The sequence below is a fragment of the Variovorax sp. GW531-E2 genome, assembly GCF_059423125.1.
Genome location: NZ_JBWKXQ010000008.1, coordinates 3,480 through 115,667, shown reverse-complemented (window position 1 = coordinate 115,667; position 112,188 = coordinate 3,480). Strand labels below are relative to the sequence as shown.

The window sequence follows — 112,188 nt, the reverse complement described above, 5'->3', positions numbered from 1 at the left end:
GGCGTGGCGCCCGCCAATGGCATTGCCGCCGTGTCGGCCATCGCTTACCTGGGGTTCATGGCAGGGCCCGCGGTGATCGGCCTGCTGGCGCGGGTCAGCACGCTGACCGCCGCGCTCTATGTGGTGGTGGCCTTTGCCGCCGCGCTGGCGGCCTCGGCCCGGTTCACCGGCAGCGGCGACAGCAGCGCCGCCTGAAAAAAAGCCGCGCTCAGCGCAGCGCCGGCGAAGTCTTCAGCGCACTCACCGAGGCCGCGCCCATGGCGGCGCCGAACTTCTTGGCCAGCTTCTCGGCCACGTTGTCGCGGCGCGTGTAGTCGATGACTTCCTCGGCCTTGATCACCTCGCGTGCCACGAAGTCGACGTTGCCCAGCTGGTCGGCCAGGCCGAACTCGACGGCCTGCTCGCCGCTCCAGAACAGGCCGCTGAACAGGCCCGGGGTGTCGAGCTTGAGGCGGTCGCCACGGCCTGTCTTCACCACGTTGATGAACTGGGTGTGGATCTGGTTGAGCATCGACTGGGCATGCGCGCGCTGCGCGTCGTTCATCGGGCTGAACGGATCGAGGAAGCCCTTGTTTTCACCGGCCGTCAGCAGGCGGCGCTCGACGCCGACCTTTTCCATCACGCCGGTGAAGCCGAAGCCGTCCATCAGCACGCCGATGCTGCCGACGATGCTGGCCTTGTCGACGAAGATCTTGTCGGCGGCCGCGGCGATGTAGTACGCCGCCGAGGCGCAGGTTTCTTCGACCACCGCGTAGACCGGCTTCTTGTGCTTGGCCTTCAGGCGCTTGATCTCGTCGTTGATGATGCCGGCCTGCACCGGGCTGCCGCCGGGCGAGTTGATCAGCAGCACCACGCCCTTGGCACCCTCGTCCTCGAAGGCCGTCTTCATGGCGGCGATCACGAACTCGGCGCTGGCGTCGCCGCCGTTGGCGATCTCGCCCTTGATCTCGACGACGGCCGTGTGGGCCGTGGTCTTGGCGGTGCTGGGCGTGCTGCGCGAGAACGCAAACCAGGCCAGGAACACGAAGAAGGCCAGCCAGCCCAGGCGCACGAAGGTCTTCCAGCGGCGCGTGGCTTTCTGCTCATTCAGGGAGGCGAACGCGAGTTTCTCGAGCGTGGCGCGCTCCCACCCGGGGCGCTGCGTGGGATCTTGGGCCATGGTGCGGGGGCTGTCTTGGGATGTCGTGAGGGGGACGGCCGGCTCCAGCGGTTCGAAACCCTGGGGTTCCCTGCGATTCGGATCGGTCATGTCAGAAGGAAAGAGGTTGGAGGTTCCAGTCAGTATGCCAGTGCACCACGCCGTCTTCTTCGCTCAGCGCGATCTTCACGAGCCCGCCGCGGCAGGGCCCGCCCGCGCATTCGCCGGTGTCGGGCTTGTAGACGGCGCCGTGGGTGGCGCACAGCAGCCACTGGCCGCTGTCGTCGAAGAAGCGGTCGGGCTGGAAGTCCATCTCCATCGCCACATGGCTGCAGCGGTTGAGGTACGCATGCGGCAGGCCCTCGAAACGCACTGCGAAGGCGCGACAGGTTTCGCCGCCGTGGACCACGTCGAAAGGCACGGCGTTGCCGCCCTCGACCAGGTCCGAGGCATTGCACAGCGGGATGCGCGAGTCGCTCATGCCTTGGCCCTCAGGCGTTGTCGAGCAGCCAGGCCTGCAGCTCGGCGATCGACTGCGCCACGTACAGCGGCTTGAATTCGTCGAAGGTCGACGACGCATGCGCGCCGAAGCCCACGCCCACGCTGGCGCAGCCGGCGTTCTGCGCCAGCTGCAGGTCGTGCGTGGTGTCGCCGATCATCAGCGTGCGCTCGGCCGGCACGTCGAGCTCTTCCATCAGTTCGAGCAGCATGCGCGGATGCGGCTTGCCGAAGGTTTCATCGGCAGTGCGCGAGGCGTCGAAGCGGTCGCGCAGCGCCACCGTCTTCAATGCTTCGTTGAGGCCGCGGCGCGACTTTCCTGTGGCCACGGCCAGCTTGTGGCCGCGCGCGCGCAGCGCGTCGAGCATGGGCAGCACGCCGTCGAACAGCACGAGGTCGTCCTGGTGCTGCAGGAAGTGGTAACGGTAGCGGGCGCCGAGCTCGGGGTACTTTTCCTTGGGCACGTCGGGCGCCGCGCGCGCGAGCGCCTCGGCCAGGCCCAGGCCGATCACCCAGGCAGCATCGTCCTCGCTGGGCTTGGCGCCGCCGACATCGACCACGGCCGCCTGGATGCAGCGCACGATCAGGCGGGTGGAGTCGTAGAGCGTGCCGTCCCAGTCGAAGGCGATCAGGTCGAAGCGAGGGGAACGTGCAGGGCGGGCGGAAGAATCAGTCATGGGCCGTGGGGGTGGGGTGTTGCGCCATCGCCTCGAGCGCCGCACGCGACATCAGCGCATGCAACTCGGGCGGCAGCCCGGCCTGCAGCGCGATGCGCTCGCCGCTGGCCGGGTGGTTGAATTGCAGCCGCCACGCATGCAGGAACATGCGCTTGAGGCCGAGTTTGTGCAAGGCGCGCTGGCGCTCGGACTCGCCGTATTTGTCGTCGCCGGCAATCGGATGCCCGGCCGAGGCCAGGTGCACGCGGATCTGGTGGGTGCGCCCGGTCTTGATGGTCACCGCCAGCAAGGACAGCGGCGTGGCGTCGCCCGGCAGGCTGAGGCGGGCCAGCACGCGCACCAGCGTGACGGCCCGCATGGCGTCGGGGTGGTCCTTGGCGACCACGCGCACGCGGCGTTCGCCGGCACCGGCGCCCGAACCGTCGGGCAGCAGGTACTTGGCCAGCGGCGCGTCGAGCACCTTCTTGTTGGCGGGCCAGTCGCCTTCGACCAGCGCCAGGTAGGTCTTGCCGGTTTCGCGCTCGCGAAACTGGTCCTGCAATGCCACCAGTGCGCTGCGCTTCTTGGCGACCAGCAGGATGCCGGAGGTTTCGCGGTCGAGCCGGTGCACCAGTTCCAGGAACTTGGCGCCCGGGCGCGCCGTGCGCAATTGCTCGATCACGCCGAAGCTCACGCCGCTGCCGCCATGCACCGCCACGCCCGCGGGCTTGTCGATGGCCAGCAAGGCCTCGTCTTCGAGCAGCACCGGAAACTCGCGCGCCGGCGCGGGCGGCGTGGCGCCCTCTTCGGCGCGCGGCGAGATGCGGACCGGCGGAATCCGGACCAGGTCACCGTCTTCAATGCGGGTTTCAGCCTGGGCACGGCCCTTGTTGATGCGCACCTCGCCCGACCGGATGATCCGGTAGACGTGCGTCTTCGGCACGCCTTTCAGATGGCGAAACAGGAAGTTGTCGAGCCGTTGCCCGGCGGATTCGGCGTCGACGGTCAGGAAGTGGATGGCGGCGTGCGGCGTGCCGGTGTCGGCGCCCGCGGGTCGATCCGCGGGATTTGGAGCCCCCGCGGGGCTTTTCTTCGCACCTATAATGTTTTTCACCAGCGCGGTCGTGTAAGTGCTTGATTAGACAGAAGTTTAGAGCACTGACGACCATGCTGTGAGGTCGATGCCGCTTTGGCGTCCAGCCCGCAAACCCCGCGCAATCGCGCAAAGTGGCAGGCCAGGCACCCAAGTCAAGCCGACACCCACGAAACACCGATACGGAATACCCAGCCTGCAGCTTCCAAGCTGCAGGCGGATCGAAGCGAGTCCCTTGTTGTGTTGATGCTGCTGATTCAAATATGCCTGCGCTGGTCGACCTGGTTTCGACCAGTCGCCTCAGGCATTGAATCGCCCGCAGTGCGCGCCACCCTTGCGCAATCGGCTATCAAAAAGATAGTCACCCAACACCGAATCTGGCTCGCGCCCATCCACGCGCCCCCACCCCGGCTGTCTTCTTGAGCTGACGCTCGAGAGGCCTGCTCGCGCCTGGCGCGGCAGTCACAGCATCCGGGGCCAAGCGGCAATTCCCTGGTTTCGCGGGCGTCGTCCGTGCATCGTTGGCTCGTCATGAGCCGGTAGAACGATACATATAAGGACAACGCATCATGAAGCGGATGCTGATCAATGCCACGCAGGCCGAAGAACGCCGCCTGGCCATCGTCGACGGGCAGAAACTGCTCGACTACGAAATCGAAATCGAAGGGCGCGAACAGCGCAAGGGCAACATCTACAAGGCGGTCGTGACCCGCGTCGAGCCGTCGCTCGAAGCCTGTTTCGTCGACTACGGCGAAGACCGCCACGGCTTCCTGCCGTTCAAGGAAATCTCCAAGCAGTATTTCGCCGAAGGCGTGTCGGCCAGCCAGGCCCGCATCCAGGACGTGATCCGTGAAGGCCAGGAACTCACCGTCCAGGTCGAAAAGGAAGAGCGCGGCAACAAGGGCGCCGCCCTCACCACCTTCATCTCGCTGGCCGGCCGCTATGTCGTGCTGATGCCCAACAACCCCCGTGGCGGTGGCGTGTCGCGCCGCATCGAGGGCGACGACCGCGCCGAACTCAAGGAGGCGATGGACCAGCTCGAGTACCCGAAGGGCATGAGCATCATCGCGCGCACCGCCGGCATCGGCCGCTCGGCGCCCGAACTCCAGTGGGACCTGAACTACCTGCTCAAGCTGTGGACCGCCATCGACGGCGCGGCCAAGGGCGGCAAGGGCGCTTTCCTGATCTATCAGGAATCGTCGCTCGTCATCCGCGCGATCCGTGATTACTTCAATCACGACATCGGCGACATCCTGATCGACACCGACGACATCTACGACCAGGCGCAGCAGTTCATGGCGCACGTCATGCCCGAGCATGCCGCCCGCGTGAAGCGCTACCGCGACGACGCGGCGCTGTTCAGCCGCTTCCAGATCGAACACCAGATCGAATCGGCCTACGCCCGCACCGTGCAGCTGCCCTCGGGCGGCGCCATCGTGATCGACCACACCGAAGCACTGGTCTCGGTCGACGTGAACTCGGCCCGCGCCATCAAGGGCGGCGACATCGAAGAGACCGCCACCCGCACCAACCTCGAAGCCGCCGACGAAGTGGCCCGCCAGATGCGCCTGCGCGACCTGGGCGGCCTGATCGTCATCGACTTCATCGACATGGACGAGTCGAAGAACCGCCGCGAAGTCGAAAGCCGCCTGCGCGACGCGCTCCGGCAAGACCGCGCCCGCGTGCAGTTCGGCTCGATCAGCAAGTTCGGCCTGATGGAAATGAGCCGCCAGCGCCTGAAGCCGGCGCTGAGCGAAGGTTCGTCGATCCCCTGCCCCCGTTGCGGCGGCTCGGGCCACATCCGCGACACCGAATCGAGCGCGCTGCAGATCCTGCGCATCATTCAGGAAGAGTCCATGAAGGACAACACGGCCGCCGTGCATGTGCAGGTGCCCGTGGAAGTCGCGTCGTTCCTGCTGAACGAAAAGCGCCCCGAAATCGCGAAGATCGAGCTCAAGCAGCGCGTCACCGTGCTGATGGTGCCCAACAAGACGCTCGAAACGCCGAACTACAAGCTCGAGCGCCTCAAGCACGACGACCCGCGCCTCGATCACATCGAAGCCAGCTACAAGATGGCCGACGAGATCGAAGACCCGACCTCGGTCACGCGCCGTTCGCAAGAACCCACCAACAAGCAGACGCCGGTCATCAAGGGCGTGCTGCCCGACGCACCCGCGCCCGTGGTGCCGCCCAAGCCCGAAGCGGTGCGCGCTGCGCCCGCTCCCGCCCCGGTGGCCCCGCCCGCGGTGGTCGCTCCGGCTCCGGCACAGACCGGCTTCATGGCCTGGATCAAGAGCTTCTTCGGCGGTGCCTCGCCGGCGCCCGCACCGGCACCGGCCCCCAGCGCCATTCCGGTCGAAGCACCGAAGCCCCGCCGCGAAGGCGGTCGTCCGGGCCGTGACGGCGAAACGCGCGGTGCGCGCGGCGCCGACGGCGAACAGCGCCGCGGCGGACGCGGCGGCGAAGGCCGTGGCGAAGGCGGCGGCCGTTCGGGTGGACGCGACGGCGACCGCCGTGGCGGACGCGGCGGCGAGCGCCGTGAAGGCGGCGGCGGCGAACGCCGCGGCGAGGCTCGCAACACTGAGCAGCGCAACGACAGCACCAACCCGGCACGCGAGCAACGCGAGCCCCGTGAAGCACGCGCCCCGCGCGACGGCGAACAACGCCGTGGCGGTCGCGGCGAGCGCCGCGAAGGTGGCGAAGGCCGCAACGCGCCGGCCGAAGCCCTGCTCGACGGCAACCTGAACCTTGACGCGCAGCAACAACAGCCGGCACCGGGCGCCGACGAGAACGGCAATGCCGCAGCGGAACGCGCACCGCGCGCCCGCGGCGAGCGCCGTGAACGTGGCGAGCGTGGTGAACGCGGTGGCGAACGCAACGAGCGCGGTGAGCGCAATGGCGACGCGCAGCAGCAACAGCCGCGCGATGAAGCCACCGCCGGCGACGGCGAGCGCCAGCCCCGCAACGGCCGTGGCGACGAGTCGCGCGGCCCGCGCGGCGAGCGCAACGACGGCCGCCGCGAGCGCCGCAACGACGCGCCTGCCGCCAACGAAGGCGACGCACGCGTGGCCGAATCGGCTGCCGCCGGCGATGCCGAGCAAGGCAGCAACGAAGGCAACGAGCAGCAAGCCCCGCGCCGCGAAGGTGAAGAGCGCCGCGGCCGTTCGCGCGACCGTTACGGCCGTGACCGCCGCGAACGCGGTCCGCGTGACGACGCCGGCAATGGTGGCAACGAAGCCAACGGCGCAGACGCCGCACCGGTCGCCGAAGGCACCGTGGCTGCCGAAGGACAGGCCGAGCGCCAGCCGCAGCAGCAACTGCCGCTGGTGGCGGGAGCCGCCGCAGTGGCCGTGGTCGCCACCGCTGTCGAAGTGCGCGAACCCGCGCCGCAGGTGCAGGAGCAGCCGCGCTTCGAGCGCCCCGCCGCGCCCGCACCGGCACCCGTCGCAGCGCCCATCGTGGTCGAAGCCGCGGCCAAGCCCGCAGCGGCAGCAGCGCCCGCCGGCAACGGCCGTGCACTGCCCAAGGTGCAGGCCTTCGAACTGCCGCTGAACGAGCTCGCGCAGATCGCCGAAAGCTCGGGCCTGCAGTGGGTCAACTCGGATGCCGAACGCATCGCGCAGGCGCGCGCCGCGATCGCCGCCGAGCCGAAGCCGGTGCACGTGCCGCGCGAACGCCCGCCGGTGATCGTGCTCGACGAAGGCCCGCTGGTGCTGGTCGAAACCCGCCGCGACCTCGGTTCGATGTCGCTGCCGTTCGAACAGCAACGCTCGCTCTGAGCCCTGCCTCCTCGCAAATGAAAACGGCGCCTTCGTGGCGCCGTTTTTTTTGCTTCGGAGTTCAGGCCTGCTGCGGCAGTGCCTCGACACCGGGCAGATCCGGCATCTCCAGGATCAGTTGCCCGAAGCGGCAGGCACACGGCGTCTTGCCGTTCTCGCTCCAGATCAGCGAGAAGTTCACGCTCGGCAGCGGCGGCAGGCCGTAGCGGCCGTCGACGATCTTCATGCCCGGCTCCACCTCCTCGCGCGTGAGCACCGTCACCGCCAGCCCCGCCAGCACCGCCGCGCGAATGCCCTGCGGGCTGGCCGAGGTGAAGACCACGTGCCAGTCGAGCGACGACGTGAGGTCGAGCGCCGACCCGGCCACCTGCCGGTTGACGCACGGCTTCGGAAAGAAGGCCAGCGGCAGCGACGCGCCCTTCGGCGCCTCGAAGGCCTCGGCCGCGGCCCACACCAGTTGCGTGCGCCGCAGGCAGGTGCCCTCCACCACGTCGGGCGGCGACATCACGACCGCGAGGTCGAGCTCGCCGGCGCGGATGGCCGCGCGTAAGTCGGTGTGCATGCTCACGCAGACCTCCATGCGCACCGCCGGGAACCCGCGCGCGAACTGCGAAAGCAGCGGCGGCAGGCGGTCGCCCATGAAGTTGTCCGGCACGCCGAAACGCACCACGCCCGAGATCGGCGAGGGCTGGAAGCGCCGCGTCATGGCGTCGAGCGTGTCCAGGATCTGCGTCGCGTAGCGCAGGAAGTCTTCACCGTCCTCGGTCACCGTGAGGCGGCGCGTCGTTCGGTGCAGCAGCGGCCGGCCCACCTGCTCCTCGAGCTTGCGGATCTGGTGGCTGATGGCCGACTGGGTCAGGTGCAGGCGCTCGGCGGCGCGCGTGAAGCCGCCGGTTTCCTTGACGGCCACGAAGGCGCGCAACAGCGTGGGGTCGAAGTCCATGGCGAATCTTGATCAATGATGTTTCCTAATGAATTCTAGGAAATCAAATCATTTCCATCATGAAGAGGGTTTCACCAGAATCGGCCGCTCTGCCTTTTTGGAAACCGTCCGATGTCCCTCTCCCCTGCCGGCAAGAACCGGATCGCCCTGTCCGCGGTCTGCCTGATTGCCTTGATGTTCGGCCTGGAAATCTCCAGCGTGCCAGTCATTCTTCCCACGCTCGAACAATCACTGCATGGCGACTTCAGCGACATGCAGTGGATCATGAACGCCTACACCATCGCCTGCACCACGGTGCTGATGGCCGCCGGCACGCTGGCCGACCGCTACGGCCGCAAGCGCGTGCTGATCGTCGGCGTGGTGCTGTTCGGCGCCACCTCACTGGCCTGCGGCATCGCGGGCAACGCGCCGGTGCTGATCGTCAGCCGCTTCCTGCAGGGCCTGGCCGGCGGCGCGATGCTGATCTGCCAGCTCGCGGTGCTCTCGCACCAGTTCCAGGAAGGCAGGGAGCGCAGCAAGGCCTTCGCCATCTGGGGCGTGGTGTTCGGCATGGGGCTGGGCTTCGGGCCGATCGTCGGCGGCGCGATCGTCGCGCTGTCGAGCTGGCACTGGGTGTTCCTGGTGCATGTGCCGCTGGCCGTGGTGGCGCTGGCGCTGGTCCTGGGCAGCGTGGAAGAGTCCAGCGACCCCGATGCGAAGCGGCTCGACCTGCCGGGCATCGTCACGCTGTCGCTCGCGGTGTTCGGCCTCACGTACTTCATCACGCAGGGGCCGGGCCTTGGGTTCGCGAGCCCCGTGGCCATCAGCATCCTCGTGGCGACGCTGGCCTGCTTCGCGGTCTTCGTGTGGGTCGAGAAGATCAACCCGCACCCGATGTTCGACTTCTCGGTGTTCCGCATCCGCAATTTCTCGGGCTCGATCGTCGGCTCCATCGGCATGAACTTCAGCTTCTGGCCGTTCATGATCTACCTGCCGATCTACTTCCAGAGCGGCCTGGGCTACGACGCCGTCACGGCCGGCTCGGCGCTGCTGGCCTACACGCTGCCCACGCTGGTGCTGCCGCCGCTGGCCGAGCGCCTGTCGATGCGCTACCGGCCCGGCGTGGTCATTCCGGCGGGGCTGTTCGTGATCGGCCTGGGCTTCGTCGCGATGCGCTGGGGCAGCGGCGTGGCGCATGCGAGCTGGCTCACGCTGCTGCCCGGCTGCCTGCTGGCCGGCATCGGGCTGGGGCTGACGAACACGCCCGTGACCAACACCACCACCGGCTCGGTGTCGAACGCGCGCGCGGGCATGGCCTCGGGCATGGACATGAGCGCGCGGCTGATCACGCTGGCCGTGAACATCGCGCTGATGGGGTTCCTGCTGCTCGAAGGCATTCATGCGCACCTGAAGAGCGCCCTGTCGGCGTCGCTCGATGCGGTGCAGCTGCGCGCGCTGGCGGAGAAGGTCGCGGCGGGCAGCTTCGCCTCACTGCCCGAGCAGTTCCCGGCGCTGGCGCAGGCCGATCCGTCGGGCGCCGCCGTGCATGCGGCGCTGGTGCACAGCTTCGGCTGGGTGATGCTCTACGGCGGGATCGGGGTGTGGGTGCTGGCCGGCTTCAGCCTGCTGATCTTCGGCAACGGCAAGCCGTCGGCACGAACAACGGGCCTGGCGACCGCCAAGGAATCCGCGTGCCCCTGAAGCCGGCGAACCGAGGCAACGCTCAGGGGGAGTTGTCGACCTGCGCCGCGCGCTTCCACGCGTCGGCGGCCTGCGCGTGGTCTTCGCGCGCCTCGGCCAGCTGGGCCAGCGCGAGCCAGGCACGCCGGTAGAGGTCGGGGTCTTGCAAACCGAGCCCGGCCTGCGTGAGCAGCTGCTGGGCCTTGCCCCAGAGCTGGCGCTTCATGCAGGCCATGCCGGCGAGGTACTGCAGGTTGGCGTCGCGCGGGTTGTTGCGCTGCGCGCTCTCGATGCGTGCGAGCCAGTCGGCATCCACCGAGTCGAGCCCCGCTTCCAGCGCGCGCGTGAGCTTCACCCGCAGCCCGTCGCCGAGGCCGCGCGGGTTCGCGACCATGCGCTCCCAGGCCGGCAGCAGCCAGCCGCGCGCCAGTGCCAGGTCGCCACGCAGCGCGACCATGCGCTGGGCCGCGTGGATGGCCACCTCGGGCATCTGGCGTTCGGCGGAATCGAGTTCGGACCACGCACGCAGCAGCTGCGCCGGATCGTGCGCGCCGGTCAGCAGTTCGGTCGCGAGGCCGCGCACGATGCTTTGCGCCGCCGCGTCGGAGAAGGCGCGGTGCTTGGCCAGCAGGCGCGCGGTGTCGAGCGCCTCGACCGTGCGACGGTCCTGCCGCGCGGCCTTGAGGCGCAGCCGCAGCGCCAGCGTGCGGCGTTGCGCGCCTTGCGGCAGTTCTTCGAGCCGTGCGAGCGCGGCCGTCGGGTCGCGGTCGTCGAGCGCCCAGCGCGCGGCGCGCAGCTGCACGCCTTCGCGGGTTTCCGGGCTCGCGAGCACGGTGCGGTCGGCGCTTTCGTTGAGGGCCTGCTGCAGGTGGGCGTCGCGCGCGGCTTTGTCCTGCAGGGCCTGCGCGCTTTCGGCGGCCAGCAGGTGCGACAGCACGCGCACCTGCTGCGCCTGCGGCAGCTCGGCGCCGAGCGCGGCCAGTGTCTTTTCCTGCGTGAGTGCGGCCTGCGCGGCCTTGCGGGCGCGCGAGAAGCGGCCGGCGATCAGCTGCACCATCGCATCGAGCAAGGCGGAGTGCAGCATGCGTTCCTTCTGCTGCAGCCGCCAGTGGCGCGCCTGCGTGGGCAGCGAGAACAGCGCCGCGAGCGCGCGCAACGCGACGTGCAGCAGCACGAAGGTCAGCAGCAGCATCACGAGCACGAGGTTCAGCGAGAGATCGACCCGCCACGGCGGCCAGAACACGGTGATCGTGCCCTGGTTGTTGCCGGCGAAGAGCGCCACCGCCGCAGCGACGGCGAACAGCGCGAGGAGCCAGATTGCAGCGCGCATGAGCGGATCAGCGCCCTGCGGCCGCGGTGGTCAGCGCGGCCAGCGTGTCGTCGATGCGCACCGGCTCCGTGCTGCGCACGAGCTGCTGCAGTTGCTGCAGCTGCGTGGCCGCGGCCTGCGTGCGGCGCGAGGCCGGATCGAAATAGCGGTTGAGCGATGTGGTGACCTGGCCCAGTTCGCCGCGCGCGGCGTCCATCTGGCGCGACAACAGCGACAGCCGCGCGTTGAGCAGCTTGAGCTTGAGGTTCTCGCGCAGGAAGTACGACTGCTCGGGCGCCAGCAGCACCGCCTCGGGGCTCTCGATGCGGCCCACGCGCACCAGCGAGCGGGCCTCGCCGCGGATGGTCAGCAGCACACGCTGCCACCAGGGCGCATCAGCGGGAATGGGTTCGGGACGCCAGGCGTTGACGCCGTTGCCGCGCACGGCCACTGCGTTGAGCGTGGGCAGGTCGTCCACGCTGCGCACCAGTTCGTCGAGCTTCTGCAGGGCTTCGGCGCTGTCGGTGCTGGCGCTGCTGCGCAGGCGGTCGGCATCGCGCTGCATGGCGCGCTGCACGGGCGCGAGCCGCGGTTGCGCGGCGCGTGCGATGCGCAGGTCGCCGGCCTTGAGCGCGGCGAGCAGCGGCTCGAGGCTGCCCGTGACCTGTGCCTGCTGCAGCGCGAGGCGCACGGCGGATTCGATGTCGATCACCAGGTTCTCGTCGCGCGAACGCGAGAGGCTTTGAATGAGTTCTTCCAGCTGCGAGCGCTGCAGCGCGACTTCGGCCACGCGGGTCTCGATGAGCGCCACGCGGGCGGCGGCGTCGCGCACCGTGTCGCTGGCCTGGCGCGCCAGCGTGCGCGCTTCCATCGACTGGGCGGTGGCCTCGGCGCTCTGGCGCGCGAGCTGTTCCTTCATGCCGCCGACCTTCTGCCACAGCGCGATCGTCGACAGCAGCGCGATCAGCGCCACGAGGGCCACGAGGCCCATGCCGATGCGTGCCAGCAGGGTGGCCGCGGCCGCCTGGGCGGCGGGCGTCTGGTGCGGCGCCACCGTGGCGGGCACCTGCACCGGGGCGGCGGAAGGGGGAGAAAGGTCGTCGGACGGGGACGCGGCGCTCATGCGAAGGATTCTATCGACGCGATCAGCGCTTCCCGCAGGGGTGTGCAGACACGCAACGCCCCGAAACCCGCGGCCTGCGCGGCTTCGCCGATGCGTGCATGGGTGGCGATGGCGCGCGCGGCCTGCCACGAGGTCCCCGGCATGGCGCGCTGCAGGTTGCCGATGGCCTCCGAGCTGCTGAAGAGCCAGATGCCGTGTCCTGCGGCGGCTTCGGCCGCGATGCGGCGCTGCGCCTCGTCGAGCGCGGGCGCCAGGCGCCGGTAGGCCACGACGGTGTCGCGCACGCCGCCGGCGGCGTCGATCTCGCGGGCCAGCCATTGGCGGCCGGCCGGCTGGCCGGCCTCGTCGCCGCCGCGCACGATGAGCACGCGCACGCCCGGCGACACCTGCCCGTGCGCCAGCGCCCACAGCGCCTCGGAGTCGAAGCGCGTGGCGCCGGGTGGCGGCGCGTCGATGGCGGCGGGCGGCACGCCGGCGCGCAGCAGCGCGCGCTCGGTGCCGGGGCCGGTGGCCCAGAAGCGGCAACCGGCGAGGGCCGAGCTGCCCCGGTGCTGGAAGAAGTGATCGACGGCGGTGGCGCTCACGAACATGAGCGCCGCATAGTCCGCGAGCCGCGCCCAGGCCGCGCGCAGTGGCTCGACGTCGAGTGCAGGCGCGATGGCGATCAGCGGCAGCGCCACGGCATCAAGGCCGGCCGACTGGAAATCACGAACCCACGCCGCCGCTTCGTGCGCCGGCCGCGTGACGATGACAGGCCCCGCGCTCATCGCTCGGCGCTCACCGTGATCAGTGGGCACCGGCGTCGCGCAGCAGCCCGGCGACGCGCTGGCCGAGGGCATCGGCCCCCGCGAAGTCGCCGGCCTCGGCTTGCGCATGCACGCGCACCAGCGGCGCATCGCCTTCCGGGTCGCCCCAGGCGGCATCGATGCGCAGCGTGCCGTCGGCCTGGCGGCGCGCATGGGCTGCGAGCGGCATGGAGCAGCTGCCGCCCATCGCGCGGCTCACGGCGCGCTCGGCGGTGGTCGAGAGCCAGTCGCCGCGGTGCGCCAGCGGCGCCAGCAGGTCGATGAGGTCCTGGCGGTCGGCGCGCACCTCGATGCCGAGGGCGCCCTGCCCCGCGGCGGGCAGCATGGTGTCGGGGTCGAAGGCGACGCGGATGCGGTCTTCGAGGCCCAGCCGCTTGAGCCCGGCCGCCGCGAGCACGATGGCGTCGTAGTGGCCTTCGTCGAGCTTGCGCAGGCGGGTGTCGAGGTTGCCGCGCAGCGGTTCGATGCGCAGGTCGGGCCGCTGCGCGCGCAGCAGCACCACGCGGCGCAGGCTGGAGGTGCCGACCACCGCGCCCTGCGGCAGTGCGTCGAGCGAGGCGTAGCGCGGCGACACCAGCGCGTCGCGCGGGTCTTCGCGCTCCAGCACGCAGGCCAGCGTGAAGCCCTCGGGCAGCTCCATCGGCACATCCTTGAGCGAATGCACGGCGATGTCGGCGCGCCCGTCTTCGAGCGCGGCTTCGAGTTCCTTGACGAAGAGGCCCTTGCCGCCGACCTTGCTCAGCGTGCGGTCCAGGATCTGGTCACCACGGGTCGTCATGCCCAGCAGGCTGACCGTGTGGCCTCGTTCTTGCAAAAGCGTTTGCACGTGTTCGGCCTGCCACAGGGCCAGCCGGCTTTCGCGCGTGGCGATCACGATGTTGCTCAAGATCGCTCCCAAAAAAGTACATGGTTTCTGACCTCTGGAATGCTAGCATGTTGCGCCGCAGCAACGGAGGCGGCGCGTCCATTCAAGTCCCCAGGAACAACATCGAATGAAAGCCAGCAAGACTCCTGCATCTCCCGCCAAGCGCCGCCAGACCGAAGACCAGCCATTGATCGACGACATCCGGCTGTTGGGCCGAATCCTCGGCGACGTGATCCGGGAGCAGGAGGGCGACGAAACCTACGCGCTGGTCGAGAAGATCCGCACCCTGTCGGTGTCGTTCCGACGCGACGCCGACCATGCCGCCGACCGCGCGCTGAAGAACCTGCTCAAGGGCCTGAGCGCCGCCGAAACGGTGCGCGTGATCCGCGCCTTCACCTACTTCAGCCACTTGGCCAACCTGGCCGAAGACCGCCACCAGATCCGCCGCCGCACCGAGGCCGAGCGCGAAGGCGTGCAGGCCGACGGCGACCTGCAGACCGCCCTGGCCCGCATCCGCAAGGCCGGCATCAAGCCCGACGAGATCGTCGCCTCGCTGGCCCACAGCTACGTCTCGCCCGTGCTCACGGCGCACCCGACCGAAGTGCAGCGCAAGAGCATCCTCGACGCCGAGCGCGCCATCGCCCTGCTGCTGACCACGCGCGACGAGATCAAGCTGCGCCAGAACGCCTACGCCGGCGGAAAAGACGCACTCTCGCCCATCGAGCTGGCCGACAACGAAACCCAGGTGCGCATCCGCGTCACGCAGATCTGGCAGACGCGCATCCTGCGTTTCTCCAAGCTCACCGTGGCCGACGAGATCGAGAACGCGCTGAGCTACTACGAAGCCACCTTCCTGCGCGAGATCCCGCGCGTGTACGCCGACCTCGAGAAGGCGCTGGTGCAAGGCGGGCAGACGCCCTCGGTCGCGCCCTTCCTGCGCATGGGCCAGTGGATCGGCGGCGACCGCGACGGCAACCCCAACGTCACGGCCGAGACGCTCGAGTACGCGCTGAGCCGCCAGTCGGAACTCGCGCTGCGCCACTACCTCACCGAGGTGCACTACCTGGGCGGCGAGCTGTCGCTGTCGGCCACGCTGGTGGATGTGTCGGTCGAGATGCAGGCGCTGGCCGAGCGTTCGCCCGACACCAATGAGCACCGCAAGGACGAGCCCTACCGCCGCGCCCTCACCGGCGTGTACGCGCGCCTGGCCGCCACGCTGCGCGAGCTCAGCGGCGGCGAGGCCGCGCGCCATGCGGTCGCGCCGCAGAACCCCTATGCGAATGCCGAAGAATTCCTGGCCGAGCTGCGCACCATCGAAGAGTCGCTGGTCGAGAAGCACGGCACCGTGCTCGCCGCGCCACGCCTGCGCCCGCTGATCCGCGCGGTGGAGGTGTTCGGCTTCCACCTGGCCACGGTCGACCTGCGCCAGAGCTCCGACAAGCACGAGGCCGTGATCGCCGAGCTGCTCGCCACCGCGCGCATCGAGTCCTCGTATGCGTCGCTGGCCGAAGAGGCCAAGCAGACGCTGCTGCTCAAGCTGCTCGACGACGCGCGTCCGCTGCGCGTGCCCGACGCCGACTACTCGCCGCTCGCCAGGAGCGAGCTGGCCATCTTCGCGGCCGCACGCACCGCACGTGCGCGCTACGGCGCGGCGGCCATCCGCCACTACATCATCAGCCACACCGAAACGGTGAGCGACCTGCTCGAGGCGCTGCTGCTGCAGAAGGAAGTGGGCCTGCTGCGCGGCGCGATGGACAGCAACGCGACCTGCGACCTGATCGTGGTGCCGCTGTTCGAGACCATCGAAGACCTGCGCAACGCCGCGCCCATCGTGCGCGCCTTCTACGCGCTGCCGAACATCCAGGCGCTCATCGAACGCTCGGGCGCCGAGCAGGACGTGATGCTCGGCTACTCCGACAGCAACAAGGACGGCGGCATCTTCACCAGCAACTGGGAGCTGTACCGCGCGGGCATCGCGCTGGTGTCGCTGTTCGACGAGCTGAACAAGAAGAAAAAGAACCCCATCCGCCTGCGCATGTTCCACGGCCGCGGCGGCACGGTGGGACGCGGCGGCGGCCCGAGCTACCAGGCCATCCTGGCGCAGCCGCCCGGCACGGTGCGCGGCCAGATCCGCCTCACCGAGCAGGGCGAAGTGATCGGTTCGAAGTACGCCAACCGCGAGATCGGCCGGCGCAACCTCGAGACGCTGGTGGCCGCCACGCTCGAAGCCACGCTGCTGCCGCAGGGCAAGTCGGCACCGGCGAACTTCCTGTCGGCCGCGGGCGAACTGTCGACCGCGAGCATGGCCGCGTACCGCAAGCTGGTGTACGAGACCCCGGGCTTCGGCGACTACTTCTTCGGCTCCACGCCGATCCGCGAGATCGCCGAGCTCAACATCGGCTCGCGCCCCGCTTCGCGCAACCCGAGCCACAAGATCGACGACCTGCGCGCCGTGCCCTGGAGCTTCAGCTGGGGCCAGTGCCGCCTCACGCTGCCGGGCTGGTTCGGCTTCGGCTCGGGCGTGGAGCAGTTCCTGGCCGCCGCCGGCACCGCCGCGGGCAAGAAGGAACGCCAGGCGCTGCTGCAGCGCATGTACGTGCAGTGGCCGTTCTTTCGCACGCTGCTGTCGAACATGGACATGGTGCTGGCCAAGAGCGACCTCGCGCTGGCCTCGCGCTATGCCGAGCTGGTCACCGACCGCAAGCTGCGCCAGAAGGTGTTCTCGATGATCGAGGCCGAATGGCAACGCACCTCGGACGCGCTCACGCTCATCACGGGCGCCAAGCAGCGGCTCGAGGGCAATGCCGAGATGCAGCGCTCGGTGCGCCACCGCTTCCCCTACATCGACCCGCTGCACCACCTGCAGGTCGAGCTGATGCGGCGTTATCGCGCGGGCGACGGCGGCGAGCGGCTGCAGCGCGGCATCCACATCTCGATCAACGGGGTGGCGGCGGGGCTGCGCAACACGGGCTGACCTGCACACAGCCTCCATGGACAAAGGGCGCCTTGTGCGCCCTTTCCTACGTGCGCTGTCGGCAATGAGGTACCTGTAAGGTCATTTAAAAGGGTACGGTCGGGACACGTTCACAGTTCTCGCAATCGCGCGGCAGCTCGAAGTCGTTTCACAGGAGCCCGTTGCAATGTCCGTCCCGCAGTCCCTTTCCCATTCTCAGATCGATTTCGTCGGCAGCGATTTCGAAGCCCTGGCTTCCCACATGCACCACTGTGCACGTGCCCACGGGCGATGGTTCTCGCTGCGAAGCCACATGCAACGTGTGCGCGCGCTCGCTGCGGGTCGCATTGTCACGATGGCCTGCGTGGCCGTGGTTCTGGGCATCGGCCTGTTCGCGGTCACTTGAGCGCCGCTGCCGTCGTCGACCGCCTCCAAGGGCTCAGTCACTACGCCCGGACCCTTCTGCTCGGTCCGCACGACCCGGTAGCCCTCCCGATTCGCGCCGAACTCTTCGGTGCCCAACGTTTCGAACAGCACGGCCACAGCCTGGCCCGTGCCCAGGTGGTGGAAGACGAGCACCACCGCGCGCGCGAAGGCGCGCCCTTCTTTCCGCGGGTCGACGAGAACCTCGAGTCGCTGCGCGCCGCCTTCGACTACATCGCGCTGATCTCGCTGAGCGGGCGCTATGTATCGCCGGCAGCCGAATGGCTGCTCGACAACTTCCACCTCGTCGAGGCGCAGCTCCAGCAGATCCATGACGGCGTGCCGCGCAGCTACTACGCGCGCCTGCCCAAGCTCGTCACGCCGCCGCTGGCAGGGCTGCCGCGCGTGTACGGCATTGCGTGGGCCTATGTGGCGCACACCGACAGCGTGCTCAACAAGACGCTGTTCACGGCCTTCCTCAACGCCTACCAGGACATCGACGAGCTCATGCTCGGCGAGCTGTGGGCGCTGCCCACCACCCTGCGCGTGGTGCTGCTCGAAAACCTGCGCCGCGTGGCCGAGCGCATTGCCGAGAACAAGGTCGCGCGCGAGATCGCGCATGCGGCCTGGGACGCGGCACCGCACCTCTCGGTGCAAGACCTCGACGTGCTCTACCGCGCACTGCAAAGCCACGGCCTGCAGGACAGCTACCTCACGCAGCTGTGGCAGCGCCTGCCCGTCGAGCACGGCGACGACATGCCCGCGCTGGTGCGCTGGACCGAACAGCACTGCCCCAACGGCCCGGCGTTGATCGGCGACGCGCAGAACGCGCAGGCCGCCGCCAACCTCACGGTCGGCAACATCATCACGACCTTGCGCATGATCGGCCAGGTCGAGTGGAGCGACCTCATCGAGCCGGTGAGCCGCTCGCTGCGCGTGCTGCGCGAACTGCCGAGCTTTGCGAACGAGAGCGAACTCACGCGCCAGCAGATCACGCATGCGATGGAGCAGGTGGCGCGCAGCACCGAACGGCCCGAGCGCGAAGTGGCGCAGGCCGTGGTCACGCTGGCATCGGGCGCGCCGGCCGACGAAGCCGGTGCCGAGACCGACCGTGCCGACGGCACTGCGGGCTATTACCTCTTCGGCCAGGGCCGGCCCGCGCTGATCGCATCGCTGCAGGCGAACGCAGCGCCGGGCCAAGCTGCACGCACTGCGAGCGCGCGGCCCGCACGCAGCTATCGCGGCTGGCGCCTGCCCGTCTACGTGGGGTCCGTCGCCCTCGGCACCGCGCTGCTGCTGGCCGCCGTGCTGCACGGTCTGCCGCATCGCGGCGACTGGACCGCCGTCGCGGCGTTGCTGCTGCTCGCCTGGCCGCTGTCCGAAGCGCTGATTGCGCTGGCGCAACGCATCATGGCGGAGTCGGTGCGGGTGCAGGCCCTGCCACGCCTCGATTTTGCGAACGGCATTCCCGAGCGGCACCGCGCGCTCGTCGTCATGCCCACGATGCTGGGTTCGACCGCGAACAACGCCAGGCTCGCGCACCGGCTCGAACTGCACTGGCTCGCCAACCGCGAGCCCCACGCGCAGTTCGCGCTGCTGACCGACTGGGCCGACGCTTCGCAAGCGGCGATGCCCGACGACGCGCCCTTGCTCGATGACGCTCAGCAACGCATCGCCGCGCTCAACGCCAAGTACCCGCCGGCGGAAGGCGCCGCGCCGCGCTTCCTGCTGCTGCACCGCCCGCGCAGCTGGAGCGAGACCGAGCAGCGCTGGATGGGCTGGGAACGCAAGCGCGGCAAGCTCGAAATGCTGATGCGCCTGCTGGCCAGCGGCGACGCCAGCGGCTTTCTGCCGCTCGCACCGGGCCAGCAGCTCGCGCCCGGCCGCACGCCCTATGTGCTGACGCTCGACAGCGACACCGGCCTGCCGCCCGGCGCGCTGCGCGACCTCGTGTCGATTGCCGCGCATCCGCTGAACGCGCCCGAGATCGACATGCCGAGCCGGCGCGTGGTCGCGGGCTTCGGCATCCTGCAGCCGCGCATCGTCACGCCGTTCCCGATGCGCAGCGAGCGCTCCTTCTTCCACTGGGTGTTCGCCGGACAGTGCGGGCTCGACCCCTACGGCAGCGGCGCGTCCGACATCTACCAGGACGTGTTCGGCAGCGGCTCCTTCACCGGCAAGGGCTTGCTCAACGTGCGCGCGGTGCACGCCACGCTGAACGACCGCCTGCCCGACAGCGCCGTGCTGAGCCACGACCTGCTCGAAGGCAGCGTCGCGCGCTGCGCGATGGTCAGCGACGTGGTGCTGGTCGAAGACCATCCGCACCATGCCGGCGTGGCCGCCTCGCGCGTGCACCGCTGGGTGCGCGGCGACTGGCAGCTGCTGCCGCTGATGTGGCGCGCGCGCCGCTTCGGCATCGACGCGCTGGGCCTGTGGAAGATGAGCGACAACCTGCGCCGGTCCCTGGTGGTGCCGGCGTCTTTCGCGCTGCTGGTGCTGGTGATCTTCACGCAGGCCATGCCGCTGGGCTGGGCGCTGGCCGCCGTCGGCGCGGCGCTCACGCTGGGCCCGCTGCTGGGCGCGCTGGCCGGCCTGGTGCCGACACGCCGCGCCATCGAGTTGCGCCACTTCTTCGACGCGGGCGCGGTCGAGCTGCTGCGCGCCCTGGCCGGTGCGGCCTGGCAGTTCGTGCAGCTGGCGGCGCAGACGCGCCTGCTGCTCGACGCGGCCTTCCTCGCCACCTGGCGGCTGGTCGTGAGCCGCAGGCACCTGCTGCAGTGGACGACGGCCGACCAGGCGCAGGCGCAATCGAGCCAGCGCCTGAAGCCCTTCGTGCGCAGCGCGGCCCTGAGCAGCGCGGTGTGCCTGGTGCTGGCCGTGCTCGCCAACTGGAGCGCCTGGCCGGTGCTCGGCCCCCTGCTCTTCGTGCTGTGGTCGCTGGCACCCATTGCGGCCTGGTGGGGCAGCCGTGTCGATGCGCAAGCCGAAGACCCGCTCGCGCCCGCGCAACGCAGCTACCTCGAGACGCTGGCGCACGACACCTGGCGCTTCTTCGAGCACGTGGTCGGCCCGGACGACCACCACCTGCCGCCCGACAACCTGCAGCTCGAGCCGCAGCCGACCCTCGCGCACCGCACCTCGCCGACCAACATCGGCATGTACCTGCTGGCCACCTGTTGCGCGCGCGAGTTCGGCTGGATCGACACACAAGCCCTGCTGGCGCGCCTCACGGCCACGCTCGACACCGTCGATCGCATGCAGAAGCACAACGGCCACCTGTTCAACTGGTACGACACGCAGACGCTCAAGCCGCTGCCGCCGGACTATGTGTCCAGCGTGGACAGCGGCAACTTCGCGGGCCACCTCGTGGCCGTGGCGAAGGCCTGCCGCGCCTTCGCGGCGGACGCAAGCTGCCAGCCCCACGAAGCACCCGCACTGGAAGCACTGGCCCGACGCTGCGACGCGCTGCACGACGGCATGGACTTCAGCGGCCTCTACGACGCCAAGCGCCACCTGTTCCACATCGGCCTGCGCGTCGAAGAGAACGTGCTCGACGCGAGCTACTACGACCTGCTGGCCTCCGAGTCGCGCCTGTTGAGCTTCCTGGCGATTGCCAAGGGTGACGTGCCGCGCCGCCACTGGATGGCGCTGGGCCGGCCGTTCCTTCTGGTGGGCTTCCAACCCAGCCTGAAGTCGTGGTCGGGCTCGATGTTCGAGTACCTCATGCCCGCGCTCGTGATGACCGAACCCACCGACGGCCTGCTGCAGGTGGCCAATGCCGCGGCCATCGCCGAGCAGCAGGCCTTCGGCCGCGCACAGAACATGCCGTGGGGCGTGTCCGAGTCGGCCTACTTCGCGCAAGACCATTCGCTGGCGTACCAGTACTCGCCCTTCGGCGTGCCGCGCCTGGCGCTGCGGCGCACGCCGCCGACCGACCGCGTGGTGGCGCCTTACGCCAGCCTGATGGCCGCGCCGTTCGCGCCCGAAGCGGCCGTCATCAATCTCGAACTGCTCGAATCGCTCGGTGCGCGCGGCGAGTTCGGCTTTCACGACGCGATCGACTTCACCACCTCGCGCCAGGCCGAGGGCCAGGACTTCACCGTGGTGCGCAACTTCATGGCGCACCACCAGGGCATGTCGCTGGTGGCGCTGTGCAACGTGCTGCGCGACGACGCGCCGCGCCGCTGGTTCGGCAGCGCCGCGCTGGTGCAGGCGCACGAGTCGCTGCTGCACGAGCGCACGCCGCGCCAGATCATCGGCAGCGCCGACCCGCGCACACCGCCCGAGCCCAGCCAGGCCGAGCTGGCGCCGCTGTTCCAGCCGCGCGTGGTCGATCCGACAGGGCCGGGCTTCCAGCCCACGCACCTGCTGTCGAACGGCCGCTACACGGTGGCGCTGCGGGCCAACGGCGCGGGCGTGAGCCGCTGGCGTTCGTTCAACGTGACGCGCTGGCGCGACGATCCGCTGCGCGACAGCTACGGCACTTTCTTCTATGTGCGCGACGAGGGACAAGCCGAACTCACTTCGCTCACCGCCCTGCCCGCGCCCGGCGCCGACTGGCACTACCGCACCCGCTTCCTGGCCGACCAGGTGCAGTTCGATGCGACCAGCCCCGGCCTGCAGGTGCGCACCACGGTGCTCATCAGCCCCGAGGACGACACCGAGCTGCGTAACATCACGCTGCACAACTCGGGCGACGAAACGCGCACGCTCGAACTCATCTCGTACTTCGAGCCGGTGCTGTCGAACCCCAAGGCCGACGAGGCGCACCCGGCCTTTGCCAACCTGTTCGTCGAATCGCGCTGGGAACCGGCATGGCGCGCGCTGCTGCTGTCGCGCAAGCCGCGCCTGCATGGCGATGCGGTGGTGGCCGCGGTGCACTTCGTGGCCTCGGTCGATGCCAACGTGCTGTCGATCGACTGCATGACCGACCGGCGCGCCTTCATCGGCCGCAACCGCACGCTGGCCGACCCCGCGCTCGACCCGCAACCGCTCACAACCCAGGGCAAGCCGATGAACGGCCTGGACCCCATCGCCTGCCTGCGCGTGCGCCTGTCGATCGCGCCGGGCACCACCGCGCGCCTGAGCTTCGCCACCGCCGCCGACGAAAGCATCGAGGCGCTGATGCCCTGCATCGACCGCTACCTGCAGCCCATGCACGTGGAGCGCGCCACCCGCATGGCCGCCACGCTGGCGCAGGTGCGGCTGCGCGACCTGAGCATCGCGCCCGCGCAGAACCTGGCGCTGCAGGACCTGACGACCATCCTCACTTACACCACGCCGCGCGTGATGAGCGACCGCGGGCTGATCGACCTGCGCCAGATCTGGCGCTTCGGCATCTCGGGCGACAAGCCCATCGTGCTCGTCTACATCCACTCGATGAACGGCATGGGCCTGATCAACACGCTGCTGCGCGCGCAGCCGTGGTGGGGCTTCGGCGGCGTGGCCTGCGACCTGGTGGTGCTCAACAGCGAACCCAACTCGTACCTCATGCCGCTGCAGCGCGAGATCGAGATGCTGCGCACGCGCGTCGCACAGCAGACGCAGAACAGCTTTCCGCGCAACGACACCGCCGGCTTCTACCTGCTGCGCGACCAGGACGTGGTGCCTTCCGAAAAGGCCGCGCTCTCCAGCCTGGCGCGCGTGGTGTTCACGGCCGACGGCCGCGCGCTCGAAGTGCAAGTGGCGGCGTTGCATGAGGCACGCAGTCCGACCATCGCCGACGACAGCAGCGCGCCGGTGCAGCACCGCACGCCGCTGTTGAGCCGGCAGGCGACCTCGTCGAGTGTCACCGCACCCACCGGCGACTTCGACGCCGAGAGCGGCGAGTTCCGCTTCGAGGTCGGCCCCGACCGCCGCACGCCGCGCCCGTGGATCAACGTGATCGCCAACGCCACCTTCGGCTTCCAGGTGTCCGAGTGGGGCACCGGCTACACCTGGGCCGGCAACAGCCGCATGCACCAGGTCACGCCCTGGTCGAACGATCCGGTGCAGGACCCGGCCTTCGAGCACTACCTGCTGCAGGACGTGGCAACGCGAGAGATGCTCCCGCTCACGCCCGCCGGTGGCAGCGATGGCACCACCCGCCACCGCGTACGGCACGGCCAGGGCTACACCGTCTTCGAATGCCGCCAAGGCGACCTCGCATTCGAAACCACCTTCTTCGCGGACCGCGACGAGGCCGTCAAGCTGGTGCATGTGCGCGTGCGCAATGAAGGCGCCGGCCAGCGCCGCCTGCGCGCGCTCGCGATGGTCGAGTGGCAACTGGGCGCTGCGCGCGGCGAACGGCGCACCGTGCATTGCTGGAAGCCCGAAGACCAGCCGGCCGTGTTCGGCCAGCAACGCGAATCGAGCGCGGGCTTCGGCGGCAGCGCGGCCTTCCTGCTGCTCGCAGGCCTGCAGGGCGCGACGACCGGGGCCACGCAATGGACCTGCGACCGCAGCGAATTCTTCGCCGGCCGCGGCATCGTCGAAGTGCCCGACACGCTGGCGCGGCGCGCCGGCAGCGGGCTCGACGCCTGCGCGGCCCTCAGCGGTGAGTTCGTCGTGGCGGCGGGCGAAACCGCAAGCTTCAGCTTCGTGCTGGGCCACGCGGGCAATGCCGACGCGGCGCTCGAGCTTGCGCGTCGCTGGCGACAGCGCGACGTGCCCGAGGCGCTGGCGCAGGTGCGCGGCTTCTGGGACGACCTGCTGGGCCGCCTGCAGGTGCGCACGCCCGACCCGCTGTTCGATGCGCTGGTCAACCGCTGGCTCGTGTACCAGACGCTGGCCTGCCGGCTCTGGTCGAAGGCCGGCTTCTACCAGGCCGGCGGCGCCTTCGGCTTTCGCGACCAGCTGCAGGACGCGATGGCCTTCGCGCTCACCGATCCGCCGCGCCTGCGCGCGCAGATCCTCGTGAACGCGGCGCGCCAGTTCCCCGAAGGCGACGTGCAGCACTGGTGGCACATGCCCGGCGGTGCCGGCGTGCGCACGCATTTTTCGGACGACCTGCTGTGGCTGCCGTATGCGTCGGCGCACTACGTCGAGGTGACGGGCGATGCCTCGCTGCTCGACGAAATGGTCGGCTTCATCGAAGGCCCCGGCATTCCCGAGGGCGCCGAAGACGCCTACTACGCGCCGCAGAACAGCGGCCGCATGGCCACCGTGTTCGACCATGGCGCGCGCGCCATCGACCGCAGCCTGAAGACCGGCGTGCACGGCCTGCCGCTGATGGGCACCGGCGACTGGAACGACGGCATGAACCGCGTCGGCCACGAGGGCCGTGGCGAATCGGTGTGGCTCGCGTGGTTCCTGTGCAGCGTGGTCGAGCGCTTCGCGCCGCTCGCGCAAGCGCGCGGCGAACACGAACGCGCCGCGCGCTGGACCGAAGCGCGCACGGGCTGGATCGCCGCGCTGCACGACGCCGGCTGGGACGGCGCCTGGTTCCGCCGCGCCTTCTTCGACAACGGCGCGCCGCTGGGCTCGTCGATCAACGGCGAATGCCGCATCGACCTGATCGCACAGGCCTGGTCGGTGCTCTCGGGCGCCTCGGACGCGGCCCACACCGGCCCGGCCATGGCCGCCATCGGCAAGCACCTGCACGACGAACCGGCCGGCCTGCTGCGGCTGCTGGCGCCGCCTTTTTCCCAGTCGACCCCCAACCCGGGCTACATCCAGGCCTACCCGCCGGGCGTGCGCGAGAACGGCGGCCAGTACTCGCACGGCGCCGTGTGGGCGCTGATGGCGCAGGCGCTGCAGGGCGACCATGACGCGGCGTGGCAAAGCTTCGAAGGCCTGAGTCCGGCCCACCGTTCACAGCACCCCGCGCGCGGTCCGGTCTACGAGCTGGAGCCCTATGTGATGGCGGGCGACGTCTACGGCGCCGCGCCCTATGTGGGCCGGGGCGGCTGGAGCTGGTACACCGGCTCGGCCGCATGGCTGCATCGCGCGGCCATCGAGACCTTGCTGGGCCTGAACGTGAAGGGCAGGCAGTTGTCGATGACGCCGCATGTGCCTGCGCACTGGCCGGGCTTCGAAGTCGCGCTGCGACTCGGCCAGCGCCGGCTCACGCTGCAGTGGGGCACCGTCGAAGGCGCCGCTGCACCCACGCACCATGTGGCGGTGGGCGAATGGATCGACTGGCAGGCGCTGCCGGCGGATGCGGTGCTGGGGGTCGCTCAAGCGGCAGGCAAAGGGCAGATGACGGCGTAGGTTATGGTCCGGACCCGCTTTCACCCCGCGCATTCATGACCAAAATCCAGTTCCGCCGACGCGTCATCGTCCTGATCCTCCTGTGCGTGGCCGTGGGCGGCGGCATCGTGCGGCACTACGCGGCGCCCGGCACCACCACGCGCGACATCGCCACGCTGCTGATGGTGCTGTGGGTGCCGATCATCGGCAACGTGATCGGGTGGCTCATCGGCAAGCTGCCGCGCCGCACGCCGAAGCAGGCGCCGCCCGCAGGCTTCGACGCGCTGCCCGAGTTCACGCCGCACCTGGCCGTGGAACTCACCTTCCGCCGTCCCTCGGTGCCGGCGCGGGACGTGCCGCTGGGCCCCGGCGAATACCGGGGCGCGCTGGTGCTCGACACCGAAGGCTTCTCGGCGCGCTGGCGCGTGCCGCAGGGCACCTCGCTCGCGCGCGGCACGCCGGTCGCGCTCGACATCGAATTTCTCTCGCCGGCCGTTGCGCAGCCGAAGTTCGTGCAGGGCACGGCCTTCCGCGTGCTGGTCGATGAATCGTTCGTGGCCGACGGACAGGCGCTGCAGTTGCGCCCTGCCCACACTTAATCCCGGCAACTCAAAAAGACGGTGATGGCGAAAGGCGCCATTGCCGCATCCCCGGGCGGCTGCAGACAGCAAAGGGGTCGATTGTTCGCCGCAGGGAAACTGTCTACTGCTCCACCGCCCCTTGGTCGCAAGGCGGCCGGCTCGCACACTCCAATGCCCCCTCACCGGCATTGGCGTCTTCATCGCCGATGCGTTCAAGGACTGCATCTCCATGATGAATTCTTCCGGCAGCACCCCCTGCATCGACGATCTGGCCGCGCCCGCGCGCGACGCCGTGGCCGCCCCCACCCGCTCCGCGTGGCTCGCGGTCGGCTCCATTGCCGTTGGCACCTTCGCGATGGTGTCGACCGAGTTCATGCCCATCGGCCTGCTCACCGACATCGCGCGCGGCCTGAACGTGTCGGACGGCACGGCCGGCCTGATGATCACCATGCCCGGCGTGCTCGCCGCCTTCGCCGGGCCGGCGCTGATCGTCGCCTCGGGCCGGCTCGACCGGCGCACGGTGCTGATCGCGCTCACGCTGCTCCTGATCGCCTCGAACCTGCTGGCTGCGTTCGCGCCCAACTTCACGACCATGCTGGTCGCGCGCCTGATGCTCGGCCTGGCCGTGGGCGGCTTCTGGACCTTCGCACCGGCTGCCGCCACGCAGCTGGTGCCCGACGCCTCGAAGGCGCGCGCCATGTCGCTGGTGCTGGCCGGCGTGTCGGCCGCCACGGTGCTCGGCGTGCCCGCGGGCTCGTGGCTGGGCACGATGTTCGGCTGGCGCGCTTCGTTCGCCGTGACCGGCGCGCTGGCCGCGGCGGTGCTGCTGGTGCAGCTGTGGCTGCTGCCCGCGATTCCGCCGCAACGTGCCATCGGTGTGCGCGACCTGCTCACGCCGCTCACGCGCCGCATGGCGCAGGTCGGCCTGCTCGCGGTGCTGTTCTTCATCGCCGGTCACTTCGCGGCCTACACCTACCTGAAGCCGCTGCTGCAGCAGGTGTTCGGCCTGCAGGCCAACGCGGTCTCGACGCTGCTGCTGGTCTACGGCGCGGTGGGCTTCATCGGCACCTTCCTGGGCGGCAGCCTGGTGGCGCGCAGCGTGCGCGGCACCACCCTGCTGGCGGCGCTGATGCTCGCCACGGCGCTGCTGCTGTCGACGCTGATCGGCACCGGCATGGTGGCCGGCGCGGTGGTGGTGGTGATCTGGGGTGTGGCCTTCGGCCTGATCCCGGTGGCGCTCACCGGCTGGATGATGGAAGCCGTGCCCGACGCGCAGGAAGCCGGCCAGGCCCTGCTGGTGACGGGCTTCCAGGTGGCGATCGCCTCGGGCGCGCTGATCGGCGGCCTGATGGTCGACAGCCGCGGCATCTCGCCCACGATGGTGCTCAGCGGCGTGCTGGTGCTGATCGCCGCGCTCATCGTCGGCACGCTGGGCCGCGCACGCGGCGGCGCGGCGCCGCTGGCGGCCATTCCGGAGTAAATACCTTCAACGGCGGCCGGGCTTCTTGCCGGCCGCCACGATCGCTTCGAGCACCGTGCGCAGCGCCTTGTTGAGCGGCTTGTCGCGACGGATCACCACCGCCAGCGTGCGGTGCATGCGCGGGGCCAGGCGGCTGGCCTTCAGCGCCGGATGGGCACCGCGCCCCGCCATCGACATGCCGGGCACCAGGCCGTAGCCCAGCCCCGCGGCCACCATCTCCTTCATCGCCTCGACGCTGCCCAGCTCCATCACGGGCTGCGGCTGCAGGCCCTCGGCGGCAAACCAGCGGTCGACCAGCTTGCGCGTGTTGGCCGCGGGCTCGAACAGCACCAGCGGCAGCGGCGCCAGGTCGGCCGGCGTGACGCGGGCCTTGAGCGGCGCGAGGTCGGCGCGGCCGATGGCGACGAACTCGTCGTCGCACACCGGGATCACGCTCAGCGAACGCCCGGCCGCGGGCAGCGTGACCAGCGCGAGGTCGATGCTGTTGTCTTCCACCTTGCGCACGTGCTCGTCGGTGTTGCCCGTGCTCACCACCACGCTGAGCGCCGGGAATTCCTCGCGCAACTGGCGCAGCACTGCCGGCAAGAAATACAGGCAGGCCGTGGCACCCGTGCCCAGCCGCACGCGGCCCGTGACGCCGCGCGCGTGGTCGGCCACCGCGTCGACGGCGTTCTCGACCGCCGCTTCGATCTGCGGCACATGGCGCAGCAGTTCCGCACCAGCCGGCGTGGCCCGCGCGCGCTTGCCGACGCGCTCGATGAGCCGCACGGCGAGCCGGCGTTCGAGCTGGCGCACCTGCAGGCTCACGGCCGGCTGCGACAGGCCGAGCCGGTCGGCCGCGGCGGAGAAGCTGCCGGTGTCGATCACCAGGGCGAAGGTGGCGAGCTGGTCGAGGTTGAGGTTTTTTTCCAAAGTATTTCTTATGCGCTGCATAGGTGGACCCAGCTTCACTTATAGCTTCTGCCTCGTCAAGATCGACCCATGCCCTCTCCCACCCTCGCTCTCGCCACGCTCGACATCGCCGATGCCGAGCCCCACCACATGGCCCGCGTGCAGGCCATCTACAGCCACTACGTGCTGCACGACCTGTGCTCGTTCGAAGAAGAAGTGCCCAGCGCGGCGCAGATGCAGGCGCGCCGCATCGACGTGCAGGAGCGCGGCCTGCCCTACCTCGTGGCGTTGAAAGATGGCGAGGTGGCCGGCTACGCCTACGCCGCCCCCTACCGCGCGCGCTCGGCCTACCGGCACACGGTGGAAGACTCGATCTACGTCGCGCCCGACATGCATGGCCACGGCATTGGCACGGCGCTGCTGCAGGCGGTGATCCACCGCTGCACCGAGGCCGGCTTCACGCAGATGGTCGCGTGCATCGGCCACAGCGGCAACGCAGGCTCGCAGCGGCTGCATGCGCGCCTGGGCTTCGAGGCGGTCGGCGTGCTGCGCCACGTCGGTTTCAAGTTCGGCCGGTGGGTCGACACCGTGCTGATGCAGCGTGCACTGCGCTGAACACACCCCAGCGCCGCAGCGCGGATGGCTCGCACTGCTGTGCGCGAGCCGGCTGCTGCAGGGGATGATCGTCACGGCCTACTCGGGCGTGCTGCCGTTCATGCGCGACGACTGGCAGATGACGGCCGCGCAGGCCGGCTCGATCCAGAGCGCCTGGCACGTGGGCTACATGAGCTCGCTGTTCGCGGTGGGCCTGCTGGCCGACCGCTTCGGCCCGCACCGCATCTTCGCGGTCGGTGGCGTGATCGGCGCGGCCGCATCGCTGGCCTTCGCCCTCTTCGCACACGACCACCGCTCGGCCCTGCTGCTGTACGGCCTGGCGGGGCTGTGCGCGGGCGCCTCGTACACGCCGGGGCTGCAGCTGCTGTCGCTCAACGCCGGGCCGGCGGTGCGCGGGCGTGCCATGGGGCTCTTCCTCGGCGCGGCGTCGATGGGCTATGCGTTGTCGCTCGCGGTGGTGGCAGGGTTCAGCGTGGTGGCGCACTGGCGCACCGGGCTGCTGGTGGCGGCGGGCTGCACGGTGATGGGCGTGCTGCTGGCCCAGCTCGCGCTGCGGCGCATGGCGCCGCCTGCGCCACGGGTCGCCGGTGCGCCGCGCGAAGGCGTGCTGCAGGCGCTGAGCGCGACCGTGCGCGACCGGCCCGCGATGGCCGGCAACTGGGCCTACGCCTTCCACTGCTGGGAACTCATGGCGCTGTGGGCCTGGCTGCCCGCCTACCTCATGGCCTCGTCCCGTGGCGGCGCGAGCGCGTGGCCGGCCGCGGGCATCGCGCTGGCGGCGTTCGCGCACCTCGTGAGCGTGTTCGGCAGCGTGGTGGGCGGCGCGGCCTCCGACCGGCTGGGCCGCGCGCGCGTGATGATGATCGCCACCCTCGCGAGCCTGGCCCTGTCGTTCAGCTTCGGCTGGATGTGGACCTGGCCGCTGTGGGCGCTGGCCGCGATGGCGGCGCTGTACAACCTGCTGGCCATCGCCGATTCGTCGGTCTACTCGACCGCGCTGGCCGACGTGGTGGCGCCGCACCGGCTCGGCGTGGCCTTCTCGGTGCGCTCGGTGATGGGCTTCGGCGCGGGCGCGCTCAGCCCTTGGGTGTTCGGGCTGGCGCTCGACTGGGGGCAGGCGCGGTTCGGCTTCGGCAGCACGTACGCGTGGGTGGCGGCGTGGAGCTCGGTCGGGCTCGGGGCGCTGCTCGGGCCGTGGATGATCGTGCGTTTTGCGCGGCTCAGCGCGAGTCAGCGCGGTAGGGCCACACCGCCCCGATAGCCCAGCATCGCGTCGTACAGATCGGTTCGCCGGTCGCGGTGCAGGTCGTTGAGCGGCGTCCAGATCGGCGCGGAGCGCGCGGCGCCCAGGTCGACGTCGGCATAGAGGATGGTCTCTTCCTCGGGCCCGGCGATGCGCCCCATCGGCCAGCCGTTCGTGCCCGCGATCAGCGAGTTGCCCATGAAGCCCGTGCCGCGCTCGCGGCCCACGCGGTCGGCGGTGGCGATGAAGACGTTGTTGGCGTGCGCGGCCGTCATCGTCAGGTAGGCCGCCATGCACACGCCGCTGGCGTCGTACAGCGGCGGCGGCGTCCAGACCCAGCCCGTGGGCACGCAAATGATGTCGGCGCCCTGCTGCGCCACGATGCGCGGCGCCTCGGGAAACCAGATGTCCCAGCACACGAGCAGGCCGATGCGGCCGATCTTCGTCTCGAACACCGGGTAGCCCTCGTTGCCGGGCGTGAACCACAGCTTCTCGTTGTTCCACAGGTGGGTCTTGCGGTAGCGGCCGATGTAGCCCTCGGGGCCGACGAGCACGGCCGTGTCGAACAGCTGCATGCCGTCCTGCTCGGCCAGGCAGCCGACGAGGTACACGCCGTGCTGCGCCGCGAACGCGACCCAGCCTTGCACCGTGGGGCCGTGCGGCACGGGCTCGGCATGGGCGAAGGCTTCTTCGCGGCCGTTGAAGCAGTAGCCGGTGGTCGCCAGCTCGGGCAGCACGATGAGCTGCGCACCGCCGGCCACCGCAGCCTCGAGCTGTTGGCGCACGGCAGCGGCGTTGCGCGCGAGGTTCTCGACGCCGACCTGCGGGTCGAACTGCACGACGGCCACGCGCACAGGGCTGGCGCGCAGGCCGGGCACGGCGTCGCCGCCGGAAGGGATGTCGTGGGGAGCTGGGGTCGGGAGGGTCATGGCCATTTCAGGTTTCAAATTAAAACCATGTGGATGCTATTCGCATTGGTTTTAATTTGCAACCAATCCAGCGCTACGGTCTAATCCCGCCATCCCAGGGACGCACAGGAAACACACGATGGCCAGGAGAAAAAGTCTGAGGTTCGACGCCTGCCCGATGGCGCGCGCGCTCGAGATCGTCGGCGACCAGTGGTCGCTGCTGATCGTGCGCGACGCCTTCGACGGCATGCGGCGCTTCGGCGAGTTCCAGCAGAGCCTGGGCGTGGCCAAGAACATCCTGGCCGACCGGCTGAAGTGGCTGGTGCAGGAAGGCGTGTTCGACCTCGTGCCCGCCTCGGACGGCTCGCTCTACCAGGAGTACGCGCTGACGGCCAAGGGCCGCGGCCTGTTCCCCGTGGTGGTCGGCCTGCGGCACTGGGGCGAGGCGAACCTGTTCGCGCCCGGCGAGCCGCATTCGGTGTTGCTGGAGCGCGAAAACGGTGAGCCGGTAGCGCCGATCGACCTGCGCACGCGCGACGGCCAGCCGCTCGACCCCGCCGCGACCTTCGTGAAGAAGCTGCCCGTCACGGCCCCCTGACAGCGCCGCCCGCTCAGTCGTTGCCGATCGGGTACTCCAGCGCGACGCGGATCTGGCGCGTGTTGAGTTCGGCCTGCGCCTTGTTGTTGCGGTGCTCGCCGTAGCGCAGCAGAAGGGCCAGGCCCTTGGCGCTGCCTTGCTGGACCGTGTAGCGCAGCCAGAGGTCGCGCTCCCAGTGCCGGCCGCCCTGCCCGTAGCCCAGCCATGCGTAGCCTCCGCTCGGCGGCACCCGGCTGCCGTCGATGCCACTGCCGCGGATGTAGGCCGCGCCCAGGCTCAACCCGGGTGCGCCCCAACGCGCGGCATCCACTTCGTACCGCAGCTGCCACGACCGCTCATGCGGCGCGTTGAAGTCGGACAGCTGCGCTGCATTGCCGAGCCAGACGGCGCCGCGCGTCACGTAGTCGAACGGCGTGTCGCCCGCGACCTTCTGCCAGCCCAGGCCCAGGCGGTGGGGGCCGTGGGCGTAGCTGGTCATGAGGCTCGCGGTGGTGTTGTCCACCGGGCCGGCCAGCGCGCGGCCCATGTCCTTGCTGCGGTACACCTGCAGGTCGAAGGACAGCGCACGCTTCTCCGGGAGCGGCACCGTGTAGTGGGCGCCCAGGTAGCCCGTGCGCCAGGTGTCCTTCAGGCGTGCGACATAGGCCGTGAGCGACAGCGAAGCGCTGCCCTTCCAGGTGCCGCCGGCAAAGTCGAACACGTCGCCACGCGGTGACTTCGGGTCGAGGTAATTGACGATCAACGGGTGGTTCGTGCCGCGCGCATGGCGGTCGGTCGACCCGGTGAAGCGGCCGGCCTGCAGCGTGAGCGTGTCGAACTCGCGGCTCGTCAGCAGCCAGCCGCGCATGGTCTCGGGCAGCAGGCGGGAATCGGACGCGCTGAAGATCGGCGTCTTGACGCGTTGCTCACCCACCGTCAGCACGGTGGCGGAGATGCGCGCCTTCAGCGCCACGCCGCCGCGCGCGATGCCGTCCTGCGCGTAGCCCGCGCCGTCCACCGGCAGCATGCGGATCTTGCCGACGCGCAGATCGTCGCCGTCGAGGCTGCGCGCGAGCGAGGCATGCGCGTCCACGCCGAAGCCGATCCAGCCCGGGGTGAAGCCCGACGCGAGGGTGCCCATGACGCCGTAGCCCCACTCCTGCGCGTAGTCGCTGCGCCGCGCCTTCGGCAGCGTGGCGTTGCGCCCGCCGTTGCTGCGGTCGCCGTACAGGTAGCTCCGGTGCTCGTACACGCTGCGCTGGAGCACGTGCCAGCGCGTGTCCTCGACGAAGCCGCCGCCTTCGGCCGCGAGGGCGGACGTGCCCAGCATGGCGAGAGCCGCGCCGCAGAACCGCCTCATCGCCAGCCGCTCACAGGTACTTGAGCCACGCGATGTCGCGGCGCCGCGCCTTCAGGGCGGCGAAGGCGCGCACCGCCGGATACAGCGCAAAGGCCAGCACCCCGGTGACCAGCCACACCATCCAGACGGCGTCGAAGCCGAACAGGCGGCCCTGGTTGGGGCCCCATACCGCCTCGGCCCCCAGGTAGAGGAACTTGAGCACGTACAGGTGCAGCACATAGAAGAACATGGGCGCCGCGCCGAACACGGCCAGTGGTGCGAGCCAGGCCGCGCCCTGCCGGCGCTCGAACAGGCGCAGCAGCCACAGCCCCGCGCCGAGCGTCAGCGCGATGAACAGCAAGGACGGCGGGTACTTCGTGACGTTGAGGAAGGCCATCACGGTCGTCAGCGCGCTGTCGCCTGCTGCCCAGGGCTTGTCGCCGTAGGCATTGAGTGCGCGCAGCGCCACGAAGCCAACGAGCAGGCCCACAGCCCACGCGAGCAGCCGCCGCTGGCGCTGCGGTGCATCGGCGCCGGGCAGGAACCACGGCCCGGCGACGTAGCCCAGCGCGATCACGCCGATCCACGGCAGCAGCGGGTACGACGTGCGCAGCCTCAGGGCCTCGGACACCTCGATCCAGCCCCGGTCGTGCAGCACCGCCCAAGGCACGTGCAGCACATGGCCGACGGGAAAGTGCACGCCGTCGAGCAGGTTGTGCCCCGCCACCAGCACCACACCCAACACGACCAGCGCCCGGCGCGGCAGCCACACCAGTGCCGACAACGCCAGCATCGACAGCCCGATCACCCAGATCACCTGCAGGAACACGGTGGCCGGCGGGAACTGGAAGGTCCACGCAAAGTTGACGACCGTGACCTCCAGCAGCACGAGGAACAGGCCCCGCTTCCACAGGAACGAGGACGCCGCCGCGCGGCCGTCCGCCTGCTTCGCGCCGTAGAGAAAGGCCGACAGCCCGGTCAGGAACACGAACACCGGCGCGCACAGGTGCGCCAGCAGGCGGCCGAAGAACAGCGCCGGCGGCGTCTGCGCCACGAGCATCGGGTCGGGCACCTGGTGGTGCAGGTAGAAGGTCTCGCGCACGTGGTCCAGCAGCATGAACAGGATCACGAGGCCGCGTAGCGCGTCGATCGAAAGCAGCCGGGCCGGGGCGCCGGCCCCGGGTGGCAAGGAAGCGGATGAAACGTCGGGCATTTAATTATTGCGAATTGATTCGCAATAATTTACAGCATCGGACGATGCACCCTCCTGAAGGGATTGAAGGGCCGGTTTATTCGCCGAGCAGTTCGCCGATCGGCTGCAGGTCTTCCACCCGGTCGCAGATCGACTTGATGACCATGGTGATCGGGATGCCCAGCAGCAGACCCCAGATGCCCCACAGCCAGCCCCAGAAGATCACGCCCACGAACACCGCCACCGGGTTCATGCGGCTGGTGCGGCTGGTGAGCCAGGGCATCAGCAGGTTGCCGACCACCGTGTGGATGGCCAGCGACACGCCGCCCACCAGCAGCGCCATCTCGATGCTGCTGAACTGCAGGAAGGCCATGAGCCCCGCCGCCACCAGCACGATCACCGAGCCGATGTAGGGAATGAGGTTGGTCACGGCCGCGATGATTCCCCACACGGCCGCGTTCTCCACGCCGAGCAGCCAGAACGCCAGGCCGGTGGTCAGCCCCACCAGCCCGCTCACCAGGATCTGCACCAGCAGGTAGCGCTCGATGTTGCGCGTGATGTCGTCCAGCACGTGCACCGTGACCTTCTTCTTCTGCAGGCTGGGCCCGGTGATCTTGATGAGCTTGCGCCGGAAGGTGTCGCCCGAACACAGCGCGAAGTAGGTGAGGAAGGCCACCAGCGTGAGCTGCCCCAAGGCGTTGAGCAGGCCGACCGTGCCGCTGAGCAGGTAGTCGCGCACGTTGAAGCCCGGCCGCTCGATCACGACGCGCGCCACGCCCTTGCGCGAAGCGACGCGCGCGGAGTTTTCCTCGGCCGCTTTCTCGAGCTGCGCGGCGGCCTGCTGCACGCTGTCCAGCGGCGTGGCGCTGGCGTTCTTGTCGCGGCGCATGGCCTGGCCGAGCTTCTGCGCGGCGACCGGCAGCGAATCGAGCAGTTGCGAGGCGCTGCCCGAGAGCGAGTAGCCGGTCCACCCGAGCCCGCCGAACAGGCCCAGCAGGATCGCCGCCGCGCCGATCCAGCGCGGCACGTACCAGCGGTGCAGGCGCTCGACCAGCGGCGACAGCGCGTAGTTCAGCAGCAGGCTCAGCATCAGCGGCACGAACACGGCCTGCCCCCAGCGCAGCGCGAAGACGCTGGCGAGCACGGCCAGCACCACCAGCGAGGCGCTGCGCACGTCGACCGGCATGTGCAGCACGAAGCGCCTGCGCAGGGCGGAGGTCGCCTCTTCGGCGGTCGCGCTCGGCTCGACCGGCGCTGCGGGCTCGACGGGGTCGACCGGCGGCGCCGGCACCGGTGCGGGCGCAGGCGGCGGCTCATCCGCAGCCACCGGCCGTTCAGGCGCCGGTTTCGGGCCGGCCGGGGTGTCGTCGGTCATCGCGATTCCTTCAGCATCTCGCGCACCGCGGCCAGCTGGCGGCGCGACACCGCCACGGGCTCGGGCACCGAGTCCAGCCGCAGCGCCCAGCCATCGGCGTCTTCGCCGTCGTCGTAGCGCTCGAGTGCGCGGATCGCCGAGCGCGCCACCAGCGCGTTGCGGTGCACGCGCAGGAAGCGGTTCGGGTAGCGCTCCTCGAAATCGTTGAGCGAGCCGTCGAGGATGTGGCTGCGCGTGGCGGTGCGCACCGTGAGGTACTTGTATTCGGACTTGAGGTACAGCACTTCGGACAGCGGCACGCGCTCGGCGCGGCCCCGGTCCTGGATCAGCACGCACTCGGGCGTGGCCTCAGCCGCCGGCTGGGCGGCGCGGCGCTCCTTCAGGAAGCGTTCGACCTTCTGCAGCGCCTGCTGCAGCCGCTCGGCGCGCACGGGCTTGGTGAGGTAGTCGACCGCCTCCAGCTCGAAGGCCGTGACCGCGTGGCTGGCGTGCGCCGTCACGAACACCACGGCCGGCGCGTCGGGCCGGCTGCGCAGCGCGCGCGCCACCTCGATGCCGTCGACACCGGGCATGTGCACGTCGAGCAGCACGAGGTCGAGGTCCATCGCGGCCAGGTGGGCCAGCGCCTCTTCGCCTTGCGCGGCCTCGGCCGCCACCTCGGCGGCGGGCGAGGTGCAGTCGCGCAGCAGCGTGCGCAGGCGCGAGCGGGCCAGGGCTTCGTCGTCAACGATCAGGGTCTTGAGGCTCATGAGGATTCGGCGGGGATGGCAATGCGTACGCGGTAGTTCTTCTGGTCCATGCCGGCGCTGAACTGCATCTGCATGTCGTGCAAGAGGCGCAGCCGCTCGCGCACGTTGTCCAGGGCGATGCCGTGGCCGCGCGGCAACGGCTCGTCGGCCCAGCGCAACGGCGGCAGGCTGTTGACCACCTCGATCACGACCATGCCGCCGCGCCGCTCGGTGCGGATGCGCAGCTTGCCGCCCTCGGGGCTGGGCTCCACGCCGTGCTTGATGGCGTTCTCGACCAGCGGCTGCAGCAAGAGCGGCGGCAGCCGCGCGTCGCTGGCGGCGGCATCGAGGTCCCAGCGGATGCGCAGGCGCTCGCCGAAGCGCACCTGCTCGATGGCCAGGTAGCGCTCGGCCAGCGCGATCTCGTCGGCCAGCGTGCCCGATTCGCCGGGCACGGTGAGCGCCTGGCGGAACAGCTCGGCCAGGTCTTCCAGCATGGTCTCGGCCTTGGCCGGTTCCTCGCGCACCAGCGCGATGGCGCTGTTGAGCGTGTTGAACAAAAAGTGCGGGCGGATGCGCGACTGCAACTCTTCGAGCCGGGCCGTGGTCGCGGCCGGCGTCTGGCCGCGCGCGCGCAGCACCATCGCCGCCATCACCAGCCCCGCGAACAGCGCGCCGGCCAGCGCGCTGGCCAGCCAGGGGGCGCTGGCGATCACGCCGGTCAGGCGCAGCAGGCCGCAGCCATACAGCGAGGCCACGGCGCCCAGCACGGCGCCCGCGGCGTACTGGCCCGGGGGCGGCAGGCGCCGCAGCTGCTTCTTGAGCCCGCAGGCCGCCACCAGCCACAGCAGCGTGGCGGGCAGCGCGCCGCCGGTGACCGTGGCCGCCTGCACCAGCCATTCGCCGAAGGAGCCGACCACGAACAGCGTGGCCACCGCCACCACCGCTTCGACGAACACCACGGTGCGCAGCACCACGCCGATCTGGCAGGCGTCGAACAGCGCCGGGCCGCCGCGCACGGGCGCGCGCACGCGTTCCGGGGACGAAGCGGACGTGGAGGGGGAGCTGGCCGATAAAATCGCCGGGTTGCGCATCGCAGACATCAGATCCATCGGGTGACCAACCCATTATTGCCTTCCTGGACGGCTCCCATGACCCAAAACCAACTCGACAAGAAATCCGAAGCCTGGTCGGCCCTGTTCTCCGAACCGATGAGCGACCTGGTGAAGCGCTACACCTCCAGCGTCTTCTTCGACAAGCGCCTGTGGCAGGCCGACATCGAGGGCTCGCTGGCGCACGCCGGCATGCTCGCGGCCCAGGGCATCATCAGCGTGACGGACCACGCCGCCATCGAGCGCGGCATGACGCAGATCCGCGGCGAGATCGAGGCCGGCAGCTTCGAATGGAAGCTCGACCTCGAGGACGTGCACCTGAACATCGAGGCCCGCCTGACCCAGCTCGTGGGCGACGCCGGCAAGCGCCTGCACACCGGCCGCAGCCGCAACGACCAGGTCGCCACCGACGTGCGCCTGTGGCTGCGCGGCGAAATCGACCTCATCGGCGACCTGCTGGTCGAGCTGCAGAAGGCGCTGGTCGACATCGCCGAGAAGAACGTCGAGGTGATCCTGCCCGGCTTCACCCACCTGCAGGTGGCCCAGCCCGTGAGCTTCGGCCACCACATGCTGGCCTACGTGGAAATGTTCAGCCGCGACGCCGAGCGCATGGGCGAGGTGCGCAAGCGCGTCAACCGCCTGCCGCTGGGCGCCGCCGCCCTGGCCGGCACCAGCTACCCGCTGGACCGCGAGCTCGTGGCGCGCACCCTGAAGATGGACAGCGTCTGCCAGAACAGCCTGGACGCCGTGAGCGACCGCGACTTCGCGATCGAGTTCACCGCCGCCGCCAGCCTGTGCATGGTGCACGTGAGCCGCCTGAGCGAAGAACTCATCATCTGGATGAGCCAGAACTTCGGCTTCATCAACATCGCCGACCGCTTCACCACGGGCTCGTCGATCATGCCGCAGAAGAAGAACCCCGACGTGCCCGAGCTGGCGCGCGGCAAGACCGGCCGCGTGGTCGGCCACCTGATGGCGCTGATCACGCTCATGAAGGGCCAGCCGCTGGCCTACAACAAGGACAACCAGGAAGACAAGGAGCCGCTGTTCGACACCGTCGACACGCTCAAGGACACCCTGCGCATCTTTGCCGAGATGATCGGCGGCATCACCGTGAAGCCGCAGGCCATGGAAGCCGCCGCGCTGCGCGGCTACGCCACCGCCACCGACCTGGCCGACTACCTCGTGAAGAAGGGCCTGCCCTTCCGCGACGCGCACGAAACCGTGGCCCACGCCGTGAAGGCCGCCACCTCGCACCAGGTCGACCTGTCGGAGCTGCCGCTGGCCGTGCTGCAGCAGTTCAACCCGAACATCGAAAAAGACGTCTACGACGTGCTGAGCCTGCGCGGCTCGCTCAACGCCCGCAACGTGCTGGGCGGCACCGCGCCCGTGCAGGTCAAAGCGCAAGTCGCCCGCCACCGCGCGCGCCTGGGCTGAAGCCCGCGGCCACGCCACCGAGGGCCGCGCTTCATGTTCTACGCCATCCCGCTCGAAAACAAGCCGAGCTGGCGCAACCCGCCGTGGATGACGGTGCTGCTGATCCTCCTGAACGTGCTCGTGTTCTGGGGGCCGCAGCGCAGCGAAGAGAACGGCCGCGAGCGCGCGGCGCAGTTCTACGTGCAGAGCGTGCTGCCCGGACTGGAGCTGCCGCCCTTCGTCGAGTGGCTCGAAAAGACCGACCCCAAGCGCGGCAAGATGGCGCGCCGCATGCTGGCGCATGAAGAGGCCTACCCGCAGCTGCTCGAAGGCCTGCAGAACGACCAGCCTTTCCTGAAGAAACTGCGCGCCGACCAGGTCGTGACGCCCGCGAACCCGCGCTTCGACGAATGGCAGCGCGATCGCCGCCAGTACGAGGCGATGCTGCCCGCGCCGTTCACCGCGCGCTGGTCGCAGGACTACGGCAAGGACGCCGAGTTCAAGCCCTGGACCTGGCTCACCGCCGCCTTCCTGCACGGCAGCACGGGCCACCTGCTGGGCAACATGCTGTTCCTCTTCCTGTTCGGCTTCTCGGTCGAGCTGGCGCTGGGGCGCGGCACCTACCTGAGCTTCTACCTGCTGGGCGGCGTGGGCTCCGCGCTGCTGGCCGGCTGGGCCTATGCCGGCAAGGGCGGCTACGGGCTGGGGGCCTCGGGTGCGATCTCGGCGCTGATGGGCATGTACGCCGTGATGTACCGGCTGCGGCGCATCCGCTTTTTCTACCAGCTGTTCTTCTATTTCAACTACGTCACCGCGCCCGCCCTGCTCTTGCTGCCGGCCTGGATCGCCAACGAGCTGGTGCAACACTGGATCGGCGGCCAGGGCATCGCCTACATGGCCCACCTGGGCGGCCTGCTGACGGGCGCCGCGCTGATGGCTGGCGCCATGTGGCTGGGCCGCGTGAAGACGCCCGAGACCGTGAAGTCGGAAATGGTGACCGACGACCACCGCTTCGACCAGCACGTGGCCGCCGCGCGCAAGCTGTCGGCGGCCATGAAGTTCGAGCCCGCGTGCGTTGAATGGCGCGCCGCCGCCGCCCTGCGCCCCGGCGACACCGACACGCTGCGCGCCTGGTTCCACACCGCGCGCCTGCAGCCCGCGAGCGACGACTTCCACCAGGCCGCGCGCCGCATCTTCCGCTTGCCCGCCACCGACGCCGACACGCTGGCGCTGCAGCACGCCAGCTTCACGACCTACCTCGACCAGGCCAAACCCGGCGTGCGCCTGAAGCCCGACGACATGGCCCGGCTGGCGCGCCGCTTCGCGCGCATCCGCCAGTTCGGCGACGCCGACAAGCTCTGCCGCATCCTGCTGAAGACCGCGCCCGACCACCCCGAGCTGGCCGACACGCTCTCGGTGTGCGCCAACGGCCTGCTGCACGCGGGCGAACGCGATCGCGCCCTGGGCCTGCTGCCGCACCTGCTGCGGCTGGCGCCCAACGACATGGTCACGCGCGCCTTGCAGCGCACGTAAAAAACCCGGCACGCGGCCGGGTTCGGTCATGAAGCGGCGCTGCGCTTACTTGTCGTTGTGCAGGTAAGTGGCCTGCTTCGGCAGCAGCAGGCTGACCAGGAAGGCCACGCCCATCATCGCCGTCACGTACCAGTAGAAGTACGACTCGTGGCCGATCGACTTCAGGCCCAGCGCCACGTACTCGGCGCTGCCGCCGAAGATGGCGTTGCCCACCGCGTACGACAGGCCCACGCCCAGCGCGCGCACTTCGGGCGGGAACATCTCGGCCTTCACGATGCCGCTGATCGAGGTGTAGAAGCTCACCACCGCCAGCGCCAGCGTGATCAGCACGCCGGCCATCAGCGGACTGCTCACGTTCTGCAGGTTGCTCAGCACGGGCACCGTCATCAGCGCGCCCAGGGCGCCGAACAGCAGCATGTTGCTGCGACGGCCGATGCGGTCCGACAGCGCGCCGAACAGCGGCTGCATGCACATGTACAGGAAGAGGCACGCCGTCATCACGTTGCTGGCGGTCTTGATCGACATGCCGGCCGAGTTCACCAGGTACTTCTGCATGTAGGTGGTGAAGGTGTAGAAGATCAGCGAGCCGCCGGCCGTGTAGCCCAGCACGACGAGGAAGGCGCGCTTGTGGTGCTTGAACAGCTCGGCGACGCTGCCGGCGCCCTTGGCGGCGCGGGTCTTGGTGCTGGCCGTTTCGGTCAGCGTGCGGCGCAGCATCAGCGCCACGACAGCGGCCAGGGCGCCCAGCACGAAGGGAATGCGCCAGCCCCAGGCCTTGAGCTCGGCCTCGGTGAGCAGCTGCTGCAGCACCACCACGGCCACCACGGCCAGCAGCTGGCCGCCGATCAGCGTGACGTACTGGAACGACGAGAAGAAGCCGCGCTGGCCGCGCATGGCCACTTCGCTCATGTAGGTGGCGGTGGTGCCGTATTCGCCACCGACCGACAGGCCCTGCAGCAGGCGCGCGGCCAGCAGCAGCGCGGGCGCCCAGGCGCCGATCTGCGCGTAGGTGGGCAGGCAGGCAATGACCAGCGAGCCGACGCACATCATGACGACCGAGGTCACCATCGACGTCTTGCGGCCCTTGCGGTCGGCCAGCCGGCCGAACAGCCAGCCGCCGATCGGACGCATCAGGAAGCCGGCGGCGAACACGCCGGCGGTGTTCAGCAGCTGGACCGTCGGGTCCGACTTGGGGAAGAACGAGGGCGCGAAGTAGATCGCGCAGAAGGCGTAGACGTAGAAGTCGAACCACTCCACCAGGTTGCCGGACGAAGCGGCAAAGATGGCGAAGATGCGCTTGCGCTTTTCCTCGAAGGTGTAGGGGGTGGTGTCGCGGGTCGCGTCCGGGCTGGAAGCGCCGGCGCTCGTGCTGCTGCTGGCAATGGCGGTCATGCGGGGGTCCTTGTCTCTGGCTGCAGCCCCCGCGAAGCCCGCGGAAAGCCGTGCCGGGGAGTCTGGTCCGCCGGGGGCGCGCTGTCGTCCGTAGGGCTCCCGCCGCGGGACTGCGTACCGGTACGCAGGGGTAAACCCTAAGTTCTAGCCGGAGGTTCGGGCGCCTTCAGGGCGACGCTCCCGCCGACGGGGCACCTTGCTCCGCGAATGTCCCCCGGGCTTCGCCCTCCTCCTTGATTTCGCTGCGCAAGGCACCCCATCGGCGTGAGCGTGTTCAGTGCAGTCGTTGATCGGCCGCACACCGACGCCGCTTCCCGTGCCCAGGACACTGGGTGCTTCCCGCAGCGAAATCAAGGAGGAGCCGAAGGCGGGGGACATTCGCGGAGGGAAGTACCCGATGGCCTGGGCACGCGCCCCGAACAGACCTACAACCCGTGCTCGCGCAGGAAGCGATCCAGCTCCAGGCTGCTCGAAAAGCCCAGCTTCGCGAACATGTGCGCCCGGTGCGTTTCCACCGTGCGCAGCTCCAGCGGCGCCAGTTCCTGCGCGATGCGCTTGTTGGGCAGGCCTTCGGCCACGAGCCGCGCGACCTGCATCTCGCGCGGCGTGAGCTTGGCCCACAGCGCCTGCGCGGCCTGCCGGGCCTGGCGGCGCACGGCGATCTCCTCGGCTTTCTGCAATGCCTTGGCGATGCTGTCGAGCAGGCGCTCGTCGTTGCAGGGCTTTTCCAGCCAGCCGAAGGCGCCGTTCTGCACCGCCTCGACCGCCATCGGGATGTCGCCGTGCCCGGACAGGAAGATCACGACCAGCGGGCTGTCCTGCGCGCGCAGCGCGTCGAACACCTGCAGCCCGCTCATGCCCTCCATGCGCAAGTCGAGGATGGCGCAGCCCGGGCGCTGCAGGTCGGCACCGGCCAGGAAAGCCTCGCCCGAGGCAAAGGCCTGCACCGCATGGCCGCGCGACAGCAGCAGCAGGCCCAAAGAGCGGCGCACGGCCTCGTCGTCGTCGACGACACACAGGTGGTTGGCAAGCAAGGGTGCGTTCACGGGGAAGCCTCCAATTCGAGGGTGAAGACCGTGCCGCCGCCGGGCCGGTCGGCGAACGACAAGCGGCCGCGGTGGGCCTCCACGATGGTCCGGCAGATGTTCAGGCCCAGCCCGAGCCCGCCGGCCTTGGTGGTGAAGAACGGCGCGAAGACCTGCTCGGCCAGCGCGGCGTCGATGCCCGGGCCGTGGTCGGCGATGCGGATGTGCACGCGGCCTTCGCGCAGCTCGGCCTCGACCTCGACCACGCGCCGCTCGGGCGGCGTGCCCTGCTGCATCGCCTGCAGGCTGTTGGACAGCAGGTTCAGCAGCACCTGTTCGAGCAGCACGCGGTCGCCGCGCACCGGCGGCAGCGCGGGCGGCATGCGCACCTCGGCGCGCACCTGCCGCTGGCGCATCTCGCCCTGCAGCAGCGCCAGCGCATTGGCCACCAGCGCGGCCACGGCGCAGTCCTCGGTGCCGGCGGTGCGCTGGCGCACGAAGCCGCGGATGCGCCGCACGATCTCGGCGCTGCGCTTGGCCTGCGCCACGGTCTCGTCGAGGCTGCTGGCCAGCAGCGGCTGGTTGCCCTGCGCGGCGAAGGCCTTGGCGGCGCTGGCGAAGTTGCTCAGTGCCATTAGCGGCTGATTGAGTTCGTGCGCCAGCGTGGAGGCCATCTCGCCCAGGCTGGCCAGGCGCTGCGCGTGCTGCAGCTGCTCGTCGTTCTGGCGCTGGCGCAGCTCGGCGCGCTTCTGCTCGGTGATGTCGACCACCGAACTCATCCAGCCGCTGTGGCGGCCGTCGGCGTCGATGAGCCGTGCGGTGTAGACCATGGTGATGACCTCGTGCCCGTCGCGGTGCCGCAGGCGCGACTCGAAGCCCGAGCGCGCGGGCTGCCCGCTCATCATGGCCTCGTAGTGGAACCAGTGCTGCGTCACGTCGTCGGGGTGCCAGTAGGGGTACGGCGGCAGCCGCCCCAGCAGCTCGTCGGCGCCGTAGCCGGTCATCTCGCAGAAGGCCGGGTTGACGTAGATGATGCGGCCCTGCAGGTCGCGCGCGCGCATACCGACCAGCAGCGAGTCTTCCATCGCCTTGCGAAAGGCGTGGGCCTGGTCCAGCTCGTGGGTGCGCTCGCGCACGCGCAGCTCGAGGTCGCGCCGCGCGTCGCGCTGCTCGGCGAAGCGCCGCTCGCGCAGCCGCCAGTACAGCGCGCCCAGCAGCAGCACGCCGGCGCCCAGCAGGCCGAGCATCCAGGTGCGCTCGCGCGCGCGGGTGACTTCGGCGTGGTCGGCCATCACCGTCAGGGTCCAGCCCAGGTCGGGCAAGGGCTCGTCCACCGCAAGAAAACGGCGCGCCTTGCCGCCGACCGTGGTGCGCACCAGGTAGCCCGGTGCGCCCTCGAGGTGCTCGACGCGCCAGGGCAGCGGCGCGAAGCGGGTGCGCGTGCCGTACTGCTGGTCGTGCTCGATGCCGGCCAGGTCGGCGGGGCTCAGCGCCCGCGTGGCCTGGTACATCCAGCCCGGCACCGAGCTCAGGAACACGATGCCGCGCGCGTCGGTCAGCAAGATCGGATCGCGCACGAAGGCCCAGGCGTCGTGCAGCTGGCGCAGGCTGACCTTGACGGTGACCACGCCCAGCACCTCGCCGCCGCCCTCGGCGCGCACCGGCGCCGACATGAACAGCCCCGGCTCGCCCGTGGTCTGGCCCACGCCGTAGAACAGGCCGCGCCGCCCGGCCCGCGCATCGAGAAAGTACGGCCGGTTGGCATACGACTCGCCGACGAAGCTCTGCGGCGTGGCCCAGTTGCTCGCGGCCAGCGTGAGGCCCTGCGGGTCGGTGAGGTACAGCGCGTCGGAGCCCGCGAGGCGGTTCACTTCCTCGATGTGGTGGTTGGCGCGCTGCCGCGCGGCGGGGTCCTGCGGATGGGCCAGCACGGCCAGCACGTCGGGGTGCATGCCGGCGGTGAACGGCAGGTAGCCGTACTTGCCAGCGGCGTCGCGCAGGCCGAGCACGTGCACTTCCATGGCGCGGCGGATCGAGTCGGCCTGGAAGTTCGCCTCGCGCCGCGCCGCCCACTGGCCGGCCACGGCGATCAGCAGCAGCGCCAGCGCCACGGCAGCCGCCCAGGCCACCAGCGCGCGGCGGCGGGAACGTGCCGGCGATGCAGACGAAGAGGGAGCAGGAAGAGACGGTTCGGGCGAAAGGGGCGGCATGGGAGGCAGGTCCGCAGGTCCGGCCGGCGCGGCGTGCGGAATTTTGCCCTGATCCGCGGGCCGGCCCTCTCTCAGGCCGCCGGCCGCAGCAGCCAGCGCACTTCCTGCGTCTGCTCGCTCTCGGGGTAGCGGGCCTCGAGCGTGGTGAGGATCGGCTGCGCCATGTCCGCTCGCCCCAGCCCCTGCACCAGCGCGCGGGCCGCGAGCTCGTAGGCCTGCGGAATCGCCGCGTGGCCGCGAAAGCGCTTGTCGAAGCCCGACAGCAGCGCGAGCGTACCGTGCGCGTCGCCGCCGCGCCATTCGGCGCGCGCCATCGCGATGACCATCGCCGGGTCGTCGAGCACGAAGCTCTTGTCGATGGCGCGGCAGGCCTTGAAGACCTTCAGCGCGTCCGATGCGAGGTCGCGCCGCATCAACAGCGGAATGAAGCGGCGCGCGTGGTCGAACAGCGTGTCCTTCTTCTCGGGCATGAGCGCCAGCACGCGGTGGTAGCGGCGCTGCGCGGCCAGGTCGTCAGCGTCGGCGGTGCGCTGCGCCTCGTAGGCAATGCCCAATGCGGCGGCCAGGTCGCCATCGGTGATGCACTGCGCCACCTCGGCGTCGGTGCGCTGCGCGGCGATCTGCGCGGGCGTGCGGCGGTCGACCGGTGCACCGATGTCGGCGCCCGCGCCGGGCACGAGGTCGATGCCGAAGGCGTCGTGGTGCTGGTACATCACGTAGCCCAGGAGGCTGGCCATCACCCAGCCGAAGTAGATGAACGCGAAGTTGACGATCGGCAGCACGACGCGCCCGTCGAACACAGGCAGCACCATCGAGATCGCCACCTGCGCACCCGTGCTCAGCAGGAACAGGAAGAAGCACAGCAGCGCATAAGGCCAGCCGATGGTGCGCATCGCGTCCATCACGTAGCCCGGGTTCATGGCCTGGAAGAAGCTGCCCGACTGCACCAGCACGATCACCGCCGCCGGGAAGGTGAAGGACATGATGAAGAGGCCCACCGTGCCCAGCACCGGCTCGTACCAGGCGAGCCAGCCGATGAGCATCGTCTGCACCAGCGAGATGGCGAAGAGCTTCCACGGCAGGTAGGTCCACTCGTCGCTCGACTCGCGCCCGAAGTCGGCCGAGTCGCGGATGCCGCGCGCGCCCAGCGCAATGACCTTGAAGCCGTAGCGGCTGGCCGCCAGGATGATGCCGACCTCGATGACGACGAAGGCCAGCGCATCGGGCAGGAAGAACACGGCCTCGAACAGCAGGCTGCAGAACGACAGCACCAGGCCGTAGGCCAGTGGCCGCAGCTGGAGCGGAAAGGCGAAGAAGCTGTTGAGGCGGTGCCAGAACGGCGGGGGCGGCGGCAGGGAGTCGCGGTCGATCATGGCGGGGCCTGTGATGCTGCGGCTACTTGCGGAAGAAGTCGCTCTGGCTCATGGCGCCCGCGCCGCCCATGCGCACGACCGTGGCGTCGCTGGAATGCACGAGGCGCATCTGGCCGAGCTCGCGCTCCAGGCGCTGGCTGAAACTGGTCTTGTACTGGAGCGCGGCCTCGCCCATCTTGAGCACGCTGGTGCCCGTGACGACGGCGCTCTTGCGGTCGGTGGCCACCTCGACGGCATCGATGTGGTACTCGTACTCGATGGTGAGGATGCCGCCCATGCGGTCGCCCACGGTGCGGAACAGCTCGAAGGTCTTCTCGACCGCCTCGCAGGCTTCCTCGCGGTTGTGGCTGCTCTCGACGGTGCGGCCCATCATCGTGACCTTGCTCTCGATCACAGCCTTGCGGCTGAGCTGCTTGCACAGCGCCTGCGCATCGCGCGAATAGATGGCGTGCGCTTCCTTGCGGTAGTAGTCGCGCGCCATGGCCTCGTCGAGCTTGCGGCCGCCGATAAAGAAGTACCACGCGCCCACGCAGAGCGCGATCACGATCGCAATTTGCTTCATTCCCGCCCCCGCGCGCACGCGGTCCCGCTCCGTTTTGCGGCGCAGTATACGTTGCCGAATGTTTCCAAACGGCGGCGGGATGAGGGCGCTTAACGCGTCAGCTGGCGCGGTAGAAGATGTAGTCGGCCTGGTACTTCACGACCTGTTTCTGGCCCATGTTCGTGGCGCCGCAGGCGGCGGCGGGGGCCACGCCGCCCTGCGTGGCCACGCGCTGGATGTAGCTCACGCCCTGCATGGCGCCCATGCCGGTGGCGGGGTTGGCCTTCACCAATTGGTGGGGAATGTTGCCGGTGCCGTTCGGCGCCACCGCCACCTGCGTGGCCGTGACCTTCGAGCCGTCCGCGTTCTCCCAGGTGGCGGGCGGGCCGTAGTACTTGCCGACCTGCTTGCCGGCGCGGTCCATCAGTTTGGCGTCGGGGCCGACGAAGACCCACTCGTGCTCGCCCGGCGCGTTGGCCTTGGCGCGGCATTCGTAGGTGATGTCGCCCGCGCCCACGGTTTCCATGGCCACGCGGTGGCCGGCGGGCACCTTCACGGCGTCGGGCAGGCTGGCCTGCGAGAACATCGGCAGGGGCTTGGCGCCCATGCCGGAACAGGCGGCCAGGCCAAGCGCCGCTGCGGTGGTGGAAGCCAGGACGGTCAGGGTGCGGATGTGCATGGTCGTTTCCTCGGTGTCGGATCGGTGGTGAAAAAGAAAGAGCCGCCGTCTGGAGTTCTGCATGTCGACGCCCCCCTGCCCCCTGTACGCAGCCCGAGGGCTGTTGGATTCAGACCGGTCGCGCTGAATCCGCCCGCACCGCCGGGCCGTACCTCGGACATGCGTACCGATGCCCCACAATCCGCCGATGACCGCACCCAGCCCCGACGCCGAACTGATGGCGCTGATCGACCGGATCGGCCATCGCGACGAAGCCGCCCTGCGACAGCTGTACGACCGCACCGCGCCCCGCCTCATGGGGCTGGCGATGCGGGTGGTGCGCCAGCGCGAGTGGGCCGAAGACGTGCTGCAGGAGTCCTTCCTCACCATCTGGCGCGTGGCCGGCGACTACCGCGCCTCGCTGAGTCCGCCGCTGGCCTGGCTGGGGCTCATCGTGCGCAGCCGCTCGCTCGACCTGCTGCGCCGCCGCACCGCCGACCGCGCCCAGCTCACACAGGAGTTCGACGAGCTGATGGCCGACACCTTCGAATCCGACACGCCCAACCCGGCCGACATGGCCGATGCGAGCGAGCAGGCCTGGGCGCTGCACCAGTGCCTGAGCCAGCTCGAGGGCCGCCAGCGCGAGGTGGTCAGCCTGGCCTACCTGCGCGAGATGAGCCACGGCGAACTGGCCGAACAGCTCAAGCTGCCGCTGGGCACCGTGAAGACCTGGATCCGGCGCGGGCTCGAGAAGCTGCGCACCTGCATGGGCCGCTTCGCCTGATCACGAGACCCGCCCCATGAACCTCCTTGCCCACCCCGAACTGCTCGAACTGCTGGCCGCCAGCCATGCGCTGGGCACGCTGCGCGGCGGCGCCCGCCGCCGCTTCGAAACCCTGGCGCGCGAGCAGGCGCCCGTGCGCGCCGCCGCGCTGGTCTGGCAGGGCCGGCTGGCCGGCATGACCGAGCTGCAGCAGCCCGTCGCGCCCGACCCGGCCGTCTGGACCCGCATCCGCAACCTGATCGACGCCGAGCAGGCGCAGCAGGCCCTCGAGCGGCAGCGCGACAACGCCGCGCCCATTGCGTCTGCATCGACCGGCGGCTGGCTGCGCAGCCTCGCGCTGTGGCGCGGCGCGGCCGCGGCCGGCGCGCTCGTGGCCGTGCTGGCCGTGGGCGTGGGCCTGAACCTGCGCGAGCAGCTGATCAACGCGCCCGCCGTGCAGTACGTGGCCGTGCTGTCCGACGACAAGGCCGCCGCCTCCATGCTCGTGACCTTCGACCCGAAGAAGAAGCAGCTCGTGCTGCAGCGCGTGGGCAACTTCCGCGAAGGCGCCGACAAGTCGCTGCAGCTGTGGGCCCTGCCGCCCGGCGGCGCGCCGCGCTCGCTCGGCGTGCTGGACAATGCAGCGGCGCTGCGGCTGGCCGCCTCGGAATCCGATGTGCGCGTGCCGGCGCTGGCGATCAGCCTGGAGCCCAAGGGCGGCGTGCCGAGCGCGGGCGGCCCGACCGGGCCGGTGCTGTTCCATGGCCCGCTGATCGAAAAAACGCTCTGACCCTGTCCTGAATTTCTCCGCTTCCGTTCTCTTTCCGATGCCTTCGATGAAATCCGCGCTGGCGGCCACCGCCGCCCTGCTGCTGGCAACCGCCGCCTTCACCGCCCAGGCCCAGACCGCGGCCGCCGCCTTCCCCTACGAAGCCGACGGCGCCACGGCCGCCGATACCGCCTCCGCCTACCTCGCCGCCAAGGCCCGCTGGCACAACGAGCTGGCCGCCTTCGCGCGCGCCGACCAGGAGCGCTTTCCGCAACCCGGCGGCGTGGTGTTCGTGGGCAGCTCCACGGTGCGCATGTGGACGCGCCTGTCGCAGGATTTTTCCCGCGTGCCGGGCGGCATCGTCAACCGCGGCTTCGGCGGCTCGACGCTGGCCGACTGCGCCCTGTTCGCACGCGACCTCGTGGTGCGCTACAAGCCCCGCCAGGTGGTGCTCTATGCGGGCGACAACGACCTGGCCGAGGGCCGCACGCCGCTGCAGGTGCTCGACAGCTTCGCGCGCTTTGCCAACACGGTGCGCGCCGAGCTGCCCGATGTGCGCATCAGCTTCATCTCGGTCAAGCCCAGCCCGTCGCGCGAGCAGCTGATGCCGCAGATCCGCGAGACCAACCACGTGATCTCGGCCTACCTGAACCTGCTGCCCAACAGCGAGTACATCGACATCCACACGCCGATGCTCGGTGCGGACGGCCGCCCGCGCCCCGAACTGTTCCGCGGCGACCGGCTGCACCTGACGGACGAGGGCTACCGGCTGTGGCAGTCGGTGGTGGCGCCGCACCTGCCGATGCCGCCTGCGCCGCCAGTTGCGCCGACCAACGCGCCCTGATCAGGGCGGCGGCAGCAGGTCCTGGTATTCGGGGAGCGTGAGCAGCTCCAGGTCGGGGAACTTGCGCACCGCCTCCTTGATGTTCTTCAGCGTCTGCACCATGCGCGCACGCACCGTCTTGCGCACCCAGGCCTGGTCGTCGGGCGAGAGGCTGGCTAGGTAGTAGGCGCCCGGCACGCAGCCGTGCAGGAAGTTCTCGGCCCTGGCCTTGGCCTCGTTGAGCCGCTTCGCGTGGACCTGGGCGATCACCTGCGTCAGGTCGGCGCCCGGCGAGGCCTTGCGCGCATCGTTCAAGGCCGACATCGTGGGCCCGCTGCTCTCGAACGACGCAGGATGGCAGTGGACCCACGACAGGAACATCCGGTCGGCCGCCGACTGGCGATCCGCCCCATCGAGCCCGATGCGCCCGCTCAGCTGTTTCGCCGCGTCCGCATCGCCGTGCTCGGCCCCGAGCCAGCGCCAGCGCAGGCCCTCGCTCCAGCCGGCGCCACGCCCGAGAAAAACCGCTAGGGATTCGTAGGCAGGCGGATAGCCCTCTGCCGCCGCCGAGCGAAGGTCTTCCATCGCGCGGGCGCGGGTCGCGGCATCGACCTCCGAACCCAGCAGGAGCGCCGAACCACGGCGCACACGGCCAAGGGCGGAGCTGCTGTCGAGTGCGATTTCGCAGGCCGACGAGTAGTTCGGGCTGTAGCAGTTCAGCCAGCGCTGCACTTCCTGCTGCACCGCCTCCGGCAGCGCCGAATGCGCCGCCGCACCCCACGCCAGCACGCAGGCCGCCAGTGCACGTCTCCAAAGCACGGAATCGATCATCGCCCTCCCCCTCTTCTCAAAAAAACGAGCGGCGCTCCCTGCAGACACCTACGCCGGCGCGGGCTCCGAAGGCACGTCATCCGCCGGCGGCGGCACGTCGGCGCCGCGCGTGAAGCGCGCCACGAAGTACATCCCCGCGAACACCGCCGCCAGCAGCAGGCCGTCGCCCCACCAGGGCCGCGCCATCTGGTTGTCGCCATAGAAGGCCAGCACCAGCAGCACCGCCACGAGGTGCGCGCAGAACACCGGCAGCGAGGCCGAGCCCATGGCCTCGAGCCAGTGCAGGCGCGGGATCTTGCGCATGAGCCAGGGCCCGAAGCGCACCGCCAGGATGCCCAGCGCCACCAGGTTCACGATGCGCAGCGGGCCGAGCTGCCACTTGTCGAACAGCAGGTTCATTTCCACATCCCCGCCGAACGGCGCCTGGCCGTTGATGCCGGTGTGGCGCCAGTAGAAACCGTACAGCGCGATGCCCGCCGCCAGCACCAGCAGCCAGGCCGGAAAGCGCAGCGGCCGGGCCTCGGGCGCATTGCGGCTGGCGCCCAGGCACAGGCCGGCGAACCACAGGAACTGCCAAGCGTAGGTGTTGAAGGCGCCCATCTCGTGGAACGGCACCGGCACGCCGAGGTAGCGCACCGCCAGCCCGTAGACCCATTCGCTGAGCCCGAACTGCGCCATCGCCCAGACCGTGGCGCTGGCCACCATCACGAGCGTCCAGCCGTGGCGCATGGCGAAGGCCAGCACCCAGGGGCTCATGAGCATGAAGAAGATGTACATCGGCAGGATGTCCAGCAGCGGCGGCTCGTAGATCAGCAGCAGCCCGAACAGGAAGCCGTCGCGCGGCTCGGCCAGGTAGTACGACACGAGGTTCTTGACCGCCGGCTGGTCAATGTGCACGCCGAGCGCGGCGATCACGGTGAACAGGAACAGCAGGATCGCTGCCTGGCACAGGTAGACCTTGAGCACGCGCCGCCAGAAAGCCTGGCGCATCGAGTCGACGCCGCGCACGTGGCCGATGCGGCTGTAGACCAGCCCCGCCACGAAGGCCGACAGCAGCACGAAGCCCTCGGCGGCCGACACGAAGCCGAAAGGCTGGCCCAGTGGATCGGTCAGCCGCGTGGGCAGGTGGGTGACGGTCATCAGCACGAGCATCAGCCCGCGCAAGGCGTCTATTTCCCAGTAGCGTTTCATTCGGTCGGCGGCGAGGTCTTGGTGGCGGTCTGCGCAGCGCACGCACGACGTCAGCGATTGTAAGAAGACCGGCGTACGTCGACCGAACGCGCGCTTCAAACACGGACGGCCTATGACGCTTGGCACTCCCGGAGCGCCATGCAAATCGGCTACGCTGCGCGCTGCCTCAAGGTGGAGAACTCCGTGAACCGTTTCATTCCGACATTGCTACTGGCCGCCGGCGCGCTCGCGGCGGGCCCGGGCCATGCACTTCAGATCACCAGCCTGACCCCGCAGGGCGAAGTGGCGCGCGTGCGCCAGGTCGTCGCCAAATTCGATCAGGCGGCGGTCAACTTCGGCGACCCCAAGGCGCCTGCCCCGCTCACCGTGAGCTGCTCCGACGCGCAGGCCGGCAAAGGCACCGGCCGCTGGACCGACGCCAAGGCCTGGGTCTACGACTTCGAGAACGACCTGCCGCCCGGCGTGCGCTGCTCGGTCACCCGCGTTCCCACCTTCAAGCCCGCCGGCGGCGGCGAGCTGACCGGTCCCGAGCGCTATCAATTCAATAGCGGCGGCCCGTTCGTGCGCAACTACATGCCGGGCACCTACGCCCGCATCGACGAGCAGCAGATGTTCGTGCTCGAGCTCAACGGCGCGGCCACCATCGACAGCGTGCGCCAGAACGTCTGGTGCGCGGCCGACGGTGTCGGCGAACGCATTCCAGCCAAGCTGCTCGAGGGCGAGGCGCGCACCGAGCTGCTCAAGGCCTTCCACCGTGAGAAGGAAGCCGCGAAAGACCCGCTGCGCTTCATCACGATGCAGTGCAACCGCACGCTCACGCCGGGTGCCAAGGTGCAGGTCGTCTACGGCAAGGGCGTGGCCACGCCGTCGGGCGTCGCCAACAACGTGGAACGCCGTTTCGACTACCAGGTGCGCGAGCCCTTCGCCGTGTCCTTCACCTGCGAGCGCGAGAACGCGCAGGCCGCCTGCCTGCCGCTGCGCCCGATGCAGCTGCAGTTCAACGCGCCGGTGACGCGCAAGGTGGCGTCGCAGATCGTGCTCAAGGGCGACGGCAAGACGATCAAGGCCACGCTCGAAAGCGGCGGCGGCTCGCAGAACGACGACGACGTGGTCAACAGCGCGAGCTTCGGCCCGCCGCTGGCCGAGAGCACGCAGTTCAGCATCGAGCTGCCTTCCGGCTTCCAGGACGCCTCGGGCCGCCCGCTGGGCACGCCCGGCAGCTTTCCGCTGAAGGTGGCGACCGGCGCGATGCCGCCGCTGGCCAAGTTCGCGGCCTCGCCCTTCGGCGTGATCGAACGGCTGGCCGAGCCCGGCACGCCGGCCATGATGCCGGTCACCGTGCGCCGCGTGGAGCCGCAACTCATGGTGCAGGCGCTCACGCCCGGCAAGGTGAGCGACCTCAACCCCAAGACCGACGCCGAGATCATCGCGTGGTACCGCAAGGTGCGCCGCTACGACAGCTACACGGTCAGCCGCGACACCGCGCGCCGCGACGTGAAGGGCGCCCTGCCCCCGGTGATCGACAAGAACGAACGCTCGCACGTGCAGACGCGCATGGTGTCGCTGCTTGGCGGCCAGCCGGGCGTGAAGGCCCTGGACATGCCCAAGGCCGAGAGCGGCGACCCGCGCCCCTTCGAAGTGGTCGGCATCCCGCTCACGCCGGGCTTCCACGTGCTGGAGATCGCCTCGCAGAAACTCGGCGAAGCCCTGCTCGACGAGCGCTACAACGCCGGGCGCACGATGTACGTGCGCACCACCGCGCTGGCCACCAACCTGGCCGTGCACTTCAAGCTGGGCCGCGAGAACTCGATGGCCTGGGTCACCACGCTCGACAAGGGCAAGGTGGTGGCAGGCGCCGAGGTGCGCGTGTCCAGCTGCGACGGCAAGGCCGTGGCCACCGGCACCACCGACACCAGCGGCATCGTGATGCTCAACGGCGTATCGCCCGATGCGCCCAGCTGCAACGGCCCGAACGAGTACGAGACCAGCGCCTGGTTCGTGAGCGCGCGCGCCAAGGACGACAAGGGCGTGGAAGACCTCGCCTTCACCTGGAGCGACTGGCAGCGCGGCATCGAGCCCTGGCGCTTCAACGTGCCCACCAGCCTGGACGTGCGCCCCGACGGCATCGCCCACACCATCTTCGACCGCACGCTGCTGCGCGCCGGCGAGACGGTGTCGATGAAGAGCCTGCTGCGCACCCAGACCAGCAAGGGCTTCGGCCTGCCGGCAGACCGGCCCGACACGCTGGTCGTGACCCACATGGGCAGCGGCCAGCGCTTCACCCAGCCGCTGGCCTGGCGCAAGACCGCCACCGGCGGCCTGAGCGCCGAGAACAGCTTTGCCATTCCGCCGGCCGCCAAGCTCGGCGTGTACCAGGTCGAGCTGCGCAGCGGCGACGGCACCAGCGACGAAGGCAACAACCGCACCTACTCGACAGGCATCTTCCGCGTCGAGGAGTTCCGCCTGCCCGTGCTCGAGGGCCGCATCGCGCCCACCGAGAAGAAGCCGCTGGTGGCCGCCACGAGCGTGCCCACCGACGTGCAGATCAACTACGTGGCCGGCGGCGGCGCCGCCAACCTGCCGGTGCGCGTGTCGGCCATGGTGCGCGGCAAGGGCCTGAGCTTTTCCGACTACGACGCCTTCAGCTTCAACCCGCCGCGCGCTTCCGGCGACGGCAGCGAAGCCGCCACCGCGGCCGACACCAGCGCCGGCGAGGAAGACCTCAACAGCGTGAACGACACCCGCGTGATCGCCGACAAGCTGCCGCTCACGCTGAACAAGGACGGCGCCGGCAAGGTCACGATCGACAAGGTGCCCAAGGTGAAGGCCGCGCGCGAGCTGCTGCTCGAAGCCACCTACGCCGACCCGAACGGCGAGGTGCAGACCATTCGCAGCACGCAGACGCTGTGGCCCGCGTCGGTCATCGCCGGCATCAAGACCGAGGGCTGGGTTTCCACCAGCCAGAAGCTCAAGTTCCAGGCGCTCGCGCTCGACCTCACGGGCAAGCCCCAGGCCGGCGTGACGCTCAACGTGCGTGCCGTGGCGCGCATCACCACCACCAGCCGCAAGCGCATGGTGGGCGGCTTCTACACCTACGACAACAAGACCGAGACCAAGGACATCGGCACCGTCTGCTCCGGCAAGAGCGATTCGCGCGGCCTGCTGCTGTGCGAGTCGGAGCTGAAGGAAGCCGGCGAGGTCGAGCTGGTGGCCAGCGCCACCGACAGCGACGGCCGCAGCGCCAGCGCCGTGAGCTCGGTCTACGTGACCAAGCAGGGCGAACTCTGGTTCGGCGGCGAGGACAACGACCGCATCGACGTGCTGCCCGAAAAGAAGAGCTACCAACCCGGCGAGGTCGCCAAGTTCCAGGTGCGCAGCCCGTTCCGCTTTGCGACCGCACTCGTGGCGGTGGAACGCGAAGGCATCATCGAGACGCACGTGGTGCAGCTGGACGGCAAGGACCCGACGGTCAGCCTGCAGGTCAAGCCCGAGTGGGGCCCGAACGCCTACGTGAGCGTGCTCGCGCTGCGCGGGCGCCTGCGCGAAGTGCCGTGGTACAGCTTCTTCACCTGGGGCTTCAAGGCGCCGCGCGAGTGGTGGACCGCCTTCTGGTACGAAGGCAAGGAATATGTCGCGCCCACCGCCATGGTCGACCTGAGCAAGCCCGCCTACCGCCTGGGCATGGCCGAGATCCGCGTCGGCACGCGCGCGCACCAGATCGACGTGACCGTGACCAGCGACAAGCCCAGCTACCCGATCCGCAGCAAGGCGCAGGTCACCATCACCGCCAAGCTGCCCGACGGCAAGCCGGCCGCCGGCGCCGAAGTGGCGTTGGCCGCGGTCGACCAGGCCCTGCTGGAGCTCATGCCCAACGACAGCTGGAACCTGCTCAACGCGATGCTGCAGCGACGCAGCTGGGGCGTGAGCACCTCCACCGCGCAGATGGAAATCGTCGGCCGGCGCCACTACGGTCGCAAGGCCGTGCCCGCGGGCGGCGGCGGCGGCAAGGGCCAGACGCGCGAGCTGCTCGACACCCTGCTCGTGTGGAACCCGAAGATCGTGCTCGACGCCAACGGCCAGGCCGTGGTGACGGTGCCGCTGAACGACGCGCTCACCACCTTCAAGATCGTGGCCGTGGCCGATGCGGGCACCAGCCTGTTCGGCACCGGCCAGGCCAGCATCCAGGCCACGCAAGACCTGCAGATCATCAGCGGCCTGCCGCCGCTGGTGCGCGAGGACGACCAGTTCCGCGCGCAGATCACCTTGCGCAACACCACGCAGAAACCGATGAAGGTGGAAGCCACGCCGCGCGCCACGCTGCTCACGCTCGAAACGCAGACCGTCGACATTCCGGCCGGCGAATCGCGTGAAGTGGCCTGGAACGTGACCGCGCCCGCGCAGCTCGCGCAGACGCGCGCCGAAGCCATCCTGTGGGAGATCGAGGCGAAAGACACCGTCGGTGGCGCGCGCGACGCGCTCAAGGTGCGCCAGCGCATCGTGCCCGCCGTGCCGCTCACGGTGCAGCAGGCCACGCTGGTGCAGGTCGACGGGCCGTTCACGCTCGACGTGGCACCGCCCGCCGACGCCCTGCCCGGCCGCGGCGGCCTGAAGATGTCGCTGCAGCCCAAGCTGGCCGAAGGCCTGCCGGGCGTGCGCGACTGGTTCGCCAACTACCCCTTCAGCTGCCTCGAGCAGAAGACCAGCAAGGCGGTCGGCCTGCGCGACGCGAAGATGTGGCAGGGCGTGCTGGCCACGCTGCCGACCTACCTGGACAGCGACGGCCTGGCCAGCTACTTCCCGCCGCGCGACGGCGAAGCCAACCGCGGCAGCGACATCCTCACGTCGTACCTGCTCGCGGCCACGCACGAAGCGGCGCAGCTCAACCCGGCCTTCGCGCTCGCCGACGACGCGCGCGCACCGATGGAATCGGGCCTGATCGCGTTCGTCGAAGGCCGCGTCACGCGCGAGTTCTGGAGCCCGCGCAAGGACCTGGACGTGCGCAAGCTCGCCGCGCTCGAAGCCTTGTCGCGCTACGGCAAGGCCAAGGGCAGCATGCTCGGCAGCATCACCATCGCGCCGAACCAGTGGCCCACCAGCGCGGTGATCGACTGGGTCAACATCCTCAAGCGCGTGAACGACGTGCCGCAGCGCCAGCAGCGCCTGGACGAAGCCAACAACGTGCTGAAGGCGCGCCTGTCGTACCAGGGCACCAAGCTGATCTTCAGCACCGAGCAGGACGACTACTGGTGGTGGCTCATGACCAACGGCGACGTCAACACCGCGCGCCTGCTGCTCACGGTGATGGACGACCCGGCCTGGAAGGACGACATCGGCAAGCTCGCCAACGGCTTCATCGGCCGCCAGCAGAACGGCGCCTGGCACACCACCACCGCCAACCTGTGGGGCGGGCTGGCGCTGGAGAAGTTCAGCAAGGTGTTCGAGAGCACGCCGGTGGCCGGCGTCACCGCCGCCACGCTGGGCGCGGTGAAGGCGCAGGTCGACTGGAGCAAGGTCGAACGCGTGAAGGCCAGCGACGCAAGCGGCGCCCCGAACCAGACCACCATGTTCGGCGCGCCCGCCTCGCCGGGCAACCTGCGCAACAACACGATGTTCCTGCCCTGGTCCGCATCGCCCACGGGTGCGCCCGTGCGCGACACGCTGCTGGTCACGCAGCAGGGCACCGGCAAGCCGTGGCTCACGCTGCAGTCGCTGGCCGCCGTGCAGCTGAAGGCGCCGTTCGCGGCGGGCTACGCGCTGAAGAAGACCATCACGCCGGTCGAGCAGGCCGTGGCCGGCAAGTACACGCGCGGCGACGTGCTGCGCGTGAGCATCGAGGTCAACGCCAGCACCGACATGACCTGGGTCGTGATCACCGACCCGGTCCCGGGCGGCGCCACCATCCTGGGCAGCGGCCTGGGCCGCGACTCGCAGATCGCCACGCAGGGCGAGAAGAAGTCGGGCAGCGGCTGGCCAGCGTTCGAGGAACGCAGCTTCGAGGCCTTCCGCAGCTACTACGAGTACCTGCCCAAGGGCGTGGTGAAGATGGAATACACCGTGCGCCTGAACAACGTCGGCGACTTCGCGCTGCCGCCCAGCCGCGTGGAAGCGATGTACGCGCCCGAGATGTTCGGCGAGACGCCGAATGCGCGGGTGAAGGTGGAGGCGGCGAAGTAACGGGGCACCCCACGGTGAAGGCGGGCCGTCATCCCGCCTTCACCGCGCCTCGTCACCATCGCGACGAACCCACAACCTGGAGAACCCCATGGGCCTGGCCATTTGCGTCGGCATCCTCGCCGACCTGATCGAGAACGATCCCGAGAGCGCCGAACACTTCGAGGCGGATTTCGCCGCCGCGAACCGCAAGCTCGCCGAAGCCGGCCTGCCGGCGCACGTCGAGCCCCGCAGCCTGCCGCCGCTCGAATCCCGCGCACCGCTCGACGGCCTGCCCTACTCGTTCATCCACTACCTGCGTCGCGCCTACGCACACCGCGTGACGACGCCCGGCTGGATGGCCACGCCCTTGCCGGAGGACGCCGACCCTACGGAAGACGAGACGCTCGAAGACGTGGCGGGCCTGTTCGAAAGCCACCTGCTGTGCCACTCCGACGCGGAAGGCTTCTACCTGCCGGTCGACTTCGAAGAAGTGATCTTCGCCGGGGAAGACGAGACCGACCTGCCCGGCGGCATGCTCGGCTCGTCGTACCGCCTGCTCGAAGAACTGGTGCTGGTGGCGCCAGCCCTCGGCATCACGCTCTCGGACGGCGAGCTGTCCGACGAGGAAGCGGCGCGGATCGCCGACAGCATGGGCGAGGACGAAGGCCTCTACCGCGAGACCGAGTCGTGGCTGCTGCTGTACGAATCGGCGCGGCTGAGCATCGCGCACAAGACGGCGATCGTTTTCACCTGAGGGCGATGCGGCTGATCGATCGGCTGTAAGGTCCGCAGACCATGTTCGAGACCACCATCCACTGGGTCCGCGACATACAGCCGCATCGGCTGGGCCTGATGGCACGCCCGCGCGGCGGTGACCAGCTGCGCGCCGAGGTGGCAGCCTGGCAGCGTGCATCGCTGGACATGGTGGTCTCCCTGCTCGAGGCGCAGGAAATCAGGGCACTTGAACTCCGGGAAGAGCCTGCGCTGTGCGCCGAACATGGCATCGTGTTCCGGCATTTCCCGATTCCGGACCGAGGCCTGCCGGCATCGCAGCAGGACGCGGCGGCCTTCATTGCCGAACTGGGCGCCGAACTGGCGAGCGGAAAGGCCATCGCCATCCACTGCCGCGCAGGCATCGGCCGCACGGGCCTCATCGCGGGCAGCCTGCTGCACGGACTCGGCGTTCCGCGCCAGAACATCTTCCACCTGCTGAGCCGCTCCCGGGGCGTCGACATGCCCGACACACCGGAACAGGCGGAATGGGTCGCTCAGTACATCCTCGGCACCCGCCGCCCACCGCCCCCATGAAGAAGTCGATCCGCATCGGTCGCGCGCCAGTCGATCCACAGGCGCCGCCGGGAAGCGGGCACGACGGATCGCTCTCGTGCCCCAAGCTCTGGGACGCACTCGAAGCCACCGCCACGCCCGGCGTCCGGTATTGCGGCGACTGCGGCAAGAACGTGTTCCAGGTGAACACTACCGAAGAGGTGCGCGAGGCCGGCCTGATGGAGCGCTGCGTCGCGATCGCGGACGACAGCGCCAGCACACACGACAGCGCAACGCAAACGCCTCCCATGACCCGCCAACTCGCCACCGTCACCCTCCTCGTCCACGACTACGACGAAGCCATCCGCTTCTTCACTGAGGCGCTGCGCTTCGAGTTGGTCGAAGACACGCCGCGCGGTCCAGGCAAGCGCTGGGTGGTGGTTGCGCCAGCACGCAACACCGGCAATGCCGGCACCGCGCTGCTGCTGGCCAAGGCCGTGACCGACGAGCAGAGCGCCAGCGTCGGCAAGCAGGCCGGCGGGCGTGTCTTCCTGTTCCTGCACACCACGGACTTCGCGTCCGACCACGAACACATGACATCCCGCGGCGTGCGCTTTCTCGAAGCGCCGCGCCACGAGCCGCACGGTACGGTTGCCGTCTTCCTCGATCTTTGCGGCAACAAGTGGGACCTGCTTCAGCCCACCGACACCCCCACCGCTTCAGGCCGCCTTGCTCCGTGACGCACGCGTTGCGGGCTTGCGCTTGCCGCTCGCGGGGCTCGTGCCAAGCCCGACGAGCAGGCTGCCGATCAGCCCTTCGACAAAGCCCGCATCGAGCGGCGCGTGCCCCATCAGCGGCCTGAAGAACAACGGCCCGTAAATCTGGTCGAGCTCGATCTCGAGGTCGGCATCCGGCCGGATCTCGCCCGCCTCGGCCGCTTGCTGCAACAGCACCCGCCCTTCGTCGCGGCGCGACAGGATGAAGTCGTTGCGAAAGGCCTTCGACAGCTCGGTGTCGGGGTCCGCGGCCGCAATGATCGTCGTGATGTGGCGCCCCATGTGCGACGACAGCGTGCGCACCACCGTGCTGAGCGGGTTCACTGTCTCAAGCCGACAGACATGCCTGTCCGAAGCGCCCCAACATCAGCTCTTGCGTACTCCGTACGCAACCGTCCTAGCGATGCCGAGCGCAGTTCCGATGAAGGAAGCCTGATCTGCGGCTCCACAGACACGCGCGCCGCTCAACAGCCGCGGCAGCATTGTCAGCTGGACTACCGCAATGAATGACTCTTGAGGTCTCGACAAGAGCAACAGCGATTCACGCCCCTGCCCCACTCACGATCCAATTCGCCGGAAGCTCGAAGTGCTCGTTGCCGCCGTCGGCACGTGGGTAGACTGAGCAACGTCAGAAATGCGTACTCGACGCCCTTTTCCAGGCATGAAGTACCAACGTCCAGCAATCAAGCGAAGGAACCTGTGAAACTTGCCGCCTCCCTCACCATCGTGGCCCTTTTGTCTGGCTGTACCACCGTGTCGACCGGGGAGTTCACCACGAGCGTAAACACCGTCGCGACTCCGTCGAAGTTTCGGACCATCGTGGATGGCCGCTATCGAAAGTCGGAGCAAGCAGCAATGGTGGATTGCGTCAACGATGCGATGGCCTCCCCCTCGGAGAACATCCTGCTGCCACACGTTCGGCAGACGAAACGCGCCGACGGCTACCGCGTGGACCTTGTCGTCGCCGCTTCGCAGTTTCTGGTCGCCTATGTCCGCGACGACGGTCGCTTCCAACTCGACACATCGGACTACAGTGGCGTCGTGAAGTTCAATCGCGAAGAGACGAGTATCAAGGCCTGCTTGAGCAAGCACCGCGAGGGATAGTGGTCGATATCCGCGACGAATTCCAATGCGAGAGACGGGTGCGAGCATCTACGTGAGCACATCCACACGTTTTGAAATTGCACTTGACCATGCATTGAACGGACGGGGTTTTTTCTACAAGATCAAGTCTCGAGGCGGAATTGACGTGGTGTCCTGAGGGAAGACGGTCCCGACATTCGAGCTGGAATCAGAAGTCCTGTTCTCCCGGGACATTCCGCGCGAGAGCATCGTGCGGTACCGTGTCGCTACGCACGCCGCAATGCCCGATGACTTCGTCGACCTCTGACGACCGGCTGTAGAAACCAGCGGAATACGCTCAAGCCCTCATGGTCCTCCTTCTGCCACTGCTCCTCATGGTCGTGCTCGTGGCCATCATCTTCTTCGGCGGCTATCTGCTACGTGCTGTTCTGCCTGCAGAACATGCGCTGCAGGCTCGGCTCACGGACGAGGCCATGTCACGCTACATTGATTTCGTCACGAAGAACGCCAAGGGCATCCTGGCATGTCTCCTGGTTCTGTATTTCACGGTGGTTACGTTTCTCTACGCGTAACTCACGCTGCAGCGAAAGACGCCTCATGACCCGCCTCCTCGAAATCCGCACCTACCGCCTCAAGCCCGGCACCCTCGACGACTTCCACCGCGCGATGCATGAACGCGCGGTGCCCATGCTGCGCAGCAAGGGCATGGACGTGGTGAGCTACGGCCGGTCGGACCACGAGGAAGAGAGCTACCACCTCGTGCGCGCCTACGCGAGCCGCGAGGCGCTGGAGGCCGAGCAGGCGGCGTTCTATGGTTCCACCGAATGGCGCGAGGGCCCGCGCAGCGCGCTGGTCGACCGCATCGAGACCTACCTGAACACGCTGCTGTGGCTCTCGCCGGAGGGCGTCGACAGCCTGCGCGCGCTCAACGAACCAGTGCGTTGAACATCTGTCGACGACGCACGGTGCGCGGGCCTACACTGCGCCTCCCGTCATCCCCCCAACTCACTGGAGAAACGCATGAACACCCAGGAAATCGCCGCCAAGCTCGTGGCGCTGTGCAAAGCAGGGACATTCGATGAAGCCCAGGCGCTCTACGCGCCGGAGGCCGTCAGCGTCGAGGCCAGCGCGCCGCCCGGCATGTCGCGCGAGTCGGTGGGCCTGTCGGCCATCCGCGCCAAGGGCGAATGGTGGGTCGCCAACCACGAGGTGCATTCGTTCCAGGTGGCCGGCCCCTGGCCGCACGACGATCGCTTCATCGTGGGCTTTCGCTTCGACGTGACCATGAAGCCCACGGGCCAGCGCTTCACGATGGAAGAGATGGCGCTGTACACCGTCAAGGACGGCAAGATCGTGCGCGAAGAATTCTTCTACGAAGGCAGCTGAACGGGGGGCCCGGGCCTCCAGCAGGCCTTCCCCGGCGGGTGCTGCGCAAGAAAACGCGATTTCGCTAGACTGGCCGCGCGGCCCCTGCGCCGCGCCTGACCGGAGCATTCGCCATGTGCCGCAGCATCAAGACCCTCTACAACTTCGAGCCCCCTGCCACCGAGCAGGAGATCCGCGCCGCCGCCCTGCAGTTCGTGCGCAAGCTCAGCGGCTTCAGCGTGCCCTCGCGCGCCAACGAGCAGGCCTTCGAGCGCGCCGTGGACGAGGTGGCCGCCACGGCCACGCGGCTGATCGAATCGCTGGTGACCACAGCCGAGCCGCGCGACCGCGCCATCGAGGCCGAACGCGCCAAGGCGCGGTCCGCGCTGCGTTTCGGCGCACCTGTTTCGACCTCGGACGCATGAAAAAGACTTCGTTCCCGCGCTGAACGGCGCACCGCCCTTCCCACACCACCAGGAGCATCCATCCCCATCCCCATGCCCATCGAACTCTGGCTCGCCTTCGTCGCCGCGTCCGCGCTGCTGCTGATCATTCCGGGGCCGACCATCCTCACGGTGATCAGCTATTCGATGTCGCACGGCCGCCGCGCCAACGTGCCGCTGGTGGCCGCCGTGGCGCTGGGCGATTCGACCGCGCTGGTGGTGTCGCTGCTGGGGCTGGGCGCGCTGCTGGCCGCGTCGGCCTTCTGGTTCACGGTGGTGAAGTGGGTCGGCGGCCTGTACCTGCTGTACCTGGGCATCAAGCTGCTGCGCGCCGGCATCTCGTCCACCGAGACCGCCACGCCGGCCGCACCGGCCTCGCGCTGGCGCCTGTTCGCCAACACCTACCTGGTGACGGCCCTGAACCCCAAGGGCATCGTGTTCTTCGTGGCCTTCCTGCCGCAGTTCATCAGCCCGGGCGCCGACGTGTCGCATCAGATGTGGGTGCTGGCGCTGACCTTCGTGGCGCTGGCCACGCTCAATGCCACGCTCTACGCGGTGTTCGCGAGTTCAGCCGGCCGGCTGCTCGCCTCGCCGCGCGCGCAGCGACGTTTTCACCTGGCGGGCGGCTCGCTGCTGAGCGCGGCGGGCCTGTGGGCGCTGATGGCGCGCCGCGCTGCCTGAGCACATCCACACACGCACAAGAAAAAAGACCGCGGGGCTGCGTGCCTCGCGGTCTTTTTCTTTGGGGGCTTCAGCCCTGTGTCAGTAGCGGTAGGGGTTGTTCGGCCGGCGGTCGTAGCGGTTGGGCACGCCGTCGTTGTCGCGATCGCGGTCATAGCGGTTCGGCACGCCGTCACGGTCGCGGTCGTAGCCATGGCCGCGCGGGGGCGGGCCGCGGTCGTAAGGTGCGACGACGCAACCAGCCAGGATGGCCGAGGCGGCCAGCAGAAGCGCGAGTGTTTTCGTCATGCGGAGTTCTCCTTGGGTGGGGCTGTACGGTCAGGCCCGCCTCCTGCGAGCCCGTACCGTATTGAAGCCCCGCCGCGTGCGCATCGGGTGTCCAGATGCAGGCGCTTGTGTGAAGTTCGTTACCGGATGTGGAACCTTTGCCTGCGCTTGAGCACGCCGTAGCGACGTGGCACGATCCCGCCGATGACCGCCACGCAGCCCCAGCCCTCCTTGCCCGACCTCGCACGGCTGCGCCGCGTGCGCGACCGCATCGACCGCGAGCACGCGCAGCCGCTGGACGTGGAAGCGCTCGCGCGCGACGCGAACATGTCGGCCGGCCACCTCAGCCGCCAGTTCCGCCTGGCCTATGGCGAGTCGCCCTACGCCTACCTGATGACGCGGCGCATCGAACGCGCGATGGCGCTGCTGCGCCGCGGCGACCTGAGCGTGACCGAGGTCTGCTTCGAGGTCGGCTGCGCCTCGCTGGGCACCTTCACCACGCGCTTCACCGAGCTGGTGGGCGTGTCGCCCGGCGTCTACCGGCGCGAGGCGGCGCAGGCGACGGCGGGCATGCCGGCGTGCGTGGCCAAACAAGTGACGCGGCCGATCAGGAATCGAGAAGCGCGAAACCCCGCCTCGCACCTAGCATGACGGCCCGACACAACCACGGACCCTCGCCATCATGAATCTCAGCATCCACTCGAGCTTTCTTCCGCACACCGACCCGCAGGCCTCGCTGGCCTTCTACCGCGACACCCTGGGCTTCGAGGTGCGCAACGACGTCGCCTACGGCGGCATGCACTGGATCACGGTCGGCCCGGCCGGCCAGCCCGCCACCTCCATCGTGCTGTATCCGCCGGCCGCCACGCCCGGGCTCACCGACGACGAGCGCCGCACCATCGCCGAGATGATGGCCAAGGGCACCTTCGCCTCGCTGCTGCTGGCCACGCCCGACCTCGAGGGCACCTTCGAGCGCCTGCAGGCCCGCAGCACCGAGATCGTGCAGGAGCCCACCGACCAGCCCTACGGCGTGCGCGACTGCGCGGTGCGCGACCCGGCGGGCAACCTGATCCGCATCCAGCAGACACGCTGAGCCGGCCTCCGGCGCCGCAGCCCCCTGACCTCCTGCACGGGCGCCGCCGTCGTGGCGGCCCCGTGTCCCTTCCAGAGAAAGACCCGATGAGCAGCAAGGCCCCGAAGAAGGAAACAAAGAGCACGAAGGACGCGAACGGCAGGCACGCCGCCGACCACCACGACCTCATCCGCGTGCAGGGCGCGCGCGTGAACAACCTGAAGGACATCAGCGTCGAGCTGCCCAAGCGCCGGCTCACGGTGTTCACGGGCGTCTCGGGCTCGGGCAAGAGCTCGCTGGTGTTCGGCACCATCGCGGCCGAGTCGCAGCGGCTCATCAACGAGACCTACAGCGCCTTCGTGCAGGGCTTCATGCCGACGCTGGCGCGGCCCGAGGTCGACGTGCTCGACGGCCTGACCACCGCGATCATCGTGGACCAGGAGCGCATGGGCGGCGACCCGCGCTCCACCGTCGGCACCGCGACCGATGCCAACGCGATGCTGCGCATCCTCTTCAGCCGCCTGGGCAAGCCGCACATCGGCTCGCCCAGCGCCTTCGCCTTCAACGTGCCCTCGGTGAAAGCCACCGGTGCCATCACCGTGGAGCGCGGCGCCGCCAAGACGGTGAAGCAGACCTTCAGCCGCACCGGCGGCATGTGCCCGCGCTGCGAGGGCCGGGGCGCGGTCACCGACTTCGACCTGAGCGCCTTCTACGACGACAGCAAGTCGCTCAATGAAGGCGCGCTCACCATCCCGGGCTTCAGCATGGAAGGCTGGTACGGGCGCATCTTCAACGGCTGCGGCTTCTTCGACCCCGACAAGCCGATCCGCAAGTTCACCAAGAAGGAGCTCGACGCCCTGCTCCACAAGGAGCCGACCAAGATCAAGATCGACGGCATCAACCTCACCTACCAGGGCCTCATTCCGCAGGTGCAGAAGTCGTTCCTGGCCAAGGACGTCGAGGCGATGCAGCCGCACATCCGCGCCTTCGTGGAACGCGCCGTGACCTTCACCACCTGCCCCGAGTGCGAGGGCACGCGGCTGAGCGAAGCGGCGCGCTCCTCGCGCATCAAGAAGCTCAACATCGCCGAGGCCTGCGCGATGCAGATCAGCGACCTCGCCGCGTGGGTCGGCGGCCTGAACGAGCCCTCGGTGGCGCCGCTGCTGGCCAAGCTGGCGCACACGCTCGATTCCTTCGTCGAGATCGGCCTCGGGTACCTCAGCCTCGACCGTCCCTCGGGCACGCTCTCGGGCGGCGAGGCGCAGCGCGTGAAGATGATCCGCCACCTCGGCTCCTCGCTCACCGACGTGACCTATGTCTTCGACGAACCGACCATCGGCCTGCACCCGCACGACATCCAGCGCATGAACGAGCTGCTGCTGCGCCTGCGCGACAAGGGCAACACGGTGCTGGTGGTGGAGCACAAGCCCGAGGCCATCGCCATCGCCGACCACGTCGTCGACCTCGGCCCCGGCGCGGGCGCGGCGGGCGGCACGGTCTGCTTCGAGGGCAGCGTGGAAGCGCTGCGCACCAGCGGCACGCTCACGGGCCGGCACCTGGACGACCGGGCCGCGCTCAAGAAAAAACTGCGCCAGCCCACCGGCGCGCTGCCGATCCGCGGCGCCAAGGCGCACAACCTGCGCAACGTCGATGTCGACATTCCGCTGGGCGTGCTGGTGGTGGTGACCGGCGTGGCGGGCTCGGGCAAGAGCTCGCTGGTGCACGGATCGATTCCCGCCGGCGCGGGCGTGGTGGCGGTCGACCAGGGCGCCATCCGCGGCTCGCGGCGCAGCAACCCGGCCACCTACACCGGCCTGCTCGACCCGATCCGCAACGCCTTCGCCAAGGCCAACGGCGTGAAGCCGGCGCTGTTCAGCGCCAACTCCGAGGGCGCCTGCCCCACCTGCAACGGCGCGGGCGTGATCTACACCGACCTGGCGATGATGGCCGGCGTGGCCACCGTCTGCGAAGAGTGCGAGGGCAAGCGCTTCCACGCCTCGGTGCTCGAACACCGCTTCGGCGGGCGCGACATCAGCGAGGTGCTCGCGATGCCGGTGACCGAGGCCGCGGCCTTCTTCGGCGAAGGCCCGGCGCGCACGCCGGCCGCGCACGCCATCCTGCAACGGCTGGCCGACGTGGGCCTGGGCTACCTGAGCCTGGGCCAGCCGCTCACCACGCTGTCGGGCGGCGAGCGCCAGCGGCTCAAGCTGGCCACGCACATGGCCGAGAAGGGCGGCGTGTACGTGCTCGACGAGCCGACCACCGGCCTGCACCTGGCCGACGTGGCGCAGCTGCTGGCCCTGCTCGACCGGCTGGTGGATGCGGGCAAGTCGGTCATCGTCATCGAGCATCACCAGGCGGTGATGGCGCACGCCGACTGGATCATCGACCTGGGCCCCGGCGCCGGCCACGACGGCGGGCGCGTGGTCTTCGAGGGCACGCCGGCCGAGCTGGTCGCCAAGCGCGCCACGCTCACAGGACAGCATCTCGCGGCGTACGTCGGCACCTGACGCGCCCGTGGACGGGCCCCGCAAGGCATGGCGGAGAATGGGCCGTCTCCGCTTTGCCTGCCGCCCCGCGGCCCCGTCTGCTGCGATGCCTCTTGCGTTCTCGTTTTCTTCCACCGCCCGGCACACCCTGGCCGTGGTCCTGCTGACGGCAGCCGCCGCACCCTCCGCCTGGGCGCTGGCCAGCTTCGAGGAAGTGAAGCGCGACTTCCGCTCCTCCGAAACCGCCGTGCTCGACCGCCAGGGCGAGCTGCTGCAGCGCGTGCGCACCGACCCCACGGTGCGGCGCGGCCAGTGGACCGCGCTGGCCGACGTGTCGCCCGCGCTGCGCGCGGCCATGGTGCTGAGCGAGGACAAGCGCTTCTACGAACACAGCGGCGTCGACTGGCGCGCCGCCTCGGCCGCCGCCTGGGGCAACCTGTGGAACACGCGCACGCGCGGCGCCTCGACCATCACCATGCAGCTGGCGGGCCTGCTCGACGACGACCTGCGCCGCGCGGCGGGCGGGCGCAGCTTCACGCAGAAGATCGGCCAGACCGTGGCCGCCACGCAGCTGGAGCGCCGCTGGCGCAAGGACCAGATCCTCGAGGCCTACCTGAACACGGTGCCCTTCCGCGGCGAGATCGTCGGCATCGACGCGCTCTCGCGCACGCTCTTCAGCAAGGCCCCGAGCGGGCTCGACGCGCGCGAGGCCGCCGTGGCCGCCGCGCTGGTGCGCGCGCCCAACGCCCGCCCCGCCCTGGTGGCGCAGCGCGCCTGCGAAGTGCTGCGCGTGATGGAGCCCGGCGCCAAGACCGACTGCGAGGCGCTCGACATGTTCACCAGCGCGGTGGTGCAGCGGCGCGCGTTCGAGCCCAACGAAGGCATCGCGCCGCATGCCGCGCGGCGGGTGCTGCGCGAGCTGCGTGATGCAGGGAACGACAAGTCCGCCGCCCCCACCAGCGTGCGCACCACCCTGCGCGCGCCGCTGCAGCGCTACGCGCTCGACAGCCTGCAGCGCCACCTGCGCGAACTGCGCGACCGCCACGTGGAAGACGGCGCGCTCGTGGTGCTCGACAACGCGAGCGGCGAGGTGCTGGCCTGGGTCGGCTCCTCGGGCCCGCTGAGCCAGGCCGCCGAGGTGGATGGCGTGACCGCGCTGCGCCAGCCCGGCTCCACGCTCAAGCCCCTGCTGTACGCGCAGGCCCTGGCCGAGAAGCGCATCACGGCGGCCTCGCTGATCGAGGACTCGTCGGCGCAGATCAGCACCGCGAGCGGCCTCTACATTCCGCAGAACTACGACCGCCGCTTCAAGGGCCCGGTGTCGGCGCGCACCGCGCTGGCCGCCTCGCTCAACGTGCCGGCCGTGCGCACGCTGGTGATGGTGTCGCCCGAGGCCTTCGCGCGCGAGCTGCGCGCCGCCGGCCTGCCGCTGCGCGAGAGCGGCGACTACTACGGCTACAGCCTGGCGCTGGGCAGCGCCGAGGTGTCGCTGCTGTCGCTGGCCAATGCCTACCGCATGATGGCCAACGGCGGGCGCTTCGGGGCGACGACGCTCACGCCACGCCCTGCCCCGGCCAACAAGACGAAGCCTGCAGAAACCGCGCCACTGCTCGACCCGCGCGCCGCCTTCATCGTCGGCGACATCCTGTCCGACCCGAACGCGCGCACGCGCACCTTCGGCCTGGACAGCATCCTGTCCACCCGCTTCTGGACCGCCGTGAAGACCGGCACCAGCAAGGACATGCGCGACAACTGGGCCGTGGGCTGGTCGCAGCGCTACACGGTCGGCGTGTGGGTCGGCAACGCCAGCGGCGCCTCGATGTGGGACGTGAGCGGCACCAGCGGCGCCGCGCCCGTGTGGGCCGAGGTGATGCGCTTCCTGCACGCGCGCGAACCCAGCCGCGCGCCCGCGCCGCCCGCCGGGCTGGTCGAGGCGCGCGTGAGCTTCGGCCCGGGCGCCGACGGCAGCCCACTCGAAGCGGCGCGCAGCGAATGGTTCTTGCAGGGCACCGAGCAGCCGCTGTTCGCGCTCGACACCGGCATGGCGAGCGACGCCGCCTCGGCGCGCATCACGGCGCCGGCCGACGGCACGATCCTGGCGCTCGACCCCGACATTCCGCCGCAGCGCCAGCGCGTGCGCTTCGAATCCGAGGGGCGCGGCGTGCAGTGGCGCATCGACGGCAAGTTCCACGCGCGCGGCAACAGCGCGCAGTGGCTGCCCTGGCCCGGCCGGCACCTGATCGAGCTGGTGGACGCGAGCGGCAAGGTGGTCGACCAGCGCCGGGTCGAGGTGCGCGGCGCGGGCGTGGTGGCGGCCAAGGGCGCGCGCCGATGAACGCGCTGGTGCGCGTGTCGCTGTCGATGCCCCGCTGGCTGTCGCTGTGCCTGGGCCTGCTGTTGGTGCTGTGCCTGGCCGGCCCGCGCGCCGCGCAGGCCAAGCCCGTGCCGGTGCCGCCGATGAGCTCGCGCGTGGTCGACCTCGCGCAGGCGCTGCCGTCCGGCGAGGCCGAGGCGCTGCGCGCGCAGATCGCCGACATCCAGGGCCGCACCCAGGCCCAGCTCGCGGTGCTCATCGTGCCGACCACGGGCGAGGACACCATCGAGGGCTACGCCACGCGCGTGTTCGCGAAGTGGCGGCTGGGCCGCAGCGACGCCGACGACGGCATCCTGCTGCTCGTGGCGCAGAAAGACCGCCGCATGCGCATCGAGGTCGGCACCGGGCTCGAAGGCACGGTGACCGACATCCAGGCGGCCCGCATCATCGACCGCGAGATGGCGCCGCGTTTTCGCGAGGGCGACTTCGCCGGCGGCGTGCAGGCGGCCGTGGGCGCGCTCGCGCGGCTGCTCGACGGCGAAGTGGGCGTCGTCGCGCCCGAATCGCAGCAGATCGTCGTGGACCACGCCGCCGCACCCGACGAAGAGAAAGTCACCAGCCTGACGCGCGGCGGCCACGTCACGCCCGAAGGCTGGGGCCTGCTGGGCGTGGTGCTGTGGGGCCTGGGCCTGGGCATCTACCACGGCCGCGGCATCGAGCGCGACCCGCCGCGCGGCACCTCGGCCTCGCGGCGTGCCGAAGAGAAACAACGCAAGGGCCAGCGCAAGGGCAGTGCGCGCCCCGAACCCTGGGCCGACGCCCTGGCGGCGATCGAGCCCGAACCGGCGCGTGCGCGCCCTGCCCCGCGCGACCTGCGCCTGGTGCTCGGCCTGCTCGGGGCCGGCCCGCTGGCGGCCGGCGCGGCGCTGCTGAACCCGGCCATCGCGCTGGTGCTGGCGATGCCGGCGATCTTCGGCTACGGCCTGGGCTTTCTCTGCGGCATGTCGCGCACGGCCGCCATCTTCATGGGCGGCTTCGTGCTCGTGATCGCGTCGCTGGTCGCCGTCGCATTCACGGTCGGCGCCGACCGCTTCTGGTGGGGCTTCCTGTGGGCGCTGTGCATCGGCGGCGTGACGCTGTTCGCGGTGATCATCGTGCGCTGCATGGTCAACACCTTCCAGCGCAGCGTGGTCAGCTTCCTCGTCCGGCTGGTCATCGTGGCGGGCATCTGCGGCTACGTGTTTCACATCACCTCGCCCGGCCCGGTGCCGGACACCTCGTGGATTCCCATTGGGCTGGCGGCGTTCTTCTCGATGCTGATCGGCTTCCTGCCGCCCGGCGTCTGGGAATCGGGCAGCAGCGACGACGATGGGGACAGCGGCTGGAGCAGCAGCAGTTCGTCGTCCTCCTCTTCCTCGTCGTCTTCGTCCTCCTCGGACAGCGGCGGTTCGAGCAGCGGCGGCGGCGCCTCGGGCAGCTGGTAAAGCGGGCGGCCAGGCACCCCCGCCGCGCCGCCTCATGCCCCTCCCGCCGACCGCGTCTTTTTGACAATGGTTAAATTCATCCAATCATTGAATGAATAAGCCGCCCTGATCACATGCTCGTCCAACCGCCCCGCACCTCCCTGGCCGACGCCGCCGCGAACAGCATCCGCACCGAAATCGCGGCGGGACGCTGGCCCATCGGCTCGCGCATTCCGATCGAGCCCCAGCTGGCGCAGCTGCTGGGCGTGAGCCGCGGCACGGTGCGCGAGGCGGTGAAGACGTTGGTCTCGCGCGGCCTGCTCGAGGTGCGGCAGGGTTCGGGCACCTACGTGCGCTCGGGCTTCGACCCCTCGGCCAGCCTGCAGAAGCTGCGCCTGGCCAGCCTGCGCGACCAGTTCGAGGTGCGCCGCGCGCTCGAGGTCGAGGCCGCCCGGCTCGCCGCCGTGCGCCACACCGCGAAAGACCTGCGCCGGCTGAACGCCCTGCTCGACAAGCGCGGCCAGCCCGACCTGGCCGACGGCGGCGCGGCCTTCATCGAGCGCGACCTGGCCTTTCACCTGGCCATCGTCGATGTGTCGGGCAACCTGGCGCTGGTCGAGACCTGCCGTTTCATCACCGGCTACATCAAGGAAACCATCGCCAGCACGCTGAGCGCCAGCCTGCCCGAGCCCGACGAGGCGGCGCACCGCGCCATCGTCGAAGGCATTGCCAGCCGCGACCCCGAGCGCGCCGCCGCCGCCGTGCGCGAGCTGATGGCGCCGACGCTCAACGCGCTCGCACTGGGCACGGCATGAGCACGATGACCTTGCCCACGGGTGCTGCTGCCACCGCACGCACCCAGGCGGCGCCATCGGGCGCCGAAGAACTGCTGATCGACGCCGAAGTCGACAGCCTGCCCGCGCCGCGCCCCACGCCGACGCCCAGCCGGGGCCGCCGGCTGCTGCTGGGCCTGACGGTGGTGCTCATCGCCTTCAACCTGCGCCCGGTGTTCGCCAGCCTGTCGGTGGTGCTGCCGGAAATCATCCGTGCCACGGGCCTGTCGGCCACCGCCGCCAGCCTGCTGACCACGCTGCCCATCGTCTGCCTGGGCGTGTTCGCGCCGATGGCGCCCTGGCTCGGGCGCCGCTTCGGCACCGAGCGCACGCTGCTGGGCTGCATGGTGCTGATCGGCGTGGGCACGGTGCTGCGCGGCACCGGCAACATCCCGCTGCTGTTCCTGGCCTCGGCCATCGCGGGCAGCGGCATCGCGGTGTCGAACGTGCTGCTCTCTGGCCTGGTGAAGCGCGACTTCGCCAAGCAGGCCGCGCTGATGATGGGCCTGTACACCATGGCCGTGTGCGGCGGCGCCGCCAGCGCCGCGGGCCTGACGGTGCCGCTGGAGCACGCACTGGGCGGCGGCTGGACGCTGGCGCTCGCCATGTGGGCCGTGCCGGCCGCGCTGGTCACGTTCATCTGGGCGCCGCAGGCGCTGCCGCTCAAGCCGGTGGCCAGCGAATCGGGCTTCACCGTGCGCGGCCTGTGGCGCGACCGGCTGGCCTGGCAGGTGACCTTCTTCATGGGGCTGCAGTCGGCCCTGGCGTACATCGTGATGGGCTGGCTGGCGCCGATCCTGCGCGAGCGCGGGCTCAGCGGCGAAATGGCCGGCTACGTGGTGTCGCTGTCGGTCATGACGCAGGTCGTGACGTGCCTCGTGGTGCCGGCGCTGGCCGTGAAGCTGCGCAACCAGCGCGCACTGGCGGTGGTGCTGTCGGCGATGACGGTGGCGGCCATGCTGGCCATGCTGTTCGCGCCGCTGGACGCCCCCGGCGGCATGTGGACCTGGGCCGTGGTGCTGGGCATTTCGCAGGGCGGCACCTTCGCGCTGGCGCTCACCATGATCGTGCTGCGCTCGCCCGATTCGCACATTGCCGCGCACCTGTCGGGCATGGCGCAGGGCGTGGGCTACATGGTGGCGGCCTTCGGCCCGCTGCTGGCCGGGCTGCTGCACGGCTGGACCGGCAGCTTCCACGCCTCGGCGTGGCTGTTCGTCGGCCTGGGCGTGGTGCTGGTCATGGCGGGGCTGGGCGCAGGGCGCACGCTGCACGTGGGCGCGGTGACGGTGCCGCGGCACTGATCCGCTGCTGCTGCCTGCCTACTGCAGCCCGCCGTCGCAGGCGGTCGGTTTCTGCGCGCTGTCGTCCGTGAAGTCGACGCTGGTGCGCTTGTTGCCGGCCGGCCCCGTGTGCGCCGGCCATTCGCTCTGCAGCCAGGTGTAGCGCCACACATAGGGACCGCCGGCCTTCGCCGGCGCGTCGTAGGCGATGCGCAGGCTGCCGCGGCTTTCGTCGTGGCAGTGCTTCGAGGTCTTGTATTCCTTCTCGCTGAAGCAGGCGCGGATCGACCGCGAGCACCAGTACGGGATGCTCTCGCGCGCGGCCTTGGCGCGCTGCCCGGGCGGCGTGTCCAGCGGCACGAAGTCGGCCGTCACATAGGACGCGCCGCCGCCCGAATAGCTTTCCGATTCGTGCTGGGTCACGGCCACGGCCCAGCGGCCCTCGGCCAGCGGGTAGAGCACCGGCGCGAGGGCCAGGTGCAGCTCGGGGTCGGTGCTGGGGCGGTCGCGCTGCTGCGAGGCCACGTAGGTCGAGAAATCGTGCAGCTGCGCGAGCTGCCAGCCACCGGCGCCGGCGTCGCGCTTCAGGCGCGCCATGGCCAGGGGCTTTTCCGAGGTGAGCAGGTAGTCGTCGGGCGCGCCGCCGTCGCGCGGGCGGTGCAGCTTCAGCGCCCGCGCATCGCAGGGCTGGGGCAGCAAGGCGCACAGGTGGGCGCGCCACATGGCGTCGACGGCCTCGGGCGTCTTGACGGCCACGAAGACCCGCGCCGCGGGCGCAGCGAGCACGGGGCCGGCCAGCCACGAGACAAGAAGACCGACGATCCCGGCAAGAGGCAGCTTTTTCATGGGGCGCAATGGTAGCCATCGCGGGAAGCCCTGGCAGAGGGGTCATCGGGGTTTCTCCGGCCGCGCCCCGGCCCGACCGGGCGACAATGGGGGGCTCCGGCGAAAGTCCATTTCGCCCAATGAAATTTCAGCCCTCTCGACAACCCAGAACCTACGGAAGCAAGCGCATGAGCACGAAGCAACCCACCATCGTCTACACCCTCACCGACGAGGCGCCCCTGCTGGCGACCTACGCCTTCCTGCCCATCGTGCGCGCCTTCACGGCTCCGGCCGGCATCAACGTGACGACGAGCGACATCTCGGTGGCCGCCCGCATCCTGGGCGAGTTCCCCGAGTTCCTGAGCGACGACCAGAAGGTGCCCGACAACCTGGCCGAGCTGGGCAAGCTCACGCTCAAGCCTGAAGCCAACATCATCAAGCTGCCCAACATCAGCGCCTCGGTGTCGCAGCTCAAGTCGGCCATCAAGGAACTGCAGGGCAAGGGCTACAAGATCCCCGACTACCCGGAGAACCCGACCTCGGACGAGGACAAGGACATCCGCACGCGCTACAACAAGTGCACCGGCAGCGCCGTGAACCCCGTGCTGCGCGAAGGCAACTCCGACCGCCGCGCGCCCCGCGCCGTGAAGGAATACGCCCGCAAGAACCCGCACAGCATGGCCGAGTGGAGCCAGGCCTCGCGCTCGCACGTCTCGCACATGCATGGCGGCGACTTCTATCACGGCGAAAAGTCCATGACGCTGGACCGCGCGCGCAACGTCAAGATGGAACTGCTCACCAAGAGCGGCAAGACCATCGTGCTCAAGCCCAAGGTCGCCCTGCTCGACCGCGAGATCATCGACTCCATGTTCATGAGCAAGAAGGCCCTGCTGGCCTTCTATGAAAAGGAAATCGAAGACGCGCACAAGACCGGCGTGATGTTCTCGCTGCACGTGAAGGCCACGATGATGAAGGTCTCGCACCCCATCGTGTTCGGCCACTGCGTGAAGATCTTCTACAAGGAAGCCTTCGAGAAACACGGCAAGCTGTTCGACGAGCTGGGCATCAACGTCAACAACGGCATGGTCGACCTGTACAACAAGATCGCCACGCTGCCCCAGAGCACGCAGGACGAGATCAAGCGCGACCTGCACGCCTGCCACGAAGGCCGCCCCGAGCTGGCCATGGTCGACTCGGCCAAGGGCATCACCAACTTCCACTCGCCCAACGACGTGATCGTGGACGCCTCGATGCCCGCCATGATCCGCAACGGCGGCAAGATGTGGGGCGCCGACGGCCGCCTGAAGGACGTCAAGGCCGTGATGCCCGAATCGACCTTCGCCCGCATCTACCAGGAGATCATCAACTTCTGCAAGTGGCACGGCGCCTTCGACCCCAAGACCATGGGCACCGTGCCCAACGTCGGCCTCATGGCGCAGAAGGCCGAAGAGTACGGCTCGCACGACAAGACCTTCGAGATCCCCGAAGACGGCGTGGCCAACATCACCGACCTGGACACCGGCGAAGTGCTGATGAGCGAAGACGTGGAGAAGGGCGACATCTGGCGCATGTGCCAGGTCAAGGACGCCGCGATCCGCGACTGGGTGAAGCTGGCCGTGAACCGCGCGCGCAACTCCGGCATGCCGGTCGTGTTCTGGCTCGATGCCTACCGTCCGCACGAGGCGCAGCTGATCACCAAGGTCAAGATGTACCTGCACGAGCACGACACCACGGGCCTGGACATCCAGATCATGAGCCAGGTGCGCGCCATGCGTTACACGCTGGAGCGCGTCGTGCGCGGCCTGGACACCATCAGCGCCACCGGCAACATCCTGCGCGACTACCTGACCGACCTGTTCCCCATCATGGAACTGGGCACCTCGGCCAAGATGCTGTCGATCGTGCCGCTCATGGCCGGCGGCGGCATGTACGAGACCGGCGCGGGCGGCTCGGCCCCCAAGCACGTGCAGCAGCTGGTGGAAGAAAACCACCTGCGCTGGGACTCGCTCGGTGAATTCCTCGCGCTGGCCGTGAGCCTGGAAGACCTGGGCCTGAAGACCGGCAACGCGCAGGCCAAGATCCTGGCCAAGACGCTCGACGCCGCCACCGGCCAGCTGCTGGACAACAACAAGAACCCGTCGCCCAAGACCGGCCAGCTCGACAACCGCGGCAGCCAGTTCTACCTGGCCATGTACTGGGCCCAGGAACTCGCCGCACAGACCGAGGACAAGGAGCTGCAGGCCAAGTTCAAGAAGCTGGCCGAGGCGCTCACCGCCAACGAGAAGAAGATCGTCGACGAACTCGCGGCCGTGCAGGGCAAGGCCGTGGACATCGGCGGCTACTACCTGGCCGACCCGAAGAAGTACGAAGCCGTGATGCGCCCGAGCGCCACGCTGAACGCGGTGCTGGCACCGGCGGTCTGATCCCGCTGCGTTGCGCCTCCCGGGCCTGACCAGGCCCGGAAGTGCCCACACCAACGGCCTGTCGCTCACGCGGCGGGCCGTTGGTCTTTGTGCGCGACTAGACTCCGATTTCTCCCGCCCCCACTGCACGCAAGAAAGAAAGGCAGGCCCCTCATGAAACGCCATTGGCTTGCTGTTGCCGCCGCCTGGCCCCTGCTCATGGCCGCCGGCAGCGCCCATGCCCAGAGCCCCACTCAGAGCAACTGCGAAACGCTGCGCGCCCAGATCGAAGCGAAGATCGCCGCGTCGGGCGTGACGAACTTCAGCGTCGTCACCATCGATGCCGCCGCCACGGCGAGCGGCCAGGTGGTGGGCAGCTGCGAGCTGGGCACGAAGAAGATCGTCTACCAGCGCGAAGGCGGCGCGGCCTCGCCGGCCCCGAGCGCCACCTCGGCGCCCGCATCGCGCGGCGAGCCCATCCTCACCGAATGCAAGGACGGCTCGGTGTCCATGGGCGGCAGCTGCAGGCCCTGAGGGCCGGCATCCCATGGCCTGGTCCGCCCTGCGCCTCTTCTTCGGCCTGCTGACCCTCGTGGCGATCGGCTGGCAGCTGACGATCCATGTCCGCATGGGCTTCGACGTCGTCAACTTCTTCAGCTTCTTCACCAACCTCTCGAACCTGTTCGCGGCGATCGTGCTGGTGCTGGGGGCGCGCCGCCTCTGGCGGCCGGCGTTCACGGGGCCCGACGAGGGGCTGCGCGCCCTGTCGGCCGTGAACATGGTGGTGGTCGGCATCGTCTTCTCGCTGCTGCTGCGCGACGTCGACCTCGGCGCGCTGCGGCCGTGGATCAACACGCTGCTGCACCACGTGATGCCCTGCGTCGTGCTGCTCGACTGGCTGCTGCAACCGCCGCGCACGCGCCTCGGCGGCCGGCAGCTGCTGTGGACGCTGGTCTTTCCGATGGCCTACCTGGTCTACACGCTGGTGCGCGGCAGCCGCACGGGCTGGTACCCCTACCCATTCCTCAACCCCGCCAACGTCGGCGGCTACGGCGGCGTGGCCCTCTACGCTGCAGGCATCGCGCTGACCTTCGGGCTGGCGGGATGGGCGCTGCTGGCGCTGGGGAATCGGCTGGGCCGGCGCGCCTGACGCGGCCCCGCGCACGACCCGCCTGTTTCTGCATTTCGCAGGATCAGGCAAAAACCTCGTTCGATCCGGATACCGCCTCCGGCCCCTTCGCCCCGAGACTCCTCTGCATGCCCGGCGCACCCTTCGCGCCGTGGCGCATCGACCCGCATGAGGAGTTTTGTATGAGTGCAATCCAGGACACAGTGGTTCTCGTCACCGGCGCCAGCAGCGGCATCGGCGAGGCGACGGCACGGCGGCTCGCGCGGCGCGGCGCCCATGTGGTGCTCGGCGCGCGCCGCACCGAACGGCTCGCGGCGCTCGCGGCCGAGATCAACGCCACCGGCGGCTCGGCGAGCTTCCGGCGGCTGGACGTGACGCACCGGCCCGACATGGAGGCCTTTGCCGAGTTCGCTCTCGACACGCACGACCGCATCGACGTGCTGGTGAACGCCGCCGGCGTGATGCCGCTGTCGCCGCTGTGGCAACGCAAGATCGAGGAGTGGGAGCTGATGATCGACGTCAACCTGCGCGGCATGCTGCTGGGCGTGGCGGCCGTGCTGCCCACGATGCAGGAGCAGGGCTGGGGCCACATCGTCAACGTCGCGCCGGTGGCCATGGGCGGCGCCACGCCCGACTCGGCCGTCTACCACGGCACGCAGTACGCGGTGCAGGCGATCTCCGAAGGGCTGCGGCGGGAACACGCGGGGCGCGTGCACGTCTCGCTGGTGAGCCCCGACGTGGCCGAGGCCGCCGACCCGCTGGCCGAGCGCATCGCCGACAGCTATGCCTTCGAACGCATGCGCACGCGGCGGCGACTGACGACACCGGTCGACGGCGTGGCGCGCGCCATTGCCGGGGCGATCGAGGGCGCGCGCTACGGCATGGCCGGCCCCGGCTGGCGCCCGGCCCCGACGCCGCGGCCGAAGCCTGCGGCGCCGGTGTACTGACTGAAAGCCGAACGTCAGTAGCTCTTGTACGGCAGGAACTTGCCCGACAGCACCACGTTGACGCGGTCGCCCTTCGGGTCGGGCTGGCGCTGGATGTCCATGCTGAAGTCGATCGCGCTCATGATGCCGTCGCCGAACTCTTCATGGATCAGCTCCTTGATGGTGGTGCCGTACACGCTCACCACCTCGTACCAGCGGTAGATCAGCGGGTCGGTGGGCACGGGCGTGGGCAGCGAGCCCTTGTAGGGCACGACCTGGAGCCACTTCTGCTCCTCGGGCGTGAGGCCGAAGATCTTGCCGATGACCTTGGCCTGCTTGTCGTCGAGCGTCATCTGGCCGAGGCAGGCGGCGGTGGTCCACTCCTTCGACAGGCCGACCTTCCTGGCCACGTCGGCCCACTGGATGCCCTTGGACACCTTCACGGTGATGATCTTCTCGGTGACGTCGTTGCGGTTCATGCGGCTTGGCTCCTGGGTATGAAGGGATGCGACAGGGCAAGCAACAGGCATGCCCGTTGTCGGCCCCTGCGCCTCAGCGCTCCCAGCGGAACTTGCGCTCCGACTCCGCAATGGGCTGGTCGTTGATGCTCGCGTAGCGCCTTTGCATCAAACCGTTCTGCGCAAACTCCCAGTTCTCGTTGCCATGGCTGCGGAACCACTGGCCCGCGGCGTCGTGCCATTCGTACTCGAAGCGCACCGCGATGCGGTTGTCCATGAAGGCCCACAGCTGCTTCTTCAGGCGGTAGTCGTGCTCGCGCTCCCACTTGCGCGACAGGAACTCGACCACCTGCTCGCGGCCATTGACGAAGTCGGCGCGGTTGCGCCATTCGGTGTCGGGCGTGTAGGCCAGGCTCACGCGCGCGGGGTCGCGCGAGTTCCAGGCGTCTTCGGCGGCCTGGACTTTCTGGAGGGCGGATTCAAGGGTGAAGGGCGGCAGCGGCGGGCGGGATTCCATGGCGGTCTTTCAGTCAAGAAATGAAGTGATGAAGGTCCGCAATGTGCCACGAGTAGACAGACCTGTCTACATGTCTACAATCGCCGCATGGACATCTCTGCACTGCCCGCGCGCGAGCGCATCCTGCTCACGGCGCACGAGCTCTTCTACGCCCACGGCATCCGCGCCACCGGCATCGACCGCGTGATCGCGGCGTCGGGCGTCACCAAGGTCACCTTCTACCGGCACTTTCCGTCGAAGGACGATCTGGTGCGCGCCTTTCTCGACCACCGGCATGGCGTGTGGATGGCCTGGTTCGTCGATGCGCTGGGCCGTCGCGACGCGCAGCAGCGCATCGCGCAGGGGCAGGCGCTGCCGGTGCTGGCCGACGTGATGGCCGAGTGGTTCGCCGACCCGCTGTTTCGGGGCTGTGCCTTCATCAACTCGGTGGTGGAAGTGGGGGCCAGCGTGGCCGGCGCCGCCGACATCGCGCGCGAGCACAAGCGCGAGATGGTCGAGGTGATCGCCGGCCTGCTGCCCGACGGCCCGCAGCGCATGGCCGTTGCACAGGTGGCCGCCCTGGGTGTCGACGGCGCCATCGTCAAGGCGCAGATGGGCGATGCAGCGCTGGCGCGCGAGGCGGTCGACGACCTGCGGCGGCTGCTCGATGCGCTGATCGCCCTTCGATAACATCGCATCGCTCACTTCCTTCCCAAAACACATGGCATCGACGCGACTCCCCTCGACCCAGGGCCTGCAGGCCTTCGAGGCCGTCGCGCGGCTGCGCAGCGTGAACCTGGCGGCCGAGGAGCTCAGCGTGACGCCCAGCGCCGTGAGCCATCGCATCCGCCAGCTCGAGACGCAGCTCGAGCTCAAGCTCTTCACGGGCAACGACTTCGGCCTGAGCGCCGACGGCGTGGCCTACCTGGCGCGCGTGCGCGAGGCCATTGCGGCGCTGCAGCAGGTGCCGGGGCGCGAGCCCGCGTCGCAGGTGCGGCGGCTGCGCGTGGCGGTCACGCCCACCTTCTCGCGCCAGATGCTGCTGCCCCGGCTGGCCGAGTTCCGCGACGCCTACCCGACCATCGAGCTGATGCTGCAGGTGACCATGCCGGTGCGCAACTTCACGGCCGAAGACGCCGACATCGAGCTGCGCTTCGGCACCGGCCCCTTCCACGACCGCGAGTTCTGCCAGCTGCTGGCCGACGACGTCTCGCCGGTGTGCAGCCCGGCCTACCTGGAACGCCACGGGCCCTTCGAGCAGCACTTCTCGACCGATGCCGAGGTGGCGCGCGTGCAGCTGCTGCGCACGCCGCTGGAGTCGTGGCGCATCTGGTTCAAGGCCTGCGGCATCGGCCTGCCCGAGCCGGCCGTGGGCCACCAGTTCAACGACCTGGGCCTGGCGCTCGACGCCGCCGCCGAAGACTTCGGCGTGGTGCTCATGCACCTGCGGCTGGGCCGCGCCTGGCTGGACAACGGCCGGCTGGTGCGCCTGTCGCCGCACAGCGCGCCCTCGCCCAACGCCTACTTCCTGTGCTGGCGCCCCGGCACCATGGAGCGCTGGGAATGCGCCACCTTCGTCGAATGGCTGCGCCAGGCGCTGCGCGAGCCGGGCTGAATAATTTTCAGACGGGGTGCGGGCTTTTTTCAGGTCGCCGGCACGTTTCCCCTGCAGACTCGACCCCCGGCGCTGCCGTGGCCCACACAGGCCGCAGCCCGCCGCGCCCCCCATAACACCAGCCAGGAGACTCCCCCGTGCCCGACCTTTCCAAGATCACCTGCATCGAAGACCTGCGGGCGATCGCCCAGCGGCGCGTGCCGAAGATGTTCTACGACTACGCCGACTCCGGCGCCTGGACCGAGGGCACCTACCGCGCCAACGAGAGCGACTTCCAGAAGATCAAGCTGCGCCAGCGCGTGGCCGTGAACATGGAAGGCCGCTCCACCCGCACCACCATGATCGGCCAGGAGGTCGCCATGCCCGTGGCCATCGCGCCCACGGGCCTGACCGGCATGCAGCACGCCGACGGCGAAATTTTGGGCGCGCGCGCGGCCAAGGCCTTCGGCATTCCATTCACGCTCTCGACCATGAGCATCTGCTCGCTGGAAGACATTGCCGAGAACACCGACCGTCACCCCTTTTGGTTCCAGCTCTACGTGATGAAGGACCGCGACTTCATCGAACGCCTGATCGACCGCGCCAAGGCCGCCAACGTGTCGGCGCTGCAACTCACGCTCGACCTGCAGATCCTCGGCCAGCGCCACAAGGACATCAAGAACGGTCTGTCGACGCCGCCCAAGCCCACGATCAAGAACCTCATCAACCTGGCGACCAAGCCGCGCTGGTGCATGGGCATGCTGGGCACCAAGCGCCGCACCTTCGGCAACATCGCCGGCCACGCCAAGGGCGTGAAAGACCTGTCGTCGCTGTCGTCGTGGACCGCCGAGCAGTTCGACCCGGCCCTGAGCTGGGCCGATGTCGAGTGGATCAAGAAGCGCTGGGGCGGCAAGCTGATCCTCAAGGGCATCATGGACGCCGAAGACGCACGCTTGGCCGTGGCCAGCGGCGCCGACGCGCTCATCGTGTCGAACCATGGCGGGCGTCAGCTCGACGGCGCGCCTTCCTCCATCGCCGCGCTGCCGGCCATCGCCGATGCCGTGGGCAGCCAGATCGAAGTGTGGATGGACGGCGGCGTGCGCAGCGGCCAGGACGTGCTCAAGGCCCGCGCGCTCGGCGCGCGCGGCACGCTGATCGGCCGCAGCTTTTTGTACGGCCTGGGCGCTTACGGCCAGGAAGGCGTGACGCGCGCGCTGCAGATCATCCACAAGGAACTGGACATCACGATGGCCTTCTGCGGTCGCACGCAGATCGACGATGTGAAGTCGGACATCCTGTTGCCGGGCACGTTCTGACGCGGTCTGGCAGGGCCACGCCCGACGGTTACCCGCTCACTTCGTGAACCGTCGGAACGGCGCGCTCAACAGGCAGCCCAGCCAGAGCGTCGCCAGCCCGTCCGATGCCTCGTCGTGCCAGCCGCTCTTGTCGTTCCAGAGCAGCATCCTGTCATCGATGCTCACGCTCCACCTGGCATCCGGCAGCACTTCGCGGCGAATCCGGTTGAGGCAGGCCACCCAGTGGCTGGCCCCCTTGTGCATGGCGAACGCCTTGTTGTCGGGGAGTTTCGTGGCGCCTTCCAGTACCTTTCCCCCGGTGAGTCCGGACGCCTCGTAGAGCGTGAAGGTCTCCCAGTTGAGGCCCTTACCTGAATGCGCATGGCGGTCGGCTTCGTCGACTTTGTCGAAGGCAGCCACGATCGCGTCCAGGCGCTGCGCTTCCTCGCGGGTCAGGGGACTGTCTCGTCTTGCGTCGTAGTAGATGCTGAAGCTCATGGAGCCGATTTCTGATGAACAGGATCGACGAGGGTAATGGCTCTGAGCTGCGCCCTGGTGCATTCGATGCGGTAGGGCTAACTCGTTCACGATCGGTTTGCGATTGCCACGGCAAGCAAACCACTTGCGTCACGGTCATTGCTGATTCCAGCGCGACCTGCTGCATGTGCATGAGACAGCTCTCCCTAAGATTTTGAGGAGGCCACAACGGTCCAACAGGGAGAGAAAAATGACAGCACAGAACTCACGCAGCACCGCGCGACGCGATTCGATGAATGCCGGCCTGCGGCTGGTGCTGAGCGTGCTGACGTGGGTCGTTTCGATCCCGGTCCTCAATGTCCTGCTCACCGGCCTGGCGCGACGCCAGGTCCTGACATTGACAGGGACCGGTGTAGCCCTCGTCGCCTGCGCCCTGCTCTTGTGGGCAGGGTTGATCTACTGGTGGCAGGTTCCAGCCACCCCCAGCATCGCAAGGCGAGTGACGTACTTCATTGCCTACGTCGCCGTCATGGCGCTGCTGGGGCTGGTCGGCGTGTGGGTCGCCTTCTGGGCCACGGTTGCCATCCACGGGCTCTGAGCGCGATGCGCGCGGCCGACAACCTCAGTCCGCGTACACCCCCGCCGCCTTGATGATCGGGCTCCACTTCGCAATCTCCGCCGCCACGAACTTCTTGTGCCCCTCGGGCTCGATGCGGCCGTCGGTGGCGACCACGGCGCCGAGCGCTTCCTCGCGCTTGATGAAGTCCGCATCTTTCAGCGCCGCCTTCAGCGCGTCGCTGATCTTCTTGAGCACCGGCGCGGGCGTGCCCTTGGGCGCGTACAGGCCGTGCCAGATCGTCACCTGGAAGTTCTTCAGGCCGGCCTCGTCGAGCGTGGGCAGGTCTTTCAAGAGCGGCGTGGTCAAGCGCTTGGGCGTGGTCACGGCGTAGGCCTTGACCTTCTTCGCCTCGATCTGCGGCGAGGTGTTGGTGCTCTGGTCGCACAGCAGGTCGATCTGGCCGCCGATCAGGTCGGTGATGGCAGGCGCCGTGCCCTTGTAGGGCACGGGCGTCATCTCGGTCTTCGTGGCGCTCTGGTAGAGCAGACCGCACAGGTGCGAGGCCGAGCCGATGCCCGCGTTGCCCAGGTTGATCTTGCCCTTGTTGGCGGCGATCCAGGCGGTCAGTTCCTTGTAGTTGGTGGCCGGCAGGCTGGGCTTGGCGATGAGCGTCATGGGCACGTCGTTGACGATGCCCAGGTACTCGAAGTCGGTCTCGACCTTGAACGGCACGTTGCGCACCAGCGTCGGCACGGTCGCCATCGCGATGTGGTTGAGCAGCAGCGTGTAGCCGTCGGGGTTGGCGCGCGCCACCTTGGCCGCGCCGATGGAGCTGCCCGCGCCGGGCACGTTGTCGATGATGACGCTGGCGCCGCCCAGCGGCTTGCGCAGCGCCTCGGCGAGGTCGCGCGCCACGCGGTCGGTCGGGCCGCCGGCCGCGAAGGGCACGACGATGGTCACGGGCTTGCCCGCGGGAAAGTCTTGCGCGTGGGCGCACACAGCCAGGGCCAGCGCCGCGAGGGCGAACAGTTTTTTCATGGAGATCTCCGTCAAGGTCAAAAAGAAAAATCAGGGCGCACGTGAAGGCACGCGGCTTTCGAGCGTGGGCGGTTGCCACTCCGGCTGGATGTGGCAGCCGTTCTTGCCGTCGGTGTCGTAGCGCGGCATGAGCGCCACGCAACGTTGCGCCAGGCTCTGGGGCGTGGGCTTCTCGCCCTTGTCGATCCAGTCGAGCAATGCGCCGAAGAGCGCGGGGTATTCCGAATCGCTGAGGTAGCTGTGCTCGCGCTCGGCGCTGAAGCTCTGCACCAGGTGCCCGCCAGTGCCGGCCGCGTCGCGGATGCGGCGGTAGGCGTTCTCGAGCTCGACGAACGCGGTGGGGTCGTCGATGGCATGCAGGCCCACGGTGGGCAGCGAGGTGCGGCCGGTGGGCTGGCTGTCGGCCGCGAGCGCGCCCTGGGCCTGCGGGTCGGCCGCGTAGCGCAGCACGCCGGCGTTGAGCGCCGCATCGTCGCTCGAGCCGCTGTAGACCACGCCGATGTTGCCGAAGGGGTTGCGGCCCTTCAGGCGCTGCTGCACGAGGTCCTGGAACAGCCACGTCGCCCAGTTGAGGTGGCCGACGAGCGAGCGTTCGGGAATCTTCACGACCGACAGGATGGTCCTCAGCCGCGCCGCCTGTTCGGGCGTGCGCTGCGCGGCGGGCGTGCCGACGCCGGTGCAGTCCTTGACGCGCGCGGCGAGCTCGGCGCGCGTGAGCTTCGCGTCCATCGGCAGGCCCATCCACAACGGGTACTGCGGCTCGTCGGGCTTGGGATGGTTGCGGCAGACGTACTGGTACACCACGCGCAGGTCGAGGCGGAAGTCGTAGGCGCTGTTGCCGCCGCCGAGCACACCGCTGGTGAGCAGCAGGCCGTCGTAAGGCGACTTCGCATCGCCCACGGGCGCATAGAGCTCTGCCGCCTTCGCCGCCACGCCCGCGCCGTAGCTCTGCCCGTGCAGCAGCGTGCGCTTGGGTGTGCCGAAGTGGCGCACGACGATCTGGCGCAGCCGCTCGGTGTCTTGCGCCGCCATCGTCACGCCGTAGCCGCCGCGCCGGTAGGTGGAGCCGGCCCAGGCATAGCCGGCCTTCACGGTGATGGCCCAGCGCTTGAGGTCTTCCTCGCTGCGTGCGAGCTTGGGCGCGCCGGTTTCGGGGCCGCCATGCGCGTGCATCACGAGCACGCCGCGCTGCCAGTCTTTCGGAATGGCGATCCAGTAGAACGACCCTGCGCCGTCTTCACCGGTGTAGCAGCGTGCGGTCTCCGGCACGGGCGACGGGCAGGCCGTGGGCTTCGGCGCGGTGGCGGGTGCCGCGTGCGCGGACAGCAGCGGCGCGGCACCCAGCCAAACGAAGGCAGCAAGTTGCGAGAGGTATTTTTTCAATGGCGTACTCCGAGGTCCAGCGTCGCGTTCGCCCCGTCGGTGGTGACGAAGCCCACGACGCCGCTGTTGAAGATGAGATGGCCCGGCCGGCCGGCGCCGGCCTGCGCCACGCCGAGCACCGGCGTGTCGTAGCCCAGCGTGGTGGCCGCGCCGCCGAGGTTGAAGGCCGTGCCGACCACGGTGGCTTCGCGGCCCTCGCCCTTCACGCTGGCCATGGCGTAGCTGCCATCGGCCGCGCCGGGCATGAGGGTCTGCTGCACCGCGAGCAGGCGCAGGCCCGGCTGGATGACGGTGGCCGCGCCGCTGCTGGTGTCGGCGGCCGGCACGGCGGTGGCCACGCGACGCAGGTACAGCGGCGTCGACACGCCGTTGACCAGCCCGATCACCACCGAGCCGGTGAGCGTGCCGCCCTCGGTCTCGGCGGTGCCGCTCGACGAGGTCGAGGTCGTGTACATGTCGAAGGCCCCGCGCGCCGTGCTGTAGCTGAGGTAGCCCTTCTCGGTGTTCTTGCAGGTCTGGTCGTAGGTCATGAAGCTGTTCGACGCCGGGCTGCGGCAGAACTGGAAGGTGCCCGCATTGCGTAGCCGCCCCGCCGACGAGAACGCCGCCGTGGTGCCCGCGCCGAGCTGTTCCACGCCGGCCGCATTGAAGATCAGCGAGACCGAGCGGAAGTCCGTCGACGGCGACACATTCTGGAAGGTGTTCTGGAACGCCACCAGCGGCGAGAAGCCACTGCCGCTCGGCGGATTCACGCCGCCCAGCAGCACGCCGCCGGCCCCGAAGCTGAACACCGCCCCGCTCTCGCCGCTCGTGTAGCTGCAGCTGCCCTGCGACACGAGCGATCCGGCGCGCTGCGTGCCGACCCGCGTGGGTTCGTGGCTCGCATCGATGGTCACGGTGTAGGCCATGGTGGCCGGGTCGATCTGCACCTGCAGTTCCTCGCCGAAGCTGTTGCCGCCTTTGTAGCGCGTTGCGCTCGCCGGCAGGTTCGGGCAGGCGAGCGGGTCGCCGACCTCGGTCACACAGCTGTAGTTGACGGCCGCATCGAGGCTGCCGCTGCCGCGGTACTTGGGCCACGACGGAAACTGGCACAGCGGGCGCGTGCGGCCGTAGCTGCCGGCCACGGCGTCCACCGCCACGGGCGTGGCGGGCGCCAGGCCGGCCTCGACCCAGCCTTCGAGCGCCGCGAGCGAGTCCCAGTTGGGAATGAAGCTGCCGGTGCCGTGGCCCATGCCGGGCACGGTGTAGAAGCGCACGTTCTGCGTGACCGCTGCCTGGCCCAGCGTGGCGACGAGCTGCCGGTAGTAGTCGATGGTCGAGTTGGGGCTGATCACCTCGTCGGCCAGGCCGTGCAGCATGATCAGCTTGCCGCCGCGCGCGAAGAAGGGCGCGAGGTTCGGGTCGGTCGCGTCGGTGAGCTTCGACACCTCGGCCACGCGCGCCGCGTACGTGCCGGGGTTCTGCGGATCGAAGCTCAGCGTGTTGAAACCGGCATCGCGCGTGACGAAGAACTTCACCCACTGGTCGCCCGTGACATACATGTTGGCGTCGGCCGAGGTGGCGGGGTTGCCCGGCGCCTTGCGCGTGCCGAGGTCGCGCGTGGTGTACGGGCCGGCCACCAGCGCACCTTCGAGCAGGTTGTAGCCGCCCGCGCGCTTCACGCCGTTGGCGAGCGAGTACGTCGTGAACTCGAGCGGCGATTCGATGGCGTGCACCGTGTCGATCTGCGCGTCCGACAGGCAGGTGTCCGCCGTGTCCGCGCCGTTGGGGCAGCGCAGCGAGGCAAGGATCTGCGTGTTGAGCTGGCGGCAGCTCTCCACATTGCTCACGATGTTGTCGATCGCGCCGTCGAGCTTGTCGCAGGCCTGCATCGCGGCCTTCTGCACCAGCAGCGTCTCCGTCAGGTTGAGCCAGCCCTTGCCGCCGTCGTTGTACAGCGCGCGGCCCACCGCCACGTTCGACAGGCGCGTGCCGGTGTAGTTGAGCGCGGGCTCGTTGGCGATCACGCCGTCGTAGTCCTGCGGCCAGCGCTGGATGTAGCTCAGCGCGTCGCGCCCGCCGGTCGAGGTGCCGAGGAAGTAGGCGTGTTTTGGCTTGACCGCGTAGCGCGCGAACACCAGCGCCTGCGCCACGTCGCGCGTCTTCTTGAGCGACTGGCCGCCGTAGTTGGCCAGTTGCTCGTCGTTGGCCGCGAACTTGCCGTCGGTGATGCTGCTCGACTGGTGGCCCGAGTCGTCGCCGTAGGTCGCGTAGCCCAGCGCCAGCGGCGCGGGCTTGCCGGCGGGGCCGAAGCGGATGACCTCGGTGCCGTCGATGAGCACGCCGTCGAAGCCACCGCCGCCGAAGTGGATGGTCTTCTGGTTCCACTGCTCGGGCAGGTTGACCGCGAAGTGGATGAGCTGCGAGGCCGGGTCGACGGGCGCGATGGTGCCGCGCACGCGGCAGTAATCGCCCAGCGTGTTGCCCGCGTCGCCCGCGGCCACGGGCGTGGCGCTGGTGACGGTGGCGCCCTGCGTGGGCAGGCTGATGAGCGCTGCCGGCAGGCTCTTGCCGGCCAGGTCGGCGCAGGCCACGACGGGCAGCACGGGCGGGGGCGCCGTGCCGGGCGGCTCCTCGGCCGGCGGGGTGTCGCCGCTGGCGGGCGGCACGGTCGGCAGGAAGAAGCCGGGGCTTCCTCCTCCCCCGCTGCCGCCACCACAGGCGGCCAGGACCAACGACGCGCCGATCAGCGCAACGACGACACGAAACTTCGAGGCAGGGCGCGGTGTGCGCATGGATTTGTCTCCGGCATGCAGCCTCGGTGGACTGCTTTTTGAATAGGCGGCCGGACGATAGATTCCGTGTGACCTAGGGTCAAATAAAATAACAAGGCCTATTCAATACAAAAAACATATGGACATACGCGCCCTGAGGTACTTCGTGGCCGTGGCCGGCACCGGCCACATGACGCGCGCCGCCGAGCAGCTGGGCATCCAGCAGCCGCCGCTGAGCCTGCAGATCAAGGCGCTGGAGCGCGAGCTGGGCGTGCTGCTGTTCAAGCGCCATCCGCGCGGCGTGGCGCTCACCGACGCCGGCCGGCTGTTCCAGGCCGAGGCGCTGCGCATGCTGCAGGACATGGAGGCCATGAAGCAGCGCATGGCGCGCGTGGCCCAGGGCCAGACCGGCACGCTGGCGGTCGGCTTCACCAGCTCGGCCGCCGCGCACCGCTTCATGCCCGAGGCGCTGCGCGCCTTTCGCCGCGCGCACCCCGGCGTGGAGCTGCAGCTGCGCGAGGACAACGCCGCCGAGCTCACCGAGGCGCTGGCCGCGGGCCGGCTGCACTGCGGCCTGCTGCGCGTGCCCGTGGCGCGGCCCGAGGGGCTGGTGTTCGAGACGCTGCTGCGCGAGCCGGTGTGGGTCGCGATGCCGAGCGACCACCGCTTTGCAACTGCTGCAAATGGCAAGAAGCCGGCGAAGCCACTGTCGCTGTCGAAACTCTGCGAAGAAGGCATCATCCTCGTGCGCCGTCCGGGCGCGCCCGGCCTCTATGCCGAGCTGCTCGCACTGTGCCACGCACAGGGCCTGCGCCCGCGCGTGGTGGCCGAAGTCGATCGCATGATGACCAACCTGAACCTCGTGGCCGCGGGCGTCGGCCTGTCGGTGGTGCCGACCTCGATGACCGGCGTGCACGCGCACGCCATCGCCTACACGCGGCTGGCCGACGGCGGCCAGCTCGACGCGCCGCTCACGCTGGTGTCGCGCGCCGACGAAGACAACCTGCCGGCGCGGCACTTCGCGGCGCTGCTGCGCGGGCTGGCCGAGGGAAACGCTGCCGCATGACCGTGCCGCTGTTGCGCCGCCACTTCCTGCAACGCATCGGCTTCGCGGCTGCGTGCGCGTTGCCGCACCTGTCGCACGCCGCCTCGTCGCCCTGGCCCAGCCGCCCCGTGCGCCTGATCGTGGTCTACCCGCCGGGCGGCGTGAGCGACGGCATGGCGCGCGCGCTGGCCGAGCCGCTGGCGCAGTCGCTGGGCGTGCCGGTGCTCATCGAACACCGCGCCGGTGCGGGCGGCAGCCTGGGCATGGATGCGCTCGCACGCGCCACGCCCGACGGCCACACGCTGGCCTTTTCCGCCATCAGCCCGCTCACCCTGCACCCGCTGCTCGCGCGTGCGCCCTACGACCCGCTGCGCGCCTTCGTGCCCGTGGCCAGCGTGATGCGCACGCCGGTGCTGGTCGTGGGCACGCCGGCCTTCGCGGGCCGCGGCTTTGCAGAACTGATCGCGCTGGCGCGCCGCCAGCCCGGCGCGGTGCGCTGGGCCACCTCGGGCGTGGCCACCATCGGCCACATGGTGCTCGCGCAGGTGCGGCTGCAAAGCCGCACCGACATCACCCACATCCCCTACCAGGGCGGCGGTCCGCAGCTCAACGATGCGCTCGGCGGGCAGTTCGAGGTGCTGTCGACCAACGTCGCGGCGCAGCAGCTGCAGTACATCGAGGGCGGCCGGCTGCAGGCGCTGGCGGTCGGCGCGCCCGCACGCATCGAAGCCTTGCCAGCGGTGCCCACGCTCGCGGAGCTGGGCTACGAGAAGGCGAACCGCGATTCGCTCTTCGGCATCTTCGCGCCCGCGCGCACGCCGGCGGCGGTGGTGCAGCGCCTCAACGCCGAGATCAACCGGCTGCTGCAAGGCGACCCGCTGCGCGCGCGCCTGCGCGAGGCCTACAACCTGCCGGCCGGCGGGAGCAACGAGGACTTCGCGCAGGAGATTGCGGCCGATCGGCGGCGCAACCGCGCGCTGGTGGCGGGGGCGCGGGCGCAGTTCGACTAGGGCTGCGCGGCCACCCAGCCGAAGCCCGCGTACCAGGGGCTGAAGCGCGCTGGGCGCTGTTCGATGTCGACCTGCTTCACCGCGCTGGCCAGTGCGGGCGACACGTTGCGCAATGCCGTCACGGTCCATGCGCGGTCGAGCTGCTTGAGCAGGCGGGCCTCGCAGCCGGGGCTCTCGCGCAGGCCGACGGGTGCCAGGCCCAGCTGCACGGCGACATGCCCCTGCGCGGCGGCGCGTTCCCAGAGCACGCGCCGGCGCTCGGAGCCCAGCAGCGTCAGCTGCCGCAGTTCGTACGTGCCGGCCGGCAGCACGCCGGGCACGGCGTTCACCTGCAAGCGCACGTCCTTGCCCAGGCCGTTCCGGTCGGCCCCGAAGAGCCACTCGAAGTGATCGGTGGGCACCTGCGCCTGGATCGCCATCAGGCAGGGCGCGGGCAAGGGTTGCGTGCCCCGCAGCGTCTGGCGCGTGAGCACCATCAGCTCGGCGGTCTTCGACACCAGCGACAACGGGACCGGTGCCTGGTCACCCGCCAAGATCTGCGCGTCGACCGCGGCAGGCAGCGCCGGCACGGTGGCGGCGTTGGCCGCGTGCGCCAGCACCTGCGGGAACAGCACGGGGATCGTCCTGCCGTTGCCGAAGGTCTCGCCCGTGGCGATCTCCAGGCGATCGGCGGTCAGGCGGTAGTAGCTCGGCAGCGTCGCCTCGACGTCGTAACCGCCGCGGCGCGTGGTGACGCGTTGGTAGAACTCGCGCGATGTGCTTTTCAACAGCGGCTGCAGTGCGCGCACCAATTCCTGGCGCTGCGCGTCGCTGACAGCGTTCAGATCGATGCGGATGCGGTTCGACGGGTAGGTGAAGAGCTTGGCCATGCCTCGCTCAAGTTCCGCGGGGTCGGGCCCGCGCGTCACGTAGAGAACGAAGCCGCCCACCAGCGCGGCAATGCAGGTCCCCCACGTGAAGTAGCTCGTGAACTTGCGAAAACGGTCGGCGGCCCGCGAAGTGCCCATCCACCCCGCCAGCACCTCCCGGACGCCAAAGAGAACGACGCCGAGAACCAGGACGCCGAACATCAGCAGCACCACGGTGGCTGCATTGAAGGCGAAACTCAAAAAGCCCATGCCGCTGCGTTCAGGCGCAGCGCCCGACAACTCCAAGCAACGGGTCAGTCCTCCGCGCGCCAGAGCCGCGGATAGTCGCTCACGAACCCGTCCGCCGTGACGCCCAGCACCTCCGCATAGTCGAAGCGCTTGGCCTGGTACGCGTACGTGCTGTCGCTTCGCCGTTCATAGCGCTGCATCAGCTCGCTGAGCCCGCCGTCTTCGATGTCGACCCAGGCCGCCGGTGCGTCGGCGCTTTCGCCGGGCGCGAGGTTCAGGCGGCGCAGTTGCAGCAGGTTGGTGGCGGGGGTGAAGCCCAGGTCGAGGTCGACGCAGTGCGACATGTCGGACACGGCTTCGTCGTTGAGCTTCCAGTGGCCGCGCGCGTCGCGCGTGATCGACAGGTCGATGGCCGACTCGCCGAGCCAGCCGCGCACCGTGCCCCATTGCGTGTGCCAGAGCAGGTCGCAGCGCACGCGGTAGTGCAGCTGGGCGATGCGTCCGCCCTCGGTGCGGAACACCGCCGCGCCGTCGAGCTGCCAGGCCGAGGCGTTGCGTTCGAGGCGGCAGGCATCGTGGCCCGGTGCATCGAGCCTGCGCCAGAGGATGGAGGCGACGGTTTGCATATGGCGCGGATCATGGCACCGGCATGCCGCGGGGCGCAAGCGGCATCCCGCAAAATGCCCTGCATGTCGAAAGCCCTTTACACGTCGCTGTCTGCCCTTTTCACCCTCCTGGCAGCCGGCGCAGGCCACGCGGCCACCCCACTGAAAGACGGCGACATCATCTTCCACACCTCGCGCTCGGCGCAAAGCCTGGCCGTGCAGCGCGCCACGGGCTCGCGCTACAGCCACATGGGCATCGTGCTGCTGCGGGAGGGCAAACCCTACGTGTTCGAGGCGGTCTCGACGGTGCGCTACACGCCGCTGGCGCAATGGACGGCGCGCGGCAACGGTGGGCGCTACGTGGTGAAGCGGCTGCGCGATGCCGACACGCGGCTCACGCCCGGCGCCGTGGCGCGCCTGCATGCGCGCACCTCGGACTTCGCGGGCCGCCCCTACGACCTGACCTTCGAATGGTCGGATTCGCGCATCTACTGCTCGGAACTGGTGTGGAAGCTCTACGACCGCGCACTGGGCGTGCGCATCGGCGAGCTGCAGAAGATCCGCAGCTTCAACCTCGCCGACCCGGCCGTGCGCGCCAAGATGCGCGAGCGCTACGGCGACGCCGTGCCGATGGACGAGCCGGTGATCTCGCCGGTAGCGATGTTCGACTCGCCGCTGCTGGTGACGGTCGAATCGCGCTGAGCAGCGTCAGCGCACCGCCGCCAGCACGCTGTCGAGAAACTGTTTCGCCGGCGTGCCGAAATCTTCAGGGATGTAGTCGCGCGAGAAGTCGCGCGCAAACGCCGCTTCGAGGTCGTCGTGCGAACCGAGGTAGTCGGCGATCTCGGCGCGCAGCGCGGCCAGCTCGGCCTCGGTGCTCGACTCGCGGTACGAGGCCATGATCTCGGCGCCGGTTTCGCCGAAGAGGATGTCGGCGTCCTGGCCGAAATAGACCTTGGTGAGGTGGTCGATCAGTTCGAATCGCATCGTGGGGTCGTGAGAAAAAATCAGAACGGATGGGCGGTGAGGATGTAGAACGGCTTGCCGTTGTACGTGCGCATGTTCAGCGTCACGCGCACCTTGGAGAGTTGGCTCACGGCGGTGCTGCCGCGCTGCACGCCGATGCCGACCACGGTGCCGATGTCGTGCTCGAAGGCCACGGGCTTGGAGCCCACCGCCGCGGAGCGCGACCACGCGCGAATGGCCCGTGCGTTGGCGCGCACGGTCTGGCTGATGGCCGACTCGGCCGTGGCGAGGTCGAAGAACGACGACGAACGCTGCAGGCTGGGCTTCTTCGCGAAGCGGTCGAACAGCTCCTGCGCCGACTTGCCCACGTGCTCGCGGATGGTGTGGCCGCCGGCCTTGGAGCCCGCGATGCCCTCGTGCTCGATGAGGCGCACGGGCTCGAGCTTGAAGCGGCTCGCACGCACCGCGATCACACGCGATGCGGCCAGCCCGCCGGCCACGAAGAGCGGCACCGCCACGTCGACCGCGAGCCCCACCTGCGCGCCCGTTTCGGGCGAGGCGCCCAGCGCCTGCGCGGTGGCGTCGGCGGTGAGCGCGGTGGCGGTGCGCTGCGTCTGGCCAGTCCAGATCTGGCGCGCGGCCGTGGCGGTGACGTCGCTGCCGTGCGCGCCCAGCACCACGCAGCCGACCTTGCTGGCCATGGTGGGCTCGGGCGCCACGCACAACACGCCGGCGCCGACCAGTTCGATCACGCCGCCGATCAGCGCCGCCGTGCCCCAGAGCCGGTTGCTGAGGCTGGCCGACTCGGGCACGTCTTCGCCGCCGAGCACCGCCGCCATCTGCACCGGCGTCAGCGCGACCGACAGGCCGCCTTCCACCTCGTCGTCACCCATCGTGCATTCCTTTCCGTTCGCCACCTGCGTGGGGATTGAAATTCCGCCGCATTCTTGCACGCGACACCGGGGCGGGCGAACATGCCCGGAGAGCGAGACAATTGTCACCGTGAGTTTCCAGCCCGCGCCGCCCCCGGCCCCTCCGATCCGCCGCATTGCCCACCTCGACATGGACGCGTTCTACGCGTCCGTCGAGCTGCTGCGCTACCCGCAGCTCAAGGGGCTGCCGGTGGTCATCGGCGGCGGGCGGCGCCGCGTCGACGAGGCGATCCGCGAACTGCCCGAGGGCGCCACGCTGGCCGACATTCCGATCGAGGCCTTTCCGCGCCTGAAGGACTACACGGGGCGCGGCGTGATCACCACCGCCACCTACCCCGCGCGGCAGTTCGGCATCGGCTCGGCCATGGGGCTCATGAAGGCCGCCAAGCTGTGCCCGCAGGCGCTGATCCTGCCGGTCGACTTCGACGAGTACCGGCGCTTCTCGCGCACCTTCAAGCAGGTGATCCTGGACATTGCGCCGCTCATGGAAGACCGCGGCGTGGACGAGGTGTACATCGACTTCACCGACGTGCCCGGCGGCCAGCGCGACGGCGGGCGCTCGCTGGCGCGGCTGATCCAGAAAGCGATCTTCGACGCCACGGGCCTCACGTGCTCGATCGGCGTGGCGCCCAACAAGCTCATCGCAAAAATGGCCAGCGAGTTCGAGAAGCCCAACGGCATCTCGGTGGTCTACGAGCACGATCTCGAAAGCCGCATCTGGCCCCTGCCCTGCCGCAAGGTGAACGGCATCGGCCCGAAGGCCGACGAAAAACTCAAGCGCTTCGGCATCGAAACCGTGGGCCAGCTGGCGGCGCGTGAGCGCGGCTGGCTCATCGACACCTTCGGCAAGGCCACCGGCGCGTGGATGCACGAAGTGGCCTGGGGCCGCGACAACCGCCCCGTGGTGACCGAGAGCGAGCCCGTGTCGATGAGCCGCGAGACCACCTTCGAGCGCGACCTGCACGCCGTGCGCGACCGCGCCGAGCTGGGCGCGATCTTCACGCACCTGTGCGAAAAGCTGGCCGAAGACCTGCAGCGCAAGGGCTACGTGGGTAAGACCATCGGCATCAAGCTGCGCTACGACGACTTCAAGATCGCCACGCGCGACCAGACCATCGACCGCTTCACCGACGACGGCAAGACCATCCGCCAGGTCGGCGGCCAGTGCTTGAAGCGCGTGCCGCTGGAGCGGCCGCTGCGCCTCTTGGGCGTGCGCGTGGGCGCGCTGGCCAAGGCCGGCAGCCCCGAGGCGTTGGCGCCCGCTGGCAACGCTCGCAGCGCGGCGCCGGTGGCGACCACGGCGTCGCTCTTCTGACACCACCATGATTCGACGCTGGCTGAGACGCATCGCCCTCACCCTGCTGGGATTTCTGCTGGCCATCACGCTGTACGTGGCGGTGGCCTGCGTGCTGGTCTTCCTGCCGGCCAACGCGAAGCCGCCGGCCGAGCCTGCGACCGTCGAGGCCTGGGTGCTGAGCAACGGCGTGCACACCGACCTGGTGTTTCCGGTCCGCTCGGCCACCGTCGACTGGCAGCAGCTCTTTCCGCTGTCGGACTTCAAGGCGCCGCCGCCCGATGCCGAGTTCGTCGCCATCGGCTGGGGCGACCGCGAGTTCTACCTGCACACGCCGACCTGGGGCGACCTGACGGCCGCACGCGCCTTCGGGGCGCTGTCGGGTGGCAACCGCTCGCTGCTGCACGTGACCTACCTGCAGCGCGCGCAGTTGCGGCGCGGGGCCTACAAGCTGCCGCTCTCGCAGGCGCAATACGCGCAGCTCGTGGCCTACGTGCGCGCCACGCTGCCCTCAGGCCGCGCCACGCCGATCGCGGACGCGCACTACGCGAGCGACGATGCTTTCTACGAAGCCCAGGGCAGCTACCACCTGTTCGAGACCTGCAACACCTGGACCGGCCGCGGCCTGCGCCAGGCGGGCGTCACGGTGAGCCGCTGGACGCCCTTCGACTTCAACGTGACGTGGCACCTGCAGCCCGTGCTGCAGCCCTGACGATCTTCAGGGCTTGGGCACGCCTGCCGACCAGGTGGGCCAGTTCTTCACGATGTGGTCGACCACGCGCGTGCCCACCAGCGCGATGTTCTCCACCGTCTCGGCAAAGCCGCCCGCCGTCTCGCCCGGTGCCGGGTCCAGGTGCTGCAGCGTGCTTTCCTTCGGGTGGCCCTGGTCGAAGTTGACCGCGCCACGCAGGCTCATCACGCGGTCGGTGCCGTGGGTGCGCTTGATCACGAGGGTGATGGCGGCGGCTTCCATCTCGGTGATCACGTAGTCGTCGGCGCCATACAGCTTGGCGATGTACTGCGCCTGCTTCGACATGCCCGGGCCGTGGAAGAAGGTGTCGCCCGTCATGTGCGTGCCGGTGCCCACGAAGGGGGCGCGGCGCGCGGCGGCGTCGGGGTAGCGCAGGCGGTACTTGCGCGCCGATTCCGCGTCCTTGAGCGGCGTGTCGGCCGACAGCTTCATGGCCCAGCCGACGAGGTCGGGGTTGAGCTTGAAGCGGCGGTACTCCTCGTAGCCCTTGCGCGGCATGAAGGTGGGTTCGCCGGGCTTGTTCTCTTCGGGGGCCCAGCGGTGGCCGAGGTCGTAGTCGACCAGCCAGGTGGCCCAGCTCACCTCGCCGATGGTGCCGCGCTGGGGCGGCGTGCCGGCCACGCCGGAGATCACGTAGTAGGCCTGCGAGAAGTCGAACTTCGGGTTCAGCAGGATGGCCTGCATCGACGACGACGAGTTGACCTTGCCCATGCCCAGCACCGCGCCGCACACGCCGTCGGCGTTGCAGTACACGGGCTGCAGCGCGCCGGGCACGGCCACGGGCGTCGCGCCCTTCCAGTAGCGCTCGTACCAGTGCTGGAACTCGCCGGCGCGGTCGCCGGTGTTCTGGCCGATCTCGAACATGGCGGCCACGAACACCTTCACCTTGACGGGGGCGCCGGCGGGGGCGGCGGCAGCGCGCGTGTCGGCCGTGGGCGAGGTGGAGGCACAGGCCGTGGCGAGCAGCACGGCGCCGCACAGCGCCAGGCCGCGGCTGCCCAGGGAGAAGCGACGGGAGTTCAGGAGGGACATGGGTGGAATCCGAAGAGAAGGAAGGAAAGGAAAGCGCGCCTCGGCAACAGCGTGCGGCGTCCTACACCGCACGATTGTCGATGCTGGCACAAGCGCGATGTCATGCCTTCGATGCAAACCCCATGCCGGCCCGCACCGGCTGCCACCTCGGCGCTGGCCGGCGGGCTGGTCTACGTGAACCCCGGCATGCCGGGCATCCGCCGGCTGAAGTGGGGCGACGGCTTTCGCTACCGCGACGCGCACGGCCGCTGGCTGCGCGATGCCGACGCGCTCGCGCGCATCCGCAGCCTGGCGATTCCGCCGGCCTACACCGAGGTGTGGATCTGCCCGCTGCCACAGGGCCACCTGCAGGCCACGGGCCTGGACGCGCGCGGCCGCACGCAGTACCGCTACCACCCCGACTGGCGCACGCTGCAGGACGGCACCAAGTTCGAGCGCCTCGCGGCCTTCGGGCGCGCCCTGCCCCGTTTGCGCGCCCGCGTGGCGCGCGACCTGCGCGCCGGCACCCGGACACCCGGGCGCGCGCAGGTGATCGCCACGCTGGTGCGCCTGCTCGACACCACGCTGCTGCGCGTGGGCAACGAGGCCTACGCCAGCAGCAACGGCTCGTTCGGCCTCACCACGCTGCGCAACCACCACGCGGCGGTGCAGGGCTCGGCGCTGCGGCTGCGCTTTCGCGGCAAGAGCGGCGTGACGCACGAGGCCCGCATCGACGACCCGCGCGTGGCCCGCGTGGTGCGCCAGTGCCAGCAACTGCCGGGACAGGCGCTGTTCCAGTACACGGACGAAGCGGGCGAGGTGCGCGGCGTGTCGTCCAACGACGTGAACGACTACATCGCCGACGCCACCGACACAGGCAAGGGCAACGGCGAGCGCTTCACCGCCAAGGACTTCCGCACCTGGCACGGCACGGTGCAGGCGCTGGAGCTCACGCGGCGGGCCTGTGCCTGGGAGGGCGAGCGCCGGCCCGGCGCCAGGGACATCCTCGCGGCCGTGGCGCGGCAGCTCGGCAACACGCCGGCGGTCTGCAAGAAAGCCTACGTGCACCCGGCCGTGCTGGCGCTGGGCGAGGCGCTGGCGCGCGAGGACGACACGGCGGCGACGGGCACGCTGCTGGAGAAGATCGCGGCCCGTGCCGCCACGGCCGGCCCGGCGCGCGGCCTAGTGGCGGCGGAGCGGCGATTGCTCGCCTTCCTGCGGACGCCTCAGCCCGCGGCGAGGGCGAAGCGCACGGTGTCGGCGTCGAGCAGCACGGCGTAACCGAGGTCTTCGGCCAGGTTCTGCAGCGCCACGGTGTCGATGGCCAGGGCGCGCGGCGCGCGGTGGGCGTCGAGCACCGCGTTCGCGCCGCCGGCCTCGCGCACCCGGGCGTGCAGGCGCAGCGCGTCGGTGCCGTCGGGCTCGATGCGGATGGTGCCGGCCTCGTCCGCGCCGTCGTGCAGATAGCCCAGCGCGCCCAGGAACAGGTAGCGCAGCGCGGCGGCATTGGGCCAGCGCGGCTCGTCGTCCTGCGGGGCGGCGAGCGCCTCGTCGACCTCGAGCGCCACGCCGTGCAGGTCGAAGGCCGAGCGCATCAGCGTCATGCACTGCGCCACCAGCGCGCTGCGCGTGATGCCGTCGTCGGTGGTGGCCAGTTCCCAGTCGCGCAGCGAGCGGATCGCGGCCACCAGCTCGGACACCTGGCTGTCGATGAGGTTCACCCGCTCCTCGCAGGCCGCGGGGTCGACGGGGTCGGCCGCCACCTGGCGCTTGAGCATCAGCACCGCCATGCGGATCACCGAGACGGGCGCCGTCATGTCGTGCCGCAGCGCCGGCAGGGCGCGCGTGAGCAGCTCATGGCGCACGCCGGCCGCAATCCAGCTGCGGGCGCTGGGAGACGACTTCATCGCGACGCAGCGGCCCGCAAGGGCGCGCGGCCCGTGGGACGAGAGGCGGCAGGGAGCACGGTCAAGGCAGGATTCCTGAAGGCGGGAACAAGGCCACGAGTATCGGCCCCGCTCCGCGCCGCGGCTGTAGGAGCCTGCCTACGCGCGCCCTGCCCGCCGGGCCGCACCTGCAGCGCGCGCTCAGGGTTTGCCGAGGTAGGTGCGCACGTCCTTCACCTCGACCCCGGCGGCCGCGACGGCCGAGCGCAGCTGCGCCTCGGTCACGCCCAGCGTCTGGGTCCAGTAGCGAACCTCGTGCAGTTCGTTGACATTGATGCGGGCCGCATCCTGCGGTCCGCGCTTGCTCAGGTCATCGGCCATGGCGTGGATTCCTTGTTGAAGGCCCCCACGATGCGGCCTGCACGGCGCATCGGCTGGCGGACAGCAGCGCGGCTCCTTGCAGGATAAGTCCGAGAGCGCGTTGCAGATGTCCGGAAGCAGCGGGCCGGCGCAACGCGGCGCCCCTATCGTCGCCGCTCCTTCACTTCATCCGCCGCACCCCATGACCCCCGAGCAGAACAAGCGCGCCGTCGTCGACGCCTGGAAGGCCTTCGCCAGCCGCGACCCGCAGCGCGTGCGCGCCGCCTTCACCGACGACGCCGAATGGCTGGCGCCCAAGGACAACGCCACCGGCGTGGCCCTGGGCTTCACCGACCACATGATCGGGCCTCAGACGATCGTGCGCTTTCTCGTCGAAGAGTTTCCGAAGCTGTTCGTGGCCGACGTGTCGGTGGACTTCACCCACCTGCTCTGCGAAGGCGACACCGTGGTACTGGAGATGCGCCTGCAGGCCACGCTCGCCAACGGCCGGCACTACGACAACGACTACTGCTTCATCCTCGAGCTGCGCGAGGGCCGCATCGCCCGCATGCGCGAGTACATGGACACGCAGAAGGGGCGCCGCAGTGTCATCGGCGACCTTCCTGCGAATCTCAGGGCTGCCGGGCCCGTGATTGCAGTTCCCGCTTGAGCAGCTTGCCGTTGGCGGTGGTCGGCATCGCCTCGATCACCTCGATGCGCGCGGGCCGCTTGTAGGGCGACAGGTGCTCGGCCAGATGCGTGCGCAGCGCCGCTTCGTCGAGCACCGCGCCAGGGTTCAGCTCGACGAAGGCGACGATCTGCTCGTTGCCGTCGGCCTCGGGCACGCCGACCACGGCGCACAGGTGCACGCCGGCGAAGCGCCCGATCACCGCCTCGACCTCGGCCGGGTACACGTTGAAGCCCGAGCGGATGATCATTTCCTTCAGCCGCCCCACCACGAACAGCGCACCGTCGGCGTCGAAGCGGCCGAGGTCGCCGGTGGCGTACCAGCCGCCCGGGCGCATCACCTGCGCGGTGGCGGGCGCGTCGCGGAAGTAGCCCAGCATCAGGCCCGGGCCGCGCAGCCAGATCTCGCCGGTGTCGCCGGATGCAGCCTCCGTGCCCTCGGGCGTGACGATGCGCCCCTCGCCGCCTTCGACCACGTAGCCGGCCGAGGTGTCCGCGCGCGGCGCCTCGGTGCGCGTGAGGAACACCGAGCCCGCGTACTCCGACAGGCCGTAGCCGTAGTGCAGCGGCTGGCCGAACAGCCGCTCCACGCGCTGCTTGAGCGCCGGATCGAGCGGCGCGGAGCCGGTGTACACGTAGCGCAAATTCGGAAAGCGCGGCGCCAGCTGCTGCGCCTCGATGTGCGCCAGCAGCCGCGCGTACATGGTCGGCGGCCCGAGCAGGTTCGACACCTGCCCGTGCGCCAGCGCCTCGAGCATGTCGGCCGGCGAGAAGCTGCCGCGCAGCACCAGCGCGGCCCCGCCCGTGAGCGCGGCCATCAGCACGGTGCCGATGCCGAAGATGTGGGTCATCGGCAGGAAGGCGTAGACGCGGTCGCGCGTGTCGAGCGCGCGCACCGCCGCCGACACGCGGCCGAAGTGCAGCAGCCCGCGGTGCGACACCATCACGCCCTTGGGCGTGCCCGAGGTGCCCGAGGTGAAGATGATCGCGGCGGCATCGGCGAGCGCCGCATCGGGCTCGGGGCGGGCCTCGGCGCGCGCGGCAGTGAACATCACGCCGGGCAGCGTGGCCGGCACGGCCGACGCACGCTGCGCATGCGTGCGCGCCGCGTCGGACGCATCGGTGGTGAAGCCACACAGGCGCGCGTCGGCGCGCTCGGCGATGGCCGCGATCTCGCCCGGCGACATGCGCGCGTTGACGCCGCACGACCACGCGCCCACGCGGCTGCAGGCCAGCAGCAGCGCGATGTGGGCGGCGCAGTTCTCGGCCACCAGCAGCACGCGGTCGGTCGGCCGCACGCCGGCGGCGAGCAGGTCGTTCGCGGCGGTCTCGACCATGGCCTGCAGTGCGCGATAGGTGGTGGTGCCGTCCAGTTCGTGGAGGAACACCGCGTCCGGCGTGCGGGCCGCGCGGTCTTCGAGCAGGTGATGAATGCGGGGGGGCATCGGCTATTCCGCCTCGATGCCCTTGGAGGCGCTGGCCCACAGCTTGCGGTCCGACACGCCCTTGGTCGCCAGCACTTCCGGCGCGCCCGTCCAGACCTCGTAGCCCTGCTCGCGCAGGCGGTGCGCGATGTCCTCGCGGGCCAGCATCTTCTGCGCCGCGGCGTTCACGCGCGCCACCAGCGCCGGGTCCATGCGCGCCGGGCCGTACAGGCCGAACCAGCCGCCCACGTCGTAGCCGGGCACGCCCGACTCGATCATGGTCGGCACGTCCGGCAGCATGCGGTTGCGCTGGCGCGAGGTGACGGCCAATGCACGCAGCTTGCCCGACTGGATGAAGGGCCGCGAGGTGGCGATGATGTCGAACATCATCGGCACGGTGCCGGCCATCACGTCGGCCAGCGCCGGGGCGCTGCCCTTGTAGGGCACGTGCGTGAGCTGCACGCCGCTCATCTTCTCGAGCAGCGCGCCGCTCAGGTGGTTCGACGCGCCCACGCCCGCCGAACCGTAGAACAGCTTGCCGGGCTTGGCCTTGGCATAGGCCAGCAGCTCGCCCACGTTGCGCACCGGCAGGTCGTTGTTGACCACCAGCACGTTGGTGTAGTCGACCAGCGGCGCCAGCGGCGTGAGGTCCTTCATCGGGTCGAAGGGCATGCTGCGCTGCACGTTCGGGTTGATGGTGATGGTCGGGCTCGCGCCGAAGAACAGCATCGCGCCATCGGGCGGCGCCTTGGCCACGGCGTTGCCGCCGAGCGAACCGGCGGCGCCGGGCCGGTTGTCCACGATCACCTGCGTGCCCAGCTCCTGGCCCAGCGCGGGCGCCAGCAGGCGCGCGGCGCCATCCACCGGCCCGCCGGCCGAATAGCCCACCACCAGCTTGATGAGCGGCGGCAGCGGCTGCTGCGCGAAGGCGCGGTGCGGCAGTGCGGCGAGCGCCGCGCTGCCCGCCAGCGCGGCCATGAGCTGGCGGCGCGAAAGTTCGAGGGATTGCATGAGCGTTGTCTCCAGTTGTGTATTTCTTTGGCGGCTCACATCGCTCAGGCCGGCAGGTCTAGAACCTGTCGCGCGAGGATGTTGCGCTGGATCTCGTTCGTGCCGCCGTAGATCATGGCGGCGGTGGAACCGATGAGCGGCGAGAGCACGTTGAAGCTCTGGCCGTCGAGCACCTGGTCGCCCGCGACCGCGCCCTGCTCTTCGCCGGCTTCGACCAGCAAGGCACCGATGCGGTGGTAGGTCTCGCTGGCCCAGATCTTCAGCAGCGACACCGAGGCCGGCAAGGGCTTGCCCGCGCGCACGATGTCGGCAAAGCCCGTGTAGGCGGCCGACAGGTCGAGCACGTCGAGCCGCAGCGCTGCGAAGCGCTGCGCGAACACCGGGTCGGCGAACAGGCGCCGTGCCTGCCCGAGCCGCGCCAGCTGGCCCAGCGCGTACTGCGACTGCTTGGGGCTGCCCAGGAAGATGCGCTCGAAGCCCAGCAGCGCCTTCGCAATCGTCCAGCCGCCGTGCAGCCGGCCCACGAGGTTGTCGGCCGGCACGCGCACGTTGTCGAAGAACACCTCGCAGAACTCGGGCTCGCCCGCCAGCGTGTGGATCGGCCGCACCGTGACGCCCGGCGTGCGCAGGTCGCACAACAGGAAGCTGATGCCCTCCTGCTTGCGCGCGCCCTTGTCGGTGCGCACGAGCATGAAGATGTGGTTGGCGTCCTGCGCGAGCGTGGTCCAGATCTTCTGGCCGTTGACGACGAAGTGATCGCCCTGCGCGTCGCGCCCGGCCACCGCCTCAGTGCGCAGGCCGGCCAGGTCGGAGCCGGCATTGGGCTCCGAATAGCCCTGGCACCACACGTGCTCGCCGCTCAGGATGCGCGGCAGGAAGCGCTGCTGCTGTTCGGGCGTGCCGTGCTGGATGAGCAGCGGGCCGATCATCACGATGCCCTGGTCGGGCGCGCGCGCCACGCCGTGCTGCTCCAGCTCCTCGATCCACGCGATGAGCTTCTCCGCCGGCAGGCCCATGCCGCCGTGCGACTGCGGCCAGGCCGGCGCGATCCAGCCCTGCGCCGAGAGCGTGAGGTACCAGTCGCGCATCTCGCTCCAGCGCGCGCGGTGCGACAGGTAGCGCAGGTGCGCCGGATAACGCTGCTGCAAAAAGCCACGCACCATGCGGCGGAACTCGGCCTCGGGCATGGCGGACCAGTCGGTGGTGCGCGCGAGGAACTCGCCGTTCCAGGCTGCAGCACTGCTCGCAGCAGCTTCAGCTTCGCCAGTCAGCGCGGCATGCCGGCGCTGGTGCGCCGTGGCATTGCCCAGCCACGCTGACAGGCACAGCACGCGCTTGTAGAACAGGCTCAGGTCGCACTCCTGCGTGTAGCCGATGGCCCCATGCAGCTGCACCGCCGCGCGCGACGCCTGCAGCGCGGCAGTGGTGCAACGCGCGTTGACACGGCTGGCCTCGGCTTCGAGCCGGTCAGAAGGCAAGGTGCCGTCGCTTGCCAGCGCGAGCACCTCGTTGAGCGTGGCCTGCGCCACCTCGAGGTGGATGAACATGTCGACGCTGCGGTGCTGCAGCGCCTGGAAGCTGCCGATGGCCTTGCCGAACTGCGAGCGCGTGCGCAGGTAGGCCAGCGTCTGCGCCAGCATCGCCTGCCCCGCGCCGAGCAGCTCGGCCGCCTGCAGGATCTGCCCGGCCGCGAGCGCCTGGCGCAGCGCCTCCTGCGCGGCCGGTCCGCTGGCCAGCACGGCGTCGGCCGGCAGCACGACCTCTTCGAAGCGCAGGTTGGCTGCCTGGCTGCCATCGACCAGCGGCACGATCGTCTCGCTCACGCCGGCTGTGCCGCGCGGCACCCACAGCAGCACGGCGTCGTCCTCGCCGCGCGCCGACACCAGCCAGCCGCTGGCGGCGGCACCGGGAAGCACCATGAGCTTGTCGCCCTGCAGCAGCACGCCGCCCCCCTGACCCGCGCGCGCCTCGCAGCCGCAGGCCAGCGGCACGGCGCTGAGGTCGCCCGCGCTTTCCTGCCACGCCAGCGCGGGCAGGCTGCGGCCTGCCACCAGCTCGGCCAGCAGGGCACGCGCCGCCGGCGTGTCGAGCCGCGCCAGCAGCAGCGCGCTCAGGCCCGCCACCGCCAGCAGCGGCTCGGGCGTCGCATGTTCGCCGGCCGCGCGCAGGATCTCGGCGGCGCCGTCGAGCCCCAGTGCGAGGCCGCCGGCCGCTTCGGGCGCCAGCATGCCGGGCCAGCCGAGCGCAGCGATCTCGCCCCAGCCGTTGGCCTCGTCGGCCTGCGGGTGTTCGGTGCGAGCGCGGCGTCGCGCGGTGGCGCCGCTGCGGGTGAAGTAGTCGAGCGCCGCTTCGCGCACGGCCAGGAGTGAGTCGGAATCCATCGCGCTGTCTGCCTTTTCTTTTCCGTTGCAATGACGGATCGCAGCGTGCCCGAAGACCCCGCCGGCGGGCATTCGCGATTGCGGAAGGGAGGGTTTCGCAATCACTGAGCGCCTGCGGGCGCGTGCGGGGATAGATTTGCGGCCATGACAAAGATCAAGAAATCCCTGCACACCGACCTCGGCCACAGCACGCCCGACAAGATCACCGTGCGCGGGCGCGACCTGCCCTCGGAGATCCTCGGCCACCTCAACCTGGGCGACATGGCCTTCCTGGAGTTGACGGGCCGCATCCCGACGCCGCAGGAGTCCGTGACCTTCAACGCCATCGTCGTCACGCTGGTGGAGCACGGCGTGACGCCCAGCGCGCTGGCCGCGCGGCTCACCTATGCCGGCGCGCCCGAAGCCCTGCAGGCCGCCGTGGCCGCCGGCCTGTGCGGGCTGGGCACCGTGTTCGTGGGCAGCACCGAGGGCGCCGCGAAGATGCTGTACGAGGCCATTCCCTTCGGCGAGAAGCCGAGCCGTCCGCTGGCCGACATGGCGAAGGACATCGTGGCCGACCACCGCGCGCGCAAGATCATCGTGCCGGGCCTGGGCCATCCGCTGCACAAGCCGATCGACCCGCGCACGCCGCGCCTTTTCCAGATCGCGGCCGAGAACGGCCTGTCGAGCCACTACGTCGCGCTGATGCAGGCGGTGCAGGAAGAGGCCGAGCGCGTGTCGGGCAAGTCGCTGCCGATCAACGCCACGGGCGCCATCGGCGCCATTGCCGCCGAGTTCGGCTTTCCATGGAAGATCATTCGCGGCTTCGGCGTGATGGCGCGCGCCATCGGCCTCGTGGGCCACATCCTCGAGGAGATCGACGACCCGATGGCCATCGAGATCTGGCAACGCGTCGAAAAGGAAGCGGGCGGCCCCCGCCAGGACTGAAGCACATGATGATCGCTACCGACAACCGTTTCCCCGACATCCGCGACGCCGTGCGCGACCTGTGCGCGCAGTTTCCCAACGAGTACTTCCGCAAGGTCGACGAGGCACGCGGCTACCCCGCCGAGTTCGTCGACGCACTCACCCAGGCCGGCTGGATGGCTGCCCTGATTCCGCAGGAGTACGGCGGCTCGGGCCTGGGCCTGACCGAGGCCTCGGTGATCATGGAAGAGATCAACCGCTGCGGCGGCAACTCGGGCGCCTGCCACGGCCAGATGTACAACATGGGCACGCTGCTGCGCCACGGCAGCGAGGCGCAGAAGCGCCAGTACCTGCCGAAGATCGCCAGCGGCGAGCTGCGCCTGCAGTCGATGGGCGTGACCGAGCCGACCACCGGCACCGACACCACGAAGATCAAGACCACCGCCGTGAAGAAGGGCGACCGCTATGTCGTCAACGGACAGAAGGTGTGGATCTCGCGCATCCAGCATTCGGACCTGATGATCCTGCTGGCGCGCACCACGCCGCTGGCGGACGTGAAGAAGAAGTCGGAAGGCATGTCGATCTTCATCGTCGACCTGCGCGAATCCATCGGCAAAGGCATGACGGTGCGCCCCATCCTCAACATGGTGAACCACGAGACCAACGAGCTGTTCTTCGAGAACCTCGAGATCCCGGCCGAAAACCTCATCGGCGAGGAAGGCCAGGGCTTCAAGTACATCCTCGATGGCCTCAATGCCGAGCGCACGCTGATCGCGGCCGAGTGCATCGGCGACGGCTACTGGTTCATCGACAAGGTCACGGCCTACACGAAGGACCGCGTGGTGTTCGGCCGCCCCATCGGGCAGAACCAGGGCGTGCAGTTTCCGATTGCCGAAGCCTTCATCGAGACCGAGGCCGCCAACCTGATGCGCTACGAGGCCTGCCGCCTGTTCGACGCGCGCCAGCCTTGCGGCGCGCAGGCCAACATGGCGAAGTACCTCGCGGCCAAGGCGAGCTGGGAGGCGGCCAACGCCTGCCTGCAGTTCCACGGCGGCTTCGGCTTTGCGTGCGAATACGACATCGAGCGTAAGTTCCGCGAGACGCGGCTGTACCAGGTGGCGCCGATCTCGACCAACCTCATCCTGAGCTACGTGGCGGAGCACATGCTCGGCCTGCCACGCTCGTTCTGAAGGACTGCACATGAACGCCATCGACCACCCCAGCAAGGTGCTCGCGACCTTCGCGGCCGAGCTGAAGTTCGCCGACATTCCCGCGCCCGTGCTGCGCCGCACCGAAGACCTGATGCTCGACTGGCTCGGCTCGGTGCTCGCGGCCCGCACGGCGCGGCCGATACGCAGCATCGAGCGCTTCGCGCAGATGATGGGCCCCGCTGAAGGCCCGAGCGAAATCCTCACCTCGCGGCGCACCAGCTCCCCGCTGTTCGCGGCGATGGTCAACGCGGCGGCCTCGCACTACGTGGAGCAGGACGACGTGCACAACGGCTCGGTGTTCCACCCCGCCGCCGTGGTCATCGCACCCGCACTCGCAGTGGCACAGAGCCTCGGTGCCAGTGGTGCGCAACTGCTGACGGCCGTGGTCGCGGGCTACGAGGTGGGCATCCGCGTCGGCGAGTTCCTCGGCCGGTCGCACTACCGCACCTTCCACACCACGGCGACGGCGGGCACGCTCGCGGCAGCCGCGGCCGTGGGACGCCTGCTCGACCTGTCGCCGCAGCAGATGCTGCATGCCTTCGGCTCGGCGGGCACGCAGTCGGCCGGTGTGTGGGAGTTCCTGCGCGACGCGGCCGACTCGAAGCAGCTGCACTGCGCGCACGCGGCGGCCAGCGGGCTGATGTCGGCCTACCTCGCGCAGGACGGCTTCACGGGCGCGGCCAAGATTCTCGAAGGCGCGCAGGGGCTGGGCGTGGGCATGTCGAGCGACGCCGATCCCGCGAAGCTCACCGACGGCCTGGGCACGCGCTGGACGCTGGCCGAGACCTCGTTCAAGTACCACGCCTCCTGCCGCCACACGCACCCGGCCGCCGACGCGCTGCTGCAGGTGATGGAACAGAACCAGCTGAAACCAGCAGACGTGTCCCGGGTCACGACCCACGTGCACCAGGGTGCCATCGACGTGCTGGGCCGCGTGACGGTGCCCGCCACGGTGCACCAGGGCAAGTTCTCGATGGGCACGGTGCTGGGCCTCATCGCCGTGCACGGCCGCGCGGGCCTGGGCGAGTTCGACCGCGACTTTCTCTCGCCCGAGGTCTCGGCCTTCCGCGAGAAGGTGACGATGGCGCTGGACGACGAGGTCGACACCGCCTACCCCGCGCGCTGGATCGGCAAGGTCAGCGTCCACACCGCCGACGGCCGCAAATTGGCCGGCCGCGTCGACGAGCCCAAGGGCGACCCCGGCAACAGTCTGAGCCGCGCCGAGATCGAGGACAAGATGCAACGCTTGGCGCACTACGGCGAAGGCGCGACGGCCGACGAAGCGAAGGCGCTGTGCGAGCGCGTCTGGCAGCTGGCCGGCACGGCCCGCGTGGGGCGCTGGCTCGGTTGAGGCCGGTCAGGCGAACAGCCGGCCCTGCCCCGGCGAACGCGCATCGAGCCCGGCGGTGCGCACGAGGTCCCAGAAGCCCGCGGGCGAGCTGGACACCACGGGCACCCGCAGGCGTGCCTCGACCTCGCGCACGGCATCGAGCGTGACGAGGCCGCCGCACGAGATGAGGAGGCCGTCGGCGCCGGGCTGGTCGTCGAACACCTTCAGGCACAGGTCGACCAGCACCTCGGTCGACACCTGGCCCACGGCCTGCACGTCGGAGATGGCCAGGCCCTCGAGTGCCAGCGGTTCGAAGTCGCTCTGCTCGAGGTAGGTGCGCAGCTGCGTGTTGACCTCGTCGATGTAGGCGGTGGCGACGGCCACGCGCCGCACCTTCAAATGGCGCAGGCCCGCAAGGATGGCGTCGCTCATCGTCGTGCAGGGCAGGCCCGTGGCCTGTTCCATCTCGCGCTTCAGCTGGCGGGTGAAGGCCACGCCGCGAAAGAAGCTCAGCGAGGTGCCCATGAGGGAGACGGCGCTGGCGCCTTCCGCCTTGAGTTCCAGCGCCTTGCCGATGACCGAGTCGATCACCTCGGTGTAGCCGCGCGTGGAGATTTCGCCCAGGCCCAGGCCCTTGGCGCTGAAGCGGATGCGGTCGCCATAGAGCAGCGGGCCGTCGACCGGCACGGCGCTGGCTGCGGGAGGAACGATGAGGCCGAGATGGGGCTGCGTCACCTCAGTTCCCCTCCGCCACGATGCGTTGGTCCGTGATGATGCGTTTCCATCGCGTCGTTTCCTCCGCCATGTCCTTGCCCAGCTGGGCCGGCGTGGCGTAGGCGCGCAGCGTGCCTTGTGCAGCGGCGGCGGTGCCCGTCTCGGGCATGTCGAGCACGGTCTTCACGGCGGCCGAGAGCTTGTCGACGACATCGTTGGGCGTGCCCGCCGGTGCGAGCAGGAAGATGCGCGGCGCCACGTCGAAGCCCGGCAATGCGTCGGCCAGCGGTGCGACGCTTTCGGCGCCTTCAAGCTTGGCGTTGTTCAGCAGCGCGAGTGCGCGCAGCTTGCCGGCCTTCGACTGCGCCATGGCGGCGGTGGCGCTCACCACGCCCAGCGGCACCTGGCCGCCGACCACGTCGGGCACGATCTGCGCCGCGCCGCGGTAGGGCACATGCACCACGAACGCGCCGGTGGATTGCTTGAGCATCTCGAAGCCCAGGTGCTGCACGGTGCCGACGCCCGACGACGCGTAGGAGTAGCGGCCCGGGTGCGCCTTGAGTTCCTTGACGAGTTCGGCGGGTGTCTTCGCGGGAAAGTCGTTGCCCGCGACGATCATCAGCGGCGACACGAAGGCACCGGCCACGGGCTTGAAGCTGGTCAGCGGATCGATCGCGATCTTCGGCTGCAGCAGCTTGGCGATGAGCAAGGCGCTGTCGCCCATCATCAGCGTGTAGCCGTCGGGCGGCGCCTTGGCGACGAGGTCGGCCGCGATGAGGCCGGTGGCGCCGGTGCGGTTTTCGACCAGCACCTGCTGGCCCAGCACCGCGGGCAGGCGCGCGCTGAGCATGCGCGCGACCGCGTCGACGCCGCCGCCGGCCGAGTAGCCGACGACGATGCGGATGGGCTTGTCGGGAAACTTCTGCGCCCACGCGGCGGGTGCGGCGGCCAGCAGGCCGGCCAGGGCCAGGGTGGCCTGCAGGGCATGCCGGCGCGATGGCCGCTTGGCGTCTGTTCTTCTGTCGTTCATCTTGTCTCCGTGGTGGTCGGGATGCGCCGGCCGTCTGCGCGGCCTGGTCGTGGTCGGAAGTGTCGTCGGGTGGCGCTCAGGCCTTGCCTTTCCCGTGCGAGGTCGGCAGCTTCGCGAGCTCGCGCACGCGCTCGGCGTTGGGCGTGAAGCCCAGGCCCGGCGCCTCGGGCAGCGTGAGCCAGCCCTGGTCAGGCACGGGCAGGCCGTCGAAGATCTGCTTGAGCATCTGCACCGCGACGTAGTGGTACTCGACCAGCCCGCCGTTGGACACGCCCGCGTGCAGGTGCATGTTGTGGAAGGGCCAGGCGCCGCCGTTGTCGATGGGCACGTTGAAGGCCGCGGCCATGCCCGCGATCTTCAGGCACTGCGAGTAGCCGCCCGAGATGGTCACGTTGGGCTGCAGCACGTCGGCCGCCTGGTTCACCAGCAGGTCGCGAAAGCGAAAGGCCAGGCCCTCGTTCTGACCGCAGGCCAGCGGAATGCGCGTGCGCGCGCGCAGCTGGGCCATCTGGCGCACGTCGTTCTGCGTGAGCGGCTCCTCGAAGAAGCTGATGCCGTAGGGCTCGATGCGGTGCGCGAGTTCGGTGGCATGGAACAGGTCGAGGCCGCAGTTGGCATCGACGTACAGCTTGACGTCGGGGCCCACGGCCTCGCGCACGGCGGCCACGCGGCGCACGTCTTCGGCAATGACTTCGTCGAGCGGACGCGGCTCGTCGCGGCGCGCCAGCGCGTGGTTGCCCACGGTCATCTTCAGGCGATTGAAGCCTTGCGACACCCACAGCTTGGCGGCGGCAGCGAGCTGGTCGCGCTCGAAGAAGCCGAAGCCGAAAGTAGCGTACACCGGCACCTTGGCGCGCGCGCCGCCGAAGAGGCGCCACAGCGGCTGGCCCAATGCCTTGCCCTTCAGGTCCCACAGCGCGATGTCGAGCGCGGCGATGGTGTGGCTCGCATAGCCGGTCTGGCCGCGCGGCGAGAGCAGCCAGTAGAGCTTCTCCCACAGGCGCTCGGTGGCCATCGGGTCTTCGCCGATCAGCGCGGGGCCGGCCACTTCGCGCACGGCGGCGGCAATGATTTCTTCTTCGGTGATGGCGGTCATGCCGTGGCCGACGAGGCCGGTGTCGGTCTCGATCTCGGTGAGGCACAGCGACAGCGAGGTCTGCTTGTTCAGGCCGACCACGTCGATGGTCACGGGGATGTTCAGCGGCGTGGCGCTGACGCGGATGATCTTCAAGGGTGTCTCCTTTGGTGTGCCCGCATCTTTGCGCGAGGGCCGCAGGAGAACAATTCGTTTTTGGCGAGTTCGAGCCTTCGCGCGGCGCGAAGGCTCGCCGCCCCACGCCCTCGGATCAGTCGGGGCGGCCGAGGTGTTCGAGCACCGAGCGCGCGGCGGCCGTGAGCTCCTGCTGGCGGCGCACGCACAGCAGGTGGCGGCGCAGCGCCCAGGGCGCGTCGAGCTTGAGGCAGCGCAGCTTGAGGATCTGCAGCTGCGGCAGGATGGCCGCATAGGGCAGCACGCCGATGCCCACGCCCTGCTCCACCATGCGGCAGACCATGTCGAAGCTGCCCACCTGCATGCGCACCTTGAGCGGCACCTGGGCCTCGAGCGCGGTGGCCAGCAGCACGCGGTGCAGCGCCGTGCCTTCGCGCACCACGATATGGTCGTGGCGCAGCACCTCCTGCACATCGATGCGCTTGCGGCGCGCCAGCGGGTGGTCGCGCGCGACCACTACCGCCAGC

General features: G+C 69.7%; 98 protein-coding genes (1 of these 98 cut by a window edge). 51 read left to right on the top strand and 47 right to left on the bottom strand.

The annotated features are described in order from the left end of the window. A protein-coding gene (locus tag AC07XP_RS07935) for an MFS transporter (RefSeq protein ID WP_492697197.1) crosses the window boundary here: on the top strand, window positions 1-195 show its end. The gene continues 972 nt to the left of window position 1, outside the view; only the last 195 of its 1,167 coding nucleotides appear in the window; its start codon lies off the left edge, out of view; it ends in the stop codon at window positions 193-195. A 13-nt stretch (window positions 196-208) separates the two neighbouring features. On the opposite strand, the gene AC07XP_RS07930 is transcribed toward AC07XP_RS07935, so the two are convergent. Genes AC07XP_RS07930 through AC07XP_RS07915 form a run of 4 tightly spaced genes read right to left on the bottom strand, consistent with a single transcriptional unit; the run spans window position 209 to window position 3,406 of the window. Next, window positions 209-1,249, bottom strand: coding sequence for a S49 family peptidase (locus tag AC07XP_RS07930; RefSeq protein WP_056572114.1), 1,041 nt, complete (start codon window positions 1,247-1,249; stop codon window positions 209-211). Window position 1,250: 1 nt separating this feature from the next. Then, complete coding sequence (locus AC07XP_RS07925; protein WP_070062237.1) at window positions 1,251-1,619, bottom strand: Rieske (2Fe-2S) protein; 369 nt, start codon at window positions 1,617-1,619, stop codon at window positions 1,251-1,253. 10 nt (window positions 1,620-1,629) lie between these two features. Beyond that, window positions 1,630-2,313 carry an HAD family hydrolase gene (locus tag AC07XP_RS07920; protein WP_099795552.1) on the bottom strand — a complete coding sequence of 228 codons (684 nt, stop codon included), beginning with the start codon at window positions 2,311-2,313 and terminating at the stop codon, window positions 1,630-1,632. Next, complete coding sequence (locus AC07XP_RS07915) at window positions 2,306-3,406, bottom strand: RluA family pseudouridine synthase (RefSeq protein WP_495264308.1); 1,101 nt, start codon at window positions 3,404-3,406, stop codon at window positions 2,306-2,308. Before AC07XP_RS07915 ends, AC07XP_RS07920 begins: the two co-directional genes overlap by 8 nt. A 548-nt stretch (window positions 3,407-3,954) precedes the next feature. Between AC07XP_RS07915 and AC07XP_RS07910 the strand changes: the two genes are divergently transcribed. Continuing rightward, window positions 3,955-7,164 carry an Rne/Rng family ribonuclease gene (locus AC07XP_RS07910; RefSeq protein ID WP_495264307.1) on the top strand — a complete coding sequence of 1,070 codons (3,210 nt, stop codon included), beginning with the start codon at window positions 3,955-3,957 and terminating at the stop codon, window positions 7,162-7,164. A gap of 61 nt (window positions 7,165-7,225) precedes the next feature. On the opposite strand, the gene AC07XP_RS07905 is transcribed toward AC07XP_RS07910, so the two are convergent. After that, on the bottom strand, window positions 7,226-8,107 hold the full coding sequence (locus tag AC07XP_RS07905) for a LysR family transcriptional regulator (protein ID WP_487849001.1): 882 nt from the start codon (window positions 8,105-8,107) through the stop codon (window positions 7,226-7,228). Window positions 8,108-8,218: 111 nt separating this feature from the next. On the opposite strand from AC07XP_RS07905, the gene AC07XP_RS07900 reads away from it, so the two are divergent. Beyond that, window positions 8,219-9,787, top strand: a complete 1,569-nt coding sequence (locus AC07XP_RS07900) for an MFS transporter (RefSeq protein WP_495264306.1) — start codon at window positions 8,219-8,221, stop codon at window positions 9,785-9,787. 22 nt (window positions 9,788-9,809) lie between these two features. Here AC07XP_RS07900 and AC07XP_RS07895 read toward each other — a convergent pair whose 3' ends face one another. From AC07XP_RS07895 to hemC, 4 genes are read right to left on the bottom strand one after another with little or no spacing between them, the layout of a single operon-like run. Next, a complete protein-coding gene (locus tag AC07XP_RS07895; RefSeq protein ID WP_495264305.1) occupies window positions 9,810-11,096 on the bottom strand; it encodes a heme biosynthesis protein HemY in 1,287 nt (428 codons plus the stop codon). 7 nt (window positions 11,097-11,103) lie between these two features. Further along, entirely contained in the window at window positions 11,104-12,198 is a 1,095-nt protein-coding gene (locus AC07XP_RS07890) for a uroporphyrinogen-III C-methyltransferase (RefSeq protein ID WP_062482753.1), read from the bottom strand. Continuing rightward, on the bottom strand, window positions 12,195-12,965 hold the full coding sequence (locus tag AC07XP_RS07885) for a uroporphyrinogen-III synthase (RefSeq protein ID WP_495264304.1): 771 nt from the start codon (window positions 12,963-12,965) through the stop codon (window positions 12,195-12,197). Before AC07XP_RS07885 ends, AC07XP_RS07890 begins: the two co-directional genes overlap by 4 nt. Before the next feature lie 19 nt (window positions 12,966-12,984). Further along, window positions 12,985-13,890: a hydroxymethylbilane synthase gene (gene hemC / locus AC07XP_RS07880; RefSeq protein ID WP_495264303.1), complete on the bottom strand. Its 906-nt coding sequence runs from the start codon at window positions 13,888-13,890 to the stop codon at window positions 12,985-12,987. Between the two features lie 106 nt (window positions 13,891-13,996). Here hemC and ppc point away from each other — a divergent pair, with 106 nt between their 5' ends. From ppc to AC07XP_RS07855, 5 genes are all read left to right on the top strand, one after another. Further along, window positions 13,997-16,843 carry a phosphoenolpyruvate carboxylase gene (gene ppc / locus AC07XP_RS07875; protein WP_495264302.1) on the top strand — a complete coding sequence of 949 codons (2,847 nt, stop codon included), beginning with the start codon at window positions 13,997-13,999 and terminating at the stop codon, window positions 16,841-16,843. A 166-nt stretch (window positions 16,844-17,009) separates the two neighbouring features. Continuing rightward, entirely contained in the window at window positions 17,010-17,228 is a 219-nt protein-coding gene (locus AC07XP_RS07870; RefSeq protein WP_062474298.1) for a hypothetical protein, read from the top strand. Then, a complete protein-coding gene (locus AC07XP_RS07865; RefSeq protein WP_495264301.1) occupies window positions 17,225-25,435 on the top strand; it encodes a glycoside hydrolase family 94 protein in 8,211 nt (2,736 codons plus the stop codon). The genes AC07XP_RS07870 and AC07XP_RS07865 overlap by 4 nt, the downstream gene beginning before the upstream one ends. A 35-nt stretch (window positions 25,436-25,470) precedes the next feature. After that, complete coding sequence (locus AC07XP_RS07860) at window positions 25,471-26,013, top strand: hypothetical protein (RefSeq protein ID WP_495264300.1); 543 nt, start codon at window positions 25,471-25,473, stop codon at window positions 26,011-26,013. A 211-nt stretch (window positions 26,014-26,224) separates the two neighbouring features. Then, the gene (locus tag AC07XP_RS07855) at window positions 26,225-27,475 is read left to right on the top strand and encodes an MFS transporter (RefSeq protein WP_495264299.1); all 1,251 of its coding nucleotides are present in this window, start codon (window positions 26,225-26,227) and stop codon (window positions 27,473-27,475) included. 6 nt (window positions 27,476-27,481) lie between these two features. On the opposite strand, the gene AC07XP_RS07850 is transcribed toward AC07XP_RS07855, so the two are convergent. Further along, window positions 27,482-28,408, bottom strand: coding sequence for a LysR family transcriptional regulator (locus AC07XP_RS07850; protein ID WP_495264298.1), 927 nt, complete (start codon window positions 28,406-28,408; stop codon window positions 27,482-27,484). Between the two features lie 48 nt (window positions 28,409-28,456). On the opposite strand from AC07XP_RS07850, the gene AC07XP_RS07845 reads away from it, so the two are divergent. After that, on the top strand, window positions 28,457-28,981 hold the full coding sequence (locus AC07XP_RS07845; protein WP_495264297.1) for a GNAT family N-acetyltransferase: 525 nt from the start codon (window positions 28,457-28,459) through the stop codon (window positions 28,979-28,981). Next, window positions 28,968-30,242: an MFS transporter gene (locus AC07XP_RS07840; RefSeq protein ID WP_495264296.1), complete on the top strand. Its 1,275-nt coding sequence runs from the start codon at window positions 28,968-28,970 to the stop codon at window positions 30,240-30,242. The genes AC07XP_RS07845 and AC07XP_RS07840 overlap by 14 nt, the downstream gene beginning before the upstream one ends. Here the strand turns inward: AC07XP_RS07840 and AC07XP_RS07835 are convergent. Continuing rightward, a complete protein-coding gene (locus AC07XP_RS07835) occupies window positions 30,212-31,153 on the bottom strand; it encodes a nitrilase family protein (RefSeq protein ID WP_495264295.1) in 942 nt (313 codons plus the stop codon). The two genes, AC07XP_RS07840 and AC07XP_RS07835, sit on opposite strands and share 31 nt — an antisense overlap. Before the next feature lie 118 nt (window positions 31,154-31,271). Between AC07XP_RS07835 and AC07XP_RS07830 the strand changes: the two genes are divergently transcribed. Next, entirely contained in the window at window positions 31,272-31,730 is a 459-nt protein-coding gene (locus AC07XP_RS07830) for a winged helix-turn-helix transcriptional regulator (protein WP_095746483.1), read from the top strand. Window positions 31,731-31,743: 13 nt separating this feature from the next. On the opposite strand, the gene AC07XP_RS07825 is transcribed toward AC07XP_RS07830, so the two are convergent. The 5 genes from AC07XP_RS07825 to AC07XP_RS07805 form a co-directional block, all read right to left on the bottom strand. After that, window positions 31,744-33,039 carry an OprD family outer membrane porin gene (locus AC07XP_RS07825; protein ID WP_495264294.1) on the bottom strand — a complete coding sequence of 432 codons (1,296 nt, stop codon included), beginning with the start codon at window positions 33,037-33,039 and terminating at the stop codon, window positions 31,744-31,746. Between the two features lie 40 nt (window positions 33,040-33,079). Further along, a complete protein-coding gene (locus AC07XP_RS07820) occupies window positions 33,080-34,261 on the bottom strand; it encodes an acetyltransferase domain-containing protein (RefSeq protein ID WP_495264293.1) in 1,182 nt (393 codons plus the stop codon). A 76-nt stretch (window positions 34,262-34,337) separates the two neighbouring features. Next, window positions 34,338-35,615 (bottom strand): AI-2E family transporter, encoded by a 1,278-nt coding sequence (locus AC07XP_RS07815; RefSeq protein WP_062474318.1) that lies wholly within the window; start codon window positions 35,613-35,615, stop codon window positions 34,338-34,340. Further along, window positions 35,612-36,364 carry a LytR/AlgR family response regulator transcription factor gene (locus AC07XP_RS07810; protein WP_495264292.1) on the bottom strand — a complete coding sequence of 251 codons (753 nt, stop codon included), beginning with the start codon at window positions 36,362-36,364 and terminating at the stop codon, window positions 35,612-35,614. The genes AC07XP_RS07815 and AC07XP_RS07810 overlap by 4 nt, the downstream gene beginning before the upstream one ends. Then, window positions 36,361-37,437: a sensor histidine kinase gene (locus tag AC07XP_RS07805; protein ID WP_495264336.1), complete on the bottom strand. Its 1,077-nt coding sequence runs from the start codon at window positions 37,435-37,437 to the stop codon at window positions 36,361-36,363. Before AC07XP_RS07805 ends, AC07XP_RS07810 begins: the two co-directional genes overlap by 4 nt. Window positions 37,438-37,494: 57 nt before the next feature. On the opposite strand from AC07XP_RS07805, the gene argH reads away from it, so the two are divergent. Next, on the top strand, window positions 37,495-38,892 hold the full coding sequence (gene argH / locus AC07XP_RS07800) for an argininosuccinate lyase (protein WP_495264291.1): 1,398 nt from the start codon (window positions 37,495-37,497) through the stop codon (window positions 38,890-38,892). A gap of 33 nt (window positions 38,893-38,925) precedes the next feature. Beyond that, on the top strand, window positions 38,926-40,404 hold the full coding sequence (locus AC07XP_RS07795) for a rhomboid family intramembrane serine protease (protein ID WP_495264290.1): 1,479 nt from the start codon (window positions 38,926-38,928) through the stop codon (window positions 40,402-40,404). A gap of 45 nt (window positions 40,405-40,449) precedes the next feature. Here AC07XP_RS07795 and AC07XP_RS07790 read toward each other — a convergent pair whose 3' ends face one another. From AC07XP_RS07790 to AC07XP_RS07765, 6 genes are all read right to left on the bottom strand, one after another. Then, entirely contained in the window at window positions 40,450-41,796 is a 1,347-nt protein-coding gene (locus AC07XP_RS07790) for an MFS family transporter (RefSeq protein ID WP_095949595.1), read from the bottom strand. Window positions 41,797-42,221: 425 nt separating this feature from the next. Then, entirely contained in the window at window positions 42,222-42,842 is a 621-nt protein-coding gene (locus AC07XP_RS07785) for a response regulator transcription factor (protein WP_056572153.1), read from the bottom strand. Continuing rightward, on the bottom strand, window positions 42,839-45,031 hold the full coding sequence (locus AC07XP_RS07780; protein WP_495264289.1) for an ATP-binding protein: 2,193 nt from the start codon (window positions 45,029-45,031) through the stop codon (window positions 42,839-42,841). The genes AC07XP_RS07785 and AC07XP_RS07780 overlap by 4 nt, the downstream gene beginning before the upstream one ends. Window positions 45,032-45,102: 71 nt before the next feature. Beyond that, window positions 45,103-46,404 carry a hypothetical protein gene (locus tag AC07XP_RS07775; RefSeq protein ID WP_495264288.1) on the bottom strand — a complete coding sequence of 434 codons (1,302 nt, stop codon included), beginning with the start codon at window positions 46,402-46,404 and terminating at the stop codon, window positions 45,103-45,105. 22 nt (window positions 46,405-46,426) lie between these two features. Then, window positions 46,427-46,966, bottom strand: a complete 540-nt coding sequence (locus AC07XP_RS07770; RefSeq protein ID WP_354342697.1) for a hypothetical protein — start codon at window positions 46,964-46,966, stop codon at window positions 46,427-46,429. A gap of 97 nt (window positions 46,967-47,063) precedes the next feature. Next, window positions 47,064-47,624, bottom strand: a complete 561-nt coding sequence (locus AC07XP_RS07765; protein WP_495264287.1) for a DUF3455 domain-containing protein — start codon at window positions 47,622-47,624, stop codon at window positions 47,064-47,066. Window positions 47,625-47,811: 187 nt separating this feature from the next. Between AC07XP_RS07765 and AC07XP_RS07760 the strand changes: the two genes are divergently transcribed. Genes AC07XP_RS07760 through AC07XP_RS07750 form a run of 3 tightly spaced genes read left to right on the top strand, consistent with a single transcriptional unit; the run spans window position 47,812 to window position 49,979 of the window. Then, window positions 47,812-48,387 (top strand): RNA polymerase sigma factor, encoded by a 576-nt coding sequence (locus AC07XP_RS07760; RefSeq protein WP_235944176.1) that lies wholly within the window; start codon window positions 47,812-47,814, stop codon window positions 48,385-48,387. Window positions 48,388-48,403: 16 nt separating this feature from the next. Next, complete coding sequence (locus AC07XP_RS07755; RefSeq protein ID WP_495264286.1) at window positions 48,404-49,156, top strand: anti-sigma factor; 753 nt, start codon at window positions 48,404-48,406, stop codon at window positions 49,154-49,156. A 46-nt stretch (window positions 49,157-49,202) separates the two neighbouring features. After that, window positions 49,203-49,979, top strand: a complete 777-nt coding sequence (locus AC07XP_RS07750; protein ID WP_495264285.1) for an SGNH/GDSL hydrolase family protein — start codon at window positions 49,203-49,205, stop codon at window positions 49,977-49,979. On the opposite strand, the gene AC07XP_RS07745 is transcribed toward AC07XP_RS07750, so the two are convergent. Both AC07XP_RS07745 and opgC read right to left on the bottom strand, forming a co-directional pair. Further along, complete coding sequence (locus AC07XP_RS07745; RefSeq protein WP_495264284.1) at window positions 49,980-50,789, bottom strand: hypothetical protein; 810 nt, start codon at window positions 50,787-50,789, stop codon at window positions 49,980-49,982. Between the two features lie 48 nt (window positions 50,790-50,837). After that, complete coding sequence (opgC, locus tag AC07XP_RS07740; RefSeq protein ID WP_062474337.1) at window positions 50,838-51,980, bottom strand: OpgC domain-containing protein; 1,143 nt, start codon at window positions 51,978-51,980, stop codon at window positions 50,838-50,840. A gap of 183 nt (window positions 51,981-52,163) precedes the next feature. Between opgC and AC07XP_RS07735 the strand changes: the two genes are divergently transcribed. The 4 genes from AC07XP_RS07735 (at window position 52,164) to AC07XP_RS07720 (ending at window position 60,139) form a co-directional block, all read left to right on the top strand. Continuing rightward, window positions 52,164-58,154, top strand: a complete 5,991-nt coding sequence (locus tag AC07XP_RS07735; protein WP_495264335.1) for an alpha-2-macroglobulin family protein — start codon at window positions 52,164-52,166, stop codon at window positions 58,152-58,154. An 88-nt stretch (window positions 58,155-58,242) separates the two neighbouring features. Then, window positions 58,243-58,887: a putative DNA-mimic protein gene (locus AC07XP_RS07730; RefSeq protein ID WP_495264283.1), complete on the top strand. Its 645-nt coding sequence runs from the start codon at window positions 58,243-58,245 to the stop codon at window positions 58,885-58,887. Window positions 58,888-58,928: 41 nt separating this feature from the next. Continuing rightward, window positions 58,929-59,441 carry a phosphatase domain-containing putative toxin gene (locus AC07XP_RS07725; RefSeq protein ID WP_495264282.1) on the top strand — a complete coding sequence of 171 codons (513 nt, stop codon included), beginning with the start codon at window positions 58,929-58,931 and terminating at the stop codon, window positions 59,439-59,441. Next, window positions 59,438-60,139 (top strand): VOC family protein, encoded by a 702-nt coding sequence (locus AC07XP_RS07720; RefSeq protein WP_495264281.1) that lies wholly within the window; start codon window positions 59,438-59,440, stop codon window positions 60,137-60,139. The genes AC07XP_RS07725 and AC07XP_RS07720 overlap by 4 nt, the downstream gene beginning before the upstream one ends. Here AC07XP_RS07720 and AC07XP_RS07715 read toward each other — a convergent pair. After that, complete coding sequence (locus AC07XP_RS07715) at window positions 60,119-60,499, bottom strand: TetR-like C-terminal domain-containing protein (protein WP_495264280.1); 381 nt, start codon at window positions 60,497-60,499, stop codon at window positions 60,119-60,121. The two genes, AC07XP_RS07720 and AC07XP_RS07715, sit on opposite strands and share 21 nt — an antisense overlap. A gap of 375 nt (window positions 60,500-60,874) precedes the next feature. Between AC07XP_RS07715 and AC07XP_RS07710 the strand changes: the two genes are divergently transcribed. The 6 genes from AC07XP_RS07710 to AC07XP_RS07685 all read left to right on the top strand — a co-directional run bounded on the left by AC07XP_RS07710 (window position 60,875) and on the right by AC07XP_RS07685 (window position 63,747). Then, the gene (locus tag AC07XP_RS07710; protein ID WP_390341839.1) at window positions 60,875-61,279 is read left to right on the top strand and encodes a hypothetical protein; all 405 of its coding nucleotides are present in this window, start codon (window positions 60,875-60,877) and stop codon (window positions 61,277-61,279) included. A 353-nt stretch (window positions 61,280-61,632) separates the two neighbouring features. After that, complete coding sequence (locus AC07XP_RS07705; protein WP_143606032.1) at window positions 61,633-61,830, top strand: hypothetical protein; 198 nt, start codon at window positions 61,633-61,635, stop codon at window positions 61,828-61,830. A gap of 25 nt (window positions 61,831-61,855) precedes the next feature. Continuing rightward, a complete protein-coding gene (locus tag AC07XP_RS07700; protein ID WP_495264279.1) occupies window positions 61,856-62,203 on the top strand; it encodes an NIPSNAP family protein in 348 nt (115 codons plus the stop codon). Between the two features lie 75 nt (window positions 62,204-62,278). Continuing rightward, window positions 62,279-62,644, top strand: coding sequence for a nuclear transport factor 2 family protein (locus AC07XP_RS07695; RefSeq protein ID WP_070062203.1), 366 nt, complete (start codon window positions 62,279-62,281; stop codon window positions 62,642-62,644). A gap of 113 nt (window positions 62,645-62,757) precedes the next feature. Further along, complete coding sequence (locus tag AC07XP_RS07690; protein WP_495264278.1) at window positions 62,758-63,048, top strand: DUF2277 domain-containing protein; 291 nt, start codon at window positions 62,758-62,760, stop codon at window positions 63,046-63,048. 72 nt (window positions 63,049-63,120) lie between these two features. Continuing rightward, window positions 63,121-63,747: a LysE family translocator gene (locus tag AC07XP_RS07685; protein ID WP_495264277.1), complete on the top strand. Its 627-nt coding sequence runs from the start codon at window positions 63,121-63,123 to the stop codon at window positions 63,745-63,747. A gap of 81 nt (window positions 63,748-63,828) precedes the next feature. On the opposite strand, the gene AC07XP_RS07680 is transcribed toward AC07XP_RS07685, so the two are convergent. Further along, window positions 63,829-64,035 carry a hypothetical protein gene (locus AC07XP_RS07680; RefSeq protein WP_062474353.1) on the bottom strand — a complete coding sequence of 69 codons (207 nt, stop codon included), beginning with the start codon at window positions 64,033-64,035 and terminating at the stop codon, window positions 63,829-63,831. A 183-nt stretch (window positions 64,036-64,218) separates the two neighbouring features. On the opposite strand from AC07XP_RS07680, the gene AC07XP_RS07675 reads away from it, so the two are divergent. The 7 genes from AC07XP_RS07675 (at window position 64,219) to AC07XP_RS07645 (ending at window position 73,486) form a co-directional block, all read left to right on the top strand. After that, complete coding sequence (locus tag AC07XP_RS07675) at window positions 64,219-64,665, top strand: helix-turn-helix transcriptional regulator (protein WP_159273156.1); 447 nt, start codon at window positions 64,219-64,221, stop codon at window positions 64,663-64,665. A gap of 31 nt (window positions 64,666-64,696) precedes the next feature. Beyond that, window positions 64,697-65,107, top strand: coding sequence for a VOC family protein (locus AC07XP_RS07670; protein WP_062474355.1), 411 nt, complete (start codon window positions 64,697-64,699; stop codon window positions 65,105-65,107). Between the two features lie 86 nt (window positions 65,108-65,193). After that, complete coding sequence (locus AC07XP_RS07665; protein WP_495264276.1) at window positions 65,194-67,596, top strand: ATP-binding cassette domain-containing protein; 2,403 nt, start codon at window positions 65,194-65,196, stop codon at window positions 67,594-67,596. Between the two features lie 85 nt (window positions 67,597-67,681). Further along, entirely contained in the window at window positions 67,682-69,910 is a 2,229-nt protein-coding gene (gene pbpC, locus AC07XP_RS07660) for a penicillin-binding protein 1C (protein WP_495264275.1), read from the top strand. Continuing rightward, entirely contained in the window at window positions 69,907-71,373 is a 1,467-nt protein-coding gene (locus AC07XP_RS07655; protein WP_495264274.1) for a TPM domain-containing protein, read from the top strand. Before pbpC ends, AC07XP_RS07655 begins: the two co-directional genes overlap by 4 nt. Window positions 71,374-71,486: 113 nt before the next feature. Then, entirely contained in the window at window positions 71,487-72,167 is a 681-nt protein-coding gene (locus tag AC07XP_RS07650) for a FadR/GntR family transcriptional regulator (protein ID WP_095949614.1), read from the top strand. 5 nt (window positions 72,168-72,172) lie between these two features. Further along, window positions 72,173-73,486 (top strand): CynX/NimT family MFS transporter, encoded by a 1,314-nt coding sequence (locus tag AC07XP_RS07645; RefSeq protein ID WP_495264334.1) that lies wholly within the window; start codon window positions 72,173-72,175, stop codon window positions 73,484-73,486. An 18-nt stretch (window positions 73,487-73,504) separates the two neighbouring features. Here AC07XP_RS07645 and AC07XP_RS07640 read toward each other — a convergent pair whose 3' ends face one another. After that, a complete protein-coding gene (locus tag AC07XP_RS07640) occupies window positions 73,505-74,311 on the bottom strand; it encodes a hypothetical protein (RefSeq protein ID WP_495264273.1) in 807 nt (268 codons plus the stop codon). 167 nt (window positions 74,312-74,478) lie between these two features. Between AC07XP_RS07640 and AC07XP_RS07635 the strand changes: the two genes are divergently transcribed. The 4 genes from AC07XP_RS07635 (at window position 74,479) to AC07XP_RS07620 (ending at window position 78,768) form a co-directional block, all read left to right on the top strand. Continuing rightward, entirely contained in the window at window positions 74,479-76,713 is a 2,235-nt protein-coding gene (locus AC07XP_RS07635; protein ID WP_095949616.1) for an NADP-dependent isocitrate dehydrogenase, read from the top strand. Window positions 76,714-76,866: 153 nt separating this feature from the next. After that, window positions 76,867-77,226: a DUF1161 domain-containing protein gene (locus tag AC07XP_RS07630; protein ID WP_070062192.1), complete on the top strand. Its 360-nt coding sequence runs from the start codon at window positions 76,867-76,869 to the stop codon at window positions 77,224-77,226. A gap of 13 nt (window positions 77,227-77,239) precedes the next feature. After that, the gene (locus AC07XP_RS07625) at window positions 77,240-77,842 is read left to right on the top strand and encodes a Pr6Pr family membrane protein (RefSeq protein ID WP_495264272.1); all 603 of its coding nucleotides are present in this window, start codon (window positions 77,240-77,242) and stop codon (window positions 77,840-77,842) included. Between the two features lie 161 nt (window positions 77,843-78,003). After that, entirely contained in the window at window positions 78,004-78,768 is a 765-nt protein-coding gene (locus AC07XP_RS07620) for an SDR family oxidoreductase (protein WP_062478031.1), read from the top strand. Between the two features lie 14 nt (window positions 78,769-78,782). Here AC07XP_RS07620 and cynS read toward each other — a convergent pair whose 3' ends face one another. Next, window positions 78,783-79,226: a cyanase gene (gene cynS / locus AC07XP_RS07615; protein WP_495261073.1), complete on the bottom strand. Its 444-nt coding sequence runs from the start codon at window positions 79,224-79,226 to the stop codon at window positions 78,783-78,785. Window positions 79,227-79,299: 73 nt separating this feature from the next. Further along, window positions 79,300-79,722 carry a nuclear transport factor 2 family protein gene (locus AC07XP_RS07610; RefSeq protein ID WP_369629855.1) on the bottom strand — a complete coding sequence of 141 codons (423 nt, stop codon included), beginning with the start codon at window positions 79,720-79,722 and terminating at the stop codon, window positions 79,300-79,302. Window positions 79,723-79,809: 87 nt separating this feature from the next. Here AC07XP_RS07610 and AC07XP_RS07605 point away from each other — a divergent pair, with 87 nt between their 5' ends. The 3 genes from AC07XP_RS07605 (at window position 79,810) to AC07XP_RS07595 (ending at window position 82,611) form a co-directional block, all read left to right on the top strand. Beyond that, the gene (locus tag AC07XP_RS07605) at window positions 79,810-80,391 is read left to right on the top strand and encodes a TetR/AcrR family transcriptional regulator (protein WP_495264271.1); all 582 of its coding nucleotides are present in this window, start codon (window positions 79,810-79,812) and stop codon (window positions 80,389-80,391) included. A gap of 31 nt (window positions 80,392-80,422) precedes the next feature. Beyond that, on the top strand, window positions 80,423-81,316 hold the full coding sequence (locus AC07XP_RS07600; RefSeq protein ID WP_062478020.1) for a LysR substrate-binding domain-containing protein: 894 nt from the start codon (window positions 80,423-80,425) through the stop codon (window positions 81,314-81,316). Between the two features lie 137 nt (window positions 81,317-81,453). Next, a complete protein-coding gene (locus AC07XP_RS07595) occupies window positions 81,454-82,611 on the top strand; it encodes an alpha-hydroxy acid oxidase (protein WP_101493230.1) in 1,158 nt (385 codons plus the stop codon). Window positions 82,612-82,647: 36 nt separating this feature from the next. Here the strand turns inward: AC07XP_RS07595 and AC07XP_RS07590 are convergent, their stop codons facing one another. Continuing rightward, window positions 82,648-83,088, bottom strand: a complete 441-nt coding sequence (locus AC07XP_RS07590; protein WP_070062185.1) for a hypothetical protein — start codon at window positions 83,086-83,088, stop codon at window positions 82,648-82,650. 229 nt (window positions 83,089-83,317) lie between these two features. Here AC07XP_RS07590 and AC07XP_RS07585 point away from each other — a divergent pair, with 229 nt between their 5' ends. Further along, window positions 83,318-83,665: a hypothetical protein gene (locus AC07XP_RS07585; protein WP_495264270.1), complete on the top strand. Its 348-nt coding sequence runs from the start codon at window positions 83,318-83,320 to the stop codon at window positions 83,663-83,665. Between the two features lie 24 nt (window positions 83,666-83,689). Here the strand turns inward: AC07XP_RS07585 and AC07XP_RS07580 are convergent, their stop codons facing one another. From AC07XP_RS07580 to AC07XP_RS07570, 3 genes are read right to left on the bottom strand one after another with little or no spacing between them, the layout of a single operon-like run. Then, the gene (locus AC07XP_RS07580; protein WP_095949624.1) at window positions 83,690-84,664 is read right to left on the bottom strand and encodes a tripartite tricarboxylate transporter substrate-binding protein; all 975 of its coding nucleotides are present in this window, start codon (window positions 84,662-84,664) and stop codon (window positions 83,690-83,692) included. A gap of 30 nt (window positions 84,665-84,694) precedes the next feature. Beyond that, window positions 84,695-86,047 (bottom strand): alpha/beta hydrolase family protein, encoded by a 1,353-nt coding sequence (locus AC07XP_RS07575; RefSeq protein WP_495264269.1) that lies wholly within the window; start codon window positions 86,045-86,047, stop codon window positions 84,695-84,697. After that, window positions 86,044-88,821, bottom strand: a complete 2,778-nt coding sequence (locus tag AC07XP_RS07570; RefSeq protein ID WP_495264268.1) for a tannase/feruloyl esterase family alpha/beta hydrolase — start codon at window positions 88,819-88,821, stop codon at window positions 86,044-86,046. The genes AC07XP_RS07575 and AC07XP_RS07570 overlap by 4 nt, the downstream gene beginning before the upstream one ends. Before the next feature lie 118 nt (window positions 88,822-88,939). Here AC07XP_RS07570 and AC07XP_RS07565 point away from each other — a divergent pair, with 118 nt between their 5' ends. Together AC07XP_RS07565 and AC07XP_RS07560 are read left to right on the top strand one after the other, a co-directional pair. Continuing rightward, the gene (locus AC07XP_RS07565) at window positions 88,940-89,866 is read left to right on the top strand and encodes a LysR family transcriptional regulator (protein WP_056572218.1); all 927 of its coding nucleotides are present in this window, start codon (window positions 88,940-88,942) and stop codon (window positions 89,864-89,866) included. Beyond that, the gene (locus tag AC07XP_RS07560; protein ID WP_495264267.1) at window positions 89,863-90,855 is read left to right on the top strand and encodes a Bug family tripartite tricarboxylate transporter substrate binding protein; all 993 of its coding nucleotides are present in this window, start codon (window positions 89,863-89,865) and stop codon (window positions 90,853-90,855) included. The genes AC07XP_RS07565 and AC07XP_RS07560 overlap by 4 nt, the downstream gene beginning before the upstream one ends. Here the strand turns inward: AC07XP_RS07560 and AC07XP_RS07555 are convergent. Together AC07XP_RS07555 and AC07XP_RS07550 are read right to left on the bottom strand one after the other, a co-directional pair. Next, window positions 90,852-91,973, bottom strand: coding sequence for a hypothetical protein (locus AC07XP_RS07555; protein WP_495264266.1), 1,122 nt, complete (start codon window positions 91,971-91,973; stop codon window positions 90,852-90,854). The genes AC07XP_RS07560 and AC07XP_RS07555 overlap by 4 nt on opposite strands. Window positions 91,974-92,017: 44 nt before the next feature. Then, entirely contained in the window at window positions 92,018-92,578 is a 561-nt protein-coding gene (locus tag AC07XP_RS07550) for a putative glycolipid-binding domain-containing protein (RefSeq protein ID WP_495264265.1), read from the bottom strand. Between the two features lie 63 nt (window positions 92,579-92,641). Here AC07XP_RS07550 and AC07XP_RS07545 point away from each other — a divergent pair, with 63 nt between their 5' ends. Then, window positions 92,642-93,259 (top strand): YiiX family permuted papain-like enzyme, encoded by a 618-nt coding sequence (locus AC07XP_RS07545; protein ID WP_495264264.1) that lies wholly within the window; start codon window positions 92,642-92,644, stop codon window positions 93,257-93,259. Between the two features lie 6 nt (window positions 93,260-93,265). Here the strand turns inward: AC07XP_RS07545 and AC07XP_RS07540 are convergent, their stop codons facing one another. Together AC07XP_RS07540 and AC07XP_RS07535 are read right to left on the bottom strand one after the other, a co-directional pair. Continuing rightward, on the bottom strand, window positions 93,266-93,544 hold the full coding sequence (locus AC07XP_RS07540) for a contact-dependent growth inhibition system immunity protein (protein ID WP_095949631.1): 279 nt from the start codon (window positions 93,542-93,544) through the stop codon (window positions 93,266-93,268). Window positions 93,545-93,564: 20 nt separating this feature from the next. Further along, the gene (locus tag AC07XP_RS07535; RefSeq protein ID WP_495264263.1) at window positions 93,565-94,416 is read right to left on the bottom strand and encodes an RNase A-like domain-containing protein; all 852 of its coding nucleotides are present in this window, start codon (window positions 94,414-94,416) and stop codon (window positions 93,565-93,567) included. 169 nt (window positions 94,417-94,585) lie between these two features. Here AC07XP_RS07535 and dinB point away from each other — a divergent pair, with 169 nt between their 5' ends. Together dinB and AC07XP_RS07525 are read left to right on the top strand one after the other, a co-directional pair. Next, window positions 94,586-95,770 carry a DNA polymerase IV gene (gene dinB / locus AC07XP_RS07530; RefSeq protein ID WP_495264333.1) on the top strand — a complete coding sequence of 395 codons (1,185 nt, stop codon included), beginning with the start codon at window positions 94,586-94,588 and terminating at the stop codon, window positions 95,768-95,770. A gap of 7 nt (window positions 95,771-95,777) precedes the next feature. Further along, window positions 95,778-96,461 (top strand): TIGR02117 family protein, encoded by a 684-nt coding sequence (locus AC07XP_RS07525; protein WP_495264262.1) that lies wholly within the window; start codon window positions 95,778-95,780, stop codon window positions 96,459-96,461. Window positions 96,462-96,467: 6 nt separating this feature from the next. On the opposite strand, the gene AC07XP_RS07520 is transcribed toward AC07XP_RS07525, so the two are convergent. Then, entirely contained in the window at window positions 96,468-97,532 is a 1,065-nt protein-coding gene (locus AC07XP_RS07520; protein ID WP_095949634.1) for a purine-nucleoside phosphorylase, read from the bottom strand. Window positions 97,533-97,634: 102 nt separating this feature from the next. On the opposite strand from AC07XP_RS07520, the gene AC07XP_RS07515 reads away from it, so the two are divergent. Continuing rightward, on the top strand, window positions 97,635-98,792 hold the full coding sequence (locus AC07XP_RS07515; protein ID WP_495264261.1) for a DNA topoisomerase IB: 1,158 nt from the start codon (window positions 97,635-97,637) through the stop codon (window positions 98,790-98,792). On the opposite strand, the gene AC07XP_RS07510 is transcribed toward AC07XP_RS07515, so the two are convergent. After that, complete coding sequence (locus AC07XP_RS07510; protein WP_095746526.1) at window positions 98,738-99,418, bottom strand: hypothetical protein; 681 nt, start codon at window positions 99,416-99,418, stop codon at window positions 98,738-98,740. The genes AC07XP_RS07515 and AC07XP_RS07510 overlap by 55 nt on opposite strands. Window positions 99,419-99,598: 180 nt before the next feature. Then, window positions 99,599-99,778: a DUF3606 domain-containing protein gene (locus AC07XP_RS07505; RefSeq protein WP_062477985.1), complete on the bottom strand. Its 180-nt coding sequence runs from the start codon at window positions 99,776-99,778 to the stop codon at window positions 99,599-99,601. Window positions 99,779-99,959: 181 nt separating this feature from the next. Here AC07XP_RS07505 and AC07XP_RS07500 point away from each other — a divergent pair, with 181 nt between their 5' ends. After that, complete coding sequence (locus AC07XP_RS07500; protein WP_495264260.1) at window positions 99,960-100,427, top strand: nuclear transport factor 2 family protein; 468 nt, start codon at window positions 99,960-99,962, stop codon at window positions 100,425-100,427. Here the strand turns inward: AC07XP_RS07500 and AC07XP_RS07495 are convergent. Genes AC07XP_RS07495 through AC07XP_RS07485 form a run of 3 tightly spaced genes read right to left on the bottom strand, consistent with a single transcriptional unit; the run spans window position 100,390 to window position 105,260 of the window. After that, window positions 100,390-101,889: a class I adenylate-forming enzyme family protein gene (locus AC07XP_RS07495; protein WP_495264259.1), complete on the bottom strand. Its 1,500-nt coding sequence runs from the start codon at window positions 101,887-101,889 to the stop codon at window positions 100,390-100,392. The genes AC07XP_RS07500 and AC07XP_RS07495 overlap by 38 nt on opposite strands. A 3-nt stretch (window positions 101,890-101,892) precedes the next feature. Beyond that, window positions 101,893-102,879 carry a Bug family tripartite tricarboxylate transporter substrate binding protein gene (locus tag AC07XP_RS07490; RefSeq protein ID WP_495264258.1) on the bottom strand — a complete coding sequence of 329 codons (987 nt, stop codon included), beginning with the start codon at window positions 102,877-102,879 and terminating at the stop codon, window positions 101,893-101,895. A gap of 44 nt (window positions 102,880-102,923) precedes the next feature. Beyond that, a complete protein-coding gene (locus AC07XP_RS07485; RefSeq protein WP_495264257.1) occupies window positions 102,924-105,260 on the bottom strand; it encodes an acyl-CoA dehydrogenase family protein in 2,337 nt (778 codons plus the stop codon). A gap of 144 nt (window positions 105,261-105,404) precedes the next feature. Here AC07XP_RS07485 and AC07XP_RS07480 point away from each other — a divergent pair, with 144 nt between their 5' ends. Genes AC07XP_RS07480 through AC07XP_RS07470 form a run of 3 tightly spaced genes read left to right on the top strand, consistent with a single transcriptional unit; the run spans window position 105,405 to window position 108,728 of the window. After that, window positions 105,405-106,187, top strand: coding sequence for a citryl-CoA lyase (locus AC07XP_RS07480; RefSeq protein ID WP_062479773.1), 783 nt, complete (start codon window positions 105,405-105,407; stop codon window positions 106,185-106,187). Between the two features lie 5 nt (window positions 106,188-106,192). After that, window positions 106,193-107,356, top strand: a complete 1,164-nt coding sequence (locus AC07XP_RS07475; RefSeq protein WP_495264256.1) for an acyl-CoA dehydrogenase family protein — start codon at window positions 106,193-106,195, stop codon at window positions 107,354-107,356. Window positions 107,357-107,366: 10 nt separating this feature from the next. Next, complete coding sequence (locus AC07XP_RS07470; RefSeq protein ID WP_495264255.1) at window positions 107,367-108,728, top strand: MmgE/PrpD family protein; 1,362 nt, start codon at window positions 107,367-107,369, stop codon at window positions 108,726-108,728. Between the two features lie 6 nt (window positions 108,729-108,734). On the opposite strand, the gene AC07XP_RS07465 is transcribed toward AC07XP_RS07470, so the two are convergent. The 4 genes from AC07XP_RS07465 to AC07XP_RS07450 form a co-directional block, all read right to left on the bottom strand. After that, window positions 108,735-109,442, bottom strand: a complete 708-nt coding sequence (locus tag AC07XP_RS07465; protein ID WP_495264254.1) for an arylmalonate decarboxylase — start codon at window positions 109,440-109,442, stop codon at window positions 108,735-108,737. Window position 109,443: 1 nt separating this feature from the next. Then, window positions 109,444-110,451, bottom strand: coding sequence for a Bug family tripartite tricarboxylate transporter substrate binding protein (locus AC07XP_RS07460; protein WP_495264253.1), 1,008 nt, complete (start codon window positions 110,449-110,451; stop codon window positions 109,444-109,446). 76 nt (window positions 110,452-110,527) lie between these two features. Further along, window positions 110,528-111,682 carry a mandelate racemase/muconate lactonizing enzyme family protein gene (locus AC07XP_RS07455; protein ID WP_099795467.1) on the bottom strand — a complete coding sequence of 385 codons (1,155 nt, stop codon included), beginning with the start codon at window positions 111,680-111,682 and terminating at the stop codon, window positions 110,528-110,530. Between the two features lie 115 nt (window positions 111,683-111,797). Continuing rightward, window positions 111,798-112,188: LysR substrate-binding domain-containing protein (locus AC07XP_RS07450; RefSeq protein ID WP_495264252.1), on the bottom strand; the 391-nt coding region annotated here is incomplete at its 5' end.

What these genes read in the sequence shown, in the direction of transcription:
- AC07XP_RS07830 (WP_095746483.1), top strand. Translation starts at nt 31,272, where the DNA reads ATGGCCAGGAGAAAAAGTCTGAGGTTCGACGCCTGCCCGATGGCGCGC.
- AC07XP_RS07495 (WP_495264259.1), bottom strand. Translation starts at nt 101,889, where the DNA reads ATGCCCCCCCGCATTCATCACCTGCTCGAAGACCGCGCGGCCCGCACG.
- AC07XP_RS07855 (WP_495264299.1), top strand. Translation starts at nt 26,225, where the DNA reads ATGATGAATTCTTCCGGCAGCACCCCCTGCATCGACGATCTGGCCGCG.
- AC07XP_RS07490 (WP_495264258.1), bottom strand. Translation starts at nt 102,879, where the DNA reads ATGCAATCCCTCGAACTTTCGCGCCGCCAGCTCATGGCCGCGCTGGCG.
- AC07XP_RS07635 (WP_095949616.1), top strand. Translation starts at nt 74,479, where the DNA reads ATGAGCACGAAGCAACCCACCATCGTCTACACCCTCACCGACGAGGCG.
- ppc (WP_495264302.1), top strand. Translation starts at nt 13,997, where the DNA reads ATGAAAGCCAGCAAGACTCCTGCATCTCCCGCCAAGCGCCGCCAGACC.
- AC07XP_RS07845 (WP_495264297.1), top strand. Translation starts at nt 28,457, where the DNA reads ATGCCCTCTCCCACCCTCGCTCTCGCCACGCTCGACATCGCCGATGCC.
- AC07XP_RS07930 (WP_056572114.1), bottom strand. Translation starts at nt 1,249, where the DNA reads ATGACCGATCCGAATCGCAGGGAACCCCAGGGTTTCGAACCGCTGGAG.
- AC07XP_RS07500 (WP_495264260.1), top strand. Translation starts at nt 99,960, where the DNA reads ATGACCCCCGAGCAGAACAAGCGCGCCGTCGTCGACGCCTGGAAGGCC.
- AC07XP_RS07885 (WP_495264304.1), bottom strand. Translation starts at nt 12,965, where the DNA reads ATGAGCGCGGGGCCTGTCATCGTCACGCGGCCGGCGCACGAAGCGGCG.
- AC07XP_RS07565 (WP_056572218.1), top strand. Translation starts at nt 88,940, where the DNA reads ATGGACATACGCGCCCTGAGGTACTTCGTGGCCGTGGCCGGCACCGGC.
- AC07XP_RS07860 (WP_495264300.1), top strand. Translation starts at nt 25,471, where the DNA reads ATGACCAAAATCCAGTTCCGCCGACGCGTCATCGTCCTGATCCTCCTG.
- AC07XP_RS07545 (WP_495264264.1), top strand. Translation starts at nt 92,642, where the DNA reads ATGTCGAAAGCCCTTTACACGTCGCTGTCTGCCCTTTTCACCCTCCTG.
- AC07XP_RS07775 (WP_495264288.1), bottom strand. Translation starts at nt 46,404, where the DNA reads ATGATCGACCGCGACTCCCTGCCGCCGCCCCCGCCGTTCTGGCACCGC.
- AC07XP_RS07665 (WP_495264276.1), top strand. Translation starts at nt 65,194, where the DNA reads ATGAGCAGCAAGGCCCCGAAGAAGGAAACAAAGAGCACGAAGGACGCG.
- AC07XP_RS07850 (WP_495264298.1), bottom strand. Translation starts at nt 28,408, where the DNA reads ATGCAGCGCATAAGAAATACTTTGGAAAAAAACCTCAACCTCGACCAG.
- AC07XP_RS07630 (WP_070062192.1), top strand. Translation starts at nt 76,867, where the DNA reads ATGAAACGCCATTGGCTTGCTGTTGCCGCCGCCTGGCCCCTGCTCATG.
- AC07XP_RS07650 (WP_095949614.1), top strand. Translation starts at nt 71,487, where the DNA reads ATGCTCGTCCAACCGCCCCGCACCTCCCTGGCCGACGCCGCCGCGAAC.
- AC07XP_RS07485 (WP_495264257.1), bottom strand. Translation starts at nt 105,260, where the DNA reads ATGGATTCCGACTCACTCCTGGCCGTGCGCGAAGCGGCGCTCGACTAC.
- AC07XP_RS07670 (WP_062474355.1), top strand. Translation starts at nt 64,697, where the DNA reads ATGAATCTCAGCATCCACTCGAGCTTTCTTCCGCACACCGACCCGCAG.
- AC07XP_RS07685 (WP_495264277.1), top strand. Translation starts at nt 63,121, where the DNA reads ATGCCCATCGAACTCTGGCTCGCCTTCGTCGCCGCGTCCGCGCTGCTG.
- AC07XP_RS07895 (WP_495264305.1), bottom strand. Translation starts at nt 11,096, where the DNA reads ATGCGCGCTGCAATCTGGCTCCTCGCGCTGTTCGCCGTCGCTGCGGCG.
- AC07XP_RS07555 (WP_495264266.1), bottom strand. Translation starts at nt 91,973, where the DNA reads ATGGGCTTTTTGAGTTTCGCCTTCAATGCAGCCACCGTGGTGCTGCTG.
- AC07XP_RS07795 (WP_495264290.1), top strand. Translation starts at nt 38,926, where the DNA reads ATGTTCTACGCCATCCCGCTCGAAAACAAGCCGAGCTGGCGCAACCCG.
- dinB (WP_495264333.1), top strand. Translation starts at nt 94,586, where the DNA reads ATGGACGCGTTCTACGCGTCCGTCGAGCTGCTGCGCTACCCGCAGCTC.
- AC07XP_RS07700 (WP_495264279.1), top strand. Translation starts at nt 61,856, where the DNA reads ATGACCCGCCTCCTCGAAATCCGCACCTACCGCCTCAAGCCCGGCACC.
- AC07XP_RS07925 (WP_070062237.1), bottom strand. Translation starts at nt 1,619, where the DNA reads ATGAGCGACTCGCGCATCCCGCTGTGCAATGCCTCGGACCTGGTCGAG.
- AC07XP_RS07655 (WP_495264274.1), top strand. Translation starts at nt 69,907, where the DNA reads ATGAACGCGCTGGTGCGCGTGTCGCTGTCGATGCCCCGCTGGCTGTCG.
- AC07XP_RS07620 (WP_062478031.1), top strand. Translation starts at nt 78,004, where the DNA reads ATGAGTGCAATCCAGGACACAGTGGTTCTCGTCACCGGCGCCAGCAGC.
- AC07XP_RS07645 (WP_495264334.1), top strand. Translation starts at nt 72,173, where the DNA reads ATGACCTTGCCCACGGGTGCTGCTGCCACCGCACGCACCCAGGCGGCG.
- AC07XP_RS07755 (WP_495264286.1), top strand. Translation starts at nt 48,404, where the DNA reads ATGAACCTCCTTGCCCACCCCGAACTGCTCGAACTGCTGGCCGCCAGC.
- AC07XP_RS07560 (WP_495264267.1), top strand. Translation starts at nt 89,863, where the DNA reads ATGACCGTGCCGCTGTTGCGCCGCCACTTCCTGCAACGCATCGGCTTC.
- AC07XP_RS07725 (WP_495264282.1), top strand. Translation starts at nt 58,929, where the DNA reads ATGTTCGAGACCACCATCCACTGGGTCCGCGACATACAGCCGCATCGG.
- AC07XP_RS07730 (WP_495264283.1), top strand. Translation starts at nt 58,243, where the DNA reads ATGGGCCTGGCCATTTGCGTCGGCATCCTCGCCGACCTGATCGAGAAC.
- AC07XP_RS07480 (WP_062479773.1), top strand. Translation starts at nt 105,405, where the DNA reads ATGACAAAGATCAAGAAATCCCTGCACACCGACCTCGGCCACAGCACG.
- AC07XP_RS07900 (WP_495264306.1), top strand. Translation starts at nt 8,219, where the DNA reads ATGTCCCTCTCCCCTGCCGGCAAGAACCGGATCGCCCTGTCCGCGGTC.
- AC07XP_RS07460 (WP_495264253.1), bottom strand. Translation starts at nt 110,451, where the DNA reads ATGAACGACAGAAGAACAGACGCCAAGCGGCCATCGCGCCGGCATGCC.
- AC07XP_RS07590 (WP_070062185.1), bottom strand. Translation starts at nt 83,088, where the DNA reads ATGAGCTTCAGCATCTACTACGACGCAAGACGAGACAGTCCCCTGACC.
- AC07XP_RS07505 (WP_062477985.1), bottom strand. Translation starts at nt 99,778, where the DNA reads ATGGCCGATGACCTGAGCAAGCGCGGACCGCAGGATGCGGCCCGCATC.
- AC07XP_RS07720 (WP_495264281.1), top strand. Translation starts at nt 59,438, where the DNA reads ATGAAGAAGTCGATCCGCATCGGTCGCGCGCCAGTCGATCCACAGGCG.
- AC07XP_RS07815 (WP_062474318.1), bottom strand. Translation starts at nt 35,615, where the DNA reads ATGACCGACGACACCCCGGCCGGCCCGAAACCGGCGCCTGAACGGCCG.
- AC07XP_RS07690 (WP_495264278.1), top strand. Translation starts at nt 62,758, where the DNA reads ATGTGCCGCAGCATCAAGACCCTCTACAACTTCGAGCCCCCTGCCACC.
- AC07XP_RS07525 (WP_495264262.1), top strand. Translation starts at nt 95,778, where the DNA reads ATGATTCGACGCTGGCTGAGACGCATCGCCCTCACCCTGCTGGGATTT.
- AC07XP_RS07760 (WP_235944176.1), top strand. Translation starts at nt 47,812, where the DNA reads ATGACCGCACCCAGCCCCGACGCCGAACTGATGGCGCTGATCGACCGG.
- AC07XP_RS07770 (WP_354342697.1), bottom strand. Translation starts at nt 46,966, where the DNA reads ATGAAGCAAATTGCGATCGTGATCGCGCTCTGCGTGGGCGCGTGGTAC.
- AC07XP_RS07570 (WP_495264268.1), bottom strand. Translation starts at nt 88,821, where the DNA reads ATGCGCACACCGCGCCCTGCCTCGAAGTTTCGTGTCGTCGTTGCGCTG.
- AC07XP_RS07790 (WP_095949595.1), bottom strand. Translation starts at nt 41,796, where the DNA reads ATGACCGCCATTGCCAGCAGCAGCACGAGCGCCGGCGCTTCCAGCCCG.
- AC07XP_RS07910 (WP_495264307.1), top strand. Translation starts at nt 3,955, where the DNA reads ATGAAGCGGATGCTGATCAATGCCACGCAGGCCGAAGAACGCCGCCTG.
- AC07XP_RS07550 (WP_495264265.1), bottom strand. Translation starts at nt 92,578, where the DNA reads ATGCAAACCGTCGCCTCCATCCTCTGGCGCAGGCTCGATGCACCGGGC.
- opgC (WP_062474337.1), bottom strand. Translation starts at nt 51,980, where the DNA reads ATGAAACGCTACTGGGAAATAGACGCCTTGCGCGGGCTGATGCTCGTG.
- AC07XP_RS07745 (WP_495264284.1), bottom strand. Translation starts at nt 50,789, where the DNA reads ATGATCGATTCCGTGCTTTGGAGACGTGCACTGGCGGCCTGCGTGCTG.
- AC07XP_RS07870 (WP_062474298.1), top strand. Translation starts at nt 17,010, where the DNA reads ATGTCCGTCCCGCAGTCCCTTTCCCATTCTCAGATCGATTTCGTCGGC.
- AC07XP_RS07610 (WP_369629855.1), bottom strand. Translation starts at nt 79,722, where the DNA reads ATGGAATCCCGCCCGCCGCTGCCGCCCTTCACCCTTGAATCCGCCCTC.
- AC07XP_RS07695 (WP_070062203.1), top strand. Translation starts at nt 62,279, where the DNA reads ATGAACACCCAGGAAATCGCCGCCAAGCTCGTGGCGCTGTGCAAAGCA.
- argH (WP_495264291.1), top strand. Translation starts at nt 37,495, where the DNA reads ATGACCCAAAACCAACTCGACAAGAAATCCGAAGCCTGGTCGGCCCTG.
- AC07XP_RS07470 (WP_495264255.1), top strand. Translation starts at nt 107,367, where the DNA reads ATGAACGCCATCGACCACCCCAGCAAGGTGCTCGCGACCTTCGCGGCC.
- AC07XP_RS07510 (WP_095746526.1), bottom strand. Translation starts at nt 99,418, where the DNA reads ATGAAGTCGTCTCCCAGCGCCCGCAGCTGGATTGCGGCCGGCGTGCGC.
- AC07XP_RS07520 (WP_095949634.1), bottom strand. Translation starts at nt 97,532, where the DNA reads ATGTCCCTCCTGAACTCCCGTCGCTTCTCCCTGGGCAGCCGCGGCCTG.
- AC07XP_RS07705 (WP_143606032.1), top strand. Translation starts at nt 61,633, where the DNA reads ATGGTCGTGCTCGTGGCCATCATCTTCTTCGGCGGCTATCTGCTACGT.
- AC07XP_RS07905 (WP_487849001.1), bottom strand. Translation starts at nt 8,107, where the DNA reads ATGGACTTCGACCCCACGCTGTTGCGCGCCTTCGTGGCCGTCAAGGAA.
- AC07XP_RS07605 (WP_495264271.1), top strand. Translation starts at nt 79,810, where the DNA reads ATGGACATCTCTGCACTGCCCGCGCGCGAGCGCATCCTGCTCACGGCG.
- AC07XP_RS07625 (WP_495264272.1), top strand. Translation starts at nt 77,240, where the DNA reads ATGGCCTGGTCCGCCCTGCGCCTCTTCTTCGGCCTGCTGACCCTCGTG.
- AC07XP_RS07680 (WP_062474353.1), bottom strand. Translation starts at nt 64,035, where the DNA reads ATGACGAAAACACTCGCGCTTCTGCTGGCCGCCTCGGCCATCCTGGCT.
- AC07XP_RS07805 (WP_495264336.1), bottom strand. Translation starts at nt 37,437, where the DNA reads ATGCGCAACCCGGCGATTTTATCGGCCAGCTCCCCCTCCACGTCCGCT.
- AC07XP_RS07580 (WP_095949624.1), bottom strand. Translation starts at nt 84,664, where the DNA reads ATGAAAAAACTGTTCGCCCTCGCGGCGCTGGCCCTGGCTGTGTGCGCC.
- AC07XP_RS07600 (WP_062478020.1), top strand. Translation starts at nt 80,423, where the DNA reads ATGGCATCGACGCGACTCCCCTCGACCCAGGGCCTGCAGGCCTTCGAG.
- AC07XP_RS07675 (WP_159273156.1), top strand. Translation starts at nt 64,219, where the DNA reads ATGACCGCCACGCAGCCCCAGCCCTCCTTGCCCGACCTCGCACGGCTG.
- AC07XP_RS07825 (WP_495264294.1), bottom strand. Translation starts at nt 33,039, where the DNA reads ATGCTGGGCACGTCCGCCCTCGCGGCCGAAGGCGGCGGCTTCGTCGAG.
- AC07XP_RS07920 (WP_099795552.1), bottom strand. Translation starts at nt 2,313, where the DNA reads ATGACTGATTCTTCCGCCCGCCCTGCACGTTCCCCTCGCTTCGACCTG.
- AC07XP_RS07890 (WP_062482753.1), bottom strand. Translation starts at nt 12,198, where the DNA reads ATGAGCGCCGCGTCCCCGTCCGACGACCTTTCTCCCCCTTCCGCCGCC.
- cynS (WP_495261073.1), bottom strand. Translation starts at nt 79,226, where the DNA reads ATGAACCGCAACGACGTCACCGAGAAGATCATCACCGTGAAGGTGTCC.
- AC07XP_RS07820 (WP_495264293.1), bottom strand. Translation starts at nt 34,261, where the DNA reads ATGCCCGACGTTTCATCCGCTTCCTTGCCACCCGGGGCCGGCGCCCCG.
- AC07XP_RS07540 (WP_095949631.1), bottom strand. Translation starts at nt 93,544, where the DNA reads ATGCGATTCGAACTGATCGACCACCTCACCAAGGTCTATTTCGGCCAG.
- AC07XP_RS07475 (WP_495264256.1), top strand. Translation starts at nt 106,193, where the DNA reads ATGATGATCGCTACCGACAACCGTTTCCCCGACATCCGCGACGCCGTG.
- AC07XP_RS07535 (WP_495264263.1), bottom strand. Translation starts at nt 94,416, where the DNA reads ATGGGTGACGACGAGGTGGAAGGCGGCCTGTCGGTCGCGCTGACGCCG.
- AC07XP_RS07765 (WP_495264287.1), bottom strand. Translation starts at nt 47,624, where the DNA reads ATGCACATCCGCACCCTGACCGTCCTGGCTTCCACCACCGCAGCGGCG.
- AC07XP_RS07750 (WP_495264285.1), top strand. Translation starts at nt 49,203, where the DNA reads ATGAAATCCGCGCTGGCGGCCACCGCCGCCCTGCTGCTGGCAACCGCC.
- AC07XP_RS07640 (WP_495264273.1), bottom strand. Translation starts at nt 74,311, where the DNA reads ATGAAAAAGCTGCCTCTTGCCGGGATCGTCGGTCTTCTTGTCTCGTGG.
- pbpC (WP_495264275.1), top strand. Translation starts at nt 67,682, where the DNA reads ATGCCTCTTGCGTTCTCGTTTTCTTCCACCGCCCGGCACACCCTGGCC.
- AC07XP_RS07585 (WP_495264270.1), top strand. Translation starts at nt 83,318, where the DNA reads ATGACAGCACAGAACTCACGCAGCACCGCGCGACGCGATTCGATGAAT.
- AC07XP_RS07515 (WP_495264261.1), top strand. Translation starts at nt 97,635, where the DNA reads ATGCCTTCGATGCAAACCCCATGCCGGCCCGCACCGGCTGCCACCTCG.
- AC07XP_RS07780 (WP_495264289.1), bottom strand. Translation starts at nt 45,031, where the DNA reads ATGCCGCCCCTTTCGCCCGAACCGTCTCTTCCTGCTCCCTCTTCGTCT.
- AC07XP_RS07835 (WP_495264295.1), bottom strand. Translation starts at nt 31,153, where the DNA reads ATGACCCTCCCGACCCCAGCTCCCCACGACATCCCTTCCGGCGGCGAC.
- AC07XP_RS07810 (WP_495264292.1), bottom strand. Translation starts at nt 36,364, where the DNA reads ATGAGCCTCAAGACCCTGATCGTTGACGACGAAGCCCTGGCCCGCTCG.